The sequence below is a fragment of the Vibrio sp. 5S239 genome, assembly GCF_041439575.1.
Classification (GTDB): Bacteria; Pseudomonadota; Gammaproteobacteria; order Enterobacterales; family Vibrionaceae; genus Vibrio; species Vibrio kanaloae.
Genome location: NZ_JBGOOM010000008.1, coordinates 57,672 through 168,132 on the forward strand (window position 1 = coordinate 57,672; position 110,461 = coordinate 168,132).

The window sequence follows — 110,461 nt, forward strand, 5'->3', positions numbered from 1 at the left end:
TTGAGCTTTGCTGCGGTGTTGACGATAAGCTCCAGTTCATTACGAGTGAGCTCTGGTATGGAGATGATGTGCTTGTTAAATAACGAATGCGCCATAACGGGTCTTCCTTCTTTGCATACAGTCAAATTGCGGACAAAAAAAAGCCCCCTAACAATAGGAGGCTTCGAAACGATCAATAGAGCAAAATAAAAATGACACCAACGCCACTCTTTGGCGTGTAGTTTGACAATCATGTGCGACAGAATTGCAGTTCATTTTTTGCTCTCTTAAGACAAATTGCGGAGGATTATACTCAGATAAAAATGCCATGCAATACTTTCTGTAAAGTATTCATTTAATGGATTTTTATGCGAAATAACGTCCGTTTAAAGCTTCCATTTAAGCCTTTGTTGGAACTGAGAATCTCAGGCTTTTTTAGGTAATAATCTATTCAACTACATGAAAAAAAATGCGGGCTTTATTCAAGGTCAAATTCCCAAGAACGCCACCCGCACTTCCCTGTCATTGCAGCACTTAACTTGTCAATATCTTGCCAACAAGTGCTTAGTTATTTAGATTCTTAGTTGATTAGCTTATTAACTGCCTAATGTCGCAACCATGACTGCTTTGATGGTGTGCATGCGGTTTTCTGCTTCATCGAACACGATAGAGTATTCAGATTCGACCACTTCATCTGTCACTTCTACACCATCTTTAAGTTGCGGATATTCAGCAGCAAGCTGTTTGCCGACGGTTGTATCTTCGCCGTGGAAAGCGGGTAGGCAGTGCATGAACTTCACATGTGGGTTGCCTGTTGCTTTGATCATTTCCATGTTGACTTGGTAAGGCATCATTAAGTTAATACGCTCAGCCCACGCTTCTTTTGCTTCGCCCATTGATACCCAAACATCAGTGTATAGGAAATCACAGCCTTGCACGCCTTCTTGAACATCTTCAGTCAGTGTGATGTTGCCGCCAGTGTGCTCTGCAATTTCACGACATTGAGCTAAAAGCTCTTCTTGTGGCCAGAACTGTTTTGGTGCGACAAGGCGAATGTCCATGCCCATTTTCGCAGCGCCAACCATCAAAGAGTTACCCATGTTGTTGCGAGCATCACCTAGGTAAGCAAAGCTGATTTCGTGTAACTGTTTACCACGGCCGAATTCTGTCATGGTTAGGAAGTCTGCAAGAATTTGTGTTGGGTGGAATTCGTCAGTCAGACCATTCCACACTGGTACGCCAGCATAAGCGCCTAGCTCTTCCACGATTTCTTGGCCGAAGCCGCGGTATTCGATGCCGTCGTACATACGGCCAAGAACGCGAGCGGTATCTTTCATTGATTCTTTGTGGCCAATTTGAGAGCCAGATGGGCCTAAGTAAGACACTCGAGCACCTTGGTCGAATGCGGCAACTTCAAATGCACAACGAGTACGAGTTGATGTTTTTTCAAAGATAAGCGCAATGTTTTTGCCAGTCAGTGTTGGCTGTTCGTAACCGTTGTACTTCGCTTTTTTAAGCTCCATTGAAAGATCTAACAAGTGTTGAATCTCGCGTGGAGTGAAATCTAGTAGTTTTAGGAAGTTACGATTGCGTAGGTTAAAAGCCATGATGTATTCCTTCTTAGATTTAGGCGCTTTCTTGCTACAGGGAAAGAAAATTCAAGAAAGCGCGATTCAATTTTTTAGTCAATTTGTTCGGTTCTGTTTGTTTCGTTTAATTCTGTTTTCACAAGCTTTAAAAGCTCTCAAGGTTTCAGCTTCTTAAGCTTTAAGTTTTTCAAGATAATAAAGCTCGTTAGTGGGTTAACCTTTGGTGATATTGGTGCCCGCTTGGCCTTGCAGGATTTGCAAACCATCTTCGAGAGCGCCGATACCCACCACTTTGCCGCCTTGCTGAATGAATTCGCACGATGCTTCAATTTTTGGCCCCATTGAGCCCGCATCAAACTCGAATTTCGCCAGTTCGCTTGGTGTGGTACTGCGCAGTGCGTGTTGAGTTGGCTTGCCCCAATCAAGATAAACAGCGTCGGCATCAGTCAAAATAAGCAGCGCGTCCGCATCCAGTTGTTTCGCTAAGAAAGCCGCTGACATGTCTTTGTCGATAACCGCTTCAACACCCACTAATTTGCCGTTCTCTTTTTTCACTGGGATGCCACCGCCGCCAGTACAAATTACGAGGTGACCCGCATCGATAAGTTGTGTGATCGCTTCGTGCTCAACAATGCCTGTAGGGCGTGGGCTTGGTACAACGCGGCGGAAATGTTGGCCGTCTGGTTTTACGATCCAGTGGAACTTCTCCGCTAATTCACGCGCTTCCGCTTCTTCGTAGATCGGGCCAATCGGCTTGGTTGGATCGGCAAACGCAGGATCGTTTGGATCAACCGTCATTTGCGTCAACATGCACGAGATGTTTCGGTTAGGCAGGTAGTTTTTGAACTCTTGCATCAGCATGTAGCCGATCATACCTTGAGTCTCACTGCCCAAGACATCCAGCGGATACGGGTTTACTTTTTTGTATTCCAAACCTTGCAGGGCAAGTAAGCCAACTTGTGGGCCATTACCGTGCACTAGGACCACGTTGTACACTTTCGCGATTTCAGAGATGGTTTTAACCGCTGTTTCAATATTACGGCGTTGAACATCGGCTTCTAACGGCTCACCGCGACGAAGTAGGGCGTTACCACCGAGTGCAACAACAACAGTTTGCTTAGTCATAATTGTGTTCTCTCATTTTGGCCAAGCTGTTGATTTTACGTAAGCTTGTAAAATGGCTTAGCTTGGCCGTTTCGTCTTAGTGATTAGATACCATCACGCTCAATTGGGCAGCTCATGCAGCGTGCGCCACCGCGACCGCGGCCAAGTTCGTCTCCAGGGATAGAAAGAACCGTGATGCCTGCTTTGTCGTATTTTTCGTTAGTGTAGGTGTTGCCTTCATAACCAATAACGACGCCTGGTTTAACTGTCAGCACATTGTTCGCATCGTTCCACTGTTCACGTTCTGCATGGAAGTTGTCACCACCTGTCGTGATGAGATTTAGCTTGTCTACGCCAAGTGCTTTTTCGATAGCTGTTACGAAGTAGCCTTCTTCTTTCACATTCACAGTGCCTGATTCATCGCCAGTTAGGCTCCAGCACTGCACGTCTTGACTAACCACTTCAGGGTAAACAGAGAATGTATCCTCGTTCATGTGAGTCATTACCGTGTCTAAGTGCATGCAAGAGCGATGTTTTGGTAACTGCATGGCGATAACTTGTTTTGCTTGACCGTGTTTGAATAGGCTCGATGCTAAGTGCTCAACACCTTGTGCTGTTGTACGTTCAGACATACCGATAAGCACTGTGCCACGACCGATAACAAGAACGTCACCACCTTCAATCGTTGAGTTGTCGTAGCTGATATTTTCTTCATCGCCGAAGTATTTAATAAAGTCTTGGCCCGCGAATGTTGGGTGCCAGCGATAAATAGCGCGAACGTGGTTTGTTTCACGTTGACGAGCAGGTTTCGCCATTGGGTTGATAGATACACCGCCGTATACCCAGCAAGACGTGTCGCGAGTAAATAGGTGGTTTGGTAGAGGCTCGATAATAAAGTCGGTTGGTGCGTGCATGCCTTGCATCATTGAAGACGATTTCATTGGCATCTCAGCGTAAGACAGACCGCCCGTTAGGATTTTTGCTAGCTCTAGGTTTGGTAAGTCGCTTAAGTAGCAGCGCACATCATTGGCGAATGTTTTACCCAAACGGTAATCAGATACTTGGCAGTTTAGCAGCCAATCTTTCGCTTCTGGCACGGCTAGTGTGTCTGCTAGCAAGTCAGTAAGAAGAAGAACTTCAACACCTTGATCACGTAGCGTTTGAGTAAATGCGTCATGCTCTTTACCTGCGCGCTCAACAGCCAGTACGTCATCAAATAGCAAATCGTGACAGTTAGAGGGTGTTAGGTGAGTCAGTGCGCGTCTTGGACGGTGAACTAGAACGCGGCGTAATTGACCTATTTCAGAACCTACATAGAACTTACTCATGATCGTCTCTCTCTTATATATTTGAATTACTTTTATCGCTAAGAGTAATTATTTATTTTCAGTTGAGAAGAATGAATTATTTATTCATATCTCTTGTCTGGAATTAATATTACGCCTGCTAGTCAGGTATTCTTAGAGATCTATCACAAATCGTTTTTTCTCTCTCAGCCCTTTAAAATTAAGGGTTTTAACAAACTTTATGCACTTTTAGTCACAGCTAATACATTCTAAATAATTAGCTGTTGGGGAACTTTATGCACGTTTTTTTGACGAAACTTACTAGAATCTAATTTACGAGGGAATATATGCAGAATATTTTTATTGATAAGAGAGTTCTTAGCTTGGAAGTATGCAGTGTTTTTATTTATATATTTAATTTTGTATATGGAATTAATTATTTATTAACAAATTAAATGCGAATAAAGCTGTTGTGATCACATTTTAAAGTCGGCTGTTTAAGTGTATTTTTTGATAAAAAAGGTCATTAGTTCACGTTTTTTTATTAGGCTGTAAATGACTTTAAATATAATTAACGCTAATAAGTGACTAATTATTTATTTAAAAATAATGGCTGAAAATAGCGTGTTATTTCATCAATCTAATTTGATATTGAAAAGTAGGGTGACTCTTCTATTGCGAGTGTTTTGGTTGAGCTGAGCTTTGTTACGAACAGAAGATACCTTGAATATCGCGTGTATGGCTTCTAGATGCTACTTCAGTAGTAGGGGGACATTGGGAGAGGGAGCAATAAAAAAGCCGCTATGAGAAGCGGCTTTGGATGAGAAAGGAGTGAAGTGCTGTTAGTTAGATAAGTGCACCAATACTCAGTACGACAATGCAGAACACCATCAAGATACCGATTAACGGCATTACCCATTTAACCCAGCGTACGTAAGGGACACGAGCAATCGCTAAGCCACCCATTACTACCGCAGAGGTCGGTGTGATTAAGTTCACCAAGCCAGAGGCGGATTGGTAAGCGGTAATAACAAGGTCACGACCTACGCCAGCAAAGTCAGCCAGCGGTGCCATGATTGGCATGGTGAGTACTGCTAAGCCTGATGTTGATGGTACTAAGAATGACAGTAGGATCTCTAAGAAGAACATCACATTAATAAAGATAACCGAAGACAGTCCGGTGACCATTTGTTCTGCAGAGAAGAGAATGGTGTCGGTGATCATACCGCGGTCCATCACCACCACAATACCACGCGCAATACCGATGATAAGCGCCACGCCCAGTAGGTCTCGGGCACCATCAATGAAACTCGAAGTAAACTCTTCTTCACTCATGCGGGCCACAATACCAACGATGATGGTCGCCGCTAAGAACATGGCTGAGATCTCGGCCATCCACCACCCAGCAACGGATACACCGTAAATCATTACCGCGAATGAGCCGCCAAAAATGGCCAGAATCAGTTTACGAGTCGCAGTGAATTCAAGTTTTTCGCCACTTGCGTTGCCAAGGAAGTGCGCTTTGTTCTCTTCGTATTTGTCGTACACTATTGATTTGCTTGGGTCGGCTTGCACCATTCTGGCGTAGCGCATGACGTAGGCAACACAGATACCCCAACCAACAATCAGCATGCCAACACGCAGCGCGATACCGTCGGTAAATGGAATACCAGAGGCGTTGGCTGCGATAACGGTCGCGAATGGGTTAATGGTTGAGCCTAGTACCCCAATGCCCGCGCCAAGCAGTACCGTCGCAGCAGCCACAAGAGGATCAAAGCGAGCAGCCATCATCACAGGTACTAGTAAGGTATAGAAGGGCAGTGATTCTTCCGCCATGCCGTAGACAGTACCGCCAGCGGCAAACAATGCCATCAGTATTGGTATCATCAACTCTTCTCGCCCTTCTAAGCGGGCGGTAACGCGTTCGATACCGGCATCAATCGCACCGGTTTTGGTGACTAGCCCTAAAAAGCCACCAATAATTAGGATGAACAGCGAAACGTCGATTGCCGCAGCTTCATAGCTATTGTGGTCGTAGAAGCCGTCAATCGGTGCTAGTAGTACATCAATCACGCCTTGAGGGTTACCTTCTACCGTTTGATAGGTGCCGGTAACCGGTACTTCTCGGCCTAATTCTTCATTCATTGCTCGGTCGTATTGACCTGCTGGAATAATCCATGTGAACAGAGCCACGAGCGCAATAAGAATAAATAAAATGGTGTAGGCAGAAGGGAACTTAAAGTTGGCAAAGAAGCCGCCTTTTTCTGCCTTGTTAATCGTTTCGGTCGTCATAGCCATCTCCTTTCACGTCAATGCCCCCAGGCAGATCAGTGTGAATTCGCGAGTCAAAAATAAATAGCTGATCCTAAAAAAGGTAAATCAATAAATGTAATAAAATTCGAATTGATCAGTTAATTTAATAATTAATTAAAACAAACGTTTATATTTTTGATTTTTAAATTAAATCAGATATTAGACTTGAGCTTTTATTTATCTGTTGGGTATTTTAAATCTCATTTTTAACTCTAACCTAGCGACTGTTCACATTTTTATTGTACTAATTTATTGCTCAATAATTACACTGGAAATTATCAGGGTATTAGTGTGATTAAAGTGGTTATCTATGCTGATGGTTTATCTACGATTCTTTTATTTTAGGTTGCCTAGAGTATGTAGCGAATAAATGTGTGGAATTTTATGCAAAATGAAAATTTATAAAACTTATGGATTAATTAAGTAATATTTGATTTATATCAAATAAGGATAAAGGATGGGTGTCTGTAAATTAAATGGTTAACATTAAGTTGCGGGTATGGTGGGGGATTAGAAGAGGAAAAGAGCGATATTTTTGAGGAGAATAAAAAGAGAAGTGGTGTCACTTCTCTTTATCCAGAACGAAAGTCTATTCGATTAGATCATGACATTCGATAGCAGCAGACCAAACGCAATGCTAAATACCATACTTAGTAAGCCTGGGAGCATAAAGCTGTGGTTGAAGATGTACTTACCTATATTCGTGGTACCCGTTCGATCAAAGTCAATTGACGCGATGATAGGACCGTAGTTTGGAATAAAGAAGTAACCATTAACCGCAACGAAGGTTGCAATAATAATTGCTGGCGGAAGCCCTAAAGCAATCGCCACAGGTACAAGAACTGCCGTGGTTGCACCTTGGCTGTTTACCATTACTGATAGAGCAAATAGTGCGAATGCAAATGTCCATGGTGCAACTTCTACTAGACCCGATACCGCTTCTTTGACCATTGCAGCATGGCCACCAATGAAGGTATCGCCTAACCAAGCAATACCGAAAATAGCAACAATCGCACGCATACCGGCGTGGAATACAGAACCTTGGCTAATTGCATTTCCGTCTGGTTTACAGATTAAAATAATAAGAGCTGCAACCGTTAGCATGACGATTTCAATAGTGTGTGCCATACCCATCGGTGAGCCATCAAACTGAGGGCGAAGTGATGGGAATGCCCCCATGACAACAACCGTCAGCGCACCAAATAGGAACATACCAACTGATTTTTTCGCTTGTGGTGTGATGGTAATATTTTCAACCGCTTCCTCTTGTTCCATCTCTTTACGGAATTCAGGATCTTGCATGCGGCGTTGGTATTCAGGATCGTCTTTGAGCTCTTTACCGAGTTTGTTGACAATGACACAAGCACAAGCAAGGCCAAGGAAAGTACTTGGGATAGTGACGGAAAGAACATCAGCTAGCGTGATGCCTTGTGGTTCCAAGAAGGCAACCAAAGCGACAACCGCTGCCGCAATTGGGCTTGCAACAATCGCAAATTGTGATGCGATAACGGCCATACCTAGTGGGCGCGCTGGGCGAATACCACTACGACGGCTCACTTCGGCAATAACTGGAAGAACCGAGTAAGCAACGTGGCCAGTACCTGCCATCATTGTGAAAAAATAGGTTACTAAAGGAGCAATGAAAGTGATGTGGCGAGGGTTTTTACGCAAAATCCCAGAGGCAATCTTGATCATGTAATCCAAACCACCAGAAGCTTGCATTGCGGCTGCGGCTGCCACAACCGCCATTATCATTAACATTACGTTGATTGGTGGGCTGGTTGGTTGAATCCCGAAAATGAAACTGAGTACTGCAAGGCCAACACCGCCCATAACGCCGAGGCCTATCCCCCCGATACGAGCACCGATCAGGATACATCCCAATACGACGAATAGCTCAAGTAAAAACATGAGTGACTCCTAAAATATATAGTTATTAATAATTTTATTAAGCAAGAAAAAAGGCTCTGGAAACAGAGCCTTTCTTTGTTCATTCGTTACTCGTAGCGTTTTGCTTTGTATTGAGGGTGCATCAAGTTTTCAACAGAGAAAATATCATCAAGTTCTTCTTCGGTTAATAAACCGCGTTCTAGAACCACATTGCGAACACTCTTACCTGTTTCAGCACAGATCTTGCCAACAATGTCACCTTCGTGGTGGCCAATGTATGGGTTAAGGTAGGTTACGATTCCGATAGAGTTGAAGACGTGCGCTTCACATACTTCTTTGTTTACAGTAATGCCGTCTACGCACTTGTCGCGTAGGTTCACACATGCGTTTGTTAGAATGTCCAGAGACTCAAACATGCTTTGTGCGATTACCGGTTCCATGACGTTCAGTTGCAGTTGGCCACCTTCTGCCGCGAAAGAAACCGTGTTGTCGTTACCTAGCACTTTAAAGCAAACTTGGTTTACTACTTCAGGAACCACTGGGTTTACTTTAGCCGGCATGATTGAAGAGCCTGCTTGCAGTTCTGGTAGGTTCAGTTCGTTCAAGCCAGTGCGTGGGCCTGAAGAAAGAAGACGTAAGTCGTTACAAATCTTAGACAGTTTAACCGCTAGACGCTTAAGTGCGCCGTGCGTCATGACGTATGCGCCACAGTCAGATGTTGCTTCGATTAAGTCTTCAGCAGCGACACACTCTAGGCCCGTAACTTCTGCTAAGTGCTTCACTGCTAGGCCTTGGTAACCCGGTGCTGCATTCAGACCTGTACCGATAGCCGTAGCGCCTAGGTTTACTTCAAGCAGTAGTTTTGAAGTGTATTCTAGGTTTTTGATTTCTTCATTGATGGTTACAGCCCAAGCGTGGAACTCTTGGCCAACCGTCATTGGAACTGCATCTTGAAGTTGAGTTCGACCCATCTTCAAAATCGTGTTGAATTCTTGGCTCTTAAGCTCGAATGCACCTTTTAGGTATTCAATCGCATCAATCAGTTTACGAACGCTGTTGTAAACAGAGATACGGAAGCCCGTTGGGTAAGCACAGTTTGTAGATTGGCTGCGGTTTACATGGTCGTTCGGGTTGATGAACTCATATTGGCCCTTTTCTTTGCCCATAAGTTCCAGTGCGACGTTAGCAACCACTTCGTTCGCGTTCATGTTTACAGAAGTACCAGCACCACCTTGGAAAACGTCTGATGGGAACTGATCCATGCACTTGCCAGTGTCTAGAATAAGGTCACAAGCTTGAATGATGTATTTAGCTACTTCGCTTGGAATTACACCTAACTCTTTGTTTGCTAAAGCCGCTGCTTTCTTTGTCATCACCATACCGCGAACGAATTCAGGTACATCTGAGATCGTTACTTTTGAAATGTTGAAGTTTTCAACTGCGCGTAGAGTATGGATGCCGTAGTAAGCATCAGCGGGAACATGACGTTGGCCTAAAAGATCTTCTTCGAGACGAGTAGCGTGAGGAGCATCAACTTGTGCTTCTGATAGAGTAGCCATAACAGGATCCTTAGAGAATTATTCTGATTATATAGTTAGTTATTAGCCTATTCTGTGTGCAAATACTCCGTTCGCTAGAATATTGGGCTGATAAATCCGTCCTGACTTATGTGGCACATGATACTGTACCTAGCGCATAAAAATAGTAAGTTGATCACCTTTTTCGCTTTTGTTTAGTCAATACTTTGCAAACTTATTCCCGGTCAATAAACACGTTTATTTACCGGATAAATTTGAGGTTCATAAGGCTTTCAGCGTAAACTGGAAGTAACAAAGGAGGGCGTGTGTTTCCTATCTTACTATTACTCTTTATCTTCGTACCCATCATTGAGATTGGGCTATTTATTCAAGTTGGTGGCTTCTTAGGATTGTGGCCAACTATTGCGTTGGTTTTGATTACTGCATTTGCGGGTGCATCGCTGGTTCGTAGCCAAGGTATACAGACATTAATGTCTGTTCAAGGTCGATTACAGCAAGGTGAAATGCCAGCACAACAGATTCTTGAAGGCGTGATGCTTGCGGTTGCAGGCGTATTGCTGCTGACTCCGGGCTTTATGACGGACGCACTCGGCATGCTGGTATTGCTGCCAGCACCAAGAGCAATAATTGCCAAGAAAATGATGGAAAAAATGGTGGTTACCAATGTGTCTGGTGGTTTCCATGCGGGTGGACAGGCTGGTTTTGGCCAGAGCCCATTTGGACAAGACCCATTCAATCGCGATCCATCTGATCAATCAAAAGAAGGCAACACCTTTGAAGGTGAGTTTGAGAAGAAAGACGACGACAATGATCGTAACCGCTTAAACTAATTAATTTGGTCTCTCTTTATATTAATTTGGTCTCTCTTTATATTAATTTGGTCTCTCTTTATATAGAGGGAAAACAGAAAAGGCTCTTACCTTTATCCTTCGCAAGAAAGAGATAACGGTAAGAGCCTTTTTATTGCGTGTTAGCTATTATTGACAACAGGCAACAGACAACAGACAACAGACAAGTGAGCGTTCGGTTATACCGCGCCTTCAAAGCCCATTTGTCGCCACGCTTCAAATGCAATGATAGCAACCGCGTTAGACAGGTTTAGGCTACGCGCGTCTGGCATCATTGGGATACGAATGCGTTGATCCATTGGCATGCTTTCAATGAACTCAGAGGGCAGGCCGCGTGTTTCTGGGCCAAACATCAACACATCACCTTGTTGGAATTTCGCATCCACGTGGTGACCTGTGGTTTTGGTTGTGCAAGCAAAGATACGGAAGTCACCTTCACGTTCATTCTCTAGATACTCAAGAAAGGCTTCTAGGTTTTTGTGACGTTTAACTCGCGCTAGGTCGTGATAATCCAAACCAGCGCGGCGTACTTTTTTCTCTTCAAAATCAAAACCAAGCGGTTCAATTAAGTGTAAGTTCGCGCCACAATTAGCACATAGGCGGATGATGTTACCCGTATTGGGTGCAATTTCAGGTTCGTATAGAGCGATATCAAACATGTTGGCTCACAAGAATAATCAAAGATAGCCAGAGTATACGGTGGCAAGCTGAGTGAGTACAGTTCACCACCATTCGCTTACGCTTGATTCGTGAGTGCTTGTGCGTAGTTTTCAGCAACCGCATTCCAATTCACCACATTCCACCATGCGTTGATGTAATCAGGGCGACGGTTTTGGTAACTGATGTAGTAGGCGTGTTCCCAAACATCCAGTGCAAGAATTGGTTCCCCGTTGCTGGCGATGGTATCCATCCAAGGGTTATCTTGGTTTGAGGTCGAGATGATCTTTAGTTGTCCCTCTTCTACCACTAACCAAGCAAAGCCTGACCCGAAGGTATTGATCGCCGCTTGAGCGAACTGTTCTTGGAATGTTTCGAAATCTCCGAATGTGTTCTTGATTGCGCCGCCAAGTTCGCCAGCCGGTTCACCACCGCCGTCTTGAGACATACAGTTCCAATACAAAATATGGTTGTAGTAGCCGCCACCATTGTTGCGAACGGCAGGGCTATGCTGCGAGATATTAGCGAAGATCTCGGTCAGTGATTGCTGTTCTAGTTCACTACCAGCGATAGCATTAACAAACTTATCGTAATAGGTTTTGTGGTGCTTGCTGTAATGCACTTCCATCGTTTTAGCATCAATGTAAGGTTCTAGAGCATCGTAAGCGTAGGGTAGAGCAGGAAAAGTGTGCAACATGGTAAATCCTCCGTAATTAGAGGATTTACCATAATGATAATAGAAATCATTATCAACTGCGATCTTTGTGGGGGTATTACACCGGTAAGATAGGTAGAGTGATTTCGAGTTGTAATCCACCTAACTGGCTGCGGCTGGCGGTAATGGTTCCGCTGTGTTGGCGAATTGCACTTTCAGTAATGGTTAACCCAAGTCCTGTACCGCCAGAGTTACGATCACGGGCGGTTGAAACACGATAGAAAGGCCTGAAAATAGAATCTAACTCATCTTCAGGCACGCCATCGCCATTATCGTTCACACAAATTGTGAGTAGATCTTGTTGAACACTGAATTGCACATCGACGCGGTCCTTACCGTAATAGATTGCGTTACGTGTAATATTGTCTAACGCACTCATCAATAGCTTGGGGTTACCTGAGATAGAACGCTCTGGGATCTCCGAAAACGTCAGCTGTTTCCCCATCTGTTCGGCTTCAAACTGTGCGTCTTTTATAATTTCTTCCCATAAGCTCGAGATGGGCTGAACCTCACGAGTAATATGGCTGTTGACCTGCATACGAGATAACGTCAGTAGTTCACTGATCATCTGTTCTAAACGTTGCGCTTCGGTATCGATACGCTCGAGTTCTTGGCTCTCACCTTGTTTACGAATCGCCAATGCATTTGCCATGCGTAGGCGGGTCAGTGGTGAGCGGAGCTCGTGTGAGATATCAGAGAGCAGACGCTGTTGCCCTGAGATCATCTGGTTCACCGCTTCGACCATTTGGTTAAAGCTTTCACCAGCTTGTCTGAATTCTGAGGTGCCTTTTTCTAATTGAGGGTCGACCTCAAATTGTCCTCTCGCTACACGTTTTGCGGCGCGTTCTAGTCTGCGAGCAGGTTGACTCAATGCCCAAGCTAACCAAAGTAATAGCGGGGTACTCGCTAACATGACGGCAAGTAAAAGTTGTAGAGGTCTATCAAATAGGCGTAACAAGAACGGCGGTGGCTGATCCCACTTAACTCCGATATACATCATCAGGTCCTCACCGGCAAGTGCGACTGGTATTGGGCCTGCTACCATGTAATGTCCATACAGCTTTTGTTTTGGCACTTTAGGGTTATCAATTGTCGTCACGAAGTTACGAATGGCTTTTACTTTGTAATCTGAATGCTTTTTAGTTGTTAACACCGAGCCTTCAAGATCGGTTAAGTAGATGCGAGGGCGTGTGTCTTTCCGGCTGCGTGGTGGGCCTTCCAATTGGAAGACAATCTTGCCCAAGTTATTTTCTTTGGCGAATCGCTTTTCGATACTTTTTGCAATACGGCTAAGTTTCGTGAAGTGTTCTTCAGGGACATCACGCGCAACTCTAGGGTCTAAATGGGGAAGCGATAGGACCGATAAAAGCACCAATAACATGGTGAACCAAAAGATAGCAAAGATACGCCCATATAAGCTGGTGATTTTAGGTATGCGCATTAATCTTCCTCTATCAATAAATAGCCACGGCCGCGTAAAGTTTTGATACGAGATTTACCGTCGTGGCGCTCTGGAATCTTCTTACGTAGATTAGAGATATGCATATCAATCGCGCGATCAAAAGCGGCGAGTCTTTTACCCAATACATCTAAGCTCAAGGCTTCTTTGGTGATCACTTGCCCCGGATTCTGGATTAAATGGCTAAGTAAGACGAACTCTGTGGTTGTAAGGTCGATGATTTGACCATTGCAGTAGGCTTCTTGTTTGCCTGGGAAGATCTCGATGTCTTGGTATTGAATGGTGTCACTGGCTGTCTTAGGCGCGGTGTTGGTTTGTGTTCGGCGCAGAATGGCTCGAATACGCGCGAGCAGCTCTCGGTCACTGAATGGTTTTGGTAAATAATCATCAGCTCCAAGTTCAAGGCCAATCACACGATCGATCTCTTCGCCTTTTGCGGTCAGCATCAGCACGGGTGTTTCCCAATTTTCTCTCAGCTTCTTTAGTGTTTCCATACCATTAAGGCGTGGCATCATTACATCCAAAAGAATTAGATCAATCTCCTCATTGATAGCCTCAAGCCCCGTATAGCCATCATTGGCTTCGGAAACTGTAAAGCCCTCAAAGCTCAGAATATCTTTAAGTAAACAGGTTAATTCGGTGTCGTCATCAATCAGAAGAATGTTCGCCATCAGGGAGCCTTAATCGGTTAGTTAGGTTAATAATACTGCTAATTATTCGCCAGCTTTCACTCTTTACGATTCTTTACGCTTTCTAAACGTCACTTTACGAGGGAGGAACTAATCTATATCTAAGCGCTAAAAAACAGACGTAACACATAACTTAATTATACCGAATTGAGGCAAAGATTATGAAAATGACTAAGAAACTTGTACTAGTAGCGGCGGTACTTCCACTTATGTTCGGTGCAACTACTGCGTATGCATACGGTGGCATCGATAAAGGCGACCACAAAGGCATGCACGGTAAATGCGGCGGCTTCGATAAGAAAGTGATGCGCCAACTCGATCTCACTGACGCACAAAAAACAGAATTGAAAGAGATGCGAGAAGCAAATCGTGCAGAGATGAAAGCAAAACGCGTTGGCAACAAAGCCGATAGAGTGGCGCAAATGAAAGCGCACCACGAAAAAGTTCAAGCCTTGGTATTGGCTGACAACTTCGATGAAGCTGCAGCGAACGACTTAGCAAGCGAAATGGTTGGAAAGCAAACTGAGCGTCGCGTGGTAATGCTGAAGAAGCAACACGAAATGATGAGTGTGCTAACGGCTGAGCAAAAAACGCAACTGAAAGAAATCCAACAAGAGCGCATGACTAAGTGTGCTGACAAAATGGAAAAACGCATGAATAAAAACAAGTAATTCATGGCTTGAAAAAGCCGGATTGAATGAAAGTATTGAGAAAGAAGCGGCCAAGTGTCGCTTTTTTGATCCCTAAAAATGAATGTTTTACATCCTAGCTGTCATATTCAATTGATTGTTTGCAGGTTATACTTTGTGCTATCAGTCACTTTATAGCCAAATTATGAAACAAGAATACGCACGTTTAGTTACGCTCGCCGCTTGGGCAGCCACCACCATCGCTACTGTTTTATTGATAGTGAAAGTCGCAGCGTGGTGGGTGACAGGTTCAGTGAGTCTGTTGGCTTCGGTGGTGGATTCGATGCTGGATATCGCCGCTTCTGTCGTCAATCTTATTGTGGTTCGTTACTCTCTACAGCCCGCTGACAAAGAACATACCTTTGGTCATGGTAAAGCAGAATCTCTTGCCGCATTAGCACAAGCGATGTTTATTTCGGGCTCGGCCTGCTTCCTTATTCTTAATGGTATTGAACGCTTTTTTAGGCCACACGAATTGAATTCCCCGGAAATCGGTATCTATGTCAGCTTGTTCGCAATAGTGATGACCTACGGTTTAGTCAGATTTCAAAAGCACGTGGTGAAAAAAACTGGTAGCCAAGCTATTGCAGCCGATTCACTGCACTATCAGTCTGATCTCTACATGAATGCGGCCATTATGTTGGCGCTGGCATTGAGCTGGTTTGGTATTGGGCAAGCGGATTCGGTGTTCGCGATTGGTATCGGTATCTACATTCTTTATAGTGCTTATCAAATGGCGATGGAAGCCATTCAATCTTTACTGGATAGGAAGCTGCCCGATGAAGAACTGGAACAGATAAAAGAAACATCGTTGAGTGTGGAAGGCGTACTCGGTGTGCACCAGCTAAGAACGCGCCGTTCAGGGCCGATTCGATTCATTCAATTGCATTTAGAGCTTGAAGATAATATCCCACTTATTGAAGCGCATCGCATTTCTGACGAAGTAGAGGATAAGCTTATCTCCGTGTTTCCTGATGCTGATGTATTAATTCATCAAGACCCATATTCGGTCGTATTTGGCCCCGAGAAGCAGCAGAAATTTCATTCTTGGTAATAGACCGGAAAAATAGAGAGCAAATGGTAAGTGTGTGGCTTTTGAACTAAAGTGAGTAAAAATTGCTAATTCTTTGGTGATACAAAAACCACCGCATAACAATTAATGTTGATTCTGATGTGAATCAACAAAGTTATTGGTTAAAACTGTAATACTCTTACAGAAGTAGAAATGTTACATAAATTTACGCGATTTAAGTGCTATTCCTATTGAGGAAATGTAACATAAAGCACAAATATAGATTTAAAATCTTGTTGATATACGATCAGCAAGCAAAAGAATTGAATAATAGATTCCCAAAAATCGAGGGTGAGCATGATTAAGAAGATCGGTGTTTTGACCAGTGGTGGTGACGCTCCAGGCATGAACGCAGCAATTCGCGGTGTAGTTCGTACCGCGCTATCAGTTGGCATTGAAGTTTACGGCATTCACGATGGCTACCAAGGCCTTGTTGAAGACCGTATCGAAAAGCTTGACCGTTCAAGCGTATCTGACGTAATCAACCGTGGCGGAACTTTCCTTGGTTCTGCACGTTTCCCTGAATTCAAAGATGTTAAAGTTCGCGAGAAAGGCATCGAGAACCTTAAGAAGCACGGTATCGAAGCACTGGTTGTTATTGGTGGCGATGGCTCTTATATGGGAGCTAAAAAACTGACTGAAATGGGTTACCCATGTATCGGTCTTCCAGGTACTATCGATAATGATATCGCAGGCACTGATTACACTGTTGGCTACCTAACTGCGCTTAACACGGTTATCGATTCAATCGACCGTCTGCGAGACACTTCTTCTTCCCACCAACGTATCTCTATTGTCGAGATTATGGGCCGTCACTGTGGTGACCTTACGCTTATGTCTGCGATCGCGGGTGGTTGTGAGTACATTATTACGCCTGAGACTGGTCTCAATAAAGATCAATTAATTAGCAACATTCAAGATGGCATTGCTAAAGGTAAGAAGCACGCAATCATCGCTCTAACCGAGCTAATGATGGATGCGAACGAGCTAGCGAAGGAGATCGAAACGGCAACAGGTCGTGAGACTCGTGCAACGGTTCTTGGCCATATACAGCGTGGTGGTCGTCCTACTGCATTTGACCGTGTACTGGCTTCTCGTATGGGCAACTACGCTGTTCACCTTCTTCAAGAAGGTCACGGTGGCCGTTGTGTTGGTATCGAGAAAGAAGAACTTGTTCACCATGACATCATCGATTGTATCGAGAATATGCAGAACCCCGACCGTTCTGAGCTGTTCCGCGTAGCCGAAGAGTTGTTCTAAGTACGCTTAGCGTTAACTTAAAGATTTTAAAAACCGCTGATTTATTAGCGGTTTTTTTGTGCCTGTCATTTGAGTTTGAAGCTTGAACCCCAAACGATAGGCAATAAAAAAGGCCAACCTAAGTTGACCTTGCATTTAATCTAAACGGTGAAGTTTAAATTAAGCTTTTGCTTCCGCTGCTGCTTTAGCGATAGCTGCGAAGCTTTTCGCGTCTAGAGCTGCGCCGCCAACTAGAGCACCATCGATGTCTGGTTGCGCGAAGTAAGCTGCTGCGTTGTCTGGTTTAACAGAACCACCGTATTGGATTACAACTTTCTTAGCAACGTCTTCAGATTTCTCTGCGATGTGTGCACGGATTTGAGCGTGGATGCGTTGTGCATCTTCAGCTGTAGCTGCTTTACCAGTACCGATAGCCCAGATTGGTTCGTAAGCGATGATAGCGCCTTCAAGAGCTTCAACACCTTGAGTGTTGATAACAGCGTCAAGTTGACGAGCACATACAGCAACCGTTTCGCCTGCTTCGTTTTGTGCTTCAGATTCACCGATACAAAGAACTGGAGTTAGGCCGTTCTCTTTTAGGAATGCGAATTTCTTAGCTACAAATTCGTCTGATTCGTTGTGGTATTCACGGCGCTCAGAGTGACCGATGATGATGTGAGATGCGCCGAACTCTTTAAGCATCGCTGGAGACATGTCGCCAGTGAATGCACCGCTGTTGTTTAGGTCAGAGTTTTGAGCACCTAGGATGATCGCGCTGCCCGCTTCAGTAAGCGTACGCTCTGCTAGATCAACGAAAAGTGCTGGTGGAGCAACTGCTACGTCTACGCCTGTTACGCCTTCAAGTTCAGCGTTAAGACCGTTTAGTAGATCAACAACCATTTCTTTGCTGCCGTTTAGTTTCCAGTTACCCATAACTACAGGATGACGCATAGGAATATCTCCAAAGTATTTAAATAAATCGAATGTAAAAAAGTAAACTTTATTACGAAATAATATAACAGATTAATATCAACAGATCATGACTGTGGTCATGACTTTCTTGGATCTTACTCAATGGTAAGAGTAGATTTTGAGCATATATCAGTGATCCGGCAGACAGAATAATAGCTAACTTCTCGGATTTTTCACCGTTAGTTGCTATTAAGAGACAAACGATTGCGTTAACAATAGGAAGTAATAATGCCGAATCTAGTTTTAGAGTACTCAAATTCAGTGGACGAGCGAGTGAATATCCAAGGTTTACTAGAAGATCTTCATCAAGTTGCATTAAACTGTGGCTTGTTTGATGTGCCTTCTGTGAAGTCGCGTTCACTGCGTTGTCATAACTGGCTAGTCGGTGACGAAGAGGACAGTGTGGATTTTATTCACATCAGCTTCGAGTTACTTTCAGGACGTACCGAAGGACAGAAAAGAGAGTTGTCACGTTTGCTAATGCAAGCCCTACAAGAACAGGCAAGCCATATCCGTAGCCTTACGGTGAACATTAGAGATATGGATAAAGATTGCTTTCAGAAAGTGATTAACTAACTATTTGCTGCTAACTTTTTGGTAGCGTATTAATTTTTGAGTATTTTAAGATGTCGATGAAAGATTTACTGCTCTCTTTCAAGGGGAGAATTGGTCGTAAGACTTATTGGATGTGGAATATTTTCTATTATGTGGCGATTACTGGTTTTGCTTCCGGTATCTCGGTTTTGTTCCCCGCATACACTTATATCCTGCTGCCAATCTTCTTACTGCTGCTGGTTATTCCAGATCTTGCGGTAACGGCTAAGCGTTGGCATGACCGTAATAAGTCGAACTATTGGCTATTGTTAATTGTGCCTCTCGTTCTGGGACGTTTAGCCTCGCCAATGGCAGCAACCACGACAGAGTCGGTATCGCCAATTCATATGGTGGCTACCGCTGCAGCATTAGTGTGTGGGTTATGGATTTTGATTGAATGTGGATTGCTTAAGGGAACTGAAGGTCGTAATGATTACGGTGAAGATCCAGTATAATAATTGAATGAATATAAGAAGGGAGCATTATGCTCCCTTTTTTTTGTTTTTGGTCTCTAATATTTTGTTACTGATGCTTGGGCGCTGGAGTAACGATTTTTAATACATTTTTGGCTCTGTGTTCGGCCTAAAAGGAACCACATTTTCAGATTTAGGCTCTTCAAAACCACAGCGGCCTTGAAGCGCATCTTGAAATTTACAGACCTGACAGCGTAGCTCTTGCATCAGTACAACATTGGTATGGTGAGGGTTTTTGCAGCGGCTAACGACTAAATCGATGTGACTTTGCTGAGCTCGAAGCCTGTTTTGCATCACTTGAGAGGCAGAACAGATCATTTGCTCACACATCTCGTGTTTGAATTGATTGAATGCTTTAGGATCGCTTTTCGCGAGTTGGACCAGTTCATCAAAGGGTGGCAGTTCTTGGTCGGGCTGTGGATGTGCCATCATTCCTTCCTTAGCATTAAGTATGTTTCATATGCTTTAAGCTTAAGAAAGAATTCTGTACAAATTTTGTTCTATTGTGGTTTTCTCAATATTGAGACGAGACCAGTGATTTGGCGCGAAGCTTAAGCACTGAGCATTACGATGAAGGTGTGGGTGTTAGGGTGTAAGTGCAACGTCGCTCGCCAGCAATAATGTGTTCAGTACGGCTTACATGGCACTCGTCTTTGAGCAGTTCGGTGAAAACATTGAGTTCTGACTGGCATAAGCTAGGGCAACGAGTCGCAGCCTTACATATAGGGCAGTGGTTCTCTATCAAGATGTAATGATCGTCATGCTCTTGAAGCTCTGCCATGTAACCTTCTTCTTCACGAAGTTGAGTGAGCTTTTCAAGTTTACTGATCAGGTTATCACAGCCAGATATAGCGGTTTGATACTGCTTTAAAGTGTGTTGTTCACGCTCGGCAGCAACCTTAGCTAGCCCCTCTTGGCCAAATAGGTTCTCTACGGCATCAATCACTTGAATCGTCAGCTCACCGTGTCGGTCTGAGAATTGGCTATGGCCTTGTTGAGTCAGTGACCAATGGCGGGTAGGACGTCCCACTTTTACTTTAACGTCATGAAACGCAAGAATACCGTCATCTTCCAGGCTTTGCAGATGTTGCCTTGCCCCCATTGTCGTCATGTCAAATTCTTCTGACAGTTGCTTCGCGGTTACCGCTCCTTGGCGCTTAATGGTTTGTAAGATTTTGTCGCTTGTTTTCATATTATCCCTACCTCATGAACCTTACTATTATGAGGCAAGGTGTTTATAAAGCAAACCATTTACTATATTGGCCGCCGTTCACGCTATTGCTAGCATATGGTGTGTTTGTCACTGGCCAATAAAACAAAAGGCTGATACGTGGTATCAGCCTTTGTTGTTCTGTTTACCTTAGGTTTACAGGATGTGATCGATTACTTCAGGGTCTTTACGTTCTAAGTAGTGAATTGATTTGATGCGACGAATCGTACGGCAGCGACCACGTATAAGTAGTGTTTCTGTGGTTGCGATATTACCCGTACGAGTAATGCCTTCTAGCAAATCACCTTTGGTGATGCCGGTTGCTGAGAATACTACGTTGTCGCTGCGCGCCATGTCTTCCATCTTCAACACTATACCCGCTGTTACGCCCATTTCTGCGCAACGTTCTAGCTCAAGCTCACCGTGCTTACGGTTTTCTGCGGTATCGCCTTTCACCTCGTGACGAGGGAGAAGACGACCGTGCATGTCACCATCTAGTGCGCGAATAACCGCCGCAGAAACGACACCTTCAGGTGCGCCACCGATGCAGTACATGACGTCTACTTCGCTGTCTGGCATACAAGTGAGGATAGAAGCAGCAACATCACCGTCTGGCACTGCGAATACGCGAACGCCCATTGCTTGCATGTCGGCGATGACTTGATCGTGACGTGGCTTAGCCAGTGTCGTTACAACTAATGTATCCAGCGTTTTACCCAGCGCTTTCGCTACGTTTTCTAGGTTTTCTTTTAGTGGTCGTGCTAGGTCAATCACGCCTTTAGCGCCAGGGCCTACAACTAACTTTTCCATGTACATATCAGGCGCTTTAAGAAAGCTGCCTTTTTCGCCTGCCGCCAATACAGCCAATGCGTTTGATTGGCCCATTGCTGTCATGCGTGTTCCTTCAATTGGGTCAACGGCAATGTCGACAGCATCACCGCCCACACCTACTTGCTCCCCGATGTAGAGCATAGGTGCATCATCAATTTCACCTTCACCAATAACAATCTCACCGCTGATTTCGGTTTTGTTTAGTAGACTACGCATTACTTCTACAGCAGCGCCATCAGCAGCGTTTTTATCGCCACGGCCAAGCCATTTGTAACCAGCTAGTGCTGCACCTTCAGTGACACGAGAGAATGACATTGCTAAATCGCGTTTCATGCGAACTCCAAAACTTTTAAAGGGGGAGGGAAGATAAATTTTGCGGCGGATTTTACCATATCCAAAAGGAAACGTTTGCCTTTTTGTTTTTGGGGATTGCTCTCGATCAATTTGCAGTAGAAAACAATAAATCTTTATCAAAATAATCAGCCTGTGGATGTGGAGATAATCATTCGCGTCAATATTCGGTAAAAAGCGCTGTTTTTTTCATCGAATGGTGCAAATTATCGAATATATTGAGTGTTTATCCTTGCTCTGCTGAGTAGAATGGGGAAATAAGTGGAGTGAACCTTCACCATTAAATGGATAACTAAAGGTAGGCCAGAATGTCTTTTGAAGTACTAGAGCAGCTAGAAGCAAAAATTCAAACAGCAGTAGATACAATTGCACTTCTTCAAATGGAAGTGGAAGAGCTTAAAGAAGAGAAACAAGCACTAGCGACAGAAGCTGGTGAGCTAAAAGCAAGCCGTCACGAGCTAGAGCAAAAAACTCAGCAAATGCAGGAAGAGCATTCAGCATGGCAAGATCGCATCCGTAACCTTCTAGGTAAAATGGATGACGTTGAGTAATTGACTCTTCAGATTAAAAAAACGCCCGCTACTGAGTAGTGGGCGTTTTCGTTCGTTGTTCTAATTGGCTGGAGCTTTGTTCGAGTACTTAATCTGATTCTTCTTCGACATCAAGGTCGAGTTCAACATCTAACGGCTCAGCAGAGAGAATGATGCCTGTGTTATCCGCGTAAAGGTAATCTTCAGGTAAAAAAGTCACGCTGCCAAAATTGACTGGAACATCAACCTCACCAATACTCTCTTGGCTAGCTCCGACAGGAATGGACGCTAAGGCCTGAATGCCGAGATTCATATCTTCTAGTTCATCGACTTCACGTACACAGCCATAAACCACAATCCCTTCCCACTCATTGTCTTCGGCAAGCAGGGCTATTTCAGCATCGATCAGCGCTTTTCGTAATGAGCCACCACCATCGATTAGCAGCACTCGACCTAACCCATCTTGTTCCAATACAGAGCGAATCAAAGCGTTGTCTTCAAAACACTTTAATGTTGTGACCTGTCCTGCGAAGGATGCTCGTCCACCGAAGTTGCTGAACATTGGCTCCACGACATCAACTTGATCTATGTAGATGTCGCACAGTGCTGAAGTGTTGTATTCCATTCGTTTACCTTTTGAACAATGAACTTACTTTGAGTATATCGGTGCCTGATCCCTTTGCAATGATTAGTCTCAATTAACTCAATAGAGTTTGAGCTACGACAACCCCTGCAAACAATAAGTTAGTGACCAGGGAGCATTTCACAATAACGGGCATCATTGGTGCAATCTGAGCCGGTTTATCGGTTTTCCATACGGCTTTACCATGCTTGTAAACAACAATGATACTGAACAAGAATGGCAGGCTAATCCAAACGGGTTTCTCCTGAATCAGTAGGTATAGCGCGAAAGATGCAAGGGCGAAACCAAGTAACAAGAAATGGTAGTGCTTGGCTTTGCGCTGCCCTAAGCGAACGGCCATAGTGCGCTTACCACATTCGCTATCGTTTTCGATATCACGCATGTTGTTGATATTGAGAACTGCCACTGCCATTAACCCACAACCTAAAGCGGGAAGAAATAGGCTAGGCTCAACGTGGCCAGTATGCAAGAAGTACGTTCCAGACACGCCTAGCAATCCAAAAAAGATAAACACTGATAAGTCGCCAAGGCCGATATAACCATAGGGCTTGTTACCAACTGTGTATGCAATAGCAGCCGCAATCGCCAGAACACCAAGAGCGATGAACGACAAGATACTCTCAATCGAGCTTAGTGCATAAAAAATAAGAACCAACCCAGCTATTACCGTAAATACGATGTTGAGGATGATAGCTTGCTTCATGGTCTTCGCGTTGACTGTACCAGACTGCATCGCGCGTATTGGGCCTAAACGCTTCTCGTTGTCGGTGCCTTTGACGGCATCGCCATAGTCGTTGGCTAGGTTCGATAGAATCTGTAATAGAGTGGCGGTTAAAAAAGCCAGCAGCGCTATCGATAAAGAAAAATGATTGCTAGCGAACGCCAAACTACTTCCTGTAAGAATGGAGACGAGTGCGAGGGGCAGAGTTTTTGGTCGCGCGGCATCAAGCCAGATCAGTAAAGATTGTTTCATCGTAAGTCTATTTTCATTGTAAGTGCACTTTTGTCGTTAGTACGCTAGTGGTAGGTATATCGTGTCATACTGTAATTCGAGTATACGCCCATTTTTTAGGTAATAAAAAGCCCACTCTATAGTGGGCCTTGAATTCGTCTATTAGCTGCTATTTCTTTGAGATAGAGCAATAAGTTGGAGTTTAATGTGCTACAGAATGAAGCGGCTTAGATCTTCGTCTTCCACGAACTCACCTAACTTTGATGTTACGTAAGCTTCGTCAATCACTAGCTTGCTGCCGGCTCTGTCCGTTGCGTCGAATGAAATCTCATCCATTAAGCGCTCCATTACTGTGTGTAGACGACGTGCTCCGATGTTTTCAGTGGTTTCGTTCACACGCCATGCTGCGTCTGCAATTTGGTTGATGCCATCTTCAGTGAATTCAATGCTGACGTCTTCTGTTTTCATTAGAGCAATGTATTGCTCTGTTAGAGACGCTTTTGGCTCAGTCAGGATACGTTTAAAGTCGTTCGCTGATAGTGCTTCCAGCTCTACGCGGATTGGCAAACGACCTTGCAGTTCAGGAATTAAATCTGATGGCTTCGATACTTGAAATGCACCAGACGTGATAAACAGGATGTGATCAGTTTTAACCATACCGTGCTTGGTTGAAACTGTGCTGCCTTCGATAAGAGGCAGTAGATCACGTTGAACACCTTCACGAGATACATCTGGGCCTGAACTGTCGCCACGCTTACAAATTTTGTCGATCTCATCGATGAATACGATACCGTTGTTTTCAGCGTTGAAGATCGCATTCTCTTTTAGCTCTTCTTGGTTCACAAGCTTAGCGGCTTCTTCTTCAGTTAGTGCTTTGAATGCATCCTTGATTTTAATCTTGCGCTTTTTCTTGGTGTCGCCAGCTAGGTTTTGGAACATACCTTGTAACTGGTTTGTCATCTCTTCCATGCCAGGAGGAGCCATGATTTCAACACCCATCTGTGGTGCTGCGACATCAATTTCAATCTCTTTGTCATCCATCTTACCTTCGCGCAGTTTTTTGCGGAAAATCTGGCGAGTATTCGAAGACGTTGTGTCTTCAGTTGATTGCTCGTTCTGGCCCCAAGCATCACGAGCAGGCGGCAGAAGGGCATCAAGAATACGTTCTTCGGCTTGCTCTTCAGCGCGGTATTGCACTTTTTCCATCGCTTGTTGATGTGTCATCTTGATCGCAACATCGGTTAGATCGCGGATGATGGTTTCAACTTCTTTACCAACATAACCCACTTCGGTGAATTTGGTTGCTTCCACTTTGATGAAAGGCGCGTTCGCGAGTTTTGCTAGACGACGAGCTATTTCAGTTTTACCCACACCCGTTGGGCCAATCATCAGGATGTTTTTTGGCGAAACTTCAACACGCAGGCTTTCTTCAAGCTGCATACGGCGCCAGCGGTTACGCAATGCAATGGCTACTGAACGCTTAGCGTTATCTTGGCCAATAATGTGGCGATTGAGTTCATGAACAATTTCGCGAGGAGTCATCTCAGACATGGTTTTTCCTTAATTCTTTAATCACTGTTGAATACAACATTATGGATAGAGGAGGTCGTTATTCTGGTTTTGGCAGTTCAACGGTGCTATCTAGCTCTTCAACAGTGTGTTGATGGTTGGTGAAGACACAGATATCGCCAGCAATGCTCAGCGACTTTTCTGCGATTTCACGTGCATCTAAATCAGTATTTTCTAGTAGGGCAGTTGCCGCTGCTTGAGCGAAGTTACCACCTGAGCCAATCGCAATCAGGTCATTCTCAGGTTGAACGACGTCACCATTACCAGTGATGATCAGTGAAGCGGTTTCATCCGCTACGGCAAGCAGTGCTTCTAATTTACGTAGAGCACGGTCGCTACGCCAATCCTTTGCCAGCTCAACGGCCGCTTTGGTTAGGTGACCTTGGTGCATTTGCAGTTTGCTTTCAAATTTTTCGAATAGCGTGAAAGCGTCAGCCGTACCGCCAGCGAAACCTGCCAGTACTTTGTTGTTGTATAGGCGACGTACTTTGCGGGCATTGCCCTTCATTACTGTATTGCCTAGAGATACTTGTCCATCACCCGCGATGACGACTTTATTATTACGACGTACAGATACTATGGTAGTCACGAGTAGGGCCTCTTTATATTCTTATCCTTGGGTATAAAAAGTATATGAGGATGACACTCGGATAATTCAAGGAACCATGAGTGATGTCGAGCAACTTATCAGTGGAAGTTGTAAGGAAATTTGATTCAAGGGACTAAATAAAAGAAAACCTCCACAATGGGAGGCTTTCGATGTTTGTCTTTGCTGTCACTCTAGTTATTACACAACTGCGCTATCGCTTATCACTACTCGGTGTCTTTCCAAATAGCACAAGGTTCTATTTTTGCGCGTTGTAGTTTGTGGCGATCTCGTTCGGCATCACGCTTAAATTTGTAAGGTCCTAGAACCACACGGTACCAGCTACTGCCATCTTTCTTGCGGATCTCACTCGAGATACCTTGGAAGGCAATGTCCAACTTACGTGTTTCTGCCTGTGCTGAGGTTTTGTAAGCGCCACATTGCATGATGTAAGGGATCTTCGAGATCTGTTGCTCTTTGGCTTTAATTTCAATCTCGCGACTTGGCAGCGTTTCGACGTAGTCCCATTTCTCTGTTGGAGGAGGCGGAATTACTTTTGCTGGCTTAGGTTTTGACTTGTTCACCACAGGAGCTGGCGCTGGTGGCTCAGGATCATTACTTAATAAGTAAAGACCGTAACCAAAACCACCAGCAAGGAGGATCGCCAAAAGACCACTGCGCCAAGGTTTACGGCGAGGGGCTTGTTTGTTGGTCGTTTTTTTTGTGCCACGACCGCGCTTTACATAATCTCTATTAGCCACAAGACAATTCAATAGTTGATAGTTCTGCTCTCATGGTAATCCAGATTGCGTGAGGATAATAGTGCAGAAATTGAAGCGGCACATCAAAATGTGCCGCAGGTTTGTTTGGGTATTTACCTTGCCTAAATTCGAGGTGGCGCTGTACTGCCACGAACCACGAGTTTAGCTTCAAGTAGGCGTGAACCTGTTTGAACATCGTTACCTTTAAGTAGGTCGAGCATCATCAGCATCGCTTGGCGTCCGATTTCGTAACGAGGCTGAGAAATGGTCGTTAGTGGTGGATCGCAGTATTGAGCGAATTGGATGTCATCAAAACCAACAATGGAGAGATCTTGAGGAACACGTAAACCTAATTTTTTTGCTTCTTGAATAGCGCCAATTGCCATTGAATCGTTATGACAGAAAATTGCGGTTGGTTGTTCCGGTAGTGCTAATAATTGACGAACGGCTTTTGTTCCAGCTTCAAAGGTAAAATCACCAACAGTACTGTAAGCTGGGTTCATTGATACACCAGCCCGGCGCAATGCCTGTTGGTAGCCTTGCTGGCGGAATTTACATAGAGTGGCGGAGGTTGGGCCGGATATTTGTGCGATGCGCTTATGACCTAACTGAGCTAGGTAGTTGACGGCTTCAAATGCAGACGTCAAGTTATCGATGTGTACCGTTGGCAACTCAAGTTCAGGTGCAAACTCACATGCCATAACCATAGGTGGTAAGTTCTTCTGTTCAGATTTACTGACATCAAATGGGTGGTCGGTGCCAAGCAGTAGCATGCCATCAGCCTGTTTGGTGAACACCAAGTTTACGAATGATGATTCACGTTTCTTCTGTTGACCACTGTCGCCAAGCAGAACTAGGTAATCATTTTCTACAGCTGCATCTTCGATACCACGAATGATTTCGGCGAAATAAGGGTCACAGATATCAGGAACGATAGTAATGATGGTTTTTGATTCGTTGCGACGTAAGTTTCGAGCTAATGTGTTGGGTGAGTATCCAGCTTCAAGTACTGCTGCCTCTACTCGTTTGCGAGTAGAAACTGAGACTTTCTCTGGGGTCATCAATGCACGTGATACCGTTGCGGTTGAGACGCCTGCTAGCTGGGCAACATCCTTCATTGTCGCCATAAATTAAACCCTCTTTAAGTTCCTTTATTGCCTAAGTATCTAAGGCGTGAATAATTAATACAATCAAATAGACATAATGAAAGTGTTGCTAACACTTTTTTTATTGCAATATTCTATTTGTTTCATCCGTGTAAAGTTACGGCTAGATTAACAAAAATCACATGACTAGTGTGATGTTGCTCACGAGAAATATGAAATATTTGTGAACAAACTTATCATTAGTTTTAACCCAGGTGGGTTTAGCTTAAATCTTGCGGCTCAATATCGAGTGACCAACGAACTTTTTTCGCAGCGGGTAACATATTAATTGCCGGCTTCGTACTCATTAATAGCTTCTGCATCAATGAGCGAGTTTGGGTTTGCAAGATCAGTTGCCAGCGAGATTTGCCTGCACGTTTGGCTAATGGTGCAGGCGTTGGTCCTAACACCATGCAATATTGGTCAAACAATGGATGTGACTCCAGTGTATGACGAACTTGACGTAAGAAATCTTCCACTAAGCGCGTGTCGTTCGCTTCTGCTCTAAACAGAGTCATAAAGGTGTAAGGCGGCAACATCGCCTGTTTACGTTCGGCTAAGGCCGTCTGAGCGAAGTGGTTATAGTCTTTGTGCAGCAATGCTTGTAACAGACCATGTTCTGGATGGTGCGTTTGTAAGATCACTTCGCCGGGTTTACTGGCACGACCTGCGCGCCCGGCGACTTGGATAAAGAGCTGAGCAAGGCGTTCAGGCGCTCGGAAGTCACTGCTATATAAAGAGCCATCCACATCCAATAACGCCACAAGTGTCACGTCAGGGAAGTGGTGACCTTTAGCCAGCATCTGGGTACCAATAAGAATTTGGTATTCACCCTTACGAATCGACTCTAATGCGCTTTCTAAGCTACCCTTACGACGGGTGCTGTCGCGGTCAATACGAATGGTTTTATATTCTGGAAAGAGTTGACCAAGTTGTGCTTCGAGCTGTTCGGTACCGACACCCACTGTCACTAAATTCGCTGAACCGCAGCCTTGGCAATGGTGAACGATATGGTGTTGTGAACCACAGTGGTGGCAACGCATTTCATTGCTGTATTGGTGATATGTGTAGTAAGCATCACAGCGCTTACACTCGGCAGTCCAACCACAGTCGTGACACATCAATGCCGGAGAGAACCCGCGTCGGTTGAGGAACAACATCACTTGGTTGCCCGCTTTCAGGTGTCTTTGCATCTCAGCAATTAACGACGCAGACAAACCGCTTTCCAGATATTCGCCTTTCACATCCAACACTTTATTAGTGGTCGGCAATGCGACACCTGCACGTGAGGTAAGGGTAAGGTAGCTGTATTTGCCTATCTGAGCGTTGTGCAGTGTTTCAAAAGCCGGAGTTGCTGACCCAAGAACGACCGGAACCTGCGCTTTATGAGCGCGCATAATGGCGACATCACGTGCGTGGTAGCGCAGGCTGTCTTGCTGTTTATAGGAGGCGTCATGTTCTTCATCGACAATGATAATGCCTAAATCAGCGAAAGGCGTGAATAGAGCCGAGCGCGTACCTATCACGATGCCTGCAATATTGTCGCGTGCCGAGAGCCACGCATTCAGTCGCTCTGAATCGTTTAAGCCAGAGTGGATAACCTCAACAGGCACATTAAAGCGTCGCTTAAAGCGGTTAATGGTTTGAGGGGTGAGGCCAATTTCAGGCACCAAAACTAGTGCCTGTTTACCCTGGTCAAGAATCGGCTTGATCATATTCAGATAGACTTCTGTCTTACCTGAGCCGGTAACGCCCTCTAATAGAAAGCAGCCAAAGTTGGTCTGGCTATTGACTGTTGCGATTGCGATGGCTTGCTCTGCATTGAGTTTAGGCTTGTCTTGTTCGTTTTCGAGTTCAACTGGCCATGGTTTGCGCTGCGGTTTTTTCTCTACCGATTCAATCCAACCTTTCTCTTCCAGTGTCTTAAGTACTGCGCTACCCACTTCCTCATCAATGAATTCTTGATGAGGAACCGCGCCATTTTCAAGCATATGCATCACTTTGGCTTGTTTGACGGCGCGACCAAAGCCTTGCATCAGTTGATCTTTGCCTGACGATGTTAACTGCCATTCGATAAGCGTTGCGAAGTCGGCGGCTTTGCCTTTTCTTAGAGCGCTCGGAAGGGCGTTAGCAAAGGTTTCGCCAAGCGGGTATTGATAGAATTGACTACACCATATCAAGAGTGAATAGACAGATTCCGGCCAAACAGGCTGATTGTCTAATAAGGCTTTAATTGGTTTGAGCTTGTCTAGTTCGAATTCAGATTCGTTAACCAGAGCTGTGACAATACCGGTTAAGGTTTGGCGTCCAAAAGGCACAGAAACTCGCCCACCAATAATCGGAAAGAGGTGGTTAGGAATCTTGTAATCGAACTGCTTGTCGAGTGGAACAGGCAGGGCCACACGGGCAATCATTGGACGCATAAAGTGACGGCTTTACTGAGTTGAGGAGAGCGAACAGTCTAAATGATAAGGCGGTTAAATTCGAGGAGCAGTTTAGGTGAAAGAGGTGAGTTAACGAATGAAGGTCACTAGAGCTCATGAATTTCAACCAACATGCCAGTTAACAAAAGAAATAAAGACACTATTGGCGAAAAATGTATCAAATCGGTTGATCCTGTCTTATAGATTCATTACTATACTGCGCCTTAAAGGTATGGCTTCGTCACTTTTTTGTACGGATGCGGTGTCTTTATTTCTTTTTTAAACTACGTGTGGTGTGCGGCTTAGAATCGTATAGCGACACGGCCTACTTGAGGTTATCCCATGAAAGCTGGAATCCACCCAGAATACAAAGCAGTAACAGCAACTTGTTCTTGCGGCAACACATTCGAATTCAACTCTACTCTAGGTAAAGATGGCATTCACCTAGATGTATGTGACAAATGTCACCCATTCTACACAGGTAAGCAACGTATCGTAGATACAGGCGGCCGTGTAGATCGCTTTAACAAGCGTTTCGGTGCTCTTTCTAGCAAGAAGTAATTCTCGCTATTTAGACATGAAAAAGGACACTTAGGTGTCCTTTTTTGTTGCCTATAATTTGAGTCAATGATGGATACTGCTCTGCTTTTTAGCTATTTAATAGGTAGGCAATTAATATAAATGATAGGTAGTTGATCCGAATTTCTCCACAATGGTCGTTCCGCTACTTCTATTTAGAAATTCGCTTGAAAGTTCAACAGACAATAGTAATTTCAACTGCTCACTGGTCTTATTAGTAGTTAAATCTCGTTTTTTAATGAGACAGAGGCTTTAACTACCTAGGAACTTTGAAGTACATCCATTAACATGAACAAGACCCCCAAATAATAATAACCTAGGAACCTACACCTATGTCTGAAGACAGCCGACAAGACCAATCCTCTCAAGAGTTATCGCCTCAAGAACAATTTCGTCAGCAAGCTCTTGATTATCATGAGTTCCCAATTCCAGGCAAAATTGCCGTAGAACTGACAAAGCCTGCAGATTCTGCAGAAGATCTAGCACTTGCATACAGCCCTGGCGTGGCTGAACCTGTTCGCGAAATCGCACAAAACGTAGATAACGTTTATAAATACACGGGTAAAGGCAACATGGTTGCAGTTATCTCTAACGGTACGGCGATTCTTGGTCTTGGAAATCTTGGCCCTATTGCTTCTAAGCCGGTAATGGAAGGTAAAGCGTTACTGTTTAAGCGCTTTGCAGGTTTAGATTCTATTGATATTGAAGTAAAACACCGCACAATCGATGAGTTTGTAGATACCGTTGCCAATATCGCAGATACATTCGGTGGTATTAACCTAGAAGACATCAAAGCACCAGATTGTTTTGAGATTGAACGTCGCCTGATTGAACGTTGTGATGTACCAGTATTCCACGATGACCAACACGGTACTGCGATTGTAACAGCAGCTGGTATGCTGAACGCAATTGAACTTCAAGGTAAGAAGCTAGAAGAATGTAAGATCGTTTGTTTAGGTGCAGGCGCAGCAGCGGTTGCTTGTATGGAACTGCTGATTAAGTGTGGCGCCCAGCGTGAGAAGATCTACATGCTGGACCGTAAAGGGGTAATCCACACTCGTCGTGATGACCTTAATGAGTACAAAGAATTATTCGCAAACAACACTGACAAACGTACTCTTGAAGATGTTATCGAAGATGCGGATCTATTCTTGGGTGTGTCTGGCCCTAACTTGCTACCAGCTGAAGCACTAACACTAATGGCTGATAAGCCGATTGTGTTTGCATGTTCAAATCCTGATCCAGAAATCAAACCAGATCTTGCTCATGAAGTTCGAAAAGACCTTATTATGGGTACGGGCCGTAGTGATTACCCGAACCAAGTTAACAACGTACTTTGTTTCCCATTCATTTTCCGTGGTGCGCTAGATGTGCGTGCGAGCGAAATTAATGATGAGATGAAACTGGCGGCGGTTCATGCTATTCGTGAACTGGCGAAAGAAGAAGTGCCAGCAGAAGTATTAGCGGCAGCAGGTGAGACGGCGCTGGAGTTTGGTAAGGGCTATATCATTCCTAAGCCAATGGACCCGCGTCTGCTTCCTCGAGTAGCAAAAGCGGTAGCGGAAGCGGCCGTTGAATCTGGCGTTGCGCGTATTGATATGCCAGCTAACTATATGGCGTAATAGCCCGCTGTGGTGGATTCTCTGTAGCGGTTTCGCTATGGGCAAGAATAATAAAAACCGACTCATCAGGAGTCGGTTTTTTTATATCTATCACTCACAGCCCACTCGCAAGCAGTATAGTGAGTGATGTTATGAATAGGGGCCGCTATAACGAATCAGTATTAAAGGCGGTACTGAGTTGTTTTTATTATTCGTCAAACGCTTCGAATTCGATCCCCATCTCTGTCATCAGTCTTTTTACTTCAGTAGGGATATCGTCTGGACGGTCTTTACGGAGATCTTCATCCGTTGGTAGTGGTTGGCCTGTGTACGCATGTAGAAAGGCTTCGCACAGTAGCTCACTGTTTGTTGCATGGCGCAGGTTATTAATCTGGCGGCGAGTACGCTCGTCAGTGAGAACCTTTAACACTTTTAGAGGGATAGAAACTGTAATTTTCTTTACTTGTTCGCTTTTCTTTCCATGCTCAGCATATGGGCTTATGTATTCACCATTCCAGTCGGCCATTGCGTACCTTCATCACTTTAGTTGTTAGAATAAATTAATAGTGGTGATTTTAGCGGGATTTACTGCCATAAGCAAAGACATACGGACGTCTAGAAGTGTTGACGTCTCACGTTTATGAAAGTAAAGTGAATTACATATATCTAACACAGCCGAAAAATGCCGACAAGCAGCTGTGATTCTCAGACGCAAAACTTGTAAGGAAGCACCTATGAGCAGCCGGAAGCCAGCAACAATTGCAGTACGTACTGGTATCGAGTCAGACACGCAACACCATGCCGTTGTCCCACCTATTTACCTTTCGACTAATTATGGTTTTCCCGCTTTTGGTGAAGTGCCAAAGTACGATTACACTCGTTCTGGTAACCCCAATCGAGGTTTATTAGAGACGGCACTGTTTGAGCTTGAATCGGGCAAAGGTGCGGTAGTCACTAACTGTGGTACCTCGGCGCTAAACTTATGGGTTTCTGCTTTCTTAGGCGGCGATGATCTTATTATCGCACCACACGACTGCTACGGCGGTACTTACCGTCTGTTTAACACTCGCTCACTGAAAGGTGACTTCAAGGTTCTGTTTGTTGATCAATCGGATCAATCGGCACTGGATGCGGCGATCGCGCTTAAGCCAAAGTTGATCTTAATCGAAACACCATCTAATCCATTGGTTCGCGTGGTTGATATTGCAGAAACTTGCCGCAAAGCGAAAGAGGTTGGTGCTCTGGTTGCTGTCGACAACACGTTTTTGACACCTGTGTTCCAAAAGCCTTTAGAGCTGGGTGCTGATTTTGTTATTCACTCAACCACTAAGTACATCAATGGACACTCAGATGTTATTGGTGGCGTTGTGGTCACTAAGACAGAAGAGCATGCTGAAGAGCTAGCATGGTGGGGCAACTGTATTGGTGCGACCGGCACACCATTTGATAGCTACATGACTTTACGTGGTATTCGTACGCTAGGTGCTCGTATGCGAGTTCACGAAGAAAGCTCACGTGAGATTCTAGCGTCTCTACAGCAACAAGATCTCGTCGGCAATATTTACCACCCAAGCCTTCCTGAACATCCGGGTCATGATATCGCGAAGAAACAGCAATCGGGCTTTGGCTCAATGCTCAGCTTTGAGTTTGCGGGCTCATTCGAGGCGCTTAAATACTTTGTTGATAAGTTAGAGCTGTTTTCTTTGGCGGAATCGCTGGGCGGTGTTGAAAGCTTGATTTGTCACCCTGCGTCGATGACTCACCGCGCGATGGGTGAAGAAGCCTTAGCAGAAGCGGGTGTTTCTCAGCAACTACTGCGTCTATCTGTTGGCCTTGAAGATGCAGAAGACCTAATCGATGACCTCAAGCAAGCGTTTGAAAAAACACAGCGCTTTATTGCTGAAGGGGAGGGGTAATAATGGCAACCTTTCGCCAGCTACATAAATTTGGTGGCAGCAGTTTAGCAAATCCTGAATGTTACCAACGCGTGGTTAACATCCTTAGAGAATACTCATCAGCAACTGATTTAGTCGTTGTATCGGCAGCGGGTAAAACAACCAACCGTTTGATTGAGTTTGTTGAAGCGCTCGACAAAGATGGCCGTATTGCCCATGAATGCCTACAAACCCTTCGTCAGTTCCAGCTTGAGCTGATTGAAGCGCTGCTTGAAGGTGAAGTCGCTTCGCAACTAACGGCAACCATTCAACAAGAGTTTACCGCTTTGGGTGAGCTCACCGCTCCCTTGAGCGAAGCGCAAAAAGCACAAGTGTTAGGACACGGTGAGGTTTGGTCTTCGCGTCTGTTAGCCGCTTTGTTGTGCCAACATGATCTACAAGCGGTAGCTCAAGATGCGCGTGCCTTTTTGCGTGCAGAAGTGGGCGCTCAACCTGAAGTTGACCGCGCACGTTCTTATCCTCTGATTAAAGAAGCTCTAGCGCAGCATGCGTATTGTCGTGTGGTGATTACGGGCTTTATGGCTCAGAACAGCGACGGCGAAACCGTATTGCTTGGTCGGAATGGTTCGGATTACTCAGCTACCGTGATTGGCGCGTTGGCTGAAGTTGAACGTGTGACGATTTGGAGTGATGTGGCAGGCGTATACAGCGCTGACCCTCGTCTGGTTTCAGATGCGTGTCTATTGCCTCTGCTTCGTCTTGATGAAGCCAGTGAGTTAGCTCGTCTGGCGGCGCCAGTGCTTCACAGCCGAACGCTACAGCCGGTGGCTCAAAGTGCTATGGATTTAAGTTTACGCTGCAGCTATCAGCCAGAAGCTGGCTCCACACAGATTGAGCGTGTACTGGCATCTGGTCGTGGTGCAAAAATCATTACCTCTTTGGATGACGTTCTTGTCGTGCAACTGACGTTTGGTCACGGTCATGATTTCGACCGTCTCGAGAGTGAAGTGCTTGAAGGGCTTAAGCGCGCTCAACTAGAGCCGCTTGCTTATGAACTTGAACCCGATCAACACTGCTTGCGCCTTGCTTACACCGAAGAGATTGCTGGTGGCGCTCTAGAATATCTGCAAGACCACGCGATTGAAGCTGAGATTAAGCTTAAAGAGGGTTTCTCTCTGATCGCGGCGGTTGGCGCGGGTGTGACTAAGAACCCGAACCATTGCTACGGTTTCTACCAACAACTCAAGAGCTCTCCGGTTGAGTTCATCTCAGAAGCGAACTCAGGCTTGAGCTTAGTGGCTGTAATTCGTAAGAGTGAAACATCAAGCCTAGTGAAAGGTATTCACTCTCAGCTTTTCCAAGCGCAGAAGCGTGTTGCGATTGCTTTATGTGGCAAAGGCAATATCGGTTCAAGCTGGTTAAGCCTGTTTGCAGAGCAAAAAGCGGAACTTGAAAAGCGTCGTGGAATGAACTTTGAATTGGTTGCGGTGGTTGATAGCCAAACCTATTGGTTCGACGATCGAGGTATTGATGCGACTTCGGTAGGTAAGCGCTTTGATGACGAAGCGATTGCCAATAATGGTAACGACTGGTTAGAGCGTTTGGGTTCTATTCAAGGTTATGACGAAGCGGTTGTTCTCGATGTTACTGCGAGCCCGGTACTTGCAGCAAAATATCTGCAAATCGCACAGCAAGGTATCCACCTGATCTCGGCGAACAAGGTCGCAGGTTCTGCATCAAGTGAGTATTACCATCAAGTCAAAGATGCTTTCGCTAAGATCAGCCGTCATTGGTTGTACAACGCGACGGTTGGTGCAGGCTTACCGATTAACCACACGGTACGTGACCTGCGTGAAAGTGGCGATGACATTATTGCATTGTCAGGTATCTTTTCGGGCACACTGTCTTGGTTGTTCCAACAGTTCGATGGCACAGTACCATTTAGCGAGTTGGTTGACTTAGCATGGCAACAAGGCCTGACTGAACCCGACCCACGTGCTGACCTAGATGGTTCAGACGTGATGCGTAAGTTGGTCATTCTGGCGCGTGAATCGGGTTTAGACATTGAACCTGAAAACGTAAAAGTGGAATCACTGGTGCCAGCAGAACTGCAAGACCTGTCGGTGGATGACTTCTTTGATAAGGCCTCTGTGCTGAGCGAAGAGTTGGCTGAGCGCTTAGAGAAAGCACATTATCAACAAAAGGTTCTGCGTTACGTAGCGCGCTTGGAGAAGAATGGTAAGGCAACCGTAGGCGTTGAAGCTCTATCTAAAGAACACGCTCTAGCGAACTTGCTGCCTTGCGATAACATCTTTGCGATTGAAAGCAAATGGTACAAAGATAATCCATTGGTTATTCGTGGTCCAGGTGCGGGCCGTGAAGTAACAGCGGGCGCAATTCAATCTGACTTGAACAGAATGTCTAGCCTGTTCTGATACTCAGATCGGTTGGTTTAGTGTCTAAATAGCATACTATCCACTAAGATAGATAAGGCTGAAAGCACGATGTGTTTTTCAGCCTTTTTTCTACCTTATTTCTGCTTTGCGACCCATATAACGACTTGAGTTTTACTCACGATCTACTTGAGAAAAATTCATAATCGATCTGTTGACATTAAATCGTATTCAATACATTCTACAGACATATAGACGTCTAAACGTCGTTTAAGGATTTGAGTTTTTAGTGGTTGCTTTTGCCACAGGGAGAGTAAGATGGGATACACACACGCAGGCCATATCGACGCTTTAAATCAGAATATCGCAGAGCTTTCTGACAACATTAATGTGTCATTTGAATTTTTTCCACCAAGCAGTGAGAAGATGGAAGAGACCCTGTGGAACTCTGTTCACCGTCTTAAAACACTTCAACCAAAATTTGTATCGGTAACCTATGGTGCAAACTCGGGTGAACGTGATCGTACCCACTCAATCATTAAAGAGATCAAAAACCAAACGGGTCTAGTAGCAGCGCCACACCTAACGTGTATTGATGCTAGCCGCGAAGAACTTATTCAAATCGCCGACGATTACTGGGCGAATGGTATCGAGAGCATTGTTGCTCTACGTGGTGATATTCCAGCAGGCGGCGGTGCGCCAGATATGTATGCTTCTGACCTAGTTGAACTGCTTAAATCGCGCCATGATTTTGATATCTCAGTCGCGGCATTTCCAGAAGTTCACCCTGAAGCAAAAAGCGCTCAATCTGATCTTATTAATCTAAAACGTAAAGTAGATGCAGGTGCTAACCGTGCCATCACTCAGTTCTTCTTCGGTGTAGAAAGCTACCTACGCTTTCGTGATCGCTGTGTGGCGGCGGGCGTTGATGTTGAGATAGTACCGGGTATCTTGCCAGTTTCTAACTTCAAGCAAGCGTCTCGCTTTGCTGCAATGAACAACGTTAAAGTGCCGGGCTGGATGGCGAAGCAATTTGAAGGCTTGGACGATGATCCAACGACTCGTCAGTTAGTTGGTGCTAGCCAAGCAATTGATATGGTCCGCACCCTGAGCCGTGAAGGTGTGAAAGACTTCCACTTCTATACACTAAACCGTGCAGAAATGACCTACGCACTTTGCCATACGCTAGGTGTTCGTCCACAAGTGGCTACGCTGTAGTTGAAGCTCTTGATAAAATGCCATCGGCGATAGAATCTCAAATCCTATAGATACAAAAAAGGCTTGGACTCTAAGAGTTCAAGCCTTTTACTTTTCTAGCTTCTAGCTTCTAGCTTCTAGCTTCTAGCTTAAGCGATAGTACCAAGCTCTAACAGTACCTCTTCAGCCCACACTATCCATGCTTCACGAAGAAGTAGGTTACGACGAAGAGTTAGACGTTCTAGGCGAGCTTGCTTGTCTAGCGTTGATGGTGTTGCGTAGTAAGCCGCTTCGATTTCTTTGTAATGAGAAACCAGTTTGCGAGACTCTTCTACCAACTCAGCAAGTTGTACACGGTATGCGTCACAAGGTTGTACAGCACAAGCCATTAGTTTAGCTGAGAACTCGTCACGAACGGTTGGGTGTGCAGTGGGTTGTTCAAACCATTCACCTAGGGCGCTACGTCCAGCGTCAGTGATAGAGTAAACCTTACGATCGGGTTTGCCTTCTTGAGGTTCAAGCACACAAGTTACCTGGTCGTTTTGAGCCATTTTATTTAGCTCGCGGTAAACTTGTTGGTGGCTAGCTTTCCAGAAGTAACCAATGCTTGCTGAGAATTCTTTTGTGATATCGTAACCAGTAGCATCGCGTGTACTTAAAACGGTTAGAATTACGTGTGGTAATGACATGTCTGAGATCCAAATGGTAAACAGTAAACAAAATACCTAAACATCAAGTGTGCTTCTTGTGGCACGTTATATTGGTTATGTTTAAGTAGCACCAACTTAGTCGTTGGTTATGTCACCTTATAAAGCCGTTTATCACCTAGGTCGACCAGTATATTGGCCAAGCTGCTACAGATTATTATGTTGGAGTATTTCTGCAGCGGAGCAGTAGTATATCTAAATAATAAGCATAAAGTAGAATACATGGACAAAATAACCCAAAAAAATTACAAAAAACTAAAATAATTGGATTTATTAAAATAAAAAGGCCACTTGTAGTGACCTTTTGTTCCTTTTTTGGTTTTAATGACTGGTTATCCAGTGTTCCGCATACCTGCCGCGATGCCTGCAATCGTCACCATGAGCGCTTCCTCTAGCTCTTCTGGTGGTGTTTCACTCTTACGAGTACGGTAAAGTAGTTCAGCTTGAAGCATGTTCAATGGCTCAACGTAGATGTTACGTAGACGTATAGATTCAAGTCCCCAAGGGTCGCTCTGCATCAAGTTTTCGTTGTTTTCTACATTCAGCACTGCTTTGATGTCTTTTTGCAGCTGTTCACGCAGTAATTCACCTAACGGTAGTAGCTCTTCGTCAACAAGACGCTGGTCGTAGTACTTAGCGATTTCCATGTTGCACTTCGAGTACACCATTTCCAACATACCCAAGCGGGTTGAGAAGAATGGCCATTCGCGACACATCTCTTCAAGTAGCGCTTGATGGCCTTGGTCTACTGAGTACTGAATCGCTTCACCAGCGCCTAACCATGCAGGAAGTACCAAACGGTTTTGGCTCCAAGAGAAGATCCATGGAATCGCACGTAGGCTCTCTACGCCGCCGTTCGGATTGCGTTTCGCAGGGCGAGAGCCAAGTGGCAGTTTGCCTAGCTCTAGTTCAGGCGTCGCTTGACGGAAATAAGGAACAAACTTCTCTTCGCCACGAACTACCTTACGGTAAGCCTCACAAGATACTTGAGACAGCACTTCCATTAGGTCGCGCCATTCTTGTTTAGGCTCTGGTGGCGGTAGAAGGTTCGCTTCTAGAATCGCACTTGCGTAAAGGTTGAAGCTGTTTACCGCAACATCTGGCAAGCCCAGTTTAAAGCGGATCATCTCGCCTTGCTCAGTTACACGTAAACCGCCTTTTAAGCTCTTAGGTGGCTGAGAAAGAAGCGCAGCATGTGCAGGCGCACCACCACGACCGACGGTACCGCCACGACCGTGGAAGAGGGTCAGCTCAATGCCTTCTTCGTCGCAAACTTTAACCAGTTTGTCCATCGCATCATACTGAGCCCACCCTGCAGACATTACGCCAGCATCCTTGGCTGAGTCAGAATATCCAATCATCACCATTTGGTGGTTCTGGATAAAGCCACGGTACAAATCGATGCTCATTAGCTGCTTCATTACTGCTTCTGAGTTGTTCAAGTCGTCTAGCGTTTCGAACAACGGACATACATCCATGCGATATGGGCAACCACATTCTTGTAGTAACAAGTGAACAGCCAGTACATCTGACGCAGTACGAGCCATAGAAATCACGTAAGCGCCGAAGGCTTCACGAGGTTGAGCGGCAATGACCTTACAGGTGTCTAAAACTTCTTTAACCTGTTCAGATGGCTCCCAATCGCGTGGTAGCAGTGGGCGTTTTGAGCTTAATTCATTGGTTAAGAAAGCAATCTTGTCTTGCTCACTCCACTGGTCATAATCACCAATGCCTAGGTAGCGAGTCAGTTCAGATAGTACATCCGAGTGACGAGTACTTTCTTGACGAACATCGAGACGAACCAAATGCACACCGAATGCTTTTAGGCGACGCAGGGTATCGAGTAGAGAACCGTCTGCGATTACGCCCATGCCACATTCGTGCAGTGATTGGTAACACGCATAAAGCGGCGTCCATAGTTGGTCTATGTTCTGTAGTGTTTCTTTCTTGGGGACTTCTACATCTTTGATTTCAGCATCTAAGACTTCTAGTGTGTTTCCAAGCAGGGTGCGTAGGCTTTTTAGGATCGCGCGGTAAGCTTCGTGTTCATCACCCGCTAGATCACGCACCTGATCATTACACTTAGTCATCGACAGTTCAGTAATCAGCTCGTTTACGTTAGCTAGATAAAGGTCAGCGGCTTTCCAGCGAGAAAGTCGTAGTACTTCTTTAGTGATGGTGTGCGTGACGAATGGGTTACCATCGCGGTCACCACCCATCCAAGATGAGAAATGCACTGGGCGTGCATCAATTGGCAGGCCTTCACCAAGGTAGCCTTTTAGTCGACCGTCCATTTCACGTAGGAAGTCAGGTACTGCTTCCCATAGCGAGTTTTCAACAACTGCAAAGCCCCACTTAGCTTCATCAAGTGGTGTTGGGCGTTGCTGACGAATCACATCAGAGTGCCAACCTTGAGCGATAAGTTGCTCTAGGCGACGCTCGGTTTTCACGCGCTCTTTGTGTGATAGGTCGCTTAACTCTAATTTAGACAGACACTCGTTGATCTTAACCAGTTTGTTGATCATGGTGCGACGAGTGATTTCAGTTGGGTGCGCAGTCAGAACGAGTTCAATGTTCAGGTCGCGAACGGCTTGAGCCGCGTCTAGCTTACTGATGTTATTTTGGCTTAATTTGGAAAATAGAGATTGCAGCACATCTGGCTCACAAACATGCTCCTCACAGTGACGAGAGATGGTGTGGTACTGCTCTGCCATGTTGGTGAGGTTGAGAAATTGGTTAAATGCACGAGCAACAGGAGTGAGTTGTTCGTTCGGCAGGTTTTTGATCTCTTCAACTAGGCTGTCACGGTCAGCTTTGTTGCCTGCGCGGGCGGATTTGGAAAGTTTACGGATAGTTTCCACTTTCTCTAAGATAACGTCACCATGTGCATCTTGGATTGTGTTACCTAGCAAGCGTCCCAGCATGCTTACGTTACTCTTGAGAGCGGCGTATTTCTCGTTCATTGTCATCCTGCCTCGTAAAAAAATTACATCCATTGTTCCTTGTTAAGTACACAATCTAGCGAAAACTGCTGTATCTAGTCAAATAAAGCATTCTAAGTTTGCAATTATTAGCTTTCGAAATACGGGAGAAGTAAATTTTCTAATACTTCGGAATAAAGTGAAATTTAATTACAAGATTGAATCCAAATCAGGGGTAACAGAATAAAAGCCACGTTTTAAGGTGGCTTTTATTGGAAAATATCGAATGGGTAGTAATAGCTAGAAGCAATATTTACGGATCGATTTACTCAGAACATCAATCGTTGGATCGATAAAATCGAAGCTCAAGAACTCATCCGGTTGGTGAGCTTGGTCAATCGAACCTGGGCCCAATACCAAGGTTGGACACAGCTCTTGTAGGAAAGGCGCCTCGGTACAGTAGTTCACAGTTTGCGATTCAGTTTCGCAAACTGATTCCATACCGCCGATAAATGGATGGTCGTGTTGGCACTCGTAACCCGGAATTGGCTCATGCAGTGGCGTGATCTCAATTCTGCCCGGCCATTTTGCTTCCACTTCTTTAAGTGCGCTACGCAGCATGTTATCCAAACCATCTAAGCTGATTCCCGGTAAAGGACGCACATCATAGTGCAGCTCACAACAACCACAGATACGGTTAGCACTGTCGCCACCGTGAATATGGCCAAGGTTTAGCGTGGGACTTGGAATCGCAAAACCTGGGTGGTGATACTCTTTGACTAATTTGTCACGCAACTGCATTAAAGCAAACAACACTTCATGCATGATCTCGATAGCATTGACGCCTAAGGCAGGATCGGAAGAGTGACCGGATTTACCCGTTACTCGCACAGCATTGGCAACATGACCTTTATGACCACGAATCGGCACTAGGCTAGTCGGTTCACCAATAATGCAGTAATCCGGTTTAAACGGTGCATTTTCAGTGAAGTGGCGCGCACCCAACATGGTGGTCTCTTCGTCACAGGTTGCCAATACATATAGCGGCTTGGTCTGTTTGCTCCAATCCATCTTCTTTGCCGCTTCATAAACGAAAGCGAAAAAGCCTTTCATATCGGCCGTGCCTAATCCATAGAAGCGATTGTTGTGTTCTGTTAGTGCGTGAGGGTCGAAGTTCCAACGCCCTTCATCGAATGGCACTGTGTCGCTGTGTCCTGCGAGTAGCAAGCCACCTTCGCCCGATCCCATCTTAGCGACCATATTATGCTTGCCGGGCTCGACTTCCATGACTTCAACGCTAAAGCCTAAGTCTTTAAACCATTGAGCCATTTTTTCGATTACTTTCTCGTTGCCATGATCCCAGCTTGGATCGGTTGAGCTAATGGAGTCGGTGGAAATTAGGCCTTTGTAGACCTCAAGAAAACTCGGTAATTGCATAATAACTTCACTTCTACTATTGACAGGAAAACCATAAGTCGGTAAAACACATATTAAATCATATTTAATGCATAAGAAATCAAATAAAGCTAAAAATTAAGTATGAATAGTCAAATTTGAAATGTAACTTACCTCTGGAATGGATGTGTTGAGATGTTGAAAACCACGATCATTGGCGCAAGCGGCTACACAGGAGCAGAACTGGCTCTAATGATAAACAGACACCCTGATCTCACGCTATCAGGTTTATATGTCTCCGCCAATAGTGTAGACGCTGGTAAACCTATTGCGGCACTACACGGTAAGTTAACTGGCTTGATTGATATGCCAGTACAGCCATTAACAAATCCGGAAGAAGTAGCTAAACAGTCGGATGTGATTTTCTTAGCGACCGCACACGAGGTCAGTCACGACCTAGCACCAATCTTTCTTGAGAACGATTGCCAAGTGTTTGACCTATCCGGTGCCTTTAGAGTTAAGGGCGAAAACTTTTACCAAGAGTTTTACGGTTTTGAACATCAACACGAACAATGGCTTGATAAAGCCGCTTATGGTTTAGCTGAGTGGAATGAGCAAGACATTAAAAAAGCTCAACTGGTCGCAGTTGCGGGTTGTTACCCAACCGCTTCTCAATTGGCGATTAAGCCTTTAGTTGAAAGTAAGTTATTAGATGAAACCCAATGGCCAGTGATCAACGCAACCAGTGGTGTGACTGGTGCCGGTCGCAAAGCAAGCATGGTTAACAGCTTCTGTGAAGTGAGTCTGCAGGCTTATGGCGTGTTCAGTCACCGCCACCAACCTGAAATGGTTGCTCATCTCGGACGTGACGTAATTTTTACACCGCACCTCGGCAATTTTAAGCGTGGCATTTTAGCGACCATCACCATGAAACTGGCTGAAGGTGTAACGGAGCAACAGATACAAGATGCCTTCAAGCAAGCTTATCAAGGTAAACCTGCGGTGAGGTTACTCGAAGAGACATTGCCAAGAATTCAAGATGTAGAACAGACACCTTTCTGCGATTTAGGTTGGAAGGTTCAGGGACAGCATATCATCGTTGTTTCAGCGATCGATAACTTATTAAAGGGTGCATCTAGCCAAGCGATGCAGTGTTTAAATTTACGTTATGGTTTTGCGCCATTGACTGCATTAGTGTAAAGGAATCTAGATATGAGCCTTAATAATCAACCATTAATCATAAAGTTAGGTGGCGCAGCGCTATCTTGTGGTGAAACACTTAGCAAGTTATTTGGTGCTATCTCTCACTACCAACAACAGGCACAGCGACCAATCGTGATTGTTCACGGCGGTGGTTACCTGGTTGATGACTTGATGAATAATCTGAATCTCGAAACGGTTAAGAAAGAGGGGCTACGTGTTACTCCTTATGATCAGATCCCTGTGATTGCTGGTGCACTAGCGGGTACGGCGAATAAATTACTTCAAGGACAGGCGATTAAAGACGGTATCAATGCCGTTGGTTTGAGCCTAGCAGATGGTGGTTTATGCAAAGTGAGCGAACTGAACCCTGAACTAGGTGCAGTAGGAAAAGCAGAACCGGGCGACTCAACCGTCCTGCAAGCTATTCTTAATGTTGGCGCACTGCCAATCATTAGCTCGATTGGTCTGACCGACCAAGGTCAACTAATGAACGTCAATGCCGACCAAGCTGCGGTTGCCGTTGCTGGCGCACTTGATGCTGAACTGGTGCTGCTTTCTGATGTAAGTGGTGTGTTGGATGGCAAAGGTCACCTCATTCCAAGCCTTAATCAACAACAAGCCGATGACCTTATTGCAGGAAAAGTGATTACTGACGGCATGATCGTTAAGGTTCAAGCCGCACTAGAAGCCGCTAACGAGCTCGGACGACCAATCGAAGTTGCGACTTGGCGATATCCAGAAAAGCTAACACAACTGTTTTCAGGTAAAAGCATAGGAACACAGTTTTTACCTCAGTAGGGCTCACGACGAGTGACTACTTAAAGAATTTAGACAAATTAAATAAACATATAATTATGAAGTTATTTCCAACGCTGACCGCCATGTGCAGTATGGAAACTAGGAGAAAGAAAATGAGCAAAGTTAACGTAAAGAAAGTTGTTGTAGCCTACTCTGGCGGTCTAGACACATCAGTAATCATCCCATGGTTAAAAGAGAACTATGACTGTGAAGTGGTTGCGTTTGTCGCGGATGTTGGTCAAGGCGACGAAGAGTTGATTGGTATCGAAGAGAAAGCGAAAGCTTCTGGTGCTTCTGAGTGTTATATCGCTGACCTTAAAGAAGAGATGGTGGCAGATTACATCTACCCAACGCTAAAAACAGGCGCTTACTACGAAGGCAAATACCTACTAGGAACTTCTATGGCTCGTCCAATCATTGCGAAAGCACAGGTTGAAGTAGCACGTAAAGTAGGTGCAGACGCACTGTGTCACGGCTGTACAGGTAAAGGAAATGACCAAGTTCGTTTTGAAGGCGCATTCGCAGCACTAGCACCAGACCTACACGTCATTGCACCATGGCGTGAGTGGGATCTAGTTAGCCGTGAAGAATGTCTAGATTACCTAGCTGAGCGTAACATCCCTTGTACGGCTTCTCTCACTAAGATTTACTCGCGTGATGCAAACGCATGGCACATCTCTACAGAAGGTGGCGTTCTTGAAGATACATGGAACGCACCAGATGAAGATTGCTGGGCTTGGACGGTAGATCCAGAGCAGGCGCCAAACGAATCTGAAACCGTCACGCTTAAAGTTGAAAAAGGTGAAGTGGTAGCGGTAGATGGCGAAGCAATGACACCATACAACGCGCTGGTTTACCTAAACAAGAAGGGGGCGAAGCACGGTGTTGGTCGTATCGATATCGTAGAAAACCGTCTTGTTGGTATGAAGTCTCGTGGTTGTTACGAAACCCCAGGTGGCACGATCATGATGGAAGCACTGCGTGCAGTAGAGCAACTGGTTCTTGATAAAGCAGCATTCGAATTCCGTGAAGAACTGGGCGTTAAAGCTTCTCATCTTGTATATGATGGTCGTTGGTTCACGCCGTTATGTAAGTCAATTCTTGCGGCGACAGAAGAACTAGCACAAGACGTGAATGGTGAAGTGGTGATCAAACTTTACAAAGGCCATGCAACAGTGACTCAGAAGCGTTCTGAGAACAGCTTATACTCAGAAGAGTTTGCAACCTTTGGTGAAGATGAAGTGTACGACCAAAGCCACGCTGAAGGCTTCATCCGCCTTTACTCGCTATCAAGCCGTATCCGTGCGCTGAATAGCCAAAAATAACCCTAATACTGAGTTAGCGAGCTAACCTTTGATGAAAGATTAAAGGTCAGTAAACAGGCATTATTATGCAAAGCCCATTCACTATTGATTAGTGAATGGGCTTTTTGCTTTCAATTCGCCTAATAATTCAGCTTCGGTTTTTACTATTGAATGGCATATAATTCTCTCTCCACGCGAAAATAATCAATGGTTTGAATTTTTTGTGAATAAATATGTTTAAATAATGAATTAATACTTTATTTTCATTTTGAATTGCCGTAAGTTTAAACCATCAGAAAAATACTGAATCTTAATCAGAATTATCATTTGCAAAAACAGTGAGCACTGTGCAATTAGGAGATACACAATGGCATTATGGGGCGGTAGATTTACCCAAGCAGCAGACACCCGGTTCAAAGGTTTTAACGATTCTCTTTGTTTTGATTACCGATTGGCTGAGCAAGACATTGTGGGCTCAATTGCCTGGTCTAAAGCTCTACTGTCGGTCAACGTATTAACCGAAGAAGAGCAACAAAAGCTTGAGTTAGCGCTGAATGAGCTAAAACTTGAGGTGATGGAAGATCCTGAACAGATTCTACGCTCTGATGCAGAAGATATTCACAGCTGGGTTGAGCAACAACTTATCAGCAAGGTCGGTGATTTGGGTAAAAAGCTTCACACTGGCCGTTCTCGTAATGACCAAGTGGCGACAGACCTGAAACTATGGTGTCGTCAGCAAGGTAACCAGTTGCTACTGGCACTGGATCGCCTGCAAAGCCAAATGGTCAACGTTGCTTCTCAGCATCAAGAAACCGTGCTTCCTGGCTACACTCACTTGCAACGTGCTCAGCCGGTAACTTTTGCTCACTGGTGCTTGGCTTATGTTGAAATGCTTGAGCGTGATTATTCTCGTTTGAATGATGCGATTAAGCGTCTAGATACATGTCCGCTGGGTTCTGGTGCCCTTGCAGGAACAGCTTACCCGATGGACCGTGAAGAGTTAGCTCACAACTTAGGTTTCCGTCGTGCAACGCGTAACTCTCTAGATTCAGTCTCTGACCGTGACCATGTGATGGAGCTGATGTCGATTGCTTCTATCTCTATGCTTCACCTTTCGCGTCTTGCAGAAGATATGATTTTCTACAACTCTGGTGAATCAAACTTCATCGAGTTAGCGGATACCGTGACGTCAGGTTCATCTCTGATGCCGCAAAAGAAAAACCCTGATGCGCTCGAGCTTATCCGTGGCAAAACGGGCCGTGTTTACGGTTCATTAGCAGCAATGATGATGACAGTGAAAGCACTGCCTTTGGCGTACAACAAAGACATGCAAGAAGATAAAGAAGGTCTGTTCGACGCTTTAGACACTTGGAATGATTGTATGGAAATGGCTGCTCTTTGTTTTGATGGCATCAAAGTGAACGGCGAACGTACACTTGAAGCGGCGAAACAAGGCTACGCTAACTCCACTGAACTGGCTGATTACCTAGTAGCGAAAGGCATTCCTTTCCGTGAAGCTCACCATATTGTCGGTGTGACGGTCGTGGCGGCGATTGCTAAAGGCTGCGCATTAGAAGACTTAAGCATCGCAGAGATGAAAGAGTTCTCTGAGGTGATTGAAGAGGATGTGTATGACATCCTGACCATTGAATCATGTCTTGAAAAACGTAGCGCGTTAGGCGGTGTATCACCACAGCAAGTGGCTTACGCGGTTGACCAAGCTGAGAAGCGTTTATCACAGCGTGACACTTCCATCGTCAAGGTTCGTCCTGCTCGTCTGACCGATATTGAAGCATTGGAAGGCATGGTGGCCTATTGGGCCAATATGGGGGAAAACCTGCCTCGTTCTCGTAATGAACTGGTGCGTGATATTGGCTCGTTTGCAGTCGCAGAGCATCATGGTGAAGTGACGGGCTGTGCATCACTCTATGTCTATGATTCAGGCTTAGCTGAAATTCGCTCACTCGGTGTTGAAGCGGGTTGGCAAGGTCAAGGGCAGGGTACGGCAATTGTGCAACATTTGGTTGATAAAGCACGACAAATGGCCATTAAGAAGGTGTTTGTACTGACTCGTACGCCTGAGTTCTTTATGAAGCACGCTTTCTTACCAACATCGAAATCTTTGCTACCTGAGAAGGTGCTAAAAGATTGCGATCAGTGTCCTCGCCAACATGCGTGCGATGAAGTGGCGTTGGAAGTGAACTTGGTAGAACAGGTTATTGCCAAGGTAAATGTTGCATAAGTCATTGATTTTATAGGTCCTAAAAAAAGATCAAAAATCTGGTCTTCTTTGGGGAACAAACTAAGAAAAGCCCGGTCTATTTAAGTACCACTGCTTTTTCTTAGAATTTTCTAAGAAAGCCCTAGAGTCGATTGATTCTGGGGCTTTTTTCTATCTGCTGTTTGGGAAATGATGATAGGGCGCTAAATAGAAGCTCTACCGGGTCATTGAATCGATATTTGACCGTTATCACTTATCCCTCCAAAGACATTAGTTAACGCTTTTTTTCCTTAAAGGCAGCACCACAAACTTCATGAACCAATGCAGCGACAACAAACCGCTGAATGCGCAAGCAGCCATCATCAAGGCGATGGCATTGATGGTTTTCGGGTCTTCTCTTAAAAATACCCACCATGCTCCCCAGCTGATTATCGACAGCACCATCAGTTGATTCATACAACGTTGGCAGCGACCGAGTTTGTTGAAGATTTTTTCATTTTTATTGCAATGAACACATGTCATCTTAGGCTTAATTCGCGTTATGCTTGTTGCCTTGATAATACCACGTCACAAGATATTGGATCACGGTGACATAGAGAGAGAAGATCGATGATTGAGCGCCAAGAAACCAAGCAACGCATGAGCCGTATTGTTAAACACAATGGTACTATCTACCTATGTGGCCAAGTTTGCGCTGATGCAACCAAAGACATCACAGAACAAACACAAACGATGTTGGATAAAGTGGAAGCCCTACTTGAGCAAGCAGGCAGCGACAAAGAGCACATGCTGTCAGCAACGATTTACTTGAAAGACATGACAGACTTCCAAGAAATGAACGCAGTTTGGGATGCATGGGTTCCAGAAGGTCACGCTCCAGCTCGCGCATGTGTGACTGGCGATATGGCTCGCGAAGCGCTACTTGTTGAAATCTCTGTGATTGCTGCTGAGAAGTAATAGCTAAGTATTTAGCGACAGGCAATGGCTTCAAGAGATTCCAGATACCTCGTCCCTCGGTTCTGGAATGACGAGTTTAGTTTTGGTTTAGTTACATAAATAAATCAACGTCATTCCCGGTAGCGACGAAGGAGCGTAATCGGGAATCTGTTATTTGCTCGTTGCCAAAAGACAAAAAGGAAAGCCAATGGCTTTCCTTTTTAGTATCTAATCTATGTGTTCTGTTTCAATCCACCGAGATTAACAACCAGGCCCACAATCTAGACAGTGCTTCACCATCTGTGGACCTAGGTGTAGTTTCGCATTGAGGTCACGTAGAGCGGTTCGTACACCCTCTTCGATAACGGGGTGGTAGAAAGGCATGTCTAGCATTTCCGAAACCGTCATCTTGTTTTGATGCGCCCAAGCTAATAGATGCGCCAAGTGTTCTGCGTTTGGCCCCATCATCTCAGCACCAAGGAAACGGCCTGTACCTTGCTCGCCGTAGACGTGCAGAATACCTTTGTTGCGTAGCATCACTCGTGAACGACCTTGGTTCTCGAAAGACACTTCTCCTGTTGCGAAACAACCACAAGTGCCTAAGCGTGTTGTGATCTCTTTGTATGTTTCACCAACCATTGCAATTTGTGGGTCAGAGAATACCGCTGAGATTTTAGAACGACGTAGACCTGCACGAATCTCAGGGAAGCGACCTGCGTTGTCACCGGCAATACGTGCTTGGTCGGCTGCTTCATGCAGGAGAGGCAGTTGGTTACTTGCATCACCAGCGATAAATACCGATGATAGTGATGTTTGTAGCGTGTAATGGTCTGCGATTGGCACACCACGTTCATCAAGCTCAAGAGAGGTGTTCTCTAGGCCAAGCTTGTCTGTATTAGGACGACGGCCTGTTGCTGCCAGTACATACTCGACGACGTTAGTTTCTAGTTCACCTTGTTTATTGATGAACTGGATTTCAACGCGATCTTCACCGGATTCAGTCGTAATACGCTTCATGCTTTCGATTTTTACGTCGGCATCCAGGTAGAACTCTTCATTGAAGGCTTTGTCTGCATAAGCCATGATCTCTGGGTCGGTTACTGGGCCAACTTGACCACCTAAACCGAACAGTTTTGTTTTTACACCCAAGCGGTGCAGTGACTGACCAAGCTCAAGACCAATAACACCAGGACCAAATACGGCTACTGATTTTGGTAAATCATCCCAGTTGAACACGTCATCATTAATGATTAGACGGTCGCCCAGGTCGTTCCAAGTTGCAGGGTATGCAGGGCGAGAACCGGTCGCGATGACAAAACGCTTAGCCGTCACAACGGTGTGGTCATCAATTTGTAGCGTGTTGTCATCTAAGAATTTTGCGTAGCCAGAGATCTTGTCTTGCTCTGGGATTTCATCAACACCTTCTAAAACAAAACCAACAAAACGGTCACGCTCAAACTTCACTCGCTCCATGACTTCACGGCCGTTAACCACGATACCACCTTGTGGGTGAACGCCAAAAGCCGGCGCTTTCTCGATGTGGTGTACGCTTTCCGCTGCTGCAATAAGCAGTTTGGATGGCATACAACCAACACGGGCACAGGTTGTGCCGTAAGGGCCGCCTTCAATCATCACAACACTGTCAGTGTGTGCTTTTGCAGCGCGGTAAGAACCTAGACCTGCCGTACCGCCCCCGATAACTGCTACATCTACATTGACTTGTTTCATAATAATCTTCTCGCAATGGCTAAATTTAGTTTGAACGACCCCCTCCAACTCAAGTGATTTTTGAAGTGAGTCAGCGTCGTGGGTTAGTTTTGTGATTTTGTTTCTTAGGTTTAGCGTGACTCTTAAGTCAATGAGTCGAAGCTATATGCTTTGTCCAGCCTAACTTTCTAAATGCTTTTTTGAAACTTTAGAAGTGGAGCTTGTAAGTAGCTAACCTACAAAGGGTAGGTTAGCCAGTGCCTCCAATATTGCTAAGTTCTCGCTAGAAAAATTAAGCTAGGAAAGCTTCCAGCTCTTCGCTGCCACCGATGTGTTTGCCACCGATGAATACTTGAGGAACCGTAGTGCGACCAGAGATTGCACGTAGGCTTACGGTTGTTGCGTCTTTACCTAGCACGACTTCTTCGTAGTTTAGACCTTTGTCGATAAGGTTCTGCTTTGCTTTCATACAGAAAGGGCAGCCTGGTTTAGTGAATACTGTGATTGACTCTTGCTCTTTGTGCTCAGGAGCAATGTAGTTAAGCATAGTATCTGCATCAGAAACCTTGAACGGGTCGCCTGGTACGTCTTCTTCGATGAACATTTTTTCTACCACGCCGTTTTTAACCAGCATGCTGTAGCGCCATGAACGTTTGCCGAAGCCGATGTCGTTTTTCTCAACTAGCATGCCCATGCCGTCTGTGAAATCACCGTTACCATCTGGGATGAATGTGATGTTTTCCGCTTCTTGGTCTGCTTTCCAAGCATTCATTACGAATGTGTCGTTTACTGAAACACATAGAATGTCATCAACACCGTTCTCTTTGAATACAGAGTGTAGCTCGTTGTAACGAGGAAGGTGGCTTGAAGAGCACGTTGGCGTAAACGCACCAGGTAGGCTGAATACGATAACCGTCTTGTCTTTGAATAGCTCTTCAGTCGTTACGTTAACCCATGCATCACCTTGACGAGTTGGGAATGTTACTTGAGGGATTGATTGACCTTCTTTAGATGTAAACATATTGATTTCCTTAAATAGTATTTTTAATTTGTTCTATCAGAGCTTAACGTTTTTCTTTGCTCTGTTTCGTTTCGTTGAGCCCATTATTAGATAATTTCTTTGATAGCTCTAATCGTTTGATGTTATGGTTTTGATAGGTAAATTCTATCAAGAACATTTATTTTAAATATTTCTATTAAAACCTTTGTTCTTATTAAAACTTGAGGTGAGAGACTGCTCATGAACATTCGTGACTTTGAATACTTGGTAGCGCTTGCAGAGCATAAACACTTCCGAAAAGCGGCAGAAGCGTGCTTTGTAAGTCAGCCCACACTCAGCGGCCAAATACGTAAACTGGAAGATGAAATTGGCCTTCAGTTAACCGAGCGTAGCCCAAGAAAGGTGATATTTACAGAATCAGGCTTACAACTTGTTGAACAAGCGAAGTCTATTCTCAATGAGGTGAAGACCTTTAAAGATATGGCGAGTGGACACGGTGAAGCAATGACGGGGCCAATGCATATTGGCTTTATTCCGACTGTGGGCCCGTACATTTTACCCAAAATTATTCCTCATCTGAAAGAGAGCTTCCCCGACCTTGAGCTTTACCTGCACGAAGCGCAGACTCATCAATTGGTGAGCCAGTTGGAAGATGGCAAGCTCGATTGCTTGGTATTGGCTGCGGTTGATGAAACGGCGATGTTCAAAGAGATTGATGTTTATGATGAGCCGCTGAGTCTTGCTGTGCCTTGTGACCATGAATGGGCTCAGCAAGACAGTGTTGATATGCTTCAGCTTAATGGCAGAACCGTACTTGCGCTGGGCGATGGCCACTGTTTACGAGATCAAGCTTTGGGTTTCTGCTTTGCGGCGGGAGCAAAAGACGATGAACGTTTCAAAGCGACTAGCTTAGAAACGCTGCGTAACATGGTCGCGGCAGGGGCGGGTATTACCTTACTACCTCAGTTATCGGTACCAAAGGAAAAGCAGAAAGATGGTGTGTGCTATGTTCCTGCGGTTAATCCAACTCCTTCGCGCAGAATTGTCGTCGCGTACCGGCCAGGATCTCCGTTAAAGGGACGCTTTGAGCAACTGGCTGAAACTATTCGAGCGCAACTTGAGAAACAGTAAGATTTAATGCCTCAAGAGGCGGTTTTCAGGCATAAAAAAGGGCAGGTACGAATTATCGTATCTGCCCTTTTACTTGGTGTTTTTTAATAGACTCTACTGCTAAAATAGCGCTTCTACGGCTTCTCCAGACGACGTTGAGTAGATATCATCGTTGAAACCTTCGGTGGTGTACTCGGTTGGCTCTGTGCCTTTTTCGAAGTACTCGAAGATTGATGAGCTATCGAACTTGTTAGTTAGTAAGCCTGTTTCACGGTCAATACGAACTCGGATGATGTTTTTCGGAAGTTCTTTGCGTTGTGCTGGTACGCCTGAGAGTGCCGTTCCCATAAATTTAACCCATGCTGGCTCTGCGGTTTTCGCTCCAGCTTCGGCACCTGTAATCGGGTTCTTTTCAAGGTTTGAGTTCGCTCTGGTACGACCTAGAGCACGGTTGTGGTTATCAAAACCGACCCATACGGTCGCAACCATGCCTGGTCCGTAGCCGCTATACCAGGCATCTTTCGAATCATTGGTTGTACCTGTCTTACCGCCAATGTCACGACGTTTTAAAGGTTGAGCACGCCAACCAGTACCATTCCAACCTGTGCCTTGACTCCAGTCGCCGCCACCCCAAATATTGCTGTACATCATTTCACGTACTAGGAATGCGTTCTGCTCAGAGATAACTTGAGGTGCGTATTCTACTTCAGTGTCGACATCTTGCTCAGCAAACTCATCGGCCATAGTATTGCTAGTTATCTGTTGTTGACAATCTTCCTTACAAACCACTTTCGGTGTTGCTTCAAATTCAGTCTCACCAAATGGTGTCTCAATGCGGCTGATGTAGAAAGGTTCAACGTAATAGCCGCCATTAGCGAATACTGAGTAACCTTGTGCAACCTTCATTGGCGTTAAGCTGCCTGCACCCAAAGCGATGGTTTCAGAGCGAGGCACTTTATCAATATCAAAACCGAAGCGTGTTAGATAGTTACGCGTATCATCCAAGCCTACTTCACGCAGCACACGTACGGCCATCACGTTTTTAGATTGAGCTAGGCCAATGCGTAAACGGGTTGGGCCGACATAGGTAGGCGGTGAGTTTTTTGGTCGCCATGCGGTACCTTGGCTCTTATCCCATTGGTTGATAGGGGCATCGTTGATCAGTGATGCCAACGTTAAGCCTTTATTAATCGCTGCTGAATAGATAAATGGTTTGATACCAGACCCAACCTGACGAATAGATTGCGTCGCTCGGTTAAATTTGTTGTGCACGAAGTTAAAGCCACCCACCATCGACAAAACCGCGCCGTTGTTAGGGTTCATTGCAACAAAAGCAGTGTTCGCATTAGGTACTTGGCTTAGTCGCCATACTACAGGCGTTTCTGATTTCGCCTCTGCTGACTCTTCTCTAGGTTCTTCAGATACTTCATCACCTGTTATGGCTTCATGTCGAACCCAAATTTGTTCACCAACAGCAAGTATCTCTTTCGCTTGAGAAGGTGCAGGGCCTTGGCGATTGTCTGTTAGGAACTTACGTGCCCAGTTCATACCTTGCCACTCGATCGATCCTTCCCCTTGGTTCTTAACCCAAACCTGTGCACTTTTCGCATCAACGCTCGTCACTACCGCTGGGACTAAGTCACCATAGGTTGGTTGAGACTTAAGGTGTTGAACTATTTGTTCATGATCCCAAGCCGATTGCTCGGTTTGCCACAGCACCTTTTCTGCACCACGGTAACCGTGACGCTCATCGTAGTTGAGTAGGTTTTTAATCGCGGCTTGGTTGGCTGCCCTTTGCAGTTTTGAATCAACCGTCGTGTAAACTTTCATACCTGATGTATAAGCCTCTTCGCCGTAGCGTTCGACCATCCAAGCGCGCGCTACTTCCGCGACATACGGAGCGCTGACTTCTATTTCTGCACCATGATATTTAGAGAGAAGCTCTTCGTTGCTAGCCTCATCGTACTCTTCTTGAGTGATGTATTGCTCATCCAACATGCGGCGTAATACAACATTACGACGGTTGGTCGCACGTTCAACGGAGTAGATAGGGTTCATGGTTGATGGTGCCTTTGGCATACCAGCAAGTGTAGCCAGTTCACTCAAGGTGAGATCTGGAAGGTCTTTACCAAAGTAAACACGAGCGGCTGCACCAAAACCATATGAACGGTGACCAAGGAATATCTTGTTCACGTAAAGCTCCATGATTTCTTCTTTGCTAAGCAGTTGCTCAATGTGGATCGCAATGAATATCTCTTTGATCTTACGCATGATCTTCTTCTCATTAGATAAGAAAAAGTTACGCGCAAGCTGTTGAGTAATGGTACTCGCCCCTTGCTTTGCAGAGCCCGACATGGCGACCACGATGGCGGCACGGGTAATACCGATAGGGTCAATACCTGGGTGATCGTAGAAACGACTATCTTCGGTGGCAATCAGAGCCTCAACTAAGTGGCGAGGGATCTCGTCGTAAGTGACTGGATTCCGACGTTTTTCACCAAATTGAGATATCAACTTACCATCTTGACTGAAGACTTGCATTGGTGTTTGGAGTTCTACGTCGCGCAGAGTGGCAACATCAGGTAGCTCAGGTTTTACGTAATAATAAAACCCAAAAATTGTACTGACTCCAAGAATCATGCAAGTCAATGTAAATATGAATAATCTCTTTATGAACTTCACCGGATAATCCCTGATTAGTTAAGGCTGACAAGCAGCAAACCCTTGTACTCTAGGTTAAAAACTTAGCTTTCGTTTATTAACGCTTATTTAACTAATAATCACAACCCCTAGATAATCAACGAAATGCTCAGCACTTCAGGAGCTAGGTCAAATGGGTTCATCATTAATTACAGGTATAGATATAAATCATCACAGTATCAAAGCTGTGGTACTAAAACCCGTTGGGGAGTTGTATGCCATCGTGGGATACAAAGAGCTGCCGATTTCGGACGACATTTTTACAGCTAACCATACTTTGGAGTATCAGAAAACTGTTAAGAAACTCAAAGAACTTAAGAAAGGACTGCCTTTTGGAAGTCGTAACGTCGCTATTTCAGTACCAGATAACACGGTGATCAGCAAAGTACTGCAAATAGAGAGTGAGTTAGAAGATAGAGAGAAAGAGTTTTCTATCTATCAAACCTTTGCTCATCAATCTCCCTTTCCTATCGAAGAGCTGAGTTTAGATTTTGTAAAGCTCGAAGACAAACGGTTTGGTAAAGGATCGACAAGTAGTTATCAGGTGTACGCGACTCGCAAGGAAGTTGTGGATAGTCGAGCCAATGCATTAAGCAAAGCCGGGTTTAAACCTATCGTCGTTGATACCCAAGCACATGGACTTCTCAATATTTGGCAATTGGCTTCGTATTTGTCCCCAGAAAAGAAGAATTGGCTGCTGGTGGACGTTGGAATCGACCAAACCTCGTTAGGGGTTATCCCGCAGAATTCTGCGCCTTTTTATAAAGACATCGCCTTTGGTACTCAAGAGCTGTTAGGCACAGGCAGTCCAAGTGATATGGAAGGCGTGTTCGGCACCACTCAGGATACACATCGGTTTATTGTTAATCTTATTGAAAAGCTCAAGCGTCAACTGCAACTCTATTCGTCGGTAAATGCGCTTCAACCTATCTCAGGGATTTGGCTAATGGGCGAAGGAGCGAGCATACCAATGGTCGTTGAGGAGTTAGAACGTCATTTTCAGATGAGTTGTGAGTCACTGAACCCTATGTCTTTGTTTGAGAATAAGGTGGCCCAGAAACGCCGATCGTCACTGAATTGTCAGCATTTTGGTATTGCGGCGGGGATGGCAATGCGTGGTCTCAAGTGGCAGGGAGAAAAGCATGTTGCATCAAATTAACTTGCTGCCTTGGCGCGATGAAATTCGATCTCAGTATAAGAAGCGTTTTATTCATCTAGTCATTCTTGGCGTCATCATTGCGCTTGGTGGGCAATGGGCGGTCGGTAACTACTTTCACGACCAACAAGCCAAGCAACAAGCGCGCCTCAACTATCTCAATCAATATATCGCTCAACTCGACCAGAAAATTCAGTCGTTAAAAGTGGCAGAACAGGAGCACAAAGCCATTCTTACTAGACTTGGCGTGGTCGAATCCTTACAGCTCGGTCGCAATAAGACAACTGATTTTATGAACCTGATGCCGGAGCTCATCCCTGAAGGCGTGTATGTCGATAAGATAAAAATGAATGGTCAGGAAATTGAAATGGAGGGGATCAGTGACAGTACTTCTCGTTTGGCAACGATGTTGGATAACTTAGAACGCTCCCGTTCCCTTAAAGGGGTTGAGATGCACTCTATCATTCATAATCGCAAACGCTTCAATAAGGACTTTCAGACCTTCAACGTCTCTTTTGTGTTTATCCCTGTGTCATTAGATAGTCCAGCCGAGAATGTAAAAGAGAAGGGGGCGAATCATGGTTAGTTTTCAAAATCGGGTGAGCTTGCAAGATCTCGATGTCGATGAGATCACCGAATGGCCTTTATTGCCTCAGCTATTGGTCATTTTTGCCTTGATGATACTTACCCAAGGTATGGGTACTTGGTTGTATATTGCTCCTTTGGACGATGAACTTCAGCAGATGAAACAGCAAGAGCAGACGCTTAAAACAACTTTGCGGATTAAAGCCAATAAGGCGGCGGTTTTGCCTAAGCTCCAGAATCAGTTGGATGATTTAACCAGTCGTTATGATTATCTATTAGAGCAGCTACCAGTACAAAAAGAGTTGGCAAGTATGTTGGCCTCAGTGAATGAGCTTGGGTTGGATAATAAGTTGACGTTTACGCGTATTGATTGGGGACAGAAGCAAAACAAAGAGTTTCTCTATCGTTTACCTCTTAATATAGAGCTAACAGGGGACTATCACGCGATTGGAGACTTCTCAGCAGCCATCGCCAAACTCCCACGAATTATTAGTTTTAATGATGTGAGTTGGCAGCGCGTCAGCCAAGAAAGTAGCACGCTCCATTTCAGGGTGCGAGCGTATACCTACCAATTTAAGCCGGAGTTGAGCGATGAAACCCAATAGAGTGTTCTGTTCAACCTTACTACTGCTTTTGCTTGCGGGCTGTAAAGCGAATGAAGATTCGTTAGAAGATTTTGTGGTGCAAGTTGAAGCCAAAGCTAGGAAAGAGGTGGAACAGCTTGTTCCTGCCGCTGAGTTTACGGCTGCTACTTATCAACGCCGAGCTTTTCGTCCTCCGTTTGAACTCCCTAAGGAAGCCATTGTGCAGAATCAGCCTCTAATTAAGAAAAATTGTTGGCAACCTAGTGCTCGATCTCGGAATGGCAAGCTAGAGAAATACCCGCTGAGTAAGCTTCGTTTAAGAGGCGTGATGGGAAGTGGCTCAAGCGTGTTTGGATTAGTTCAAACACCCAAAGGGAATGTGGTAAACGTGAAAAAAGGCCAGTTTATCGGTTTAAATAACGGTCGTGTTACTAAAGTAACGAGCCAGCACGTTCTGATTAATGAAACTCTTCCAGATGGCTTAGGTTGTTGGCACAAGCGCAACGTTAAGCTGGCTCTGAAGTAAAACAATGTCACGTGATGTGGATATGAGATGTAAATATGATTAAAGGAATAAATGAGTCAATGAACAAAGGGTTACAAGGCTTGATTGTGTCTGTGATGTTGATCTTTAGTGTGCTCAGTCACGCAGAGGACTTACCTAATAAGTTAGAAAATATTGATTTTAGGGTGAACAAAAATAAAGACGCTGTCCTAATTATCGAACTCGCAACCAGCACGGTTGTGGTGGATGTTCAACGTGCGCAAGAGGGGCTAAGCATAGAGCTGATCAATACTCATGTTGATGACAACAGACTCCAGCTTCTTGATGTGAAAGATTTCGCTACCTTGGTTGAAGGCGTGGAAGTGTATAAAGAGGCCCCAAGCACTCGGTTGTTAGCGACAATCAGCAAGGACTACCAATACGAATACAATCTCAAAGGCCGTTTTATTGAGGTGGTGATCAGTAAGCCTGCTCTAGAAGAAGCGGTAACAGAGAAAAGTATACTCGAGAAAGAGGGTAAGCTGATATCGATTAACTTCCAAGATATTCCAGTGCGAAATGTCCTGCAGCTTATCGCTGACTATAACGACTTTAACTTAGTCGTGTCTGATTCAGTAACCGGAAACCTAACTTTACGTTTAGATGGTGTGCCTTGGCAGCAAGTTCTAGATATCATCTTACAGGTCAAAGGGTTAGATAAGCGGGTAGATGGCAATGTCATCTTGGTGGCGCCAAAAGATGAACTAGACCTTCAAGAGCAGCAAGCGTTAGAGAAGTCGCGTTTAGAAGAGGAATTGGGTGAGCTTAAGTCGGAAATCATTAAGATTCACTTTGCTAAAGCGACCGACATTGCCGACATGATTGGTGGTGATGGGACGGTGAGCATGTTGTCCGATCGTGGCTCGATTACTATTGATGAGCGCACCAATTCATTGCTTATTCGTGAACTGGAGGAAAACATTGCCGTGATACGAAGCATTATTGAATCTTTAGATATCCCTGTGAAGCAAGTTCAGATAGAGGCGCGTATTGTGACTGTTACTGAGGGGAACCTTGATGAACTAGGAGTGCGTTGGGGAGCATCTTCAACAAACGGAAGCTTCACGGTTGGTGGTTCTATCGAAGGCAACTACCCGTCTATTGCACCTTACGATAGTAATGGAGGGAATAGCGTCATTGATGAGTACCTCAACGTTAATTTAGGTGCGACATCTTCAAATGCTTCGAGTATCGCATTTCAGGTTGCTAAACTGGGCTCTGATACTCTGCTCGACCTTGAGTTATCAGCGTTACAACAAGAGTCAAAAGCTGAAATTATTTCGAGTCCACGTTTGATTACTACCAATAAAAAGCCCGCTTATATTGAGCAAGGTACTGAAATTCCTTATTTAGAGTCATCTTCAAGTGGTGCAACGTCAGTCGCATTTAAGAAAGCGGTATTGAGCCTTAAGGTGACGCCGCAGATCACGCCAGACAATCGTTTGGTGTTGGATTTGAGCGTAACTCAAGATAGGCCCGGACAGGTGGTGAAAACCGGAACTGGAGAGGCTGTTGCAATTGATACCCAGCGTATTGGCACGCAAGTGCTTGTTAATAATGGTGAAACAGTTGTTCTTGGTGGGATATTTCAGCACAGTGTGAGTAGCACCGTAGATAAAGTTCCTCTATTGGGAGACCTGCCTGTATTAGGGGCTTTGTTCCGCAGAAGCTACGAAAATGTAGGGAAAAGTGAGTTGTTGATCTTTGTTACACCGAAAGTTGTGATTCAGTAATGAACAATTAGATTAAAAATAAAGTTGCATTAGTGGCACCTAACCTTGATAATTTCGGGTCTTATCACGAATTATCTGTGAGGAATCGGTGCCACGGGCCTTTTAATTTCAGTACTTGTACTGACCTACCTTGTGGCGATGTCATTGAATTAACGTTGTAAATTACTGCTAAAAACATGGCTGAGAAACGCAATATTTTTCTTGTTGGCCCAATGGGCGCCGGCAAAAGTACAATTGGTAGACACCTAGCTTCCCAACTTCATATGGAGTTTTTAGACTCCGACACTGTGATCGAAGAGCGCACTGGCGCAGACATCGCATGGGTTTTTGATGTTGAGGGCGAAGAAGGTTTCCGTAAACGCGAAGAATCTGTAATCAACGACCTGACAGAAGAGCAAGGAATTGTTCTTGCGACAGGCGGTGGTTCAGTGCTGAGCAAAGAAAACCGTAACCGTCTATCTGCACGAGGCATTGTTGTATACCTAGAGACAACAATTGAAAAGCAACTTGCTCGCACTAACCGCGACAAGAAACGCCCTCTACTTCAAACAAACAACCCGCGAGATGTACTAGAAGATCTAGCCGTATCTCGCAACGCACTATACGAAGAAGTGGCGGACTACACAGTTCGTACTGACGACCAAAGTGCAAAAGTGGTAGCCAACCAGATCGTAAAAATGCTAGAAGAACGTTAAGTTCATTTTTTTGGAGAGCAAACCCATGGAACGGATTACGGTCAATCTAGCTGAGCGTAGCTACCCTATCTCTATTGGCGCCGGGTTATTTGAAGACCCGGCGTACCTTTCTTTTTTATCAGGCAAACAGAAAGTTGTTGTTATCAGTAATATGACAGTAGCGCCTCTTTATGCCGATAAAATTTTATCGCTATTGGATCAAGTAGGCTGTCAAACTTCTCTTTTAGAGTTGCCAGATGGTGAACAGCACAAAACTCTTGAAACGTTCAATTCAGTGATGAGCTACATGCTTGAAGGAAATTACAGCCGTGATGTGGTGGTGATTGCTTTAGGTGGTGGAGTTATCGGTGATTTGGTCGGTTTTGCTGCTTCTTGTTACCAGCGCGGTATTGATTTCATTCAAATTCCAACGACACTTCTTTCTCAAGTGGACTCTTCTGTAGGTGGTAAAACCGCAGTAAACCATCCCCTTGGTAAGAATATGATCGGCGCTTTCTATCAACCAAAATCTGTCATCATCGATACTAACTGTTTATCTACGCTTCCAGAGCGTGAATTTGCTGCGGGTATTGCTGAGGTGATCAAATACGGCATCATTTACGATGAAGCCTTCTTTGATTGGTTGGAACAGAATTTAGAGAAACTTTATCAACTTGATGAAGAGGCACTGATTACCGCAATTGCTCGTTGTTGTGCAATTAAGGCTGAAGTGGTGGCTATAGATGAAAAAGAGTCAGGAATCAGAGCGTTATTGAACCTAGGTCATACATTTGGTCATGCGATCGAAGCAGAACTAGGCTATGGTAATTGGCTACATGGTGAAGCTGTGTCGTCAGGGACTGTAATGGCAGCGAAAACTGCTCAATTACAGGGACTGATCTCTCAGCAGCAACTTGAGCGAATTATTTCTATACTCAAGAATGCGAAACTGCCAATCCATACGCCAGAAAGCATGTCTTTTGAAGACTTTATGAAACACATGATGCGCGATAAAAAAGTACTGTCTGGTCAGTTACGTTTGGTATTGCCAACAAGTATTGGTGCTGCTGAAGTGGTCGCTGATGTGCCTCAAGACATCATCAAACAAGCGATCGACTTCTGCCGTACCCTTTAAATTTTGTTGTGAGGTTGCCTAGCGAAACTCTAGGCAACTGAAGCGTTTTACTGATCGATCTTATCAGTAGGGATCCCCAATGAGTTTGGCTCATGAATTAAGAGTATTAGAGTTAGAGTCTCAAGTTGAGCTGCTAGAGCGCTTACAGCTTTTGACTAACTTTGGCTCAAATCTTGTAACGGTCGCTGGCAAAGCTGGTTCTGGCCGCTCTTGGTTGGCTCAGCGTTATCTTGAAGCATGGTCAACAGAAAGAAATCAGTGTTTACTACTTTGTCATCCAAGCCAAGACGATCAACAACGCCGCGCACTTATTCTTAGCCAAATTGTTTCTGACCCCCTGTTTAATCAACATGATTCTTTATCTGATAGCCTAACAAGGCTACTGGATGGAGAGCCGTGTCATGTGGTTATCGTTGTTGATGATGCGCACCGTCTCTCTGAGCTATTGGTATCCGAATTATGGATGTTGGTACTGGAAGCTCAATCAAACCCTCAGTGGACGATCAATATCGTTCTCTTCTCGGAAACGGGTCATCTAGACACTCTATTAACACGTCTGAGTTACGGCCAACAACACAAGCCTATCGATCTCGAGATCGATGATCTTTCACAACCAGAAGCTGAACATTTTTTTGAATCACTGGTGATTCGATATGTTGATGATGAGTCTGAAACTCGCGTGCGACGTGCGTTTAGTAAAGCGCGACCTCTGCCCGGAGAGTTAATGGCTTTAGGAGAATTGAAAGTGGAAAAAAGGATTATTATTCGCTCAATCATTGGTTCACCGATCAATATCGCGATTGTGGTGGCCTTGTTGCTGTTGTTAATTGGTGGCGGTTATTGGTGGATGTTCAGTCAGCCAACACCAGACGATAAAGCGCAATCTCTAATTGCACCGATTGAACAGACGGCTATTCCAACCTTTGAAGTGGAAAGCGGCACTGAACAAACCGGCATCAATGAAGCTGTTGACTCTGAAACAACAACCGACATGAGTTACCAAGGCGCAGATGATGACAGCTCTTCTCTGCCACCGAGTGTCGTTGAAGACACCGCCAGTGTTGGAGAGGCCGAGCAAGATCAGCAGCGCGTTGTGATCACCTCTGACGTGGTTGATGCTTTGCTGGATGACAAAGCTGAGAGTGCCGATACCAGTGCGCTTGATGAAAATACCGATGCTGCTGTGAGTTCGCAGTCTGATTCAGTAGAAGCCGAGTCACAGTCGACAGCCGATGAAGAATCAGAACGAACTGACTCAACACCGCCGGCTAAAAAGATCACCTTCTCTTTTGCTCGTGAAGAGTTACAAGCTATCTCGCCACGAGCATATACTCTGCAGTTGAGCGCGATGACCTCACTGGAAGATGTACAATCTTTCATTGAGGAGTATGACCTTGAGAACAAGGTTCGTATCTACCCAACACTTCGCAACGACACCAAGTGGTTTATCATCACTTATCAAGATTACCCAACAATTCAACTGGCACGAGACGCGGTAAGCCTGTTATCAAAACCACTTCAGCAGTTAGAACCTTGGGCAAAATCGATGAATCAAGTGCATCGAGAAATAGAACGTGCGAAATAACCCTGAGCTTGGCCTCAAAATATGTTACATTCCGCAGCCTTATTTTTGAGTTGATAGATAGAGCAGTAAATGAAAAAGCAGCGTGCCTTTCTAAAATGGGCTGGTGGAAAATATGGCCTAGTTGAAGACATCCAACGTCACCTGCCACCTGCTCGTAAATTGGTAGAACCGTTTGTCGGTGCTGGCTCAGTGTTTTTGAATACTGACTTTGAACAGTACCTATTGGCAGATATCAATCCCGATCTTATCAACCTATATAACCTTCTTAAAACGGATCCTGAAACCTACATCACTGAAGCGAAGCGTTGGTTCTGCCCTGAGAACAACCGTAAAGAAGCCTTCCTAGATATTCGAGCTGAGTTCAATGGTACAGATAACGTCATGTATCGCTCGTTGGCTTTCTTGTATATGAACCGATTTGGCTTTAATGGCCTATGTCGTTACAACAAGAAGGGCGGTTTTAACGTTCCGTTTGGTTCTTACAAAAAACCTTACTTCCCAGAAGCTGAGTTGGAGTTTTTTGCCGAGAAAGCGAAAAAAGCCACCTTCGTCTGTGAGGGATACCATGAAACCTTTAGCCGCGCCCGTAAAGGCTGTGTGGTTTACTGTGATCCTCCATACGCACCGCTGTCGAATACGGCTAACTTTACCTCTTACGCAGGTAATGGCTTTAGCTTAGATGATCAAGCTGCGCTGGCGGATGTTGCTGAAAAAGCAGCGATGGAACGCGGTATTCCTGTTTTGATTTCAAATCACGATACGACATTAACGCGTCGCTTATATCATGGTGCGGAATTGAATGTGGTGAAGGTGAAGCGCACTATCAGCCGTAACGGCGCTGGACGTAATAAAGTGGATGAGTTACTGGCGCTTTTTCATAAAGAGAAAAACAAGCAACACGCATCAGCGGAATAGTACTCGTCAGAATAACCTCCAAACTCATTAAATTGAGTGACCAACGGATACTTTCTTAAACTAATCTTTCGAACTGCTAGGATCTGCTTAGGGGCTTAGGTAGAATTGCACACCAAATAGTCTTGGGCTGAGTCTTGTATTTGTGTATGAGATATCACCAAGGCGGTGACATTCGCAATTTACTCACTCTTAAGAGGTTTGGTATGAAAGATTTTCTAATCGCTCCATCGATTTTGTCTGCAGATTTTGCTCGTCTTGGTGAAGACGTAGAAAAAGTACTCGCAGCGGGTGCTGATGTTGTGCACTTCGATGTGATGGACAACCATTACGTACCTAACCTGACTTTTGGCGCGCCTATCTGTAAAGCGCTGCGCGACTACGGTATTACCGCTCCGATCGATGTTCACCTAATGGTTAAGCCAGTGGACAGTATCGTGCCTGAGTTTGCGAGAGCTGGCGCATCAATGATTACTTTTCACGTTGAAGCATCAGAGCACGTCGATCGTACTCTACAGCTAATCAAAGAACACGGCTGTAAAGCAGGTGTGGTTCTTAACCCAGCAACACCACTGTCTTGCCTAGATTACATCATGGACAAAGTAGACATGATTCTACTAATGTCTGTGAACCCTGGCTTCGGCGGTCAATCTTTCATTCCTCATACTCTTGATAAGCTGCGTGCTGTACGTAAGCTGATTGATGACTCAGGCCGTGATATTCGCCTTGAGATTGATGGCGGCGTGAAGGTTGATAACATCCGTGAAATTGCAGAAGCGGGCGCAGATATGTTCGTTGCTGGTTCGGCTATCTTCAATCAACCGGATTACAAAGAAGTGATTGATGAGATGCGTGCAGAGCTTGCAAAAGTTAACGCATAAAAGTAGAACTAGGGTCAGTTGACCTAAACTAGAAAAATTTAGATTAAGGGGCTCATTGGCCCCTTTTTTACGTCTTATCGCTCAACACATAAGACGAATATAATTAATAGGAAAGTAAGATGTCATTAAGTTCAATAAAACTGATCGCCTTTGATTTGGATGGAACCTTGTTAGACAGCGTGCCTGATTTGGCGGTTGCGGCTGACCAAGCTTGTCAGGAACTGGGTTTCTCTTCAGTGAGCGAAGAACACGTTCGCGATTATGTAGGCAATGGTGCTGACGTGCTTATCGGACGCTCACTCAGCCGCAACCTAACTGTTGACCCAAGTCTAGCGCCTGATCTGCTAAAGAAAGCGCGCACCTTGTTTGATGATTTCTACGAGCAGGGCGGCCATAAGCTCAGCCACCTTTACCCTTCAGTAAAAGATACGTTAGCTGAATTACATAAAGCGGGCTTCACCATGGCACTTGTGACCAACAAGCCGTCGAAATTTGTACCCGACGTTCTGGCGCAACACGGTATTGATAAGTACTTTGTTGATGTGTTGGGCGGCGACTCTTTCCCAGAGAAAAAGCCGAACCCAGTGGCGCTGAACTGGTTGCTAGAAAAGCACAATGTGAAGGCAGAAGAGATGCTGATGGTTGGCGATTCAAGTAACGACATCAAAGCCGCTAAGAATGCAGGCTGTCACTCGTTTGGTCTGACTTACGGTTACAACCACGGTGAGCCAATTTCAGCATCAAACCCTGACTATGTCGCAGACAACATTGCGCAATTACTAGATGTCGTTCTAGTTTCAGCATAAAGCGGACAAAAGTTAGCGAACCTACTAGCAAAATACTTGTCAATGAGTACACTGGATGAGCCGTACAGAAGAGCTGTGCGGCTTTTCTATATTTAAGTTAAGAAGCTAGGCGAATAAGCGAAGTTAACAAACTAAGTTAACAAGCGCAGTGAAAAACCAAGCGAATAAGCAAAGGAATTAAAACCATGAGCAAGCCCATCGTATTGAGTGGTGTTCAACCATCTGGTGAACTAAGTATCGGTAACTACTTGGGTGCTCTACGTCAATGGCAACAGATGCAAGATGATTACGATTGCCAATACTGTGTTGTAGACCTTCACGCAATTACGGTTCGCCAAGACCCGAAAGCACTGCATGAAGCGACTCTAGACGCACTAGCAATCTGTCTTGCTGTCGGTGTTGATCCAAAGAAGAGCACGCTATTTGTTCAGTCACACGTACCAGAGCATGCTCAACTTGGTTGGCTTCTTAACTGTTACACACAAATGGGTGAACTGAGCCGTATGACTCAGTTTAAAGATAAGTCTGCGCGTCACTCGAACGACGTAAACGTAGGCCTATACGACTACCCAGTGTTGATGGCTGCAGACATCCTGCTTTACGGTGCTCACCAAGTACCTGTAGGTAGCGACCAGAAACAACACTTAGAGCTAGCGCGTGATATCGCAACTCGTTTTAACAACATCTACGGTCCTGAAACGCCAATCTTCCAAGTACCAGAACCTTACATTCCAACAGTGAATGCACGTGTAATGAGCTTGCAAGATGCGACGAAGAAGATGTCTAAGTCAGACGACAACCGTAAGAACGTCATTACTCTGCTAGAAGAGCCTAAGTCGATCATCAAGAAGATCAACAAAGCGCAAACCGATGCAGAAACACCACCACGTATTGCTCACGATTGGGAAAACAAAGCGGGTATTTCTAACCTAATGGGCTTGTACTCTGCAGCGACGGGTAAAAGGTTCGCAGAGATCGAAGCGCAATACCAAGGCGTTGAAATGTACGGTCCATTTAAGAAAGATGTAGGTGCAGCATTGGTTGAGATGCTTGAGCCGATTCAATCTGAATACCACCGTATCCGTGCTGATCGTGCGTACATGGACGCAGTAATGAAAGCGGGGGCTGAAAAAGCGTCTGAGCGTGCTTCTGTGACACTGAAAAAAGCGTACGCAGCAGTTGGTTTTGTTACTCGCCCATAGGGTGAACTAAAACAACTTGCTTGAGAATTTGAGCCCAAAGTAGCTTTTGTTTACTTTGGGCTTTTTAATGCCCATTCTATTTACCTTCCCCGAAAACCTCTTGTTTGAACTGATAATTTACGCAGTGTTTTGCTAGCATACCCGTGGCTTTAATGCTGTGCAGATGATCTTATTCAGCACTCTCAATTTTTATAAAATTAGGCTTGTTTCTATTTGTGTTGGAAATATATAACGTGCCAAACAATTGATGATTCCAAAGTGATAAGTTCCTCATTTTCTTGCCAACTGACTTATTCCTTTCATAAATAAACCTGATAGTTACCACAAAATACATGACTGCCCATAGACGGCAGTGACGATAACTCAATGAACTCAGGTGAAACGGATGGCTCTTTTACACAAACCTTCATTGCTAGCAGTGGCAATTGGTAGCTTGTTAACCACAAGCGCACACGCTGATTTGTTTATTTCACAATATGTGGAAGGCGGCAGTTACAACAAAGCGGTTGAGATAGCTAATAACGGCGATAGCCGTATTAACTTAGATGGTTATTCACTGGCTAAATCAGCGAATGGTAACGGATCATGGGGGGCCACTTTATCTTTAGATGGCCACGTTTTAGCGCCCGGTCAGGTGCTTGTTGTCGCTCATACCAATGCCAGTGATGAGATTAAGGCCGTCGCTGACATTCTAAATGCTTCGCTGGCTAACCATAATGGAGACGATCCACTGGCTATCTTGAATTCAGACTCAAGTGTGCTGGATATGATTGGTGTGATGGGCGATGTGGACTGGGGCAAAGATGTCACTTTGGTTCGTGCGACACAAACACCATCGGCGACGTTTGACGCTTCACAGTGGGTATCGCTACCAAAAGATAGTATTGAAGGGCTAGGTTCACTAGACAGTGTTGAACTGCCAGAAGCGTTCACTTGTACACAAGATGGCTCAGATCCGGTATTCACCACTATTCAAGAGATCCAAGGTGAAGGTGCAACCTCGCCATTCATCGATGGCTATCCGTATATCACTGATGATGAATACTTCGTCAAAGGTGTGGTAAGTGCAGTGACTACAGGCCTAACCAAAGGCTTCTATCTGAAAGCTCTTGAGGATGACTTCAACTCAAGCACCTCTGAAGGCTTATTCATTCATACTAACCAGTCAAGCTCAGAGCTAGCCGCGGGCGATGTGGTGTGTGTCAAAGGCAAGGTTCAAGAATACTACAGCCACACTCAACTTAAAGTTGAAAACAATCAATGGCTAAAGCAGTGGACACAACAAGCACCTGAAGCAACGGCGATTGAAGCGCTAGACAGTGACGAGAACTTCGCTGCAACGCTTGAACGCTACGAAGGCATGTTGGTGAAAACAACCGAAGCACTTGATATGCGTGTAACGCGTACCTTCGGTTATGACTACGCAGGTCGTCGTAACAACATGGTGTTGGCGCATGAGCGTATCAACATGCAGCCTAACCAGCTTTTCGCCGCAGGTTCTGATGGCGCGAAACAACAAACAGAAGACAACGCAGACCGTCGCCTGTTCGTTGAAGCCGATCAAAAAGCGGGTGACGGACAAGTTCCTTTCTATCCATACTTTGGCCGTACCGACATCGACCAGGATGGTTCAACAGAAGATTACATCCGCATTGATGACACCATTGTTGGTCTAGAAGGTGTTCTGACCTACAGCTACGGTGAATACCGTTTAATTGCGACTAACCAGATTTCTGCTGAAAACTTCGTTCGTAACGATCCGCGTACCGACAAGCCAGATATGGATGAAGGTGACCTACGTATCGCGACCTTCAATGTACTGAACTACTTTAATTCTCCATTTGGCGGTGATGCGAATCAGCACGGTAATAACCGTGGTGCGAACACCATCACTGAGTTTGAGATGCAGCAAGAGAAGATTGTCAACGCGATTCTTCGCTTAGATGCAGACATCATTGGCTTGATGGAAATTGAGAACAACGGCTTTGGTGAAGGCTCTGCCATTGGGCAGCTTGTTAATCAACTGAATAACCGTATTGAACGTAAGAAAGACCGTTATACGTTTGTCGCTGTCGATTCTAATGAAGATGGCGTAACCGACGAGATGGACTCGATTGGTACCGACGTAATCACAACGGGTGTTATCTACCGTAAGAAGGTAGTGAAGCTTAAAGACAGCCGTGTTATCGCGATGCCAAGCCAGCAAGCTCCAGAGGTGTTAGACGATTCAGGTAAGGTGATTGAAGACGGTAAGAACTACCAACGCGACTCATTGGCGCCAACCTTTAAAGTTAAAGGCACCAAAGAGAAACTCACCGTAGCGATTAACCACTTTAAATCGAAAGGTTCTAAGTGTTGGGAAGATGCTGCGCCAGTTGAAGAGGGTGGTCAAGGTGGTGTTGATGCCGATAAGCAAGGTTCATGTGAGAACTTCCGTGTGGCAGCTGCGGTCGCATTAGGTGAAGCGCTTGATGGCATCAAAGGCCATAAAGTGATTCTGGGTGATATGAACTCGTACGGCATGGAAGATCCAATGCTGGTGCTGACGGATTACTCTGAAGAGAAATACGGTAAGCAAATCAAAGCGGCGCGTAACACTTACATTGATGGTGTTGAGCAGTTTGGTGATAGCGGTGCGGTGATTACTAAGAACTACGGCTACATTAATGCTGTGGCTCAAAAGCACCCAGACAGCTGGAGCTATTCATACAATGACGAAGTGGGCGCGCTGGATCACCTGTTGATCAGCGAGAGCTTGAAGGGCATGGTGGTTGATGCGACCGACTGGCACATCAATGGTGGTGAATCGACGTTGTTTGACTACAACGAAGAGTACAAAGGCGATCTACCTAAGTACCAAGATCACTTCCGTTCATCAGATCATGATCCTGCTGTTCTTGAGCTAAGAGTCGGCGGTTCATTCGGCTTTGGTGCACTGATGTCATTGTTCGGACTAGCAATGTGGCGTCGTCGCAAGTAGCTTAGTCACAAGTAGCTCGATAACAAGTAAACGAGCCATAAACTATGCTAGCAAACCAATCCAGATAGCTCAGATCTATCTGTAAACAATTAAGGTCAACTTAGGTTGGCCTTAATTATTGGCGAAATGCAGTTTCCACTTGCCTTTCGCTATGGGTATTGCACAATACCGCCCCTATATCTCCCAACCCTTTAGTATTTAGCAAACGATTTCGACCCATGTTACTTATCATCGATAACTACGACTCCTTTACCTATAACTTGTATCAGTATTTCTGTGAGTTAGGGGTAACTGTAAAAGTTGTACGCAACGATGAGATTGATATCGCAGGCATCGAATCACTGAATCCTAGCCACCTTGTTATCTCACCAGGTCCTTGTACACCGGATGATGCGGGGATCTCCCTGCAAGTCATTGAACACTTTGTTGGTAAGCTGCCGATCTTAGGTGTGTGTCTTGGTCATCAAGCCATTGCTCAAGCCTTTGGTGGTGAAGTGGTGAGAGCCAGACAAGTGATGCACGGTAAAACCTCTCCAATCCGTCACAACGGTAAGAGTGTTTTTCAAGGGCTTAATAACCCTCTGACTGTGACACGTTACCATTCCCTAGTGGTGAAAAATGGCACGCTACCCGACTGCTTTGAACTTACTTCTTGGACGGAATTTGAAGATGGCAGCATGGATGAGATCATGGGTTATCAACACAAAACCTTGCCGATTGATGCAGTACAGTTCCACCCTGAATCGATTAAAACAGATCAGGGACACCAACTTCTGGCTAATTTCCTAAGACGCTAGGTGTTTGAATCCGTGTTTTAAGCGCTCCTCCCTCCCTGACACTGATCACCTTTTATAACATTTCTCCCTCGTTAGGCTAAGTTTTTAGTCTATGCAATATTATTCGCCTTATTTCGTCTCGAACCCAATATACCGCAATGCCAGTAAGGCTTTGCTGTTGTTAGAGATACGCTTGAGTAGAAAAAGCTTCATAAAATAGATTAATTGATGCATAAATAGTCATAAGTAGTGACATTTAGCTGGCTGTCATGGATGGCTAAAGAATAATCTACTATTGAAAACGTTAATTAAATGTAAATATAATGCTGCGGCGGGATTATGACGGGACAAAATATTTTGTCTCACTTATAAACCAATACGCTTATTTGCGAAGCTTGCGGTATCGAGAAGGAATGTACGATGACAGTGGAAAATAAAGTAGAACGTAGTCTGTTTAATGAGGTGATGGTGCCTTGTTATAACCCAATGGAAATGATCCCAGTGAAAGGGGAAGGCGCACGCGTTTGGGACCAACAAGGCCGAGAGTATATCGACTTTGCTGGTGGTATCGCTGTGAGCTGTTTGGGTCACTGTCACCCAGCAATGGTTAACGCCGTTACTGAGCAAGCAAACAAGATTTGGCACCTAAGTAACGTGATGACCAACGAACCTGCACTGCGTCTAGCGAAAAAGCTAACCGATGTGTGTTTTGCAGAAAAAGTATTCTTTGCGAACTCTGGCGCAGAAGCAAACGAAGCAGCTCTTAAGCTAGCTCGTCGTTGGGCGGCGGATGTTCATGGCCCTGAGAAATCTGAAATCATTGCATTCAAACAAGGTTTCCATGGTCGTACTTTCTTTACTGTAACGGTTGGTGGTCAAGAAGCTTATTCTGACGGCTTCGGTCCTAAACCGGGCGATGTGACTCACCTGCCTTACAATGATATTGCCGCGCTAGAAGCGCACATCTCAGATCGCACATGTGCAATCATGATGGAACCTCTGCAAGGTGAGGGCGGTATCATTTCTCCAACGTCTGAATTCGTGAACACAGTTCGTGAACTGTGTGACAAACACAATGCACTGCTTATCTTTGATGAAGTGCAAACGGGTAATGGTCGTACTGGTAATTTTTACGCTTACCAAGGCCTAGGTGTGACACCTGATATTCTAAGCACTGCGAAATCACTCGGTGGTGGTTTCCCTATCGGTGCAATGTTAACGACCACAGAGCTAGCAGAGCACCTGAAAGTAGGTACTCACGGTTCTACTTACGGTGGTAACCCACTGGCGTGTGCTGTTGCAGAAGCGGTTGTTGATGTGGTTAGCCAACCTGAAGTATTAGCAGGCGTGAAAGAGCGTGAAGCATTGTTCCGTGATGGTCTTGCTAAGATTAACGACAAGTACCAAATCTTCAGTGAAGTTCGTGGTAAAGGTCTATTGCTAGGTGCTGCGCTTAATGAAGAGTGGCAAGGCCGTGCACGCGACGTATTAGTAGCAGCAGGTGAACAAGGCTTGATGGTACTGGTTGCGGGTGCAAACGTGGTTCGTTTCACGCCATCACTGGTTATTACTACACAAGAAATTGAAGAAGGCTTATCAAAACTAGACAAAGCAATCGCTACGCTAGTATAGCCTGAGCGGCGTCATAGGAATCATCGTCATTAGAGCGATCCTATGACGTTTCGCTGAAGGCCCAAGCTTCTGGTTTTGGGCCTGTTTTGCATCTGGAGGGAATATTGATGCTAGTTGTTCGCCCAATTAAATTATCTGACTACGATTCGCTGCATACCTGCGCCGTTGAGTCAGGACATGGATTTACGTCTCTTCCGGTTAATGAAGAACTGTTAACCAACCGAATTACTCACTCTGAATACAGCTTTGCCAAACAAGATGTGACTGAGCCCGGTGACGAAGGCTACCTAATGGTTGGCTTTGATACCGAAACTGGAGAAGTCGCAGGTACGACAGGGATCGAAGCTTCGATTGGCTGGGATGTACCGTTTTATTCTTACCACATCAGTAAAGTGGTTCACTCATCACAAAAGCTTGGCGTTAACAATGTCGTGAAGCTGCTGACTTTCGGTAATAACTACACCGGATGCAGTGAGATCTGCACACTATTCTTGCGACCTGATTTCCGTGGTGGATTGAATGGCCGTTTGATGTCTAAGTGTCGTTTCTTGATCATGGCTGAACACCCGGAGCGTTTCTCGAAAACGATTTTTGCTGAAATGCGTGGTGTATCGGATGCTGAAGGCAATTCACCTTTCTGGCAGTGGCTGCAAGAGCACTTCTTCTCTATTGATTTTACACTTGCAGATTACCTAACCGGTATTGGTAAGAAAGGCTTCATTGCTGACCTAATGCCAAAGTTACCAATCTACGTAAACTTATTGAGTAAAGAGGCCCAGTCTGTGATTGGCCAAGTGCACGATAATACTCGTCCGGCACTTAAGCTACTTGAACGTGAAGGTTTTACTAACCGTGGCTATGTTGACATCTTTGATGCAGGTCCAACGGTTGAATGTGATTTAAAAAATATCGAATCAGTGCGTCATGCGATTCGTGCTCAAGTAAAAATTGCCGATCACTCTAGCTCGAAAGACTTCCTAATTGGTAATACTTCGTTTGAAAACTTCCGCGCGGTCGCCGCGAAAGGCGCGTATGACCAAGAAAGAGACACAGTGATTTTATCATCTGAAGTAGCAAGCGCTCTTGAAGTAAAAGAAGGCGAATTCGTTCGCATGTTGGCTCAATAAGAGCGGTGATTATCTGTCGAAGATTTTTAAGGATAGAAGTATGACTCAGTGGATAGCAGGACAATGGGTGGCTGGTCAAGGTGAAGCCATGACATCAGTAAGCCCATACAACAATGAAGTAGTGTGGCAGGGTGATAGTGCAACACCGGCACAGGTTGAATCCGCAGTAGCGGCGGCTCGTGAAGCCTTCTTGGTTTGGAAAAAGCTGAGCTTTTCTGAGCGCGAAGCGATCGTGTTGAAGTTCGCGGAAACAGTGAAAGAGAACAGCGAAGAAATCGCACAAATTATCGCAAAAGAGACGGGTAAACCGATTTGGGAAACTCGCACGGAAGCGGGCGCAATGGCGGGCAAAATTGCTATCTCTATCCGTGCTTATCATGAACGTACTGGTGAAGCTTCACGTGAAGCAGCAGGTAACCAAATCGTTCTGCGTCATCGTCCACTGGGCGTGATGGCGGTATTTGGTCCTTATAACTTCCCAGGACACCTACCTAACGGTCATATTGTTCCTGCACTGCTATCGGGAAATACCGTCGTGTTCAAACCTTCAGAGCAAACACCATGGACAGGTGAGTTTGCAATGAAGCTATGGCAAGAAGCGGGTCTCCCTGCTGGCGTAATTAACCTAGTGCAAGGCGCTAAAGAGACTGGCATCGCACTGGCGGATGCTAAAGGTCTTGATGGCGTGCTATTCACAGGTAGCGCGAATACTGGTCATATCCTGCATCGTCAATTTTCAGGTCAACCGGGCAAGATGCTGGCGCTAGAAATGGGCGGCAATAACCCTATGGTGATCAGTGACCAATTTGGTGATGTTGATGCGACGGTTTATACCATTATCCAATCGGCGTTCATCAGTGCAGGTCAACGTTGTACGTGTGCTCGTCGTCTATATATTCCTATTGGCGAGAAGGGTGACCTACTGATCGATAAGCTTGTTGCAGCAACTCAAAAGATTCGTGTTGATCAGCCTTTCGCTGAGCCAGCACCATTCATGGGTCCACAGATCTCTGAAGCAGCAGCTAAGTTCATTCTGGACGCGCAAGCTAATCTGCAATCGCTAGGTGGTGTCAGCCTAGTAGAAGCAAAATCGGGTCAAGCGGCGTTTGTTTCTCCGGGTATTATCGATGCAACCAACATTGCTGAACTGCCAGATGAAGAATACTTCGGTCCATTGCTACAAGTAATTCGCTATCAGTCACTAGAGCAAGCGGTTGAGTTAGCTAACGACACACGCTTTGGTTTATCTGCTGGTTTAGTATCAACAGATGATTCTGAATGGGAATACTTCGTTGACCATATTCGAGCGGGTATTGTGAACCGTAACCGTCAGCTAACAGGCGCCAGTGGTGATGCACCATTTGGTGGTCCGGGTGCTTCAGGTAACTTACGCCCTAGTGCTTACTATGCGGCTGACTACTGTGCTTACCCTATGGCTTCAATGGAAGGTGGCGAAACTCAATTGCCCGCGACATTTAGCCCGGGTCTTGAGCTGTAATTTAGGCTAATGAGTACTAAGCTCATTCGTTAAACTGGAAATAGGGAAGTGGTGTTATCGCTTCCTTTTCCATCACGCCTGACACCTAGATTGGGCGGTAGATAATAATAGAACAAGTATGTCACAGGCTGATGGCTGCTGACTTTGTGTCTCAGCCTCTCCCTTTCTAATCCAAATTACTAGCTTGCTAGAATCTCTGACAAGGAGTCACCATGACGCCCGATCTACTATTTAAATCACTATGGGATGATTACATTCACAGGCTGTGCCCATCGGCTGAGAAAGTACACCAGTTGCTAAAAGAAGACGAAGCGCTGATTAATGATCATATTGCACTGCGTACTTTCAATGTAGCTCCGCTGGGAATTGAAACGCTGGCTAAGCCTTTCCTTGAGTTAGGTTATAAAGCGTGTGGCGATTACCTGTTTGAGAGCAAGAAGCTAGTTGCTAAGCATTACGAGCATCCAGATCCAAAACAGCCGAAAGTGTTCATTAGTGAATTGAAGGTAGAAGAGTGCTCAAGTGAGTTGCAACAGATCGTTGCTAAGTTGGTTGAGCAAGTTGATGCAAATCAGCTTCAAGGTCATGAATTCTTGTTTGGTGGTCGTCTTTGGGGTTTGAGCTTCGCAGATTTCCAAGTGCTAGCAAAAGAGAGTGAATACGCGTCTTGGTTAGCGGCTCATGGTTACGGTGCAAATCACTTTACGGTGAGTGTGAACCAACTTAATAACTTCGATGAAGTGCAGGCCGTGAATGACTATCTGAATGAGTCGGGATTCACTATCAATGCGTCTGGAGGTGAGGTTAAAGGCTCTCCAGAGGTCTTATTAGAACAATCATCAACAATGGCAGATAAAGTCCCAGTTTCATTTGTTGAAGGCAATGAGATGATTCCTGGTGGCTTCTATGAGTTTGCTAAGCGCTATGCGATGGCTAATGGTGAGCTTTATACCGGGTTTGTCGCAGCATCGGCTGACAAGATTTTTGAAAGCACCAACGGTTAACGGACGAAGCTCTATTTCGTAATGCTCTCGCATCTTCAAAAAACAAAAAAGCCACCAAATTTGCATTTGGTGGCTTTCAAATTTTTGGCTCAGCTAATCGAGATTAACGAGTGCCGTATACCACGATAGTTTTACCGTGTGCAGAAATTAGGTTCTGCTCTTCTAGCATCTTCAAGATACGACCTACTGTCTCACGAGAACAACCAACGATCTGGCCAATTTCTTGACGAGTGATCTTGATTTGCATGCCGTCAGGGTGAGTCATTGCATCGGGTTGTTTCGCTAGGTTTAGTAGCGTTTGAGCGATACGACCGGTTACGTCAAGGAACGCTAAGTCACCAACTTTTTGGCTAGTTACTTGTAGGCGGTTTGCCATTTGCGCTGAAAGACGCATCAGGATGTCTGGGTTCACTTGGATAAGTTGGCGGAATTTCTTGAAAGAAATCTCAGCAACTTCACAAGGAGATTTTGCTCGAACCCACGCAGAACGCTCTTGGTCTTCTTCGAATAAGCCAAGCTCACCGATGAAGTCGCCTTGGTTTAGGTAAGAAAGAATCATTTCCTTACCTTCTTCGTCTTTGATAAGAACTGCCACAGAACCTTTCACAATGTAGTACAAGGTTTCTGCCTTTTCACCAGCATGAATCAAAGTACTTTTTGAAGGGTACTTATGAATATGACAGTGTGAAAGGAACCACTCTAATGTTGGATCGGTTTGGGGTTTACCTAGAACCATAATATCTTACTTCCTCTGCAGGGTATGCTTGCTGCTTTCCGTATTTTAGCTAAGCCTGGATTGACTCGTTAGGATAAGAGCACTAGTTGAGTGCTGCAAGCTATCTTGTGTTTCGTTTAAGAATAGTATCCTTTTTCAGGTACTATTTCTTGATTTTAATCGTGACCAAGCTACGATTTTTTACGCAAAATTGTGCACATGATCACGGTATGAAAAGTAATCAATAAGAACGCCGTACCGTTAACCTATTTTTCCGGTTTCGATGAGCTGTTGCAGGATTGGTCTTACAATGAGCTCCATAGCAAAACTCATTTTTCCTCCTGGCACGACAAGCGTGTTGTGGCGAGACATAAATGAGCCATCAATCATTGCCAAAAGGTATGGGAAATCGACGTTTTTGATGCCACGCAAACGTATAACTACGAAGCTCTCGTCTAAACTAGGGATCCCTTTGGCGTTGAGTGGGTTGGATGTATCTACGGTTGGAACTCGTTGAAAATTGATATGAGTACGTGAAAATTGAGGAGTAATGTAGTTAAGATAATCATCCATTGAACGAACAATTGAGTCCATTACTGCTTCACGTGAGTGCCCGCGATCGCGTGTGTCACGAACGAATTTTTGTATCCATTCAAGGTTCACGATTGGCACCATACCGATTAGCAGGTCGACATGTTTAGAGACGTTGATGTCTCCGTCTACTACACCGCCGTGTAGGCCTTCGTAGAACATCACATTTGAATTTTCAGGGATCTCTTGCCATGGCGTAAAGGTACCTGGCATTTGATTGTAAGGCACGGCTTCATCGAAGGTGTGCAGATAACTCCGTACTTTACCGGTGCCTTCATTACCATACTGATGGAAGAATTCTTCTAATGCGCCAAAATCGTTAGCCTGTGGACCAAAGTAGCTGATGTGCTTACCTTGCGCGCGTGCCTTGCGGATTTCGACATCCATTTCTGGTCGAGTAAAGCGATGGAAACTATCCCCTTCAACCCAAGCGGCCTTCACGTCCATCATATTGAACATTTTGCGGAAGGCTTCTGAGGTAGTGGTGGTGCCGGCTCCAGATGAACCCGTCACCGCAATAATTGGATGTTTAGCGGACATGACAACCCTTGTCGTTTGAGTAACATACTTGTTAGCAATCGACTTTTACTATAACACGGCTCCTTTCTAAGCGCAGCCTAGAAGCGTTTTATGACTTGGATATCAACGGTTTCATGTAGCTCAGAAAACACGATGCTGACCTCTCCCGAGGCTAATTGATGTTTCACTTGGTCAATCTTGTTCTGTAATGAAACCTCTACGTCGCCGTAGTCTGTACCTTCACGCAGTACGAACTCTTTGATGAGGTTTTCCAGTGTCTCTGGCGCGATGTCTTGCCATGGGATGATCATAAATACTTCTCTCTTTTATGTTCATGAGTATGTTCATTGGTACGTTGATGAGTGTGTCTAGTGACATTATCACTCCCCCTTTTTACCAAGGCTAAGCTTATTTTTATAACGTCCGGGCATTATGCCGAATCTTGGAGACTTTCATAGTAGGCGGGTAATGCTTCTTCCAACCAAAATCTAGGTTTGAGCGTACTGCCGGTAATAAAGCCCACATGGCCGCCTTTTTGAAATAGGCGATAGTCGATGTTGTCAGGCAACACGAACTTTGGAATCACGTCGTCTGTCATAAACGGATCGTCTTTGGCATGGATGATCTGAGTCGGTAGTTTTATCCGATTGAGCTTAGGAAGAGCGGAGCACTGTGCATAATAGTCTTGTGCGTTTTTGAACCCGTGTAGCGGCGCAGTAATCCGTTCATCAAACTCGTATAGCTTATTAATTTTCTTGATCGCTTCAGCGGTGATCCCGAGTTTATTTTGTAGCAGATTACCCTTTTTCAACGCATTGGATTTGAGTGAATTGAGCAGGTACTTCTTATAGATCTTGGAGAAACCTCGTTCAATGCGGCTTGAACAACAGGCAAGATCAAAAGGTGCAGAAACTATCGTTGCCGCCGACAGCAATGGGTCATCTGCGTATTCAACCAAATAGTTCGCTAGCATGTTTCCGCCTAAGGAAATCCCAACCGCAACCTTTGGGTTATTTGGAAACTGTCTATCAAGGTGTTTAAGGAAGAAGCGAGCGTCTTCGACTTCACCTGAGTGATATGCGCGAGCCAAGCGATTTGGTTTTCCGCTACAACCTCTAAAGTGCATCATCACTGATAGCCAACCATCTTTAGCAAAGGCATTCATCAGTCCGTTGGCATAAGGGCTTTCAAAGCTTCCCTCTAAGCCATGGAATAGAACGAATATCGGCTTGTTACTTCGAGCCTCATTACTTGGGGTGTCACCCTCTGGCGATTCGCTCCAAGCAAGATCGAGAAAGTCACCGTCGGGTGTTTCTAAGGTTTGCCATTGAGGGGCAAACAATGCCTGCTTTCTAATAAATCGTGGCACTAAGGTTTGTAAGTGCGGATTAGATAAACCAGCGGCTGCGATAAATATTGTCATAAAAACAGTCCATGCTTTTTTTATAGGCTTTGATAAAGTGTTGAGCCTTTAGCGAAACGCCCACGTTTTTATTTGAGCTTGGTTGATTCTCGGTATAAGCGCAAGAGTTTCACTGATACGGGCTGAAAAAACTGGGTGTAGGTAACTAGTTGAATATTTTCGAGATTGACCTTCAAACATATTGCCAGTCATGCGGGCCACTCCCGTGTGAAAACGAAGAGCGATACTACCAAGGTAAGCTTGGATCTTGATTGAAGATAAGAGAAAGGAAACGCGTTAGGGTTGAGGTGCTGGTTCAGAAAAAGCGTCGTAGAGGTTTTCTGCCCCTAATAAACGACAGTATTGAAAGGTAAGTGACGATTGTTGGCTGGCAAAAAGTTTAAGGGAGTTAATGCAGTCAACGAGGTCGGATTGCTGCTGTTTTTCTAGCTGTAGCTCAAATTGGAGAGCTTCGCGGTAGAGAGAGTCGACAACCTGAGGTTTGAGGTGCTTACGTAGCTCACGATAGTTGTGAAGAAGAGTTTCAGAGCGGCTTAAACACTGTTGTACTTTATGCCACTCTTCTTCGGCAAAAGATAATTGCTGCTCATCAAGCCATTTGAGAAGCAGCAGAAGATTGACGTTGCCGTGGAACTGGTTTTGCAAAGCTAAGCACGCATCCTTTACACCGCGCACACTGTAATACTGAAGGCTAAATTGCCATAGTCGTTCCAGTGTTAGTGATGTCGTGGCGTGCTCTGGGCTCATAAGCTATCCATTTCCTGTTCCATTTGCTCAAGTTCTTCTTGAGTGGACATCCAATCCATTTCAACTTCTTCTAGCTGTGATTTACTGCTCGCTTGCAGTGCGAGTACTTTATTCAGTTTAGCCTTATTTTCAGCTTCATAAAGTGAAGTATCAGATAATTGCTGTTCAGCTTCTGCAAGATCAAGCGTCAACTTATCCATTTTCTTTTCAAATTGAGTCAATTGTTTGCGAATAGGCGCGGTCAGTTTTCTGAACTCTGCTTCTTTACGTTTTTGTTCTTTCTTTGATGCTGCGCTGTTCGCGCTGTCTTTAGCCGGAGCTAACGCTTGCGCTTCTTTACGTTCAATTTTTTGCTGTTCAGTCAGCCATTTATAGTAATCGTCAAGATCACCGTCAAACGGCGCAACCTGACGGTCATGTACTAGGTACAAGTCATCGGTGGTTGCACGCAGTAAGTAACGGTCGTGCGATACGATAACCATCGCGCCTTCAAACGTTTGTAGCGCGAAGGTCAGCGCTTGACGCATATCGAGGTCAAGGTGGTTGGTTGGCTCATCGAGTAACAAGAGATTTGGCTTTTGCCATACCAGTAGAGCCAATACCAATCGTGCTTTTTCACCACCAGAAAATGGAGCCACTTTATTGAGCGCTTTTTCACCTTGGAAGCCAAAGCTGCCTAGGTAATCTCGCAATTGTTGCTCGGTGTGCTTAGGCGCAATCTGCATCATGTGCTGCAGTGGTGTCTCTTCTGGATGCAGCGTCTCCAATTGATGTTGAGCGAAGTAACCCAACTTAACGCCTTGCGAATAGTTCAGTTCACCACCTTGCTGTTTTAGTTCGCCTGAAAGCAGTTTGATCAGTGTCGATTTACCCGCACCATTTCGACCCAGCAGGCCGATACGGCTACCTGGAACGAGGTTAAGGCGAATCTTTTCTAGAATTAGGTTGTCGTCGTAGCCCGCCGATACCTCATCCATCATCATGATTGGGTTAGGCAGCGCGTCCGGCTCTCTAAATTCAAAGCTGAATGGGTTATCAAATTGAGCGGGTAGCACTTGTTCCATTTTCTCAAGTGCTTTAATGCGGCTTTGTGCTTGGCGAGCTTTTGAGGCTTTGTAACGGAAACGATCAATGTAGCTCTGCATGTGAGACATTTGCTTCTGCTGCTTCTGGAACATTGCTTGTTGCAGGATCAGTTTCTGAGCACGTTGAGTCTCAAACGACGAGTAGTTTCCTGTGTATTCGTTAAGCTGCTGGTTTTCAACATGCACGATGCGGTTGACGATAGGATCTAAGAAGTCTCTATCGTGCGAGATAAGAACCAGTGTACCAGGGTAGCTTTGTAGCCAGCGTTCTAACCACATCACAGCGTCTAAGTCTAAGTGGTTGGTAGGCTCATCGAGTAGCAGTAAGTCACTACGACATAGAAGAGCTTGCGCTAAGTTCAAGCGCATACGCCAACCACCCGAAAATTGGGTCAGATTCCATGTCATTTGTTCTTGGCGAAAACCAAGGCCATCAAGTAATTCAGCGGCTCGTGAATTGATGGTGTAACCACCAATGGTTTCAATTTTTCCGTGTATTTCTGCTACTAGTGTACCGTTGTCGGCCTGTTCTGCTTTGGCTAATTGCTCTTCAAGGCCACGATATTCTCTGTCACCATCAATCACATACTCAATAGCTTTTCTTTCTAATGCTGGGGTTTCTTGTGCAACCCAAGCCATTTCCCAGTGAGCGGGTTTACTGAATGAACCTGCATCAATAGATAATTCATCCTTAATTAAGGCGAAAAGCGTGGATTTACCACAGCCGTTTTTACCAACCAAACCGATCTTGTCGCCAGGGTGAAGAGTCGCAGATGCTTGGTCGAGTAATGGCTTACCGCCGCGTAGCAATTGAATATCAGAGAAAGTAATCATAGAAGTAGCATAGAAATTAGAGGTGAACAGACGCCTGCATAGTAGGCTGAAACCAGATAAAAGTCGATCACAATGCAATTTGCGTTATTATGCCAATAACATATTAATAACTTTTGTTTTAAATTCTTGTGGCCTCGCCACTGTTTAGCCCTCAAAGGAATGTTTCAAAGGAATGAGTAATACTCCCTCGACAGACCACCCCGTGCCAAAGGTGTTAATAATTTACGCACACCCGGAGCCGCACACCTCTATTGCTAATCAAATGATGATTAAAAAGGTAGAGTCGCTAGGGCATGTTAAAGTTCATGATCTCTATGCCATCTATCCAGACTTTTTTATCGATGTCCCTTATGAGCGTAAATTGCTCCTTGAGTACGACGTGATTGTGTTTCAACACCCTTTATTTATGTATTCATGCCCTTCGCTCTTGAAGGAGTGGTTTGATCGCGTGTTAGGGAAAGGTTTTGCGTTTGGTGAGCAGTGTGCGCTTAAAGGTAGGTACTGGAGAAGTGTTATCACTACTGGCGGTAAAGAAGAGGCATTTGGCGCTGCAGGCTATAATAAATATCCATTGCAAGAGATTTTACAACCGTTTGAGTTAACCGCTGCTTTGTGTCAGATGAACTGGATGTCACCTTTCGTTTTACATTGGGCACGAAATGTTTCGGATATGGCACGTTATCAACACGCTGAAGCCTATCGAAACTGGTTGCAAGATCCGCTACAAGATACAGGAGCGAATGATGGCCCTGACTAATGATTTTCTGCAAAGTAGCGTTATCTTTTTAGCGGCGGCTGTCGTTGCGGTTCCTATTGCACAGCGAGCTGGTTTGGGTTCGGTGTTGGGGTATTTGTTAGCCGGTGTGGCGATTGGGCCATGGGGGCTCGGGCTGATCAGTGACGTCGAGGCAATTCTGCATTTCTCCGAACTTGGGGTCGTATTATTGCTCTTTCTGATTGGTTTAGAGCTAAACCCCAAAAAATTGTGGCAAATGAGAGCGCCTATTCTTGGGTTGGGTGGCGCGCAAGTGTTGATCACCACTTTGATCATTACCGCTATCGTGCGTTTGTTTGGTTTAAGTTGGCAAACGAGTCTCGTGATAGGTATGGGGTTGGCACTATCTTCAACTGCGATAGCTTTGCGTGTTATAGAGGAGCGAGAGCTCGGTGGCAAAGAGGCCGGGCAGTCAGGCTTTGCGGTGTTACTTTTTCAAGATATCGCGGTCATTCCAATGTTGGCGATGTTACCCCTGCTTGCTGGTAATGTCGGTGGCAGTTGGGCTGATATGTTGTGGATGCTGGGTGGTGTGATCGGTTTGTTTGTTGGTGGTCACTTCTTACTGAGACCACTGTTTCGGTACATCGTCATGAGTGGTGTGCGTGAGGTGTTTACGATTGCGGCGTTATTACTCGTGATTGGTATCGCGGTCATAATGCAGCAAATTGGCTTGTCGATGGCATTAGGTACTTTCCTCGCGGGCGTACTTTTGGCTGAAAGTGAATATCGACACGAGCTTGAGATTGCGATTGACCCCTTCAAAGGGCTGCTGCTTGGTCTGTTCTTTATCTCTGTTGGGATGGCGGTAAACTTAGGTTTGTTAGCGGAAAGCCCATTCGTCATACTTAGTGCTGTGTCTGCTTTGGTCGTCTTAAAGGGCGTGGTGTTGTATGTGCTGGCTCGTATCTTTGGTACTCAAGCTAAAGCGCGTAGCCGAATGGCAATGATTCTTAGCCAAGGTGGTGAGTTTGCCTTTGTCATTTTTACTGCGGCGAGCGCACAAGGCCTCTTAAGTAACGAACAAGTGTCGTTCTTATTGGTTGTTGTCAGCTTGTCTATGGTGACAACGCCATTGATGTTAAAGCTGCAAGATAAATTTTTCGCTCGTCAACTTAATCAAATCAGTGAAAGTACGATGCCTTCAGATGTGGTGGATCGCAGCCCTCGCGTGATCATTGCTGGCTTTGGTCGTTTTGGTCAAATCATTGGCCGCTTAATGTATGCCAACAAGATTCGTATCACAGTCCTTGAGAGTGATGCCAGCCAAATACATATCCTTAGAAAGTTCGGCTACAAAGTATTTTACGGCGATTCAACACACTTAGAGTTGTTAAGAGCTGCGGGGGCAGACAAAGCCGAAGCTATTGTGTTGTGTACTGACTCTCCAGACGAAATCATGAAAACCGTCGACTTGTGTAAGCAGCACTTCCCACGCTTAAAAATCTTAGCGCGTGCTCGAAGCCGTGTTGAGGCCTATCAATTGCTTAACCACGGTGTGAGTAACTACTCGCGAGAAACCTTCCTTGGAGCTCTCGACTTAGGTCGTCAAACGTTGACCGAACTCGGCATGCATCCTTATAAAGCGAAGCGAGCAGAAGCACACTTTAGGAAATTGGATAATGGTATGCTGAAGGAGTTACTTTCTCAGCATAGTGAAGATGCAGAGCTAGCTCAAAGAGCCAAAGAGGCTCGTAAAGAGCTCGAAGAGATTTTTGGACACGAGATGGAAAATGATCACCAGTCTCGAAACTATTGGCAATAATCCAGAGCTGAGAGTCAATGATTTTGTAATAAGAAAAATACAGCCTAATAATAAACGCGGTCTCTATTAGTTTTACATCGTGGAGCATAGAAGAACAGCGAATCCAAAGTAGTAAAGGACATGAACGTGAAACAGAAAAAACGCTTTATCGCAGGGGCGAGCTGCCCAAGCTGCAACACTCAAGACACACTGCGTTGGTGGGTCGAGAATAATATCGAGCTGGTGGAATGTGTCGACTGCGACTTCACTGAACAGCGTAAACCGAAAACTGTAGAGAAATCTGAACACGCGAATCAAGAAATGATTGGTATTTTTAAACCAGAATGATTGAGTTTCATTAATTCATCCCCATAATACCCGGTGTACAAAATTTATTCCTAGGTTCAACTGTTCGAGCCTAGTCCAAACCTCCTTGGAGCTCTCATGAAAATTGAAAAGAACGTAGTAGTTAGTGTTGCATATCAAGTGAAACTTGAAGATGGCGTAGTAGTTGATCAATCAACTGCAGAGGCTCCACTAGATTACCTTCACGGTCACAACAACCTAATTACAGGTCTTGAAAAAGAGCTTGAAGGCAAAGTGGCTGGCGACAAATTCTCTGCAACTGTTACTCCAGAAGAGGCTTACGGTGAGCACAACGACGCATTAGTTCAACGAGTGCCTTCTGATGTGTTTCAAGGTGTTGAAGAAATCGAAGTAGGTATGCGTTTCCTAGCAGATACAGACCAAGGTCCGATCCCAGTAGAAATTACTGAAGTAGATGGTGACGAAGTTGTTGTTGACGGTAACCATATGCTAGCAGGTCAAACACTAACGTTTGATGTTGAAGTTGTAGCGGTTCGTGAAGCGACTGAAGAAGAAGTTCAACACGGTCATGTGCACCAAGAAGGTGGCTGTGGTCACGACCACGATCATGACCACGAAGGCGGTTGCTGCGGTGGCGAAGACCACGACCACGGTGAAGAGAAAAAAGACGGCTGCTGCGGCGGCGGTAGCTGTGGTTCTCACTAATACCGAATTAACGGTGTAGATTAAGAATCTTGAAAGCCTCCCTTGTGGAGGCTTTTTTCGTATTGGCGCCGAGCCTTTTGACCTGGCTTTTAATCTACCGAACTAAGTATCCGTAAATCTAAGCATCCGCAAAAAGTTTGGTTTTCTCTATCAGACATAGAATCATGGATGTGGTATTGATAGCACAACATTCTAAGAATACGTCAGTGGAGAATTTGCATGTCACAGCCTTTTTCAATCGCCATTCATGGTGGTGCTGGAACCATCTTGCGAGATCAGATGAGCGATGAACTAAAAACGGGCATTGTCGAAGCCTTGAAAAAGTCTGTTTTGGCCGGTTATCAAGTTCTGCAATCGGGAGGTGATGCTCTCGATGCAGTGGTTGCATCGGTTAAAGTGATGGAAGACAGCCCACACTTTAATGCTGGTAAAGGTTCGGTTTTGACTCATGATGAATTTGTTGAGATGGATGCCTCAGTGATGCATGGGCGTGAAATGGATGCCGGTGCGATAGCTGGGGTGCGTCATGTTAAAAACCCAGTTGAGCTCGCGCGTGATGTGATGCTTAAAAGCGACCACGTACTACTGATTGGCGAAGGTGCTGAGAAGTTTGCCTTTGAACACGAGTATACGTTTACCGAGCAAGACTACTTTTTTACTGAACGTCGCTACGATCAGCTGCAATCGATGAAGGAGAAAGGTATTTTTGCTCTCTCTGAAGCTCAGTATGAAGAGCAACAAGACCAGTATCCAGACGATAAAAAGCATGGAACCGTAGGGGCTGTAGCGTTAGACCAAGCGGGTAACTTAGCGGCTGCGACAAGCACTGGCGGCGTGACTAATAAGCAATATGGTCGTGTCGGTGACTCGCCAATCATAGGTGCAGGCACTATTGCCGAAAATGGTAACGTTGCTGTTTCTACAACGGGTATGGGTGAGTTTTTCCTCAGAAAAATGGTCGCCAGTGATGTGGCTGCACGAATGCGTTACCTCAAGGAAGATGTGCACACGGCCAGTGAGCAAATTATCCAAGGTGAACTAAAAGCCATGGGGGGGGAAGGCGGTTTGATCGCTATTGATGGCCAAGGCGAAATTCATTTCGGAATGAACAGCTCTGGGATGTACCGTGCCAGCGTTGATACTGAAGGCTATGTTGAAGTGAAAATTTATGCCGATGAGTAAACCATGATAGTTTGATCCTAGCCTGTCGGTACATAAACGAAGGGCGACAGATAGATCTGCCGCCCTTTCAATTTTTGTTGTCAGTGGAGTGCATCACTAATATTTATTCGCTCGTTTTCAGCTTGCCTAATAGTGTGGCGGTGGCGTCTCTTCTGATGCGTCTGCTAAGTTTGAGCCATCCATGTTTTTCACTTTGCCAACCACGAACTTCATTTGGTCTTGCATTCTTGTGATCAACATCTGTTGTTGGCTAAGCGCTTCATTGAGTTCTTCAATGGTCTGTTCTTGAAAAGCTAGCTGACACTCTAGGTCATTCACGCGGCTTTCCAGTTTTTCAACTCGCTTTTCTGTCATCGTTCTTAATCCACATTCCAAGCTTGGGCAATGCCCGCTGAGGTGCCCGATATCACACGGTTTTTATCATCAAAGGTCGCATCATACACTACCGCACGGGGAGGGCGAGCATCTTTTAATGGTTCAGCATCGTGACGAGAAATTCTTTTGCCATCCTGAGTGTTCCACACGCTCACCTGGCTTGATGGTGTTCCTGTCACCAACATGCGGCCGTCATCAGAGAAACGTGCACTTGAAAATATCAATTGTCGAGACCAACTCTGTAGTTGCGCTTGATACTCACCAGTTTCAAGATCCCAAATCATAGCCTGATTACCTCCGTCAGAAGTAAAAGCCAGTTCACCATCGCGCTGTAGCGCAACTCGTACTACTCTTTGTTCATGCTCAAAGGTACGCAATACCAAGCCAGACTCGGTATCCCAAAGGTAAGCCTTGTAGTCATTCCCGCCAGTAAGTGCGTAGCGACCATTGGCCGAAAGGGACACTGAATTCACTTTTTCTCGGTGAGCGAGGAACTCCAGACGGCGTCCGGTGACTAAATCCACATAGATCGCTTTACCATTAGACAGGCCAAGCAATACTTTTTCACCGTTGCTAGATATATCGACATCGCGAATCAAGCCATCGGAAATAGACCAAAGCCCTTGAGCTTGAGTCCAAGATAAGTCCCATACGGCGAAATTCATTTGGCTTGCGGTAATGGCAAAGCGACCATTGTCCGAGATTCGGATACGGGATACTTGGTTTTCTGATTGGTCTTGCGGACCGAGTTGAGCAAGCTCTTTGTTTTGCTCTAAGTCCCAGAGCAGTAAGTGTTTTTTCTGAGAGTAGAGCAGGGCGAAGCGTCCATCTCTGCTGAGAGCAAAGCTGGTGGCACCATTGGGTTCAATTTCCCAACGTTGATCATCATCTTGGAAGAAAAAACAGCCATTTAACAAGGTGATGACAATTGTACATAGCAATGAATGAAAAAATATTCGCATCACGTCTAATAATCCGGTTTTTGTCGAAAGACATATGACTAGTATATTGTTATAACTAACGTATTCACACCAATCTAATCATTAGATTTGTGCACAATAACCAATGGCTTGGCCATTAATTGGAGAATTCAATGAAATCAGTTTTAAAAGTATCACTGCTTGCCGCAACGGTTATGCTAGCAGTTGGTTGTCAGAAAGAAGAACCAAAGGCAGAAGCTCCTCAAGTAGAAGAAGTTAAAGTAGAAGCAGTAAACTTTAAAACAGAAGACGACAAAGCGGCATACGCAATCGGTGTATCTTTCGCTAACTACCTAAGCACAAGCATTGATAAGCCAAGCGAGCTAGGCATTAACCTAGACAAAGACATGGTTCTTCAAGGTATCGAAGACGTATTTGCAGAGAAAACGGCACTGAACGAAGAAGAGACTCGTGCGGCTCTTGAAGCTCTAGACAAGCGTGTTGCTGAAACTATGCAAGCACAAGCGGCAGAAAAATCGGCAGAAACTAAGAAAGTGGGTGATGACTTCCGCGCTGAGTTCGCAAAGACAGAAGGCGTAGAGCAAACTGAATCAGGCTTACTTTACCAAGTAATGACGGCCGGTGAAGGTGCTTCTCCAAAAGACACGGACACAGTTCAAGTTCACTACAAAGGTACGTTAACAGATGGTACTCAGTTCGATAGCTCTTACGAGCGTGGTGAACCAGCAACATTCCCACTTAACCGTGTAATTCCTGGTTGGACTGAAGGCGTGCAACTGATGAAAGTTGGCTCTAAGTACAAGTTCGTTATCCCGCCAGAGCTAGCATACGGTGAGCAAGATACACCGACTATCCCTGCTAACTCAACGCTAGTGTTTGAAGTCGAATTACTAAAAATTGATGACACTGAAGCGGCTCCTGCTCAGTAATATCAAATCGAAACTTCGTTCTAAAATACGTTGGTAGAATAAAAAGCCTAACTTTAAGTTAGGCTTTTTTTGATTTTAAATTGAGTATTTTATTTTTAAACTTGTTCTAAATCACTAGTTGCAATGTTAGCTAGGTGTGCAATTAAAATTTTCTGATAAACTTACATAAATTTGTTGATTTTTCACACGAAGGTAAGGAATAAGTGACTACTACAGAAACAATCAATGCAGATGTGTTACTTGAAATGGAATCAGTCCACGTTATGCCATTCAGTGAACACGATAAAATTATTTTAAGATCTTATGAGGCCGTTGTTGATGGTATTGCGAGTCTTATTGGTCCGTTTTGTGAAATCGTTTTGCACTCACTAGAAGACCTCAATACTTCTGCAATTAAAATTGCCAACGGTGAGAATACTGGTCGTCAGGTTGGATCTCCGATCACCGATCTTGCATTAAAGATGCTGAAAGATATTGAAGGTTCTAAGCGTAACTTTTCACGCTCATACTTCACTCGCGCTAAAGGTGGAGTATTAATGAAGTCGATCACGGTTGCTATCCGTAATGGTGAAGACCGAGTGATAGGTTTATTGTGTATCAACGTCAATTTAGATGCGCCATTCTCACAAGTGCTGCAATCTTTCATGCCAACGCAAGACGCTGATGAAGCTGCGTCATCGGTTAACTTCGCAAGTGATGTTGAAGAACTCGTAGACCAAACGGTTGAGCGAACGATTGAAGAAATTAATGCAGACAAGTCAGTATCGAACAATACTAAGAACCGTCAGATTGTGATGGAGCTTTACGACAAAGGTATTTTCGATATCAAAGATGCGATTAACCGTGTTGCTGAACGCTTGAATATCTCGAAGCACACCGTATATTTGTATATCCGCCAACGTAAAACAGAGGATGAAGAGGGTTGTTAAGCTACACACTCCTAGTTAATGGGCCCGTTTACGGCTCACAATCCGCAAGAAGTGCTTATCAGTTTGCAGTGGCTCTGATTAAGCAGGGCCACAAACTTCACAGTGTGTTCTTCTATCAAGATGGCGTCAGTAACGGCTCAGCTCTTACCGTACCGGCTAACGATGAATTTGACTTAGCATCAGCTTGGCAAAAACTGGCTGATGAGCACGATGTTAGCCTAGAGACCTGTGTGGCTGCTGCGTTAAGGCGCGGAGTGATTAGCCCAGAAGAATCGGAGCAACATAAACTGAGTGCTTCTAATCTGGCGTCAGGATTCACTCAGGCCGGATTAGGGAGTTTATCGGAAGCGCTGCTCACGCAAGATAGGGTCGTACAGTTTTGAGAAAGTTAGCCTTTATATTTAATAGTTTTCCTCATAGTACTGCTGCCGGTAGAGAAGGATTAGACGCATTACTTGCCGCTTCCGCTTACAGTGAAGACATCTCCGTGTTCTTTGTTGGCGATGGCGTGACACAGCTCCTTAAAGCGCAGCAACCCGACGAAGTCCTATCACGCGACTACATCTCAGCATTTAAGCTTATGGACCTGTACGACATCGAACAGGTGTATGTGTGTCAGCGTAGCCTGTGTCAGTTTGGTCTTTCGACAGACAACCTGTTGATTGATGTAACCGCTGTTGAAGCGGATGAGTTAACGCAGAAGCTAGCTCAATGCCAGCAGATACTGACTTTCTAGGGAACGCTATGCTTCATATCGTAAAATCAGTCGACAAACTTAAACTCGCATTGACCTACTCTCAACCACAGGATAACTTCCTTTTAGTGGAAGATGCGGTGTATGTTTGCCTTCCCAATCATGAGTTATTCACTCAAATCTGCGCAGTTGATCAGGTGTCGGTGTTAAAACCGGATCTCGATAGCCGAGGTTTACAGCCCCTTGTCTCTGGTGCACTTAGTCAAGTGGACTTTGACGGGTTCGTTAAACTGACGGTTTTGAACGACAAATCAGTCACTTGGTAGCCGTGTTTTATCAGTTTGGTTAAAATTAAACCATCCTGAGCTCTGGACGGCTAAAAAAGATCTGTATATTTCTTGACACACCTCCCACTGCTGAATAGAATTTTGCGTCCCTAATTACGACTTGTGATTAGGGATAGATTTTTCACAAAGCTTACTTTCAAGTAAATTTCAGGAGCTAGTTAATGGCAACTATTAACCAGTTGGTTCGCAAACCTCGTGTAAAGCAAGTTGTTAAAAGCAACGTGCCTGCACTAGAAGCGTGCCCACAAAAACGTGGTGTATGTACTCGTGTTTACACTACTACACCTAAAAAACCTAACTCGGCACTACGTAAAGTATGTCGTGTACGTCTAACCAACGGTTTCGAAGTAACTTCGTACATCGGTGGTGAAGGTCACAACCTTCAAGAGCACAGTGTTGTACTAATCCGTGGCGGTCGTGTAAAAGACCTTCCGGGTGTTCGTTACCACACTGTTCGCGGCGCGCTTGACTGTGCTGGCGTTAACGACCGTAAACAAGGTCGTTCTAAGTACGGTGTGAAACGTCCTAAGTCTTAATGCATTTTCTTTTTTAAAAGAAAGCGTTAAGTAAGGCCAAACACTATTTTATTTATTATTCTGAAAAGTTTTGGAAAAAACCTGAAGAAGACAACGGAGAATATCCATGCCACGTCGTCGCGTAATAGGTCAGCGTAAGATCCTTCCAGATCCTAAGTTCAAATCTGAATTGCTGGCAAAATTCGTTAACATCCTTATGGTTGACGGAAAGAAATCTACTGCAGAGAAAATCGTTTACACTGCACTAGATTCAATGGCTGAGAAGTCTGGTAAAGACCACTTAGCTGTATTTGAAGAAGCTCTTGAAAATGTTCGCCCAGCGGTAGAGGTTAAATCTCGCCGTGTAGGTGGTTCAACTTACCAAGTACCTGTAGAAGTTCGTCCGGTTCGCCGTAACGCTCTTGCTATGCGTTGGGTAGTTGAAGCTGCGCGTAAGCGTGGTGAAAAATCTATGGCTCAACGCCTAGCTGCTGAAATGCTAGACGCGTCTGAGAACAAAGGTACTGCGGTTAAGAAACGTGAAGACGTTCACCGCATGGCTGACGCAAACAAAGCGTTCGCACATTACCGCTGGTAATACCTTTTTTGTGCTGCAAGGTTCCTTGCAGCACTTCTTTAGTTCCTATGCATATGCTAGGAACTATTGCTATTTCTAGGGCTGGTACTTTTTAGCTTCCTGGGTATAGCAATAGTCCCTAAGTCTCTAAGTTAAGAGGATTCAACCGTGGCTCGTAAAACTCCTATTGAGCGATACCGTAATATTGGTATTGTTGCTCACGTAGATGCAGGTAAAACAACCACAAGTGAACGTATTCTGTTCTATACCGGTCTTTCTCACAAAATCGGCGAAGTTCACGATGGTGCAGCAACCATGGACTGGATGGAGCAAGAGCAAGAGCGCGGTATTACGATCACTTCAGCAGCGACCACTACGTTTTGGCGTGGTATGGAAGCTCAGTTCTCAGATCACCGTATCAACATCATCGACACCCCTGGACACGTTGACTTTACTATTGAAGTAGAACGTTCTTTGCGTGTACTTGATGGTGCTGTCGTTGTGTTCTGTGGCTCATCTGGCGTTGAACCTCAGTCAGAGACAGTATGGCGTCAAGCCGATAAGTACCAAGTTCCACGTCTGGTTTTCGTTAACAAAATGGACCGTACAGGCGCAGATTTCTTGCGTGTCGTTGAACAGATCAAGGACCGCTTAGGCGCAACTCCTGTTCCTATCCAATTGAACATTGGCACTGAAGAAAACTTCCAAGGTGTTGTTGACCTTATCAAGATGAAGGCAATCAATTGGAACGATGCTGATCAAGGCATGACCTTCACTTACGAAGATATTCCAGCAGACATGCAAGAAATGGCTGAAGAATATCGTACAGAACTTGTTGAAGCCGCTGCAGAAGCAAGTGAAGAGTTGATGGATAAGTACCTTGAAGAAGGCGAACTAACAGAAGCTGAAATCAAACAAGGTCTTCGCACTCGTACCCTTAATAATGAAATAGTACTAGCAACTTGTGGTAGTGCATTCAAAAACAAAGGCGTACAAGCTGTTCTAGATGCCGTTGTTGATTTTCTCCCTTCACCAATTGATGTACCTGCGATTCAAGGTATTGATGAAGACGAGAATGAAGTAGAGCGTCACGCGGACGATAAAGAACCGTTCTCTGCTCTAGCCTTTAAAATCGCAACCGACCCATTCGTTGGTACTCTAACTTTCATCCGTGTTTACTCTGGTATTGTAGAAAGCGGCAAAACTGCTTACAACTCTGTGAAGAAGCAACGTGAACGTTTAGGTCGCATTGTTCAAATGCATTCAAATAAACGTGAAGAAGTAAAAGAAGTACGAGCAGGTGACATTGCAGCCATTATTGGTTTAAAAGATGTAACCACAGGTGAAACTCTGTGTGACCAGAATCATAAGATTATTCTTGAACGCATGGAGTTTCCAGACCCAGTTATTCAGATCGTTGTAGAGCCAAGCTCGCAAGCTGATCAAGATAAAATGACCATTGCTCTAGGTAAACTAGCAGCAGAAGACCCATCGTTCCGTGTTGATATGGATGCGGAAACAGGCCAGACACTGATTTCTGGTATGGGTGAACTACACTTAGATATCATCGTTGACCGTATGAAGCGTGAATTTAACGTGAACTGCAACGTTGGTAATCCACAAGTAGCTTATCGTGAAACAATTCGCGGTACAGCGAAAGCAGAAGGTAAATTTATCCGTGAGCATGGTGGTAAGGGTCAGTACGGTCACGTATGGCTGAAACTGGAGCCATCAGAAACTGGCGAAGGCTTTGTCTTCGTAGATGAAATTGCCAACGGTATTGTACCTAAAGAGTTTATCGCTTCAGTTGCTAGAGGCGTTGAAGAGCAGATGAACAATGGTGTGCTTGCTGGCTATCCAGTTTTGGATATCAAAGCTACACTGTATGATGGTTCTTACCATGAAGTTGATTCAAGTGAGATGGCGTTTACAATCGCTGCCTCTATGGCTTTCAGGACGGGTGCACTTGAAGCGCAACCAGTTCTGCTTGAGCCTATGATGAAAGTTGAAGTAACTACTCCAGAAGACTGGATGGGTGACGTTGTTGGCGATATTAACCGTCGTCGCGGCATCATCGAAGGTATGGACGAGGGGACAGCTGGCCTGAAGATAATTCGTGCACAAGTTCCGTTGTCTGTCATGTTCGGTTACGCAACTGATTTACGTTCTGCGACACAAGGGCGTGCTTCTTACTCTATGAAGTTTAGTGAGTACGCTGAAGTGCCTAACAATGTTGCAAAAGCAATCATTGCAGAACGTGGTTAAACAAAAGGAAGGCATTTTTCTTTATTTTTTAAAAGAACAATGCGTCCAAATATTGCGCTAACGAGAGTTGGCGCATAAAATAGCAATTTCTGGCGCGTCTCGGTCAATAATGAACGTGGCGAATCATAACTAGGAAGGAACACGATTGTGTCTAAAGAAAAATTTGAACGTACGAAACCGCACGTAAACGTTGGTACTATCGGCCACGTTGACCACGGTAAAACAACTCTAACTGCTGCTATCTGTACTACACTTGCAAAAGTGTACGGTGGTGTTGCTAAAGATTTCGCATCTATCGATAACGCTCCAGAAGAGCGTGAGCGCGGTATCACAATCGCTACTTCTCACGTTGAGTACGACACTCCATCACGTCACTACGCACACGTAGACTGTCCAGGACACGCGGATTATGTTAAAAACATGATCACTGGTGCTGCACAAATGGACGGCGGCATCCTAGTTGTTGCTGCGACTGACGGCCCTATGCCTCAAACTCGTGAGCACATCCTACTTGGTCGTCAAGTTGGTATCCCTTACATCATCGTATTCATGAACAAATGTGACATGGTTGATGACGAAGAGCTACTTGAGCTAGTTGAGATGGAAGTTCGTGAACTTCTTTCTGAATACGATTTCCCAGGTGATGACCTACCAGTTATCCAAGGTTCTGCACTTGGCGCACTAAACGGCGAGAAGCAGTGGGAAGACAAGATTGTTGAGCTTGCAGAAGCACTAGATTCTTACATCCCAGAGCCAGAGCGTGCAGTAGACCAACCGTTCCTACTACCAATTGAAGACGTATTCTCAATTCAAGGTCGTGGTACTGTTGTAACTGGTCGTATCGAGCGCGGTATCCTACGTGTAGGTGACGAAGTAGAAATCGTTGGTATCAAAGAGACAACTCTTACTACTTGTACTGGTGTTGAAATGTTCCGTAAACTGCTTGACGAAGGTCGTGCAGGTGAGAACGTTGGTGCACTTCTACGTGGTACTAAGCGTGATGACGTTGAACGTGGCCAAGTACTTTCTGCGAAAGGTTCAATCAACCCACACACTAAGTTTGAGTCTGAAGTATACGTACTTTCTAAAGACGAAGGCGGCCGTCACACTCCTTTCTTCAAGGGTTACCGTCCACAGTTCTACTTCCGTACAACTGACGTAACAGGCGATATCACTCTACCAGAAGGCGTAGAAATGGTAATGCCAGGTGACAACGTTCAAATGACTGTTGAGCTAATTGCTCCAATCGCAATGGACGAAGGTCTACGTTTCGCAATCCGCGAAGGTGGCCGTACTGTTGGTGCTGGTGTTGTAGCTAAAATCTTCGCTTAATCGCGAATTGATTTTGCACACTCTTCATTAGAAGAACTGCATTAAAAAGGGAAGCTTCGGCTTCCCTTTTATTTTTCTAACCTCTTACGTTTCTACAATTCCCCAAGAGTTCCCCCGTTCTTTGTTATTCGACTTTCGTCATTCAGCTACCATCGATTACCTTCATCAAATATATTCCGATTATTTTTCCAACGACACTTGCATACCAAAATGTGATCTGTATAATGCAACGCACTGGCTAACGTCGGTTGTGAACCAATGAGCACTGAGGAGTAGGTCTTACCTAGTAATGTATACTCAGCTTATGTTCGCGGTTAATAAAAATAGTAAACTTTTTGTTTGCTTCAAAAGTTAACTGACAATGCGTCCTAATTTTGGATGCTACGGTTTCACATAAATCAATCGGCATTCTCTCGTCTTTTCGAGTTTGAGTGGCGATATTGTTTGTGTAATTTTTAATAATTGGAGCTCTGTCTCATGCAGAACCAACGTATTCGTATCCGCCTTAAAGCGTTTGATTACAAGCTAATCGATGCTTCAACTGCGGAAATCGTTGAAACAGCAAAACGTACTGGCGCACAGGTTCGTGGTCCTATTCCACTTCCTACTCGTAAAGAGCGTTTCACTGTTCTTACCTCTCCACACGTCAACAAAGATGCACGTGACCAGTACGAAATCCGTACTCACAAGCGTTTGATCGACATCGTTGAGCCAACAGATAAAACTGTTGATGCTCTAATGCGTCTTGATCTTGCAGCTGGCGTTGATGTTCAAATCAGCCTAGGTTAAGGGAGATAAGAATAATGATTGGTCTAGTCGGACGTAAAGTGGGTATGACCCGCGTATTTACCGAAGAAGGCGTTTCTATCCCAGTAACAGTTGTTGAGGTTGAAGCGAACCGTATTTCTCAAGTTAAAACTCTTGAGACAGACGGCTACGCAGCAATCCAAGTAACTGCTGGTGCTAAGAAAGCTAACCGTGTAACTAAACCTGAAGCTGGTCACTTCGCGAAAGCGGGTGTAGAAGCAGGTCGCGGTCTTTGGGAATTCCGTTTAGAAAACGGCGAAGAGTTTGAAGTTGGCGCTGAGCTAAACGTAGAACTTTTCAACGAAATTAAAAAAGTAGACGTTACTGGTACATCTAAAGGTAAAGGCTTCCAAGGCGCTGTTAAGCGTTGGAACTTCTCTACTCAAGATATGACTCACGGTAACTCTTTGTCTCACCGCGCACCGGGTTCAATTGGCCAATGTCAAACTCCAGGTCGCGTGTTTAAAGGCAAGAAAATGGCAGGTCACATGGGTGCTGAGCGTGTAACGACTCAAAACCTAGAGATCGTACGTGTTGACGCTGAGCGCAATCTACTCCTTATTAAAGGTGCAGTACCGGGCTCAACAGGCGGAAACGTGATCGTAAAACCTGCTGTTAAAGCATAACGTCTAGGAGTAAGTAATGGAATTGATGGTTAAAGGTGCTGATGCACTAACTGTTTCCGAGACTACTTTCGGACGTGACTTCAACGAAGCTCTTGTACACCAAGTAGTTGTTGCATATGCAGCAGGTGCTCGTCAAGGTACTCGTGCTCAAAAGACTCGTTCTGAAGTATCTGGCGGTGGCGCTAAGCCATGGCGTCAAAAAGGTACTGGCCGCGCACGTGCTGGTACAATTCGTAGCCCAATCTGGCGTACAGGTGGTGTTACTTTTGCTGCGAAACAACAAGATCACAGCCAAAAAGTAAACAAAAAAATGTACCGTGGTGCTATGAAGAGCATTCTTTCTGAGTTAGTTCGTCAAGAGCGTTTAATCGTTGTTGATAACTTCTCTGTAGAAGCACCAAAAACAAAAGAACTTGTAGCTAAGCTTAAAGAGCTTGAGCTAAGCGACGTTCTGATTGTGACTGGCGAAGTAGATGAAAATCTATTCTTAGCTGCTCGTAACCTATACAAAGTTGATGCACGTGATGTTGCTGGTGTAGACCCAGTATCACTTATCGCTTTCGACAAGGTTCTAATGACTGCTGACGCAGTTAAGCAAGTTGAGGAGATGCTAGCATGATCACTGAAGAGCGTATCTTAAAAGTTCTACGTGCTCCGCACATCTCTGAAAAAGCAACTATGGCAGCTGAGAAAGCGAACACTATCGTTTTCAAAGTAGCTAAAGATGCAACTAAGAAAGAGATCAAAGCAGCTGTAGAAAAGCTATTTGAAGTTGAAGTTAAGTCTGTAAATACTCTTGTATTAAAGGGTAAGACCAAACGTCAAGGTATGCGTGAAGGCCGTCGTTCAGACGTTAAGAAAGCCTACGTTACTTTGAAAGAAGGTCAAGATCTTGACTTCGTTGGCGGCGCGGAATAACAGGAGTAGTAAAAATGGCTATTGTTAAATGTAAGCCGACTTCCCCTGGTCGTCGTCACGTCGTTAAAGTTGTTAACGCTGACCTACACAAGGGTAAGCCATACGCACCACTTCTAGAGAAAAACTCTAAGAACGGTGGTCGTAACAACAACGGTCGTATCACAGTACGTCACATCGGCGGTGGTCATAAGCACCACTACCGTGTAGTTGACTTCAAACGTACTAAAGATGGCATCCCAGCGAAAGTTGAGCGTCTAGAATACGATCCAAACCGTAGTGCTAACATCGCTCTAGTTCTGTACGCAGACGGTGAGCGTCGTTACATCATTGCACCTAAAGGTGTTAACGCAGGTGACCAGATTCAATCTGGTGTAGATGCAGCAATCAAAGCAGGTAACACTCTGCCGATGCGCAACATCCCAGTAGGTTCTACTGTACACTGTGTTGAACTTAAGCCTGGTAAAGGTGCTCAGCTAGCTCGTTCGGCTGGTGCTTATGCTCAAATCATCGCTCGCGATGGTGCATACGTAACTATTCGTCTACGTTCTGGTGAAATGCGCAAAGTTCTTTCTGAAGGTCGTGCAACGATCGGTGAAGTTGGTAACTCTGAGCATATGCTACGTGAACTTGGTAAAGCTGGTGCTTCACGCTGGCGCGGCGTACGTCCAACCGTACGTGGTGTAGTAATGAACCCGGTGGATCACCCACATGGTGGTGGTGAAGGCCGCACATCTGGTGGTCGTCACCCAGTATCTCCTTGGGGCGTTCCTACTAAGGGCTTCAAGACTCGTAAGAACAAGCGCACTGACAAGTACATCGTACGTCGTCGCACTAAATAATCTATAAAGAGGAATCGCCATGCCACGTTCTCTCAAGAAAGGTCCTTTTATTGACCTACACTTGCTGAAGAAGGTAGAGAAAGCGGTGGAAAGCGGAGACAAAAAGCCTATTAAGACTTGGTCCCGTCGCTCAATGATCATCCCAACAATGATTGGTTTGACCATCGCTGTCCATAATGGTCGTCAGCACGTTCCAGTTTTCGTTACCGAAGAAATGATCGGTCACAAACTGGGCGAATTTGCACCAACTCGTACTTATCGCGGTCATGCTGCAGATAAGAAAGCTAAGAAGAAATAAGGAGTAGATGATGGAAGCTTTAGCTAAACATAACTTTGCTCGTATTTCTCCACAGAAAGCTCGCTTAGTTGCAGACCAAATTCGCGGTAAGTCGGTAGACCAAGCTCTAGAAATTCTAACTTTCAGCAACAAAAAAGCTGCTGTATTGGTTAAGAAAGTTCTTGAGTCAGCTATCGCTAACGCGGAACATAACGAAGGTGCAGATATCGACGATCTAAATGTCGCTAAAATCTTCGTAGATGAGGGCCCTATCATGAAGCGCATTATGCCTCGTGCTAAAGGTCGTGCGGATCGTATCTTGAAGCGTTCAAGCCACATCACTATTGTTGTAGCAGATCGCTAAAGACTAGGAGAGTAAGCAATGGGTCAGAAAGTACATCCTAATGGTATTCGTCTTGGCATCGTTAAGCCTTGGAATGCTACATGGTTTGCTAATACCAACGAATTCGCTGACAACCTAGACGGCGACTTCAAGGTACGTCAGTTCCTTACAAAGGAACTACAAAAAGCATCATTATCTCGTATCGTTATCGAGCGTCCAGCTAAGAGCATCCGTGTGACTATTCACACAGCTCGTCCTGGCGTTGTTATCGGTAAGAAAGGTGAAGACGTAGAGAAGCTACGCACAGCTGTAGCTAAAATCGCAGGTGTACCAGCGCAAATTAACATCGCTGAAGTACGTAAGCCTGAGCTAGATGGTCAGCTTGTAGCTGATAGCATCGCGTCTCAACTAGAGCGTCGTGTTATGTTCCGTCGTGCAATGAAACGTGCGGTACAAAATGCTATGCGTCTAGGCGCTAAAGGCATCAAAGTACAAGTAGGTGGCCGTCTTGGCGGTGCTGAAATCGCACGTTCTGAGTGGTACCGTGAAGGCCGTGTGCCTCTACACACTCTACGTGCAGACATTGATTACGCAACTTCTTCGGCTCACACTCAATACGGTGTGATCGGCATTAAAGTTTGGATCTTCAAAGGTGAGATTCTAGGCGGTATGCCAGCTGCTAACGCAGTAGAGCCAAAAGGCGATAAGCCTAAGAAGCAGCGTAAAGGCCGTAAGTAAGGAGTCGAACGATGCTACAACCAAAACGTACTAAGTTCCGCAAGGTTATGACTGGTCGTAACCGTGGTCTAGCGAAAGGTACTGAAGTAAGCTTCGGCGAATTCGGTCTTAAAGCTGTTGGCCGTGGTCGTCTAACTGCACGTCAAATCGAAGCGGCACGTCGTGCTATGACACGTCACATTAAGCGTCAAGGTCAAATCTGGATCCGTGTATTCCCAGACAAGCCGATTACTGAAAAGCCTCTTGAAGTTCGTCAAGGTAAAGGTAAAGGTTCAGTTGCGTACTGGGTTGCTCAAATCCAACCTGGCAAAGTTATGTACGAGATGAATGGCGTACCTGAAGAGTTGGCACGTGAAGCGTTCCGCCTAGCGGCACGTAAACTGCCTGTTAAAACTACTTTTGTAACTAAGCAGGTGATGTGATGAAAGCACAAGATCTACGCGAAAAGAACGTTGAAGAGCTTAACGCTGAGCTATTGAATTTGCTACGTGAACAGTTCAACTTGCGCATGCAAGCTGCAACTGGTCAGCTACAGCAAACTCATACTCTAAAAGCTGTACGCCGTGACATCGCACGTGTGAAAACTGTTTTGACTGAAAAGGCAGGCGCATAATGAGCGAAACTAACCGCATCCAGCAAGGTCGTGTTGTAAGTGACAAGATGGACAAGTCTATCGTTGTTGCTATCGAACGTACTGTAAAACATCCAATTTACGGTAAATACGTTAAGCGCACGACTAAAGTACACGCACACGATGAAGACAACACTTGTGGCCTAGGCGACAAAGTTGAAATCGTTGAGTGTCGTCCTCTGTCTAAGACTAAGTCTTGGACATTGGTTAAAGTTCTAGAAAAAGCGAAGATTTAATCTTTGTAATTCTATAACTTATAAGCGGCTCCAAATTATTTTTTGGAGCCGCTTGTTTTTTGTCTACCCAATTTAAAAAAAGGGTGGTACAATTCGCGTCCCTTTTAAAGAGGCAGCCCGACCCGAGAGGGTCTAGTTTTAATATTTAGCGGAGCACTAACAATGATCCAGATGCAAAGTACACTTGACGCAGCAGATAACTCTGGCGCGCGCAAGGTAATGTGTATTAAGGTTCTGGGTGGCTCTCACCGCCGTTATGCACATATCGGTGACGTCATCAAAGTTACAGTGAAGGAAGCAATTCCTCGCGGTAAAGTAAAGAAAGGTGATGTTCTGAAGGCGGTAGTAGTGCGCACCCGTAAAGGCGTTCGTCGCCCAGACGGTTCTGTCATTCGCTTCGACAGTAATGCTTGTGTATTGTTAAATGACACTACTGAGCAACCAGTCGGCACACGTATCTTTGGTCCTGTGACTCGTGAACTTCGTAATGCGAAATTCATGAAGATTGTATCACTAGCACCTGAAGTTCTGTAAGGAGCGGCAACATGGCAGCTAAAATCCGTCGTAATGACGAAGTAATCATTCTTGCTGGTAAAGATAAAGGCAAGAAAGGTAAAGTAACTAAGGTTCTGACAACTGGTAAAGTTATCGTTGAAGGCATCAACCTTGTTAAAAAACACCAAAAGCCGGTTCCGGCTCTAGGTCAACAAGGTGGCATCGTTGAACAAGAAGCAGCTATTGATGCTTCTAACGTTGCAGTTTTTAACGCGGCTACTGGTAAAGCAGACCGTATCGGTTTCCGTATCGAAGATGGCAAGAAAGTTCGTTTCTTCAAATCTAACGGCGAAACTGTTTCTAACTAATTAGAAGTAATTTGGAGTTCTACTATGGCGAAACTGCATGATTACTACAAGTCGTCTGTAGTCGCTGAGCTTACCAAAGAGTTCAGCTACACAAGCGTCATGCAAGTCCCTAGGATTGAGAAAATCACCCTAAATATGGGCGTTGGTGAAGCAATCAACGATAAGAAACTACTAGAAAACGCAGCATCTGATATGGCAACGATCTCTGGTCAAAAGCCACTTATCACTAAAGCGCGTAAATCTGTAGCTGGTTTCAAAATTCGTGAAGGCTACCCAATTGGTTGTAAAGTAACCTTGCGTGGTGAGCGCATGTGGGAGTTTTTAGAGCGTTTAATCTCTATCGCACTTCCACGTGTACGTGATTTCCGTGGTGTTAGCGCTAAGTCTTTTGACGGTCGCGGTAACTACAGCATGGGCGTTCGCGAGCAAATCATCTTTCCGGAAATCGACTACGATAAAGTCGATCGCGTCCGCGGTCTTGATATCACTATCACGACTTCTGCGGGTTCCGATGAGGAAGGCCGAGCTCTGCTGGCTGCCTTTAACTTCCCATTCCGTAAGTAAGGGTAGGGTTACTGTTATGGCTAAACAATCAATGAAAGCACGTGAAGCTAAACGTGCAAAACTAGTAGCTAAGTTCGCTGAAAAGCGTTCTGCGCTAAAAGTTATCATTAGCGATGTAAACGCATCTGAAGAAGATCGTTGGAATGCGGTTCTTAAACTGCAATCTCTTCCACGTGATTCAAGTGCATCACGTCAGCGCAACCGTTGCAACCAAACTGGTCGTCCACACGGTTACCTACGTAAATTCGGTCTAAGCCGCATTAAGGTTCGTGAAGCTTGCATGAAAGGCGAGATTCCGGGTCTTCGTAAGGCTAGCTGGTAATTGCCACTTAATCATTTGGAGTAAATCTTATGAGCATGCAAGATCCGATTTCGGATATGCTGACCCGCGTTCGTAACGGTCAGGCAGCAAACAAAGTTGCTGTAAAAATGCCTTCTTCAAAGCTTAAAGTTGCAATTGCTGCATTACTTAAAGCTGAAGGTTACATCGTAGACTTCGCTGTTGAAGGCGAAGCAAAACCTGAGCTAGAAGTTACTCTTAAGTACTTCCAAGCTAAACCTGTAATCGAGCAAATCAAGCGTGTATCACGTCCTGGTCTAAGAGTTTATAAAAATAAAGACTCTTTACCTACAGTGATGGGTGGTCTTGGTATTGCAGTTGTTTCTACTTCCAAGGGTCTGATGTCTGACCGTGCTGCTCGTAAAGCAGGTCTTGGCGGTGAAATCATCTGTTACGTAGCTTAAGGAGTAGATTATGTCTCGTGTTGCTAAAGCACCTGTCGCTATTCCAGCTGGCGTAGAGGTGAAACTAAACGGCCAAGAAGTTACTGTAAAAGGTAGCAAAGGTGAGCTTACTCGCGTTCTTAACAACGCCGTAGTTATTGCACAGGAAGAAAACAACCTAACTTTCGGTCCGAAAGAAGGTGTTGCTAACGCATGGGCACAAGCTGGTACAGCTCGCGCTCTAGTTAACAACATGGTTGTGGGTGTTACTGAGGGCTTCACTAAGAAGCTTACTCTTAAGGGTGTTGGTTACCGTGCTGCTATGAAAGGCAACTCTGTAGCTCTAACTCTTGGTTTTTCTCACCCAGTAGAGCACGCTCTACCTGAAGGTATTAAAGCTGAGTGCCCTAGCCAAACTGAGATCATTGTAACTGGTTGTGATAAACAGCTAGTTGGTCAAGTTGCGGCTGACATTCGTTCTTATCGTGAGCCTGAGCCTTATAAAGGTAAAGGTGTACGTTACGCAGATGAAAATGTGCGTACTAAAGAAGCTAAGAAGAAGTAAGGTATCACTATGGATAAGAAAGCATCTCGCATCCGTCGTGCTACACGTGCACGTCGTAAGATTGCAGAACTTGGTGCAACTCGCCTGGTAGTACACCGTACTCCTCGCCATGTTTACGCACAAGTTATCTCGGCAAACGGCTCTGAGGTTATCGCAGCTGCTTCTACTGTAGAAAAAGCGATCCGTGAGCAAGTTAAGAACACTGGTAACATTGATGCAGCTAAAACAGTTGGTAAAACTGTTGCTGAGCGCGCTCTTGAAAAAGGCGTAGCTTCAGTTGCATTCGATCGTTCTGGTTTCCAATACCACGGTCGAGTAGCGGCGCTAGCAGAATCTGCTCGCGAAGCTGGTCTGAAATTCTAAGGTAGGGTTGGAAGATGGCTAAAGAACAACAACAAGCTAATGATTTGCAAGAAAAATTGATTGCTGTTAACCGTGTATCTAAGACGGTTAAAGGTGGTCGAATCATGAGCTTCACTGCACTAACAGTAGTTGGTGACGGTAATGGTCGTGTAGGTTTCGGTTACGGCAAAGCTCGTGAAGTACCTGCTGCGATTCAAAAAGCAATGGAAAAGGCGCGTCGTAACATGGTTACTGTTGCGCTTAACGAAGGCACTCTTCACCACCCGGTGAAAGGTCGTCATTCGGGCTCTAAAGTTTACATGCAGCCAGCTGCTGAAGGTACAGGTGTTATTGCCGGTGGTGCAATGCGTGCTGTACTTGAAGTTGCGGGCGTACATAACGTACTTTCTAAAGCATACGGTTCTACGAACCCTATCAATATCGTTCGTGCAACGATTGGTGCTTTAGTTGACGTTAAGTCACCAGAAATGGTTGCTGCTAAACGTGGTCTAACTGTTGAATCTATTTCGGAGTAAGCACACGATGGCAACTATTAAAGTAACTCAAACTAAAAGCTCAATTGGTCGCCTACCTAAGCACAAAGCGTGTCTTAAAGGTCTAGGTCTTCGTCGCATCAACCATACAGTAGAACTTGAAGATACACCGTGCGTACGCGGTATGATCAACAAGGTTTACTACATGGTTAAGATTGAGGAGTAATCAGAATGCGTTTGAATACTCTATCACCGGCTGCTGGCTCTAAACCTTCTAAGAAGCGTGTAGGTCGTGGTATCGGTTCTGGCCTTGGTAAAACAGGTGGCCGCGGTCACAAAGGTCAAAAGTCACGTTCTGGCGGCTCTGTTCGTCCAGGTTTTGAAGGCGGTCAAATGCCTCTAAAACAACGTCTACCTAAATTCGGTTTCACTTCTCGTAAGAGTCTAGTGTCTGCTGAAGTTCGTCTAGCTGAGCTAGCGAAAGTAACAGGTGACGTAGTTGATCTTAACAGCCTTAAAGCTGCTAACGTTATCACTAAGAACATCGAATTTGTTAAGATCGTTCTTTCTGGTGACCTAAGTAAAGCTGTGACTGTTAAAGGTCTACGCGTGACTAAAGGCGCTAAAGCTGCAATCGAAGCTGCAGGCGGTAAAATCGAGGAATAATCTCGAGGAACGAGGTACAGATGGCTAAGAAACCAGGAAAAGATTTTCGTAGTGCTCAGAGCGGCTTAAGTGAACTAAAGTCGCGCTTATTATTCGTAATTGGTGCACTTTTAGTATTCCGAGCCGGCTCTTTTGTGCCGATCCCTGGTATTGACGCAGCTGTACTTGCCGATTTGTTCGATCAGCAAAAAGGTACCATCGTTGAAATGTTTAACATGTTCTCCGGTGGTGCTCTTGAGCGTGCATCTATATTAGCATTGGGTATCATGCCGTACATTTCGGCATCGATCGTAGTCCAATTGCTAACTGTAGTTCATCCAGCGTTAGCGGAACTCAAGAAAGAGGGTGAAGCAGGCCGTCGTAAGATAAGCCAATATACACGCTACGGCACGCTTGTACTTGCAACATTCCAAGCTATTGGTATCGCAACAGGCTTACCAAACATGGTCGATAATCTGGTTGTTATCAACCAAACCATGTTTACGCTTATTGCAACCGTGAGTTTAGTAACTGGCACCATGTTTTTAATGTGGTTAGGTGAACAAATCACTGAGCGAGGAATCGGTAATGGTATTTCCATTCTGATTTTTGCAGGTATTGTTGCAGGGTTGCCTTCTGCAATCGGTCAAACAATCGAGCAAGCGCGTCAAGGTGAATTGCATGTGCTTCTTCTGCTGTTGATTGCTGTATTGTCTTTTGCTGTTATTTACTTCGTAGTTTTCATGGAACGTGGTCAACGTCGTATTGTCGTTAACTATGCGAAACGTCAACAAGGTCGTAAAGTTTTTGCAGCACAAAGCTCTCATCTGCCTCTTAAAATTAATATGGCAGGTGTTATTCCAGCGATTTTTGCATCGAGTATTATTTTGTTCCCAGGAACATTAGCACAGTGGTTTGGTCAAAATGGCGAAAGCAGCGCGTTCGGTTGGTTAACTGACGTGTCATTAGCTCTTAGCCCTGGTCAACCTTTGTATGTAATGCTTTATGCAGCAGCTATAATCTTCTTCTGTTTCTTCTATACAGCGTTGGTGTTTAACCCTCGCGAAACAGCTGATAACTTGAAGAAGTCTGGTGCATTCGTACCCGGTATCCGCCCAGGTGAGCAGACAGCGAAATATATCGATAAAGTAATGACTAGACTGACCCTTGCGGGCGCTCTATACATTACTTTTATATGTCTGATTCCTGAGTTCATGATGGTCGCGTGGAACGTTCGTTTCTACTTTGGCGGCACATCACTATTAATCGTAGTGGTAGTTATCATGGATTTCATGGCACAGGTACAGACTCATCTGATGTCTCAACAGTATGATTCTGTGTTAAAGAAAGCGAATCTGAAAGGTTACGGCCGTTAATTCGGTTATAACAATTTCGATTCCATTTACGGAGTTTAGCAATGAAAGTTCGTGCTTCCGTTAAAAAAATCTGCCGTAACTGTAAAGTTATCAAGCGTAACGGTGTCGTTCGCGTGATTTGCAGTGAGCCAAAGCATAAGCAACGCCAAGGCTAATAAGCAGAAATTTTTACTTGAAATACAAGGTAGAGTCGAGTATATTCCTCGGCCTACCTTTTGCGTGCAAAAGAAGTAGTATGCCGCAGCGTATCCATAACGGGCTTTGCTGCGGATAATTCTTTTATGAACCCCCTTAGGAGTGAATAATGGCCCGTATAGCCGGCATTAACATTCCTGATCATAAGCATTCTGTAATTGCACTTACTGCAATCTACGGTATCGGTAAAACTCGCTCTCAAGCTATTCTAGCTGAAGTGGGTATTGCTGAAGATGCTAAGATCAGTGAACTAACTGAAGAGCAGATCGATCAACTGCGTGATGGTGTAGCTAAGTACACTGTAGAAGGTGATCTACGTCGTGAAGTATCGATGAACATCAAGCGTCTTATGGACCTTGGCTGTTACCGCGGTCTTCGTCATCGTCGCAGTCTACCACTACGTGGACAGCGTACTAAAACCAACGCTCGCACCCGTAAGGGTCCGCGCAAGCCGATCAAGAAATAGTCGGATAAGGTAGAGTACAATGGCAAAACAACCAACTCGCGCGCGTAAGCGCGTACGCAAGCAAGTAGCTGATGGCGTAGCGCACATTCATGCTTCTTTCAACAACACAATCGTAACTATCACTGACCGTCAAGGCAATGCTCTTGCATGGGCTACAGCAGGTGGTTCAGGCTTCCGTGGTTCTCGTAAATCTACTCCGTTCGCAGCACAAGTTGCAGCTGAGCGTTGTGGTGAAATGGCTAAAGAATATGGCCTAAAGAACTTGGAAGTTATGGTTAAGGGTCCAGGTCCAGGTCGCGAATCTACTGTTCGTGCACTGAACGCTGCTGGTTTCCGTATCACTAACATTGTTGATGCGACACCAATCCCTCATAACGGTTGTCGTCCACCTAAGAAACGCCGCGTTTAAGTTTCGTTTCTAGGAATATTGGAGAAAGATCATGGCAAGATATTTGGGTCCTAAGCTGAAGCTTAGCCGTCGCGAAGGTACTGACTTATTTCTTAAGTCTGGTGTCCGTGCGATCGATACCAAGTGTAAAATTGATAACGCACCAGGTGTACACGGCGCTCGTCGCGGTCGTCTATCTGAGTATGGCGTTCAGCTTCGTGAGAAGCAAAAAGTTCGTCGTATCTACGGCGTTCTAGAAAAACAATTCCGCAACTACTACAAAGAAGCTGCACGTCTTAAAGGCAACACGGGTGCAAACCTGCTTCAGCTTCTTGAAGGTCGTCTTGATAACGTAGTTTACCGTATGGGTTTTGGTGCAACTCGCGCTGAATCTCGTCAACTAGTTAGCCACAAGTCTATCCTAGTTAACGGTAAAGTTGTAAACGTTCCTTCTTTCAAAGTAGCGGCAAATGACGTTGTTTCTATTCGCGAGAAAGCTAAACAGCAATCTCGTATTAAAGCTGCTCTAGAAGTTGCTGAACAACGTGAAAAGCCAACTTGGATTGAAGTAGATGCTGGCAAAATGGAAGGTACATTCAAGCGTATGCCTGAGCGTTCTGATCTATCAGCTGACATCAATGAACACTTGATCGTCGAACTTTACTCTAAGTAAGGTTAAAAAAAGAGAGGACACAATGCAGGGTTCTGTAACAGAATTTCTTAAGCCGCGTCTTGTTGACATTGAACAGATCAATACGACACACGCGAAAGTAACTCTTGAGCCATTAGAGCGCGGTTTCGGCCACACTCTAGGTAATGCTCTTCGCCGCATTCTTCTATCTTCTATGCCGGGTTGTGCCGTAACAGAAGTTGAAATTGAAGGTGTGCTACACGAATACAGCACTAAAGAAGGCGTTCAGGAAGATATCCTTGAAATCCTTCTGAACCTTAAAGGTTTAGCTGTACGCGTTGCTGAAGGCAAAGATGAAGTGTTTATTACACTGAACAAATCAGGCTCAGGCCCTGTTGTTGCAGGTGACATCACCCACGATGGTGATGTAGAGATCGCTAACCCTGAGCACGTAATTTGTCACCTAACGGATGACAATGCTGAGATCGCTATGCGAATCAAAGTAGAACGTGGTCGTGGTTACGTTCCAGCTTCAGCTCGTATCCATACTGAAGAAGATGAGCGTCCAATTGGTCGTCTACTTGTTGACGCTACTTACAGCCCGGTCGATAAAATCGCCTATGCTGTAGAAGCGGCACGTGTAGAACAACGTACTGACTTAGACAAGCTTGTTATCGATATGGAAACGAACGGTACTCTAGAACCTGAGGAAGCAATCCGTCGTGCAGCTACTATTTTAGCTGAACAATTGGATGCGTTCGTAGATCTTCGTGATGTACGTGTACCTGAGGAGAAGGAAGAGAAGCCAGAATTCGATCCTATCCTACTACGTCCTGTAGACGATCTTGAACTAACAGTTCGCTCTGCTAACTGTTTGAAAGCAGAAGCGATTCACTACATCGGTGATCTTGTACAGCGCACTGAGGTTGAGCTACTTAAAACGCCAAACCTTGGTAAGAAATCTCTTACAGAGATTAAAGATGTGCTTGCTTCACGTGGTCTTTCTCTGGGCATGCGCCTAGAAAACTGGCCACCAGCGTCAATCGCTGAAGATTAATCGAAAAGTTAGAAGGATTAGGTCATGCGCCATCGTAAAAGTGGTCGTCAACTCAACCGCAACAGCAGTCATCGTAAAGCGATGTTCAGCAACATGGCTAGCTCTCTTGTTCGTCACGAAGTTATTAAAACTACCGTGCCTAAAGCAAAAGAACTACGTCGCGTAATTGAGCCGTTGATTACCCTAGCTAAGACAGACAGTGTTGCTAACCGTCGTCTTGCATTTGCTCGCACTCGTGATAACGAAGTTGTAGCAAAACTATTTAATGAACTAGGCCCGCGCTTTGCGGCTCGCCAAGGTGGTTACACTCGCATTCTTAAATGTGGTTTCCGTACTGGCGATAAAGCTCCAATGGCTTACATTGAGCTAGTAGACCGCCCAGCTGCTGAAGACGCCGCTGAGTAATCTAGACTAGATTATTAATACAAAAAGCCGAGCATTAGCTCGGCTTTTTTGTATCTATAGAATAAGGAATAGATAACAAAAATTGCACTATGATGTTTGGCATTTTTTGCTTGTCTTATCTGCTTTATTTTTCAAAAATATCTCGTATCTCGTATCTCGTATCTCGTATCTCGTATCTCGTATCTCGTATCTC

At 45.0% G+C, this 110,461-nt stretch carries 116 protein-coding genes (1 of these 116 running past the window's edge); 78 read left to right on the plus strand and 38 right to left on the minus strand.

The window, feature by feature from the left end:
• The 7 genes from pyrB to aspA all read right to left on the minus strand — a co-directional run.
• Positions 1-95, minus strand: partial view of an aspartate carbamoyltransferase gene (gene pyrB / locus ACED48_RS08695; RefSeq protein ID WP_017055884.1) — the beginning only. Its footprint begins 835 nt before the window's first position; only the first 95 of its 930 coding nucleotides appear in the window; its start codon is at positions 93-95; its stop codon lies off the left edge, out of view.
• A gap of 480 nt (positions 96-575) precedes the next feature.
• Positions 576-1,586, minus strand: a complete 1,011-nt coding sequence (gene argF / locus ACED48_RS08700) for an ornithine carbamoyltransferase (RefSeq protein WP_017055883.1) — start codon at positions 1,584-1,586, stop codon at positions 576-578.
• A 195-nt stretch (positions 1,587-1,781) separates the two neighbouring features.
• Positions 1,782-2,693 (minus strand): carbamate kinase, encoded by a 912-nt coding sequence (gene arcC / locus ACED48_RS08705; protein ID WP_017055881.1) that lies wholly within the window; start codon positions 2,691-2,693, stop codon positions 1,782-1,784.
• An 83-nt stretch (positions 2,694-2,776) separates the two neighbouring features.
• Positions 2,777-4,000: an arginine deiminase gene (arcA, locus tag ACED48_RS08710; protein ID WP_017055880.1), complete on the minus strand. Its 1,224-nt coding sequence runs from the start codon at positions 3,998-4,000 to the stop codon at positions 2,777-2,779.
• An 804-nt stretch (positions 4,001-4,804) separates the two neighbouring features.
• The gene (locus tag ACED48_RS08715; protein ID WP_017055879.1) at positions 4,805-6,250 is read right to left on the minus strand and encodes a YfcC family protein; all 1,446 of its coding nucleotides are present in this window, start codon (positions 6,248-6,250) and stop codon (positions 4,805-4,807) included.
• Between the two features lie 618 nt (positions 6,251-6,868).
• A complete protein-coding gene (locus ACED48_RS08720) occupies positions 6,869-8,182 on the minus strand; it encodes an anaerobic C4-dicarboxylate transporter family protein (RefSeq protein WP_017055878.1) in 1,314 nt (437 codons plus the stop codon).
• Between the two features lie 86 nt (positions 8,183-8,268).
• Positions 8,269-9,720 (minus strand): aspartate ammonia-lyase, encoded by a 1,452-nt coding sequence (aspA, locus tag ACED48_RS08725; protein ID WP_017055877.1) that lies wholly within the window; start codon positions 9,718-9,720, stop codon positions 8,269-8,271.
• Between the two features lie 284 nt (positions 9,721-10,004).
• Between aspA and ACED48_RS08730 the strand changes: the two genes are divergently transcribed.
• Positions 10,005-10,529 carry an FxsA family protein gene (locus ACED48_RS08730; RefSeq protein WP_017055876.1) on the plus strand — a complete coding sequence of 175 codons (525 nt, stop codon included), beginning with the start codon at positions 10,005-10,007 and terminating at the stop codon, positions 10,527-10,529.
• Between the two features lie 197 nt (positions 10,530-10,726).
• Here the strand turns inward: ACED48_RS08730 and trmL are convergent, their stop codons facing one another.
• The 4 genes from trmL to ACED48_RS08750 all read right to left on the minus strand — a co-directional run bounded on the left by trmL (position 10,727) and on the right by ACED48_RS08750 (position 14,049).
• Positions 10,727-11,206: a tRNA (uridine(34)/cytosine(34)/5-carboxymethylaminomethyluridine(34)-2'-O)-methyltransferase TrmL gene (gene trmL / locus ACED48_RS08735; protein ID WP_017055875.1), complete on the minus strand. Its 480-nt coding sequence runs from the start codon at positions 11,204-11,206 to the stop codon at positions 10,727-10,729.
• A gap of 77 nt (positions 11,207-11,283) precedes the next feature.
• On the minus strand, positions 11,284-11,901 hold the full coding sequence (locus ACED48_RS08740; protein ID WP_017055874.1) for a superoxide dismutase: 618 nt from the start codon (positions 11,899-11,901) through the stop codon (positions 11,284-11,286).
• 76 nt (positions 11,902-11,977) lie between these two features.
• Positions 11,978-13,360: an envelope stress sensor histidine kinase CpxA gene (gene cpxA / locus ACED48_RS08745; RefSeq protein ID WP_017055873.1), complete on the minus strand. Its 1,383-nt coding sequence runs from the start codon at positions 13,358-13,360 to the stop codon at positions 11,978-11,980.
• Positions 13,360-14,049: a response regulator gene (locus ACED48_RS08750; RefSeq protein ID WP_017055872.1), complete on the minus strand. Its 690-nt coding sequence runs from the start codon at positions 14,047-14,049 to the stop codon at positions 13,360-13,362. Before ACED48_RS08750 ends, cpxA begins: the two co-directional genes overlap by 1 nt.
• 179 nt (positions 14,050-14,228) lie before the next feature.
• Here ACED48_RS08750 and ACED48_RS08755 point away from each other — a divergent pair, with 179 nt between their 5' ends.
• The 3 genes from ACED48_RS08755 to pfkA all read left to right on the plus strand — a co-directional run bounded on the left by ACED48_RS08755 (position 14,229) and on the right by pfkA (position 17,088).
• On the plus strand, positions 14,229-14,738 hold the full coding sequence (locus ACED48_RS08755; protein ID WP_029626914.1) for a CpxP family protein: 510 nt from the start codon (positions 14,229-14,231) through the stop codon (positions 14,736-14,738).
• 163 nt (positions 14,739-14,901) lie between these two features.
• Positions 14,902-15,810 carry a CDF family cation-efflux transporter FieF gene (fieF, locus tag ACED48_RS08760; RefSeq protein WP_017055870.1) on the plus strand — a complete coding sequence of 303 codons (909 nt, stop codon included), beginning with the start codon at positions 14,902-14,904 and terminating at the stop codon, positions 15,808-15,810.
• Between the two features lie 315 nt (positions 15,811-16,125).
• On the plus strand, positions 16,126-17,088 hold the full coding sequence (gene pfkA / locus ACED48_RS08765) for a 6-phosphofructokinase (RefSeq protein ID WP_017055869.1): 963 nt from the start codon (positions 16,126-16,128) through the stop codon (positions 17,086-17,088).
• A gap of 159 nt (positions 17,089-17,247) precedes the next feature.
• Here pfkA and tpiA read toward each other — a convergent pair whose 3' ends face one another.
• Positions 17,248-18,018, minus strand: a complete 771-nt coding sequence (gene tpiA / locus ACED48_RS08770) for a triose-phosphate isomerase (protein ID WP_017055868.1) — start codon at positions 18,016-18,018, stop codon at positions 17,248-17,250.
• A 249-nt stretch (positions 18,019-18,267) separates the two neighbouring features.
• Here tpiA and ACED48_RS08775 point away from each other — a divergent pair, with 249 nt between their 5' ends.
• Positions 18,268-18,615 carry a 5-carboxymethyl-2-hydroxymuconate Delta-isomerase gene (locus ACED48_RS08775; protein WP_017055867.1) on the plus strand — a complete coding sequence of 116 codons (348 nt, stop codon included), beginning with the start codon at positions 18,268-18,270 and terminating at the stop codon, positions 18,613-18,615.
• A gap of 50 nt (positions 18,616-18,665) precedes the next feature.
• A complete protein-coding gene (locus tag ACED48_RS08780) occupies positions 18,666-19,088 on the plus strand; it encodes a DUF805 domain-containing protein (RefSeq protein WP_029626913.1) in 423 nt (140 codons plus the stop codon).
• A gap of 99 nt (positions 19,089-19,187) precedes the next feature.
• Here the strand turns inward: ACED48_RS08780 and ACED48_RS08785 are convergent, their stop codons facing one another.
• From ACED48_RS08785 to glpX, 3 genes are all read right to left on the minus strand, one after another.
• Complete coding sequence (locus ACED48_RS08785; protein WP_017055865.1) at positions 19,188-19,535, minus strand: DUF3135 domain-containing protein; 348 nt, start codon at positions 19,533-19,535, stop codon at positions 19,188-19,190.
• 136 nt (positions 19,536-19,671) lie between these two features.
• The gene (locus ACED48_RS08790) at positions 19,672-20,298 is read right to left on the minus strand and encodes a metalloregulator ArsR/SmtB family transcription factor (RefSeq protein ID WP_017055864.1); all 627 of its coding nucleotides are present in this window, start codon (positions 20,296-20,298) and stop codon (positions 19,672-19,674) included.
• Between the two features lie 174 nt (positions 20,299-20,472).
• Entirely contained in the window at positions 20,473-21,480 is a 1,008-nt protein-coding gene (gene glpX, locus ACED48_RS08795; RefSeq protein ID WP_017055863.1) for a class II fructose-bisphosphatase, read from the minus strand.
• 326 nt (positions 21,481-21,806) lie between these two features.
• Here glpX and zapB point away from each other — a divergent pair, with 326 nt between their 5' ends.
• Positions 21,807-22,049, plus strand: coding sequence for a cell division protein ZapB (zapB, locus tag ACED48_RS08800; protein ID WP_009848877.1), 243 nt, complete (start codon positions 21,807-21,809; stop codon positions 22,047-22,049).
• 88 nt (positions 22,050-22,137) lie between these two features.
• Here the strand turns inward: zapB and rraA are convergent, their stop codons facing one another.
• From rraA to priA, 7 genes are all read right to left on the minus strand, one after another.
• Entirely contained in the window at positions 22,138-22,653 is a 516-nt protein-coding gene (rraA, locus tag ACED48_RS08805) for a ribonuclease E activity regulator RraA (protein ID WP_017055862.1), read from the minus strand.
• Positions 22,654-22,726: 73 nt separating this feature from the next.
• Positions 22,727-23,644 carry a 1,4-dihydroxy-2-naphthoate polyprenyltransferase gene (locus tag ACED48_RS08810; protein ID WP_029626911.1) on the minus strand — a complete coding sequence of 306 codons (918 nt, stop codon included), beginning with the start codon at positions 23,642-23,644 and terminating at the stop codon, positions 22,727-22,729.
• 189 nt (positions 23,645-23,833) lie between these two features.
• Positions 23,834-25,174 carry an HslU--HslV peptidase ATPase subunit gene (gene hslU / locus ACED48_RS08815; RefSeq protein ID WP_017055860.1) on the minus strand — a complete coding sequence of 447 codons (1,341 nt, stop codon included), beginning with the start codon at positions 25,172-25,174 and terminating at the stop codon, positions 23,834-23,836.
• Between the two features lie 58 nt (positions 25,175-25,232).
• A complete protein-coding gene (gene hslV, locus ACED48_RS08820) occupies positions 25,233-25,781 on the minus strand; it encodes an ATP-dependent protease subunit HslV (RefSeq protein ID WP_017055859.1) in 549 nt (182 codons plus the stop codon).
• Positions 25,782-26,005: 224 nt separating this feature from the next.
• Positions 26,006-26,539: a cell division protein FtsN gene (gene ftsN, locus ACED48_RS08825; protein WP_017055858.1), complete on the minus strand. Its 534-nt coding sequence runs from the start codon at positions 26,537-26,539 to the stop codon at positions 26,006-26,008.
• Between the two features lie 122 nt (positions 26,540-26,661).
• On the minus strand, positions 26,662-27,666 hold the full coding sequence (gene cytR, locus ACED48_RS08830; RefSeq protein WP_017055857.1) for a DNA-binding transcriptional regulator CytR: 1,005 nt from the start codon (positions 27,664-27,666) through the stop codon (positions 26,662-26,664).
• Positions 27,667-27,905: 239 nt separating this feature from the next.
• Positions 27,906-30,107: a primosomal protein N' gene (gene priA / locus ACED48_RS08835; protein ID WP_017055856.1), complete on the minus strand. Its 2,202-nt coding sequence runs from the start codon at positions 30,105-30,107 to the stop codon at positions 27,906-27,908.
• 342 nt (positions 30,108-30,449) lie between these two features.
• On the opposite strand from priA, the gene rpmE reads away from it, so the two are divergent.
• Both rpmE and ACED48_RS08845 read left to right on the plus strand, forming a co-directional pair.
• Positions 30,450-30,668, plus strand: a complete 219-nt coding sequence (gene rpmE / locus ACED48_RS08840; protein ID WP_017055855.1) for a 50S ribosomal protein L31 — start codon at positions 30,450-30,452, stop codon at positions 30,666-30,668.
• 350 nt (positions 30,669-31,018) lie between these two features.
• Positions 31,019-32,308: a malic enzyme-like NAD(P)-binding protein gene (locus tag ACED48_RS08845; RefSeq protein WP_017055854.1), complete on the plus strand. Its 1,290-nt coding sequence runs from the start codon at positions 31,019-31,021 to the stop codon at positions 32,306-32,308.
• Positions 32,309-32,495: 187 nt separating this feature from the next.
• On the opposite strand, the gene metJ is transcribed toward ACED48_RS08845, so the two are convergent.
• The gene (gene metJ / locus ACED48_RS08850) at positions 32,496-32,813 is read right to left on the minus strand and encodes a met regulon transcriptional regulator MetJ (RefSeq protein WP_017055853.1); all 318 of its coding nucleotides are present in this window, start codon (positions 32,811-32,813) and stop codon (positions 32,496-32,498) included.
• A 208-nt stretch (positions 32,814-33,021) separates the two neighbouring features.
• Here metJ and ACED48_RS08855 point away from each other — a divergent pair, with 208 nt between their 5' ends.
• The 3 genes from ACED48_RS08855 to metF all read left to right on the plus strand — a co-directional run bounded on the left by ACED48_RS08855 (position 33,022) and on the right by metF (position 37,793).
• On the plus strand, positions 33,022-34,203 hold the full coding sequence (locus ACED48_RS08855; protein ID WP_017055852.1) for an O-succinylhomoserine (thiol)-lyase: 1,182 nt from the start codon (positions 33,022-33,024) through the stop codon (positions 34,201-34,203).
• 2 nt (positions 34,204-34,205) lie between these two features.
• A complete protein-coding gene (locus ACED48_RS08860) occupies positions 34,206-36,617 on the plus strand; it encodes a bifunctional aspartate kinase/homoserine dehydrogenase II (protein ID WP_017055851.1) in 2,412 nt (803 codons plus the stop codon).
• Positions 36,618-36,893: 276 nt separating this feature from the next.
• On the plus strand, positions 36,894-37,793 hold the full coding sequence (metF, locus tag ACED48_RS08865; RefSeq protein WP_017055850.1) for a methylenetetrahydrofolate reductase: 900 nt from the start codon (positions 36,894-36,896) through the stop codon (positions 37,791-37,793).
• A 128-nt stretch (positions 37,794-37,921) separates the two neighbouring features.
• Here the strand turns inward: metF and ACED48_RS08870 are convergent, their stop codons facing one another.
• From ACED48_RS08870 to argE, 3 genes are all read right to left on the minus strand, one after another.
• Positions 37,922-38,461, minus strand: coding sequence for a PadR family transcriptional regulator (locus tag ACED48_RS08870; protein ID WP_017055849.1), 540 nt, complete (start codon positions 38,459-38,461; stop codon positions 37,922-37,924).
• A 350-nt stretch (positions 38,462-38,811) separates the two neighbouring features.
• Positions 38,812-41,448 carry a phosphoenolpyruvate carboxylase gene (ppc, locus tag ACED48_RS08875; protein WP_017055848.1) on the minus strand — a complete coding sequence of 879 codons (2,637 nt, stop codon included), beginning with the start codon at positions 41,446-41,448 and terminating at the stop codon, positions 38,812-38,814.
• 252 nt (positions 41,449-41,700) lie between these two features.
• Positions 41,701-42,837: an acetylornithine deacetylase gene (gene argE / locus ACED48_RS08880; RefSeq protein ID WP_017055847.1), complete on the minus strand. Its 1,137-nt coding sequence runs from the start codon at positions 42,835-42,837 to the stop codon at positions 41,701-41,703.
• A 153-nt stretch (positions 42,838-42,990) separates the two neighbouring features.
• On the opposite strand from argE, the gene argC reads away from it, so the two are divergent.
• From argC to argH, 4 genes are all read left to right on the plus strand, one after another.
• Positions 42,991-43,995 carry an N-acetyl-gamma-glutamyl-phosphate reductase gene (gene argC / locus ACED48_RS08885; RefSeq protein WP_017055846.1) on the plus strand — a complete coding sequence of 335 codons (1,005 nt, stop codon included), beginning with the start codon at positions 42,991-42,993 and terminating at the stop codon, positions 43,993-43,995.
• A 12-nt stretch (positions 43,996-44,007) separates the two neighbouring features.
• A complete protein-coding gene (gene argB, locus ACED48_RS08890) occupies positions 44,008-44,796 on the plus strand; it encodes an acetylglutamate kinase (protein WP_017055845.1) in 789 nt (262 codons plus the stop codon).
• A gap of 113 nt (positions 44,797-44,909) precedes the next feature.
• Entirely contained in the window at positions 44,910-46,121 is a 1,212-nt protein-coding gene (locus ACED48_RS08895) for an argininosuccinate synthase (RefSeq protein ID WP_017055844.1), read from the plus strand.
• A gap of 346 nt (positions 46,122-46,467) precedes the next feature.
• Positions 46,468-48,342, plus strand: a complete 1,875-nt coding sequence (gene argH / locus ACED48_RS08900; protein ID WP_017055843.1) for an argininosuccinate lyase — start codon at positions 46,468-46,470, stop codon at positions 48,340-48,342.
• 249 nt (positions 48,343-48,591) lie between these two features.
• On the opposite strand, the gene ACED48_RS08905 is transcribed toward argH, so the two are convergent.
• A complete protein-coding gene (locus ACED48_RS08905; RefSeq protein WP_017055842.1) occupies positions 48,592-48,843 on the minus strand; it encodes a DUF3624 domain-containing protein in 252 nt (83 codons plus the stop codon).
• Positions 48,844-48,930: 87 nt separating this feature from the next.
• Between ACED48_RS08905 and ACED48_RS08910 the strand changes: the two genes are divergently transcribed.
• The gene (locus ACED48_RS08910; RefSeq protein WP_017055841.1) at positions 48,931-49,278 is read left to right on the plus strand and encodes a RidA family protein; all 348 of its coding nucleotides are present in this window, start codon (positions 48,931-48,933) and stop codon (positions 49,276-49,278) included.
• Positions 49,279-49,518: 240 nt separating this feature from the next.
• On the opposite strand, the gene ACED48_RS08915 is transcribed toward ACED48_RS08910, so the two are convergent.
• Complete coding sequence (locus ACED48_RS08915; RefSeq protein WP_017055840.1) at positions 49,519-50,985, minus strand: dihydrolipoyl dehydrogenase; 1,467 nt, start codon at positions 50,983-50,985, stop codon at positions 49,519-49,521.
• A gap of 271 nt (positions 50,986-51,256) precedes the next feature.
• A complete protein-coding gene (locus tag ACED48_RS08920) occupies positions 51,257-51,985 on the minus strand; it encodes a glutathione peroxidase (protein WP_017055839.1) in 729 nt (242 codons plus the stop codon).
• Between the two features lie 219 nt (positions 51,986-52,204).
• On the opposite strand from ACED48_RS08920, the gene oxyR reads away from it, so the two are divergent.
• Positions 52,205-53,095: a DNA-binding transcriptional regulator OxyR gene (gene oxyR / locus ACED48_RS08925; RefSeq protein ID WP_017055838.1), complete on the plus strand. Its 891-nt coding sequence runs from the start codon at positions 52,205-52,207 to the stop codon at positions 53,093-53,095.
• A gap of 99 nt (positions 53,096-53,194) precedes the next feature.
• Here the strand turns inward: oxyR and ACED48_RS08930 are convergent, their stop codons facing one another.
• The gene (locus ACED48_RS08930; RefSeq protein WP_032547878.1) at positions 53,195-55,756 is read right to left on the minus strand and encodes a penicillin-binding protein 1A; all 2,562 of its coding nucleotides are present in this window, start codon (positions 55,754-55,756) and stop codon (positions 53,195-53,197) included.
• A gap of 151 nt (positions 55,757-55,907) precedes the next feature.
• Between ACED48_RS08930 and pilM the strand changes: the two genes are divergently transcribed.
• The 18 genes from pilM (at position 55,908) to ACED48_RS09020 (ending at position 76,588) form a co-directional block, all read left to right on the plus strand.
• Entirely contained in the window at positions 55,908-56,933 is a 1,026-nt protein-coding gene (gene pilM, locus ACED48_RS08935) for a type IV pilus assembly protein PilM (RefSeq protein ID WP_017055836.1), read from the plus strand.
• Positions 56,917-57,516: a PilN domain-containing protein gene (locus tag ACED48_RS08940; RefSeq protein WP_017055835.1), complete on the plus strand. Its 600-nt coding sequence runs from the start codon at positions 56,917-56,919 to the stop codon at positions 57,514-57,516. The genes pilM and ACED48_RS08940 overlap by 17 nt, the downstream gene beginning before the upstream one ends.
• Entirely contained in the window at positions 57,509-58,120 is a 612-nt protein-coding gene (locus ACED48_RS08945; protein ID WP_017055834.1) for a type 4a pilus biogenesis protein PilO, read from the plus strand. The genes ACED48_RS08940 and ACED48_RS08945 overlap by 8 nt, the downstream gene beginning before the upstream one ends.
• A complete protein-coding gene (locus ACED48_RS08950; RefSeq protein ID WP_017055833.1) occupies positions 58,107-58,625 on the plus strand; it encodes a pilus assembly protein PilP in 519 nt (172 codons plus the stop codon). The genes ACED48_RS08945 and ACED48_RS08950 overlap by 14 nt, the downstream gene beginning before the upstream one ends.
• A gap of 59 nt (positions 58,626-58,684) precedes the next feature.
• The gene (locus ACED48_RS08955) at positions 58,685-60,376 is read left to right on the plus strand and encodes a type IV pilus secretin PilQ (RefSeq protein ID WP_017055832.1); all 1,692 of its coding nucleotides are present in this window, start codon (positions 58,685-58,687) and stop codon (positions 60,374-60,376) included.
• Between the two features lie 176 nt (positions 60,377-60,552).
• Entirely contained in the window at positions 60,553-61,071 is a 519-nt protein-coding gene (gene aroK, locus ACED48_RS08960; protein WP_017055831.1) for a shikimate kinase AroK, read from the plus strand.
• Positions 61,072-61,096: 25 nt separating this feature from the next.
• A complete protein-coding gene (aroB, locus tag ACED48_RS08965) occupies positions 61,097-62,185 on the plus strand; it encodes a 3-dehydroquinate synthase (protein WP_017055830.1) in 1,089 nt (362 codons plus the stop codon).
• A 79-nt stretch (positions 62,186-62,264) separates the two neighbouring features.
• Positions 62,265-63,770, plus strand: a complete 1,506-nt coding sequence (locus tag ACED48_RS08970) for an SPOR domain-containing protein (protein WP_017055829.1) — start codon at positions 62,265-62,267, stop codon at positions 63,768-63,770.
• A gap of 69 nt (positions 63,771-63,839) precedes the next feature.
• A complete protein-coding gene (locus ACED48_RS08975) occupies positions 63,840-64,685 on the plus strand; it encodes a Dam family site-specific DNA-(adenine-N6)-methyltransferase (RefSeq protein WP_017055828.1) in 846 nt (281 codons plus the stop codon).
• Positions 64,686-64,888: 203 nt separating this feature from the next.
• Positions 64,889-65,563: a ribulose-phosphate 3-epimerase gene (gene rpe / locus ACED48_RS08980; RefSeq protein ID WP_017055827.1), complete on the plus strand. Its 675-nt coding sequence runs from the start codon at positions 64,889-64,891 to the stop codon at positions 65,561-65,563.
• A gap of 119 nt (positions 65,564-65,682) precedes the next feature.
• Positions 65,683-66,369, plus strand: coding sequence for a phosphoglycolate phosphatase (locus ACED48_RS08985; protein ID WP_017055826.1), 687 nt, complete (start codon positions 65,683-65,685; stop codon positions 66,367-66,369).
• Positions 66,370-66,554: 185 nt separating this feature from the next.
• On the plus strand, positions 66,555-67,571 hold the full coding sequence (gene trpS, locus ACED48_RS08990; RefSeq protein WP_017055825.1) for a tryptophan--tRNA ligase: 1,017 nt from the start codon (positions 66,555-66,557) through the stop codon (positions 67,569-67,571).
• Positions 67,572-67,956: 385 nt separating this feature from the next.
• Positions 67,957-70,551 (plus strand): ExeM/NucH family extracellular endonuclease, encoded by a 2,595-nt coding sequence (locus ACED48_RS08995; protein WP_017055824.1) that lies wholly within the window; start codon positions 67,957-67,959, stop codon positions 70,549-70,551.
• Between the two features lie 218 nt (positions 70,552-70,769).
• On the plus strand, positions 70,770-71,348 hold the full coding sequence (locus ACED48_RS09000; protein WP_017055823.1) for an aminodeoxychorismate/anthranilate synthase component II: 579 nt from the start codon (positions 70,770-70,772) through the stop codon (positions 71,346-71,348).
• A gap of 399 nt (positions 71,349-71,747) precedes the next feature.
• Positions 71,748-72,959, plus strand: coding sequence for an aspartate aminotransferase family protein (locus ACED48_RS09005; RefSeq protein ID WP_017055822.1), 1,212 nt, complete (start codon positions 71,748-71,750; stop codon positions 72,957-72,959).
• A gap of 107 nt (positions 72,960-73,066) precedes the next feature.
• Positions 73,067-74,086: an arginine N-succinyltransferase gene (astA, locus tag ACED48_RS09010; protein WP_017055821.1), complete on the plus strand. Its 1,020-nt coding sequence runs from the start codon at positions 73,067-73,069 to the stop codon at positions 74,084-74,086.
• 40 nt (positions 74,087-74,126) lie between these two features.
• A complete protein-coding gene (astD, locus tag ACED48_RS09015) occupies positions 74,127-75,584 on the plus strand; it encodes a succinylglutamate-semialdehyde dehydrogenase (RefSeq protein WP_017055820.1) in 1,458 nt (485 codons plus the stop codon).
• Between the two features lie 212 nt (positions 75,585-75,796).
• Positions 75,797-76,588, plus strand: a complete 792-nt coding sequence (locus ACED48_RS09020) for a DUF1338 domain-containing protein (RefSeq protein ID WP_017055819.1) — start codon at positions 75,797-75,799, stop codon at positions 76,586-76,588.
• Between the two features lie 103 nt (positions 76,589-76,691).
• Here ACED48_RS09020 and crp read toward each other — a convergent pair whose 3' ends face one another.
• The 6 genes from crp to ACED48_RS09050 all read right to left on the minus strand — a co-directional run bounded on the left by crp (position 76,692) and on the right by ACED48_RS09050 (position 82,502).
• Complete coding sequence (gene crp, locus ACED48_RS09025) at positions 76,692-77,324, minus strand: cAMP-activated global transcriptional regulator CRP (RefSeq protein ID WP_017055818.1); 633 nt, start codon at positions 77,322-77,324, stop codon at positions 76,692-76,694.
• A 240-nt stretch (positions 77,325-77,564) separates the two neighbouring features.
• Entirely contained in the window at positions 77,565-78,434 is an 870-nt protein-coding gene (locus tag ACED48_RS09030) for a phosphoribulokinase (RefSeq protein ID WP_017055817.1), read from the minus strand.
• Between the two features lie 77 nt (positions 78,435-78,511).
• Positions 78,512-78,724 carry a YheU family protein gene (locus tag ACED48_RS09035; RefSeq protein ID WP_017055816.1) on the minus strand — a complete coding sequence of 71 codons (213 nt, stop codon included), beginning with the start codon at positions 78,722-78,724 and terminating at the stop codon, positions 78,512-78,514.
• Positions 78,725-78,843: 119 nt separating this feature from the next.
• Positions 78,844-79,836, minus strand: coding sequence for a hydrolase (locus ACED48_RS09040; protein ID WP_017055815.1), 993 nt, complete (start codon positions 79,834-79,836; stop codon positions 78,844-78,846).
• Positions 79,837-80,112: 276 nt separating this feature from the next.
• Entirely contained in the window at positions 80,113-80,583 is a 471-nt protein-coding gene (locus ACED48_RS09045) for a TIGR02444 family protein (RefSeq protein WP_017055814.1), read from the minus strand.
• Positions 80,580-82,502, minus strand: coding sequence for an ABC transporter ATP-binding protein (locus ACED48_RS09050; RefSeq protein ID WP_017055813.1), 1,923 nt, complete (start codon positions 82,500-82,502; stop codon positions 80,580-80,582). The genes ACED48_RS09045 and ACED48_RS09050 overlap by 4 nt, the downstream gene beginning before the upstream one ends.
• 172 nt (positions 82,503-82,674) lie before the next feature.
• On the opposite strand from ACED48_RS09050, the gene kefG reads away from it, so the two are divergent.
• From kefG to ACED48_RS09075, 5 genes are all read left to right on the plus strand, one after another.
• Positions 82,675-83,259 carry a glutathione-regulated potassium-efflux system ancillary protein KefG gene (kefG, locus tag ACED48_RS09055; protein WP_029626910.1) on the plus strand — a complete coding sequence of 195 codons (585 nt, stop codon included), beginning with the start codon at positions 82,675-82,677 and terminating at the stop codon, positions 83,257-83,259.
• Complete coding sequence (kefB, locus tag ACED48_RS09060) at positions 83,246-85,042, plus strand: glutathione-regulated potassium-efflux system protein KefB (protein WP_017055811.1); 1,797 nt, start codon at positions 83,246-83,248, stop codon at positions 85,040-85,042. The genes kefG and kefB overlap by 14 nt, the downstream gene beginning before the upstream one ends.
• 126 nt (positions 85,043-85,168) lie before the next feature.
• Positions 85,169-85,369 carry a YheV family putative zinc ribbon protein gene (locus ACED48_RS09065; RefSeq protein ID WP_017632113.1) on the plus strand — a complete coding sequence of 67 codons (201 nt, stop codon included), beginning with the start codon at positions 85,169-85,171 and terminating at the stop codon, positions 85,367-85,369.
• A gap of 96 nt (positions 85,370-85,465) precedes the next feature.
• Positions 85,466-86,053 (plus strand): peptidylprolyl isomerase, encoded by a 588-nt coding sequence (gene slyD, locus ACED48_RS09070; RefSeq protein ID WP_017055809.1) that lies wholly within the window; start codon positions 85,466-85,468, stop codon positions 86,051-86,053.
• Positions 86,054-86,272: 219 nt separating this feature from the next.
• Entirely contained in the window at positions 86,273-87,235 is a 963-nt protein-coding gene (locus ACED48_RS09075; RefSeq protein ID WP_017055808.1) for an isoaspartyl peptidase/L-asparaginase family protein, read from the plus strand.
• Between the two features lie 126 nt (positions 87,236-87,361).
• On the opposite strand, the gene ACED48_RS09080 is transcribed toward ACED48_RS09075, so the two are convergent.
• Both ACED48_RS09080 and ACED48_RS09085 read right to left on the minus strand, forming a co-directional pair.
• A complete protein-coding gene (locus tag ACED48_RS09080; protein ID WP_017055807.1) occupies positions 87,362-87,589 on the minus strand; it encodes a SlyX family protein in 228 nt (75 codons plus the stop codon).
• Positions 87,590-87,594: 5 nt separating this feature from the next.
• Entirely contained in the window at positions 87,595-88,572 is a 978-nt protein-coding gene (locus tag ACED48_RS09085; RefSeq protein ID WP_017055806.1) for a WD40 repeat domain-containing protein, read from the minus strand.
• 131 nt (positions 88,573-88,703) lie between these two features.
• Here ACED48_RS09085 and fkpA point away from each other — a divergent pair, with 131 nt between their 5' ends.
• The 37 genes from fkpA to rplQ all read left to right on the plus strand — a co-directional run bounded on the left by fkpA (position 88,704) and on the right by rplQ (position 110,268).
• A complete protein-coding gene (gene fkpA / locus ACED48_RS09090; RefSeq protein WP_017055805.1) occupies positions 88,704-89,480 on the plus strand; it encodes an FKBP-type peptidyl-prolyl cis-trans isomerase in 777 nt (258 codons plus the stop codon).
• 203 nt (positions 89,481-89,683) lie between these two features.
• Complete coding sequence (locus tag ACED48_RS09095; protein WP_017055804.1) at positions 89,684-90,409, plus strand: transcriptional regulator; 726 nt, start codon at positions 89,684-89,686, stop codon at positions 90,407-90,409.
• Positions 90,403-90,792 carry a sulfurtransferase complex subunit TusD gene (tusD, locus tag ACED48_RS09100; RefSeq protein WP_017055803.1) on the plus strand — a complete coding sequence of 130 codons (390 nt, stop codon included), beginning with the start codon at positions 90,403-90,405 and terminating at the stop codon, positions 90,790-90,792. Before ACED48_RS09095 ends, tusD begins: the two co-directional genes overlap by 7 nt.
• The gene (tusC, locus tag ACED48_RS09105; RefSeq protein WP_017055802.1) at positions 90,789-91,145 is read left to right on the plus strand and encodes a sulfurtransferase complex subunit TusC; all 357 of its coding nucleotides are present in this window, start codon (positions 90,789-90,791) and stop codon (positions 91,143-91,145) included. Before tusD ends, tusC begins: the two co-directional genes overlap by 4 nt.
• 8 nt (positions 91,146-91,153) lie before the next feature.
• Entirely contained in the window at positions 91,154-91,429 is a 276-nt protein-coding gene (gene tusB / locus ACED48_RS09110) for a sulfurtransferase complex subunit TusB (RefSeq protein WP_017055801.1), read from the plus strand.
• A 182-nt stretch (positions 91,430-91,611) separates the two neighbouring features.
• Positions 91,612-91,986, plus strand: a complete 375-nt coding sequence (rpsL, locus tag ACED48_RS09115; protein WP_004737194.1) for a 30S ribosomal protein S12 — start codon at positions 91,612-91,614, stop codon at positions 91,984-91,986.
• A gap of 106 nt (positions 91,987-92,092) precedes the next feature.
• Positions 92,093-92,563, plus strand: a complete 471-nt coding sequence (gene rpsG, locus ACED48_RS09120) for a 30S ribosomal protein S7 (RefSeq protein ID WP_010435163.1) — start codon at positions 92,093-92,095, stop codon at positions 92,561-92,563.
• A gap of 147 nt (positions 92,564-92,710) precedes the next feature.
• Positions 92,711-94,807, plus strand: a complete 2,097-nt coding sequence (gene fusA / locus ACED48_RS09125) for an elongation factor G (RefSeq protein ID WP_017055800.1) — start codon at positions 92,711-92,713, stop codon at positions 94,805-94,807.
• Between the two features lie 147 nt (positions 94,808-94,954).
• Entirely contained in the window at positions 94,955-96,139 is a 1,185-nt protein-coding gene (gene tuf, locus ACED48_RS09130) for an elongation factor Tu (RefSeq protein ID WP_077680933.1), read from the plus strand.
• 477 nt (positions 96,140-96,616) lie between these two features.
• Complete coding sequence (gene rpsJ / locus ACED48_RS09135; RefSeq protein WP_004736761.1) at positions 96,617-96,928, plus strand: 30S ribosomal protein S10; 312 nt, start codon at positions 96,617-96,619, stop codon at positions 96,926-96,928.
• Positions 96,929-96,942: 14 nt separating this feature from the next.
• Complete coding sequence (gene rplC, locus ACED48_RS09140; RefSeq protein ID WP_017054816.1) at positions 96,943-97,572, plus strand: 50S ribosomal protein L3; 630 nt, start codon at positions 96,943-96,945, stop codon at positions 97,570-97,572.
• Between the two features lie 16 nt (positions 97,573-97,588).
• Positions 97,589-98,191: a 50S ribosomal protein L4 gene (rplD, locus tag ACED48_RS09145; RefSeq protein ID WP_017054815.1), complete on the plus strand. Its 603-nt coding sequence runs from the start codon at positions 97,589-97,591 to the stop codon at positions 98,189-98,191.
• Positions 98,188-98,490 carry a 50S ribosomal protein L23 gene (gene rplW / locus ACED48_RS09150; RefSeq protein ID WP_004736765.1) on the plus strand — a complete coding sequence of 101 codons (303 nt, stop codon included), beginning with the start codon at positions 98,188-98,190 and terminating at the stop codon, positions 98,488-98,490. Before rplD ends, rplW begins: the two co-directional genes overlap by 4 nt.
• Before the next feature lie 14 nt (positions 98,491-98,504).
• Complete coding sequence (rplB, locus tag ACED48_RS09155; RefSeq protein ID WP_017054814.1) at positions 98,505-99,329, plus strand: 50S ribosomal protein L2; 825 nt, start codon at positions 98,505-98,507, stop codon at positions 99,327-99,329.
• A gap of 19 nt (positions 99,330-99,348) precedes the next feature.
• Positions 99,349-99,627: a 30S ribosomal protein S19 gene (gene rpsS / locus ACED48_RS09160; RefSeq protein WP_004736729.1), complete on the plus strand. Its 279-nt coding sequence runs from the start codon at positions 99,349-99,351 to the stop codon at positions 99,625-99,627.
• A gap of 10 nt (positions 99,628-99,637) precedes the next feature.
• Complete coding sequence (rplV, locus tag ACED48_RS09165) at positions 99,638-99,970, plus strand: 50S ribosomal protein L22 (RefSeq protein ID WP_004736732.1); 333 nt, start codon at positions 99,638-99,640, stop codon at positions 99,968-99,970.
• A gap of 18 nt (positions 99,971-99,988) precedes the next feature.
• The gene (gene rpsC, locus ACED48_RS09170; protein WP_017054813.1) at positions 99,989-100,687 is read left to right on the plus strand and encodes a 30S ribosomal protein S3; all 699 of its coding nucleotides are present in this window, start codon (positions 99,989-99,991) and stop codon (positions 100,685-100,687) included.
• Between the two features lie 11 nt (positions 100,688-100,698).
• Positions 100,699-101,109 (plus strand): 50S ribosomal protein L16, encoded by a 411-nt coding sequence (gene rplP, locus ACED48_RS09175; RefSeq protein ID WP_004736736.1) that lies wholly within the window; start codon positions 100,699-100,701, stop codon positions 101,107-101,109.
• Positions 101,109-101,300: a 50S ribosomal protein L29 gene (gene rpmC / locus ACED48_RS09180; RefSeq protein ID WP_004736737.1), complete on the plus strand. Its 192-nt coding sequence runs from the start codon at positions 101,109-101,111 to the stop codon at positions 101,298-101,300. The genes rplP and rpmC overlap by 1 nt, the downstream gene beginning before the upstream one ends.
• On the plus strand, positions 101,300-101,554 hold the full coding sequence (gene rpsQ / locus ACED48_RS09185) for a 30S ribosomal protein S17 (protein ID WP_008224753.1): 255 nt from the start codon (positions 101,300-101,302) through the stop codon (positions 101,552-101,554). Before rpmC ends, rpsQ begins: the two co-directional genes overlap by 1 nt.
• 162 nt (positions 101,555-101,716) lie before the next feature.
• Positions 101,717-102,088, plus strand: coding sequence for a 50S ribosomal protein L14 (rplN, locus tag ACED48_RS09190; protein ID WP_004736740.1), 372 nt, complete (start codon positions 101,717-101,719; stop codon positions 102,086-102,088).
• An 11-nt stretch (positions 102,089-102,099) separates the two neighbouring features.
• Positions 102,100-102,417 (plus strand): 50S ribosomal protein L24, encoded by a 318-nt coding sequence (gene rplX, locus ACED48_RS09195; RefSeq protein WP_004738792.1) that lies wholly within the window; start codon positions 102,100-102,102, stop codon positions 102,415-102,417.
• Positions 102,418-102,441: 24 nt separating this feature from the next.
• The gene (rplE, locus tag ACED48_RS09200) at positions 102,442-102,981 is read left to right on the plus strand and encodes a 50S ribosomal protein L5 (protein WP_004736744.1); all 540 of its coding nucleotides are present in this window, start codon (positions 102,442-102,444) and stop codon (positions 102,979-102,981) included.
• Positions 102,982-102,997: 16 nt separating this feature from the next.
• A complete protein-coding gene (gene rpsN / locus ACED48_RS09205; protein WP_004738789.1) occupies positions 102,998-103,303 on the plus strand; it encodes a 30S ribosomal protein S14 in 306 nt (101 codons plus the stop codon).
• 29 nt (positions 103,304-103,332) lie between these two features.
• Positions 103,333-103,725, plus strand: coding sequence for a 30S ribosomal protein S8 (gene rpsH / locus ACED48_RS09210; protein WP_004738788.1), 393 nt, complete (start codon positions 103,333-103,335; stop codon positions 103,723-103,725).
• Positions 103,726-103,735: 10 nt separating this feature from the next.
• Complete coding sequence (gene rplF, locus ACED48_RS09215; protein ID WP_017054812.1) at positions 103,736-104,269, plus strand: 50S ribosomal protein L6; 534 nt, start codon at positions 103,736-103,738, stop codon at positions 104,267-104,269.
• Between the two features lie 9 nt (positions 104,270-104,278).
• The gene (rplR, locus tag ACED48_RS09220) at positions 104,279-104,632 is read left to right on the plus strand and encodes a 50S ribosomal protein L18 (RefSeq protein ID WP_017054811.1); all 354 of its coding nucleotides are present in this window, start codon (positions 104,279-104,281) and stop codon (positions 104,630-104,632) included.
• A gap of 14 nt (positions 104,633-104,646) precedes the next feature.
• The gene (gene rpsE / locus ACED48_RS09225) at positions 104,647-105,147 is read left to right on the plus strand and encodes a 30S ribosomal protein S5 (RefSeq protein WP_004738783.1); all 501 of its coding nucleotides are present in this window, start codon (positions 104,647-104,649) and stop codon (positions 105,145-105,147) included.
• Positions 105,148-105,154: 7 nt separating this feature from the next.
• A complete protein-coding gene (gene rpmD / locus ACED48_RS09230; protein WP_004736756.1) occupies positions 105,155-105,331 on the plus strand; it encodes a 50S ribosomal protein L30 in 177 nt (58 codons plus the stop codon).
• Positions 105,332-105,336: 5 nt separating this feature from the next.
• Positions 105,337-105,771, plus strand: coding sequence for a 50S ribosomal protein L15 (rplO, locus tag ACED48_RS09235; protein ID WP_004736758.1), 435 nt, complete (start codon positions 105,337-105,339; stop codon positions 105,769-105,771).
• A gap of 20 nt (positions 105,772-105,791) precedes the next feature.
• Positions 105,792-107,126: a preprotein translocase subunit SecY gene (gene secY, locus ACED48_RS09240; RefSeq protein ID WP_017054810.1), complete on the plus strand. Its 1,335-nt coding sequence runs from the start codon at positions 105,792-105,794 to the stop codon at positions 107,124-107,126.
• A 41-nt stretch (positions 107,127-107,167) separates the two neighbouring features.
• On the plus strand, positions 107,168-107,281 hold the full coding sequence (gene rpmJ, locus ACED48_RS09245; RefSeq protein ID WP_000868186.1) for a 50S ribosomal protein L36: 114 nt from the start codon (positions 107,168-107,170) through the stop codon (positions 107,279-107,281).
• Positions 107,282-107,430: 149 nt separating this feature from the next.
• On the plus strand, positions 107,431-107,787 hold the full coding sequence (rpsM, locus tag ACED48_RS09250) for a 30S ribosomal protein S13 (protein WP_004738779.1): 357 nt from the start codon (positions 107,431-107,433) through the stop codon (positions 107,785-107,787).
• A gap of 19 nt (positions 107,788-107,806) precedes the next feature.
• Complete coding sequence (rpsK, locus tag ACED48_RS09255) at positions 107,807-108,196, plus strand: 30S ribosomal protein S11 (RefSeq protein ID WP_004738778.1); 390 nt, start codon at positions 107,807-107,809, stop codon at positions 108,194-108,196.
• A 31-nt stretch (positions 108,197-108,227) separates the two neighbouring features.
• Positions 108,228-108,848: a 30S ribosomal protein S4 gene (gene rpsD, locus ACED48_RS09260; RefSeq protein WP_004738777.1), complete on the plus strand. Its 621-nt coding sequence runs from the start codon at positions 108,228-108,230 to the stop codon at positions 108,846-108,848.
• 22 nt (positions 108,849-108,870) lie between these two features.
• Positions 108,871-109,863, plus strand: coding sequence for a DNA-directed RNA polymerase subunit alpha (gene rpoA / locus ACED48_RS09265; RefSeq protein WP_004729813.1), 993 nt, complete (start codon positions 108,871-108,873; stop codon positions 109,861-109,863).
• A 24-nt stretch (positions 109,864-109,887) separates the two neighbouring features.
• Complete coding sequence (gene rplQ, locus ACED48_RS09270; protein ID WP_017054809.1) at positions 109,888-110,268, plus strand: 50S ribosomal protein L17; 381 nt, start codon at positions 109,888-109,890, stop codon at positions 110,266-110,268.
• Positions 110,269-110,461: the final 193 nt, after the last annotated feature.

Coding starts and splice junctions, on each gene's coding strand:
- ACED48_RS08945 (WP_017055834.1), top strand. CDS start 57,509: ATGGTTAGTTTTCAAAATCGGGTGAGCTTGCAAGATCTCGATGTCGAT.
- ACED48_RS09005 (WP_017055822.1), top strand. CDS start 71,748: ATGACAGTGGAAAATAAAGTAGAACGTAGTCTGTTTAATGAGGTGATG.
- ACED48_RS08985 (WP_017055826.1), top strand. CDS start 65,683: ATGTCATTAAGTTCAATAAAACTGATCGCCTTTGATTTGGATGGAACC.
- kefB (WP_017055811.1), top strand. CDS start 83,246: ATGGCCCTGACTAATGATTTTCTGCAAAGTAGCGTTATCTTTTTAGCG.
- hslU (WP_017055860.1), bottom strand. CDS start 25,174: ATGTCTGAGATGACTCCTCGCGAAATTGTTCATGAACTCAATCGCCAC.
- argC (WP_017055846.1), top strand. CDS start 42,991: ATGTTGAAAACCACGATCATTGGCGCAAGCGGCTACACAGGAGCAGAA.
- rpsJ (WP_004736761.1), top strand. CDS start 96,617: ATGCAGAACCAACGTATTCGTATCCGCCTTAAAGCGTTTGATTACAAG.
- ACED48_RS08790 (WP_017055864.1), bottom strand. CDS start 20,298: ATGAAAACAAGCGACAAAATCTTACAAACCATTAAGCGCCAAGGAGCG.
- ACED48_RS09085 (WP_017055806.1), bottom strand. CDS start 88,572: ATGCGAATATTTTTTCATTCATTGCTATGTACAATTGTCATCACCTTG.
- ACED48_RS09035 (WP_017055816.1), bottom strand. CDS start 78,724: ATGATCATCCCATGGCAAGACATCGCGCCAGAGACACTGGAAAACCTC.
- rpoA (WP_004729813.1), top strand. CDS start 108,871: ATGCAGGGTTCTGTAACAGAATTTCTTAAGCCGCGTCTTGTTGACATT.
- ACED48_RS08860 (WP_017055851.1), top strand. CDS start 34,206: ATGGCAACCTTTCGCCAGCTACATAAATTTGGTGGCAGCAGTTTAGCA.
- tpiA (WP_017055868.1), bottom strand. CDS start 18,018: ATGCGTCATCCTGTAGTTATGGGTAACTGGAAACTAAACGGCAGCAAA.
- ACED48_RS08955 (WP_017055832.1), top strand. CDS start 58,685: ATGAACAAAGGGTTACAAGGCTTGATTGTGTCTGTGATGTTGATCTTT.
- trmL (WP_017055875.1), bottom strand. CDS start 11,206: ATGTTTGATATCGCTCTATACGAACCTGAAATTGCACCCAATACGGGT.
- rpsG (WP_010435163.1), top strand. CDS start 92,093: ATGCCACGTCGTCGCGTAATAGGTCAGCGTAAGATCCTTCCAGATCCT.
- rplX (WP_004738792.1), top strand. CDS start 102,100: ATGGCAGCTAAAATCCGTCGTAATGACGAAGTAATCATTCTTGCTGGT.
- priA (WP_017055856.1), bottom strand. CDS start 30,107: ATGCGTCCAATGATTGCCCGTGTGGCCCTGCCTGTTCCACTCGACAAG.
- ACED48_RS08920 (WP_017055839.1), bottom strand. CDS start 51,985: ATGTTTACATCTAAAGAAGGTCAATCAATCCCTCAAGTAACATTCCCA.
- ACED48_RS08950 (WP_017055833.1), top strand. CDS start 58,107: ATGAAACCCAATAGAGTGTTCTGTTCAACCTTACTACTGCTTTTGCTT.
- trpS (WP_017055825.1), top strand. CDS start 66,555: ATGAGCAAGCCCATCGTATTGAGTGGTGTTCAACCATCTGGTGAACTA.
- metJ (WP_017055853.1), bottom strand. CDS start 32,813: ATGGCCGACTGGAATGGTGAATACATAAGCCCATATGCTGAGCATGGA.
- crp (WP_017055818.1), bottom strand. CDS start 77,324: ATGGTTCTAGGTAAACCCCAAACCGATCCAACATTAGAGTGGTTCCTT.
- rpsD (WP_004738777.1), top strand. CDS start 108,228: ATGGCAAGATATTTGGGTCCTAAGCTGAAGCTTAGCCGTCGCGAAGGT.
- rplW (WP_004736765.1), top strand. CDS start 98,188: ATGATCACTGAAGAGCGTATCTTAAAAGTTCTACGTGCTCCGCACATC.
- ACED48_RS08740 (WP_017055874.1), bottom strand. CDS start 11,901: ATGTTGCACACTTTTCCTGCTCTACCCTACGCTTACGATGCTCTAGAA.
- ACED48_RS08755 (WP_029626914.1), top strand. CDS start 14,229: ATGAAAATGACTAAGAAACTTGTACTAGTAGCGGCGGTACTTCCACTT.
- rplO (WP_004736758.1), top strand. CDS start 105,337: ATGCGTTTGAATACTCTATCACCGGCTGCTGGCTCTAAACCTTCTAAG.
- metF (WP_017055850.1), top strand. CDS start 36,894: ATGGGATACACACACGCAGGCCATATCGACGCTTTAAATCAGAATATC.
- zapB (WP_009848877.1), top strand. CDS start 21,807: ATGTCTTTTGAAGTACTAGAGCAGCTAGAAGCAAAAATTCAAACAGCA.
- rpsH (WP_004738788.1), top strand. CDS start 103,333: ATGAGCATGCAAGATCCGATTTCGGATATGCTGACCCGCGTTCGTAAC.
- rpsQ (WP_008224753.1), top strand. CDS start 101,300: ATGAGCGAAACTAACCGCATCCAGCAAGGTCGTGTTGTAAGTGACAAG.
- ACED48_RS08970 (WP_017055829.1), top strand. CDS start 62,265: ATGAGTTTGGCTCATGAATTAAGAGTATTAGAGTTAGAGTCTCAAGTT.
- kefG (WP_029626910.1), top strand. CDS start 82,675: ATGAGTAATACTCCCTCGACAGACCACCCCGTGCCAAAGGTGTTAATA.
- cpxA (WP_017055873.1), bottom strand. CDS start 13,360: ATGCGCATACCTAAAATCACCAGCTTATATGGGCGTATCTTTGCTATC.
- rplC (WP_017054816.1), top strand. CDS start 96,943: ATGATTGGTCTAGTCGGACGTAAAGTGGGTATGACCCGCGTATTTACC.
- astA (WP_017055821.1), top strand. CDS start 73,067: ATGCTAGTTGTTCGCCCAATTAAATTATCTGACTACGATTCGCTGCAT.
- ACED48_RS08855 (WP_017055852.1), top strand. CDS start 33,022: ATGAGCAGCCGGAAGCCAGCAACAATTGCAGTACGTACTGGTATCGAG.
- ACED48_RS08780 (WP_029626913.1), top strand. CDS start 18,666: ATGTCGATGAAAGATTTACTGCTCTCTTTCAAGGGGAGAATTGGTCGT.
- rpsE (WP_004738783.1), top strand. CDS start 104,647: ATGGCTAAAGAACAACAACAAGCTAATGATTTGCAAGAAAAATTGATT.
- argF (WP_017055883.1), bottom strand. CDS start 1,586: ATGGCTTTTAACCTACGCAATCGTAACTTCCTAAAACTACTAGATTTC.
- ACED48_RS08775 (WP_017055867.1), top strand. CDS start 18,268: ATGCCGAATCTAGTTTTAGAGTACTCAAATTCAGTGGACGAGCGAGTG.
- rpsM (WP_004738779.1), top strand. CDS start 107,431: ATGGCCCGTATAGCCGGCATTAACATTCCTGATCATAAGCATTCTGTA.
- ACED48_RS08895 (WP_017055844.1), top strand. CDS start 44,910: ATGAGCAAAGTTAACGTAAAGAAAGTTGTTGTAGCCTACTCTGGCGGT.
- ACED48_RS09040 (WP_017055815.1), bottom strand. CDS start 79,836: ATGACAATATTTATCGCAGCCGCTGGTTTATCTAATCCGCACTTACAA.
- ACED48_RS08715 (WP_017055879.1), bottom strand. CDS start 6,250: ATGACGACCGAAACGATTAACAAGGCAGAAAAAGGCGGCTTCTTTGCC.
- fkpA (WP_017055805.1), top strand. CDS start 88,704: ATGAAATCAGTTTTAAAAGTATCACTGCTTGCCGCAACGGTTATGCTA.
- rplB (WP_017054814.1), top strand. CDS start 98,505: ATGGCTATTGTTAAATGTAAGCCGACTTCCCCTGGTCGTCGTCACGTC.
- ACED48_RS09030 (WP_017055817.1), bottom strand. CDS start 78,434: ATGTCCGCTAAACATCCAATTATTGCGGTGACGGGTTCATCTGGAGCC.
- tusB (WP_017055801.1), top strand. CDS start 91,154: ATGCTTCATATCGTAAAATCAGTCGACAAACTTAAACTCGCATTGACC.
- rpmC (WP_004736737.1), top strand. CDS start 101,109: ATGAAAGCACAAGATCTACGCGAAAAGAACGTTGAAGAGCTTAACGCT.
- rpsK (WP_004738778.1), top strand. CDS start 107,807: ATGGCAAAACAACCAACTCGCGCGCGTAAGCGCGTACGCAAGCAAGTA.
- ACED48_RS08785 (WP_017055865.1), bottom strand. CDS start 19,535: ATGGCACATCCACAGCCCGACCAAGAACTGCCACCCTTTGATGAACTG.
- rpe (WP_017055827.1), top strand. CDS start 64,889: ATGAAAGATTTTCTAATCGCTCCATCGATTTTGTCTGCAGATTTTGCT.
- rplF (WP_017054812.1), top strand. CDS start 103,736: ATGTCTCGTGTTGCTAAAGCACCTGTCGCTATTCCAGCTGGCGTAGAG.
- ACED48_RS08810 (WP_029626911.1), bottom strand. CDS start 23,644: ATGAAACAATCTTTACTGATCTGGCTTGATGCCGCGCGACCAAAAACT.
- ACED48_RS09050 (WP_017055813.1), bottom strand. CDS start 82,502: ATGATTACTTTCTCTGATATTCAATTGCTACGCGGCGGTAAGCCATTA.
- fieF (WP_017055870.1), top strand. CDS start 14,902: ATGAAACAAGAATACGCACGTTTAGTTACGCTCGCCGCTTGGGCAGCC.
- ACED48_RS08750 (WP_017055872.1), bottom strand. CDS start 14,049: ATGGCGAACATTCTTCTGATTGATGACGACACCGAATTAACCTGTTTA.
- argE (WP_017055847.1), bottom strand. CDS start 42,837: ATGCAATTACCGAGTTTTCTTGAGGTCTACAAAGGCCTAATTTCCACC.
- ACED48_RS08915 (WP_017055840.1), bottom strand. CDS start 50,985: ATGAAACAAGTCAATGTAGATGTAGCAGTTATCGGGGGCGGTACGGCA.
- rpsL (WP_004737194.1), top strand. CDS start 91,612: ATGGCAACTATTAACCAGTTGGTTCGCAAACCTCGTGTAAAGCAAGTT.
- astD (WP_017055820.1), top strand. CDS start 74,127: ATGACTCAGTGGATAGCAGGACAATGGGTGGCTGGTCAAGGTGAAGCC.
- rplN (WP_004736740.1), top strand. CDS start 101,717: ATGATCCAGATGCAAAGTACACTTGACGCAGCAGATAACTCTGGCGCG.
- cytR (WP_017055857.1), bottom strand. CDS start 27,666: ATGGCGACAATGAAGGATGTTGCCCAGCTAGCAGGCGTCTCAACCGCA.
- arcA (WP_017055880.1), bottom strand. CDS start 4,000: ATGAGTAAGTTCTATGTAGGTTCTGAAATAGGTCAATTACGCCGCGTT.
- ACED48_RS08845 (WP_017055854.1), top strand. CDS start 31,019: ATGTCTGAAGACAGCCGACAAGACCAATCCTCTCAAGAGTTATCGCCT.
- rpmE (WP_017055855.1), top strand. CDS start 30,450: ATGAAAGCTGGAATCCACCCAGAATACAAAGCAGTAACAGCAACTTGT.
- rpmD (WP_004736756.1), top strand. CDS start 105,155: ATGGCAACTATTAAAGTAACTCAAACTAAAAGCTCAATTGGTCGCCTA.
- argB (WP_017055845.1), top strand. CDS start 44,008: ATGAGCCTTAATAATCAACCATTAATCATAAAGTTAGGTGGCGCAGCG.
- ACED48_RS08720 (WP_017055878.1), bottom strand. CDS start 8,182: ATGTTTTTACTTGAGCTATTCGTCGTATTGGGATGTATCCTGATCGGT.
- ACED48_RS09075 (WP_017055808.1), top strand. CDS start 86,273: ATGTCACAGCCTTTTTCAATCGCCATTCATGGTGGTGCTGGAACCATC.
- rpmJ (WP_000868186.1), top strand. CDS start 107,168: ATGAAAGTTCGTGCTTCCGTTAAAAAAATCTGCCGTAACTGTAAAGTT.
- pfkA (WP_017055869.1), top strand. CDS start 16,126: ATGATTAAGAAGATCGGTGTTTTGACCAGTGGTGGTGACGCTCCAGGC.
- oxyR (WP_017055838.1), top strand. CDS start 52,205: ATGAACATTCGTGACTTTGAATACTTGGTAGCGCTTGCAGAGCATAAA.
- ACED48_RS08975 (WP_017055828.1), top strand. CDS start 63,840: ATGAAAAAGCAGCGTGCCTTTCTAAAATGGGCTGGTGGAAAATATGGC.
- ACED48_RS08905 (WP_017055842.1), bottom strand. CDS start 48,843: ATGACATGTGTTCATTGCAATAAAAATGAAAAAATCTTCAACAAACTC.
- argH (WP_017055843.1), top strand. CDS start 46,468: ATGGCATTATGGGGCGGTAGATTTACCCAAGCAGCAGACACCCGGTTC.
- aroB (WP_017055830.1), top strand. CDS start 61,097: ATGGAACGGATTACGGTCAATCTAGCTGAGCGTAGCTACCCTATCTCT.
- glpX (WP_017055863.1), bottom strand. CDS start 21,480: ATGAAACGCGATTTAGCAATGTCATTCTCTCGTGTCACTGAAGGTGCA.
- rpsN (WP_004738789.1), top strand. CDS start 102,998: ATGGCTAAACAATCAATGAAAGCACGTGAAGCTAAACGTGCAAAACTA.
- rraA (WP_017055862.1), bottom strand. CDS start 22,653: ATGGAATACAACACTTCAGCACTGTGCGACATCTACATAGATCAAGTT.
- rplR (WP_017054811.1), top strand. CDS start 104,279: ATGGATAAGAAAGCATCTCGCATCCGTCGTGCTACACGTGCACGTCGT.
- slyD (WP_017055809.1), top strand. CDS start 85,466: ATGAAAATTGAAAAGAACGTAGTAGTTAGTGTTGCATATCAAGTGAAA.
- pilM (WP_017055836.1), top strand. CDS start 55,908: ATGGGTTCATCATTAATTACAGGTATAGATATAAATCATCACAGTATC.
- ACED48_RS09045 (WP_017055814.1), bottom strand. CDS start 80,583: ATGAGCCCAGAGCACGCCACGACATCACTAACACTGGAACGACTATGG.
- rpsS (WP_004736729.1), top strand. CDS start 99,349: ATGCCACGTTCTCTCAAGAAAGGTCCTTTTATTGACCTACACTTGCTG.
- aspA (WP_017055877.1), bottom strand. CDS start 9,720: ATGGCTACTCTATCAGAAGCACAAGTTGATGCTCCTCACGCTACTCGT.
- arcC (WP_017055881.1), bottom strand. CDS start 2,693: ATGACTAAGCAAACTGTTGTTGTTGCACTCGGTGGTAACGCCCTACTT.
- ACED48_RS08940 (WP_017055835.1), top strand. CDS start 56,917: ATGTTGCATCAAATTAACTTGCTGCCTTGGCGCGATGAAATTCGATCT.
- ppc (WP_017055848.1), bottom strand. CDS start 41,448: ATGACAATGAACGAGAAATACGCCGCTCTCAAGAGTAACGTAAGCATG.
- rplP (WP_004736736.1), top strand. CDS start 100,699: ATGCTACAACCAAAACGTACTAAGTTCCGCAAGGTTATGACTGGTCGT.
- ACED48_RS09080 (WP_017055807.1), bottom strand. CDS start 87,589: ATGACAGAAAAGCGAGTTGAAAAACTGGAAAGCCGCGTGAATGACCTA.
- ACED48_RS09020 (WP_017055819.1), top strand. CDS start 75,797: ATGACGCCCGATCTACTATTTAAATCACTATGGGATGATTACATTCAC.
- ACED48_RS09000 (WP_017055823.1), top strand. CDS start 70,770: ATGTTACTTATCATCGATAACTACGACTCCTTTACCTATAACTTGTAT.
- ACED48_RS08995 (WP_017055824.1), top strand. CDS start 67,957: ATGGCTCTTTTACACAAACCTTCATTGCTAGCAGTGGCAATTGGTAGC.
- ACED48_RS08910 (WP_017055841.1), top strand. CDS start 48,931: ATGATTGAGCGCCAAGAAACCAAGCAACGCATGAGCCGTATTGTTAAA.
- secY (WP_017054810.1), top strand. CDS start 105,792: ATGGCTAAGAAACCAGGAAAAGATTTTCGTAGTGCTCAGAGCGGCTTA.
- rplV (WP_004736732.1), top strand. CDS start 99,638: ATGGAAGCTTTAGCTAAACATAACTTTGCTCGTATTTCTCCACAGAAA.
- ACED48_RS08870 (WP_017055849.1), bottom strand. CDS start 38,461: ATGTCATTACCACACGTAATTCTAACCGTTTTAAGTACACGCGATGCT.
- rplE (WP_004736744.1), top strand. CDS start 102,442: ATGGCGAAACTGCATGATTACTACAAGTCGTCTGTAGTCGCTGAGCTT.
- aroK (WP_017055831.1), top strand. CDS start 60,553: ATGGCTGAGAAACGCAATATTTTTCTTGTTGGCCCAATGGGCGCCGGC.
- rplQ (WP_017054809.1), top strand. CDS start 109,888: ATGCGCCATCGTAAAAGTGGTCGTCAACTCAACCGCAACAGCAGTCAT.
- rplD (WP_017054815.1), top strand. CDS start 97,589: ATGGAATTGATGGTTAAAGGTGCTGATGCACTAACTGTTTCCGAGACT.
- rpsC (WP_017054813.1), top strand. CDS start 99,989: ATGGGTCAGAAAGTACATCCTAATGGTATTCGTCTTGGCATCGTTAAG.